We start from the raw sequence: 108,867 nt of genomic DNA on the forward strand, positions 1-108,867 counted from the left end.
ACGATAGCGCTCCCCAGATTCGCGCGTCAATGGTCGAGCCTTAGTGAAAATAGCGGTATTGTGCGCTTGTGGCGCAAATGAGACACTCATTGTGACAGATTTCGGTACGAAACGCCGGTTGCCGTAGCGTCCGTCTCGAAGAAAACGAAGGAAAGTTTCAATGGCGGATGTTGATCCGGTGTCGCGGCCCGAGCCTGCGCCGCTGCCCAAATTGCCGGATGGCAAGCTGCCGGTGCCCGAAGAGGTGGCCGAGGCGGTGCGCACTTTGATTCGCTGGGCGGGGGACGATCCCAGCCGCGAAGGCCTGCTCGACACCCCCCAGCGCGTCGCTCGCGCGTGGAAGGAATATTGCCAGGGCTATGACGATGATCCCGCCCAGCACCTCGCTCGCGTGTTCGAGGAAGTCGGGGGCTATGACGAGATCGTGCTCTTGAAGGACATCCCGTTCCAGTCGCATTGCGAGCACCATATGGCGCCGATCATCGGCAAGGCGCACATCGCGTACCTGCCATCCAACTGGGTCGTCGGCATTTCCAAGCTCGCCCGCGTCCTCAACGCTTATGCGCGGCGGCTGCAGGTGCAGGAGCGGCTGACCGCGGAAGTCGCGAACTGCATCTGGGACAATCTGAAGCCCCAGGGCGTCGCCGTGGTGATCGAGGCGAGCCACGCCTGCATGACCGCGCGGGGCGTCCGTACGCCCGGCGTCTCGATGCGCACCAGCCGGATGATGGGCGTGTTCCGCGATGACGAGCGCAGCCGCAAGGAAGTGCTGTCGCTGATGGGGCTGGAAGGCTGAGCACCGCGACGGGGGCCGCGACATCCATGCCGATGACTATCCTCGTGACCGGCGCCGCGCGGCGGATCGGCGCCGCGATCGGCGCGCGGCTGGCGCAGGGCGGCCACCATGTGTTGCTCCATTATCATCACTCGCGCGATGAGGCGGAGGCGACGGCGGCGGCGTGGCGCGCGGCGGGCGGCAAGGTCGATCTCGTCGCGGGTGATCTGGCGACGGAAGCGGAAACCGGCGCCATCTTCGCGGCAGCGCGCGAGGCGGCGGGCGGCGTGGTCGATGGCCTCGTCAATTGCGCGTCGCTGTTCGATTTCGATCGCCCGCCGGGGGAGAGCCCCGCGCTGCTCGACCAGATGATTCACACCAATCTCGCCGGCCCGATTGCGCTGGCGACCGCGCTGGCACGTCAGGACGGGCTGGCGGATGGCGCGGTCGTCAACATTCTCGATCAGAAGCTCGCCAATCCGAACCCCGATTTCTTCAGCTACACGCTCAGCAAATCGGCGCTGGAAAGCGCGACGGTGATGCTCGCCCAGGCGCTCGCGCCGCGCGTGCGGGTGAATGCGGTCTCGCCGGGCCTCACCATGACCAGCCACGACCAGACCGAAGCCGAATTCGCGGCGGTGGCGCACGACAATCTGCTCCGGCGCCCGGTCGCGGTCGAGGATATCGCCGCCAGCGTCGAGTGGCTGCTCACCTGCCCGAGCATCACTGGCCAGAATGTCTTCGTCGATTGCGGCCAGCGTTTCATCACCCGCGACAGCGACGTGATGTTCGCCACACGCCAAAATGCCCTGGGGAGCCGCGCCGATGGCTGATTTCGGCTCGGTCTTCACGCCCTCCGCCTCGCTCGCGACCTATGTCGTCCGGCTCGACGCGCTCGAAGTGCAAGCGAGCCTGGGCATCCACCCGCCCGAGCGCGCCGGCCCGCAGCGCGTGCTGATCAACGTCGATCTCCACTGCAATTACGGCGCGCATCCGCCTGAGGACCGCATCGATGCGGTGGTCGATTATGATTTCCTGCGCGCCGAAATCCTGAAGCTGGTTGCCAGCCGCCACTTCGAGCTGCAGGAAACCCTCTGCGACGCGATCGCGGCGCTGGCGCTGGTCGATACGCGCGTGGCGGGCGTCCGCGTGGCGACGATGAAGCCGGATATCTACCCCGACGCGCGGATCGGGTGCGAGGTGGTGCGAAGAAGGTAGGCGCGCAGCTCAGCCACCTGATATATGGTCGATGGTTGCATCCACCCCCAATCGGATCGCTACTTCCCGCAATCGCTTGTCCCTCGTCCAAAGACGAGCGCCGATGGTGAGCAATGTCGCGGCCAGCAAATGGGCATCGATATAGCCAATGCCCAGGCCAAACAGCGCGCGCCGTTCGATGAGCAGTTGAACCTCTTCATCGCCCGCCACCAGTGCTTGGGGTAAATCCCGCAAATTGCCCAGCACGGCATCGCGTTGACCGATGCTGCCCAGCGCCAGCTCGCCGACCACGAATGCGTGACCAAGCACCTGTTGCTCCATCAACAGGCTCGATAAGACCGGATCGCCGATGCGAAAGTGATCAATCCAAACCGACGTATCGACCAATATCATGCCGCATCGGGCCGCCGACGCGGCGCGGCGACGAGCGTGGGCTCCGAACCGCCGAGGCGCGCCAAACGATAAGCGCTTTCGCGTTCGATCAGGGCCTTCAAGGCCTCTTTGATCAAAGACGATTTTTCGGTCAGGCCACTAAGAGCCTGCGCCTTGGCGACGAGGTCGTCGTCCAGGGCAACCGTGGTTCGCATGTCACCTCTCCCGCATGAGGCACGATATATAGCATCAAATGATGCCGTTGTCAGTGCCTCAAGCCCTATTCGCCGCGCTCAACACCGCGCGCACACTCGCGGTCGCCACGTCCGCGTCGATCCCTATACCAAACACCGTCCGCCCGTCACCCGCCCGGCATTCGACATAAGCGGCGGCCTGCACGTCCGTGCCCACGCCAATCGCGTGCTCCGAATAATCGACGACGCTCAAGTTCGGTCCGGTCGAGTCCGCCAGCGCCGCGATGACGCCCGAAATCAGCCCATTGCCGCGCCCGGAGATCGACCGTGTCTCGCCGTCGATCGTCACCTTGCCGACGAACACGCGGTTGCCCACGGTGCCGCTTTCCTCATAATCGACCAGCATGAAGCGGTCGGCGGGCGAGGGGAGGTAAGTGCTCTCGAACAGGCCCCAGATATCGTCCGCATTCAGCTCACGGCTCGTCTCGTCGGCGAGCCGCTGGACGTGGCGGCTGAAATCCGCCTGGAGCCGCTTGGGCAGCTTCAGCCCCTTGTCCTGCTCGATCACCCAGGCGACGCCGCCCTTGCCCGACTGCGAGTTGACGCGGATGACGGCTTCGTAGCTGCGACCCAAATCGGCGGGGTCGATGGGGAGATAAGGGACTTCCCACAGGTCGTCGTTCTTGGCTTCCTGCGCCGCGAAACCCTTTTTGATCGCGTCCTGATGGCTGCCCGAGAATGCCGTGAACACCAGCTCGCCCGCATAGGGATGGCGCGGGTGGACGGGGAGCGCGTTGCAATAGGTAACGGTGTTGATCACCGCATCGATATCCGAGAAATCGAGGCCCGGATGAAGGCCTTGCGTGTACATGTTGAGCGCCAGCGTCACCAAGTCGACATTGCCGGTCCGCTCGCCATTGCCGAACAGGCAGCCCTCGACGCGGTCCGCACCGGCGAGCAGGCCAAGCTCCGACGCGGCGACGCCGGTGCCGCGATCGTTGTGGGTGTGCAGGCTGATGACGCAGCGGTCGCGGTTGGGGATGTGGCGGCCGAAATATTCGATCTGGTCGGCATAGATATTGGGCATCGCCGCTTCGACCGTTGCGGGCAGGTTGAAGATGATCGGCTTCTCGGCGGTCGGTTGCAGCACCTCCATCACCGCCGCACACACCTCGATCGAGAAATCGAGCTCGGCGGTGGAGAAAGTCTCGGGGCTATACTCGAAATGCCAGTCGGTGTCGGGCTGGGCCGCGGCCTGGTCGCGCAGGATTTTGGCGCCGTCGATGGCGATCTGGCGGACCTCGTCGCGGGTCATGCCGAACACGATCTTGCGCCAAGCCGGGCTGACCGCGTTGTAGAGATGGACGATCGCGCGCTTGGCGCCGCGCAAGGACTCGAAGCTCGTCTCGATCAGGTCGCGCCGCGACTGGGTCAGCACCTGCACCGTCACATCGTCGGGGATGCGGCCCGATCGGACTAAGCCCGAGATGAAGTCGAACTCGGTCGCGCCGGCGCTCGGGAAGCCGACCTCGATTTCCTTGAGGCCGACTTTCACCAGTAGGTCGAAAAAGCGCTGTTTCTTCTCGCTGTCCATCGGGTCGATCAGCGCCTGGTTGCCGTCGCGCATATCGGTGGAGAGCCAGCGCGGCGGGCGGGTGATCGTCCGGCTCGGCCATTGCCGGTCGGGCAAGTCGATGGGCGGGAAGGGGCGGTATTTGGTCGACGGGTCGGTGAGCATCGGCGGGTCTCGCTGCGGGCGGTGATGGCTTCGGGTCGGTCGGCCCTTAGGCGGGTCGCCGCGACCGCTTGAGGCCGCGCGCGGGAGTGGCGCCTAAGGGCGCGTAAGTCGCAGCGAAAGGAGCAGGGTGCACTCGATCATGATGAGGAGCCTATCCGCTTGATGCCGTCACTGTCCAGTCCAAGCTTGGATCGCCGTGCACCGCATGACCCGCGCGGTGCACGGCGAGGGGGTTCATTCCGCGTCGAATGCCGCGTTTATCGTCAGGTCGACCTTATCGGTGACGAGCGGGATACCATAGGCTACGCCAAAATCGCTTCGGCGTATCGTCGTGGTCGCGGCAAAGCCGACCGCCGGCTTTTTGGTGAAGGGATTGATCCCCGCGCCGACCAGGCGCGCGTGCAGCACCACCGGCTTGGTGATGCCCTTGATCGTCAGGTTGCCGGAAATCAGCGCCTGATTGCCGTGCGTCGTGATCGTCGTCGAGACAAAGGTCGCGGTCGGGAATTTCTCCGCGTCGAAAAATTCCGGCTTTTGCAAATGTGCGTCGAGCGCCGCCACGGTGGTGCCGACTTTGGCGATCTGGAAGGTCACGTCGACCTTCGATTTTGCCGGTGCCTTGGCGTCCAGCACCAGCGTGCCCGTCGGCTCCCGGAACTGGCCGATATAGTCGCTGAAGCCGAAATGGGTAACGGTGAAGACCACCTGGCTATGACCCGGATCGAGTTTGTAGCTTCCCGACACGGCGCGTGCCGGGTCAGGCTTGCCGGGTGCTTCGGTCGGTAGTTGCTGGGCCAGCGCCGGAGCGGCGGCAAGCGCGAGAAGCAGCGGAGCAATTAGTCGCATGACGAAACCCTTGTTGTTGACGGTGCGACAATCATTGTGATGTCTTGCGGGTATCACAAGCGCAGCAGCGGAAACGATGCGCTTCCGATGATGCACTAATCATCGTGTCCGCTGCTCAGTTCTTCGCCTTATCCACCAGCTTGTTGGCGCCGATCCACGGCATCATCGCGCGCAGTTCCGATCCCACCTGCTCGATCTGGTGGGCAGCCGCGGCCTTGCGGGCAGCCTTCAATTCCGGCTGGCCGGCGCGGTTTTCGGTCACGAATTTGCTGACGAAACGGCCCGACTGGATGTCGGCGAGCACGCGCTTCATCTCCGCCTTGGTCGCGTCGGTGATGATGCGCGGGCCGGTGGTAATGTCGCCATATTCGGCGGTGTTGCTGATCGAATAACGCATATTAGCGATGCCGCCTTCATAGATCAGGTCGACGATCAGCTTCACTTCGTGGAGGCACTCGAAATAGGCCATTTCGGGCGCGTAGCCGGCCTCGACCAATGTCTCGAAGCCCGCCTGGATGAGGTGTGTGACGCCGCCGCACAGCACCGCCTGCTCGCCGAACAGATCGGTCTCGCATTCCTCGCGGAAATTGGTCTCGATGATGCCGCTGCGGCCGCCGCCGACGCCGCTCGCATAGGCCAGCGCCACGTCATGCGCGTTGCCGCTCGCGTCCTGGTGGATGGCGATCAGGCACGGCACGCCTCCGCCGCGCAGATATTCGGAGCGCACCGTGTGGCCGGGGCCCTTGGGCGCGATCATGATGACGTCGATATCGGCCGGCGGCTCGATCAGCCCGAAATGGACGTTCAGGCCATGCGCGAAGGCCAGCGCGGCGCCGGGCTTCATCTTGCCCTTCAGGTCGTCGTTCCAGATCGCCGCCTGATGCTCGTCAGGCGCGAGCATCATGATGATGTCGGCCCAGGCAGCCGCGTCGCTGTTCGACAGCACCTTGAAGCCGGCGGCCTCGGCCTTGGCGGCGGTTGCCGAGCCGGGGCGCAGCGCGATCGCAACTTCCGCCACGCCCGAATCGCGCAGATTCTGCGCATGGGCATGGCCCTGGCTGCCATAGCCGATGATCGCGATCTTCTTGCCCGTGATCAGCTTCAGATCGGCGTCGCGATCGTAATATACGCGCATCTATGTCGTTCCTTCCTGTTCCCTCTCCCTTGATGGGAGAGGATAGCGAAGCTTGCCAGCTTGCTGGCTAGCGTAGCTTGGAGAGGGTGAGCGGCGCTTTGCGCCGCACGGTCGCGATGCGACCGCTTACCCCTCACCCAACTTCGACTAGGCGGCTGAGCCGCCAAGTCTGCGTATCCCTCTCCCGCAAGGGGAGAGGGGTGTTCGGTATTACCCCGCGTCCTTCCCCCGCGACATCGCGACGATGCCGGTGCGCGCGACTTCGACCAGCCCCACCTCGCGCATCAGCTCGACGAATTTGTCGATCTTCTCGGTCACGCCGGTCACCTCGAAGATGAAGCTTTCGATCGTCGCGTCGACCACGCGGCCGCGATAGACTTCGGCCAGCCGCATCGCCTCGATCCGCCGGTCGCCGGTGCCCGCCACCTTCACCAGCGCCAGCTCGCGCTCGACATGCGGGCCGGCGACGGTGAGGTCGGTCACCTTGTGCACCGGCACCAGCCGATCGAGCTGTGCCACAATCTGCTCGAGCACCGGCGGGCTCGCCGAGGTGACGATGGTGATGCGGCTCACCGCATCGTCATCGCTGATCTCGCTCACCGTCAGGCTCTCGATATTATAGCCGCGCGCGGTGAACAGGCCGGCGATCCGCGCCAGAATGCCGGGCTCGTTATCGACGATGACGGCGAGGGTATGCCGTTCGATGGCTTCGGGGCGGATATGCATCAGCGGGCGATCAGGCGGCGAAAGGTGATCTTGTCGTCGCCGGTATCCCAGAAATCGGGGATGCAGGCGACCTGCTCATAGCCGATCGCCCGGTAAAAGCCGCGCGTCGCCTCGAACGCATCGGTGCCTGAGGTATCGACGATGATCATGCGCTCGCCACGCTCGGCCAGCACCTGTTCGAGATGGCGCATCAGCCGCCGACCCAGGCCCTTGCCATGCTGATCGGGCGCGACCGCGATCATCAGCTGGTTCCAGGTGCCGTTGGTCAGCTTTTCGGGCACGGCATAGGCGACGCCAGCGGGCCCATCGCCGACAACGAACCACAGCTCATCCGCCCCGGCGAAATAGGGCGCGATCATGTCGTCGAGCATCTCGCCCGGGAACATGCCATTCTCGACCGCGAGCACGCGAATGCCCTCCACGTCGTCGCGCGTCGCGTCCCGGATTTCCAAACAGTCCTGTGTCACACCAGCGCCTTCGCTTCGTCGTCCAGCTCGCCCTTCACTTGCGCCGGTGACAGGATCATGTCGGTGTGCGCCGCGCCGCTCGGGATCATCGGGAAGCAATTGGCGAGCTTGGCGACGCGGCAATCGACCATCACCGGGCCGTCATGCGCGAGCATGTCGGCAATGCCGCTATCGAGCTGGTCGGGCCGCTCGATCAGCACGCCTTTCCACCCATAAGCCTCAGCCAGTTTCACGAAATCGGGCAGCGCGTCCGAATAGCTTTCGGCATAGCGGCTGGCATAGGTCAGTTCCTGCCACTGGCGCACCATCCCCATATATTCGTTGTTGAGGATGAAGATCTTGACCGGCAAGCGATATTGCGTCGCGGTGCCGAGCTCCTGAATGTTCATCTGGATGCTCGCCTCGCCGGCGATATCGATGACGAGCGCCTTGGGGTTGCCGAGCTGCGCGCCGATCGCGGCGGGCAGGCCATAGCCCATCGTACCCAGGCCGCCCGAGGTCAGCCATTTGTTGGGCGCCTCGAATTGGAAATGCTGCGCCGCCCACATCTGGTGCTGGCCGACTTCGGTGGTGATGATGGGATGGCGGTCATGCGTCGCGTCCCACAGCGCCTGGATGGCGCGCTGCGGCATGATGACGTCGGCGCTGTCGTCGAATTCCAGGCTGCGCTTGCCGCGCCATTCGTCGATCCGTGCCCACCAGGCTTTGAGGTCGGGCTTGGGGTGGTGCCGCGCTTTCCAGATGCGGACCATATCCTCGATCGCATGGCCGACATCGCCGACAATGCCGAGATCGACGCGCACCGTCTTATTGATGCTCGACCGGTCGATATCGACATGGATTTTGCGCGCGTTGGGCGCGAAGGCATCGAGCCGGCCCGTCACGCGATCATCGAACCGCGCGCCGAGGCAGAGGATGAGGTCGGCTTGGTTCATCGCCCAATTGGCTTCATAGGTGCCGTGCATCCCGAGCATGCCGAGCCATTGCGGGCCGCTCGCCGGGAAAGCGCCCAGGCCCATCAACGTCGAGGTGACCGGCGCGCCGGTGATGCGAGCGAGTTCGCGCAGCAATTGGCTGGCGGCAGGACCCGCGTTGATGATGCCGCCGCCGGTGTAGAGGATCGGGCGCTCGGCGGCCGCCAGCATCTCGACCGCCGCTTCGATCAGCTTCTGGTCGGCCTTCACTTGCGGGCGATAGGTCTTGTGCTTGATCGCGCCGGGCTTGGTGTAGCGCGCGGTCGCGACCTGCACGTCCTTGGGGATATCGACCACGACTGGACCGGGGCGGCCCGAGGTCGCGATGTGGAACGCCTCATGGATGATCGGGCCAAGCCGGGCCGGGTCCTTCACCAGATAATTATGCTTGGTGCAGTGGCGCGTAATGCCGACGGTGTCGGCTTCCTGGAACGCGTCCGAGCCGATCAGGTGCGTCGCGACCTGACCGGTGATGACGACCATCGGGATCGAATCCATCAGCGCGTCGGTGATGCCGGTGACCGCATTCGTCGCGCCGGGGCCCGAGGTGACGAGGACGACGCCGGGCTTGCCGGTCGAGCGCGCATAGCCCTCGGCCGCGTGCGTCGCGGCCTGCTCATGGCGAACGAGGATGTGCTTGATCTTCCCTGAGCGGAACAGCGCGTCATAGATGGGCAGCACCGCGCCGCCGGGATAGCCGAACACGACGTCCACGCCGAGATCGCACAGCGCCTCGATCAGGATATCGGCTCCACTCTTCTCGACCATCACGTCGCTCCCATGCCGCAGTGCAATAGCATTGCCGGAGCGGCGCTGCTAATCGCATGATTCATGCAGGTCAACCGTTATAAGAGTAATCTTCTAACAATTTGTGTCGTGATGTTGATTGAATCTGTTTCGGACGTTCGCGCCCAATCCGCACCGGGTTGGTTGCGGAACCAGGTATATTGCCGCTTGGCATATTGGCGGGTGGCAAGCGTGATCGCGGCGGTGGCCTCCGCCGGCGTCGCGTGCCCGGCGATCAGGTCGGCAATCTCCCGCACCCCGATGGCGCGGCGAACGGGCGCATCGACCGGTATATCGGCGCGGCTGAGCAGCGCCCGCACTTCCTCGATCGCCCCGCCCGCCAGCATCGCCTCGCTGCGCGTCGCGATGCGCGTATCGAGCCAGTCGCGCGCCGGCAGCAGCACGGTCGCGACGAGGCGGATGTCGCCGCCGATCCCGCCGACCCGCTCGCGCCGCCAGTCGGCGATCGAGCGGCCGGTCGATCGCACCACTTCGAGCGCGCGCGCGATGCGCGTGGTGTCGCTGGGATTGAGCCGCGCGGCTTGGGCGGGATCGAGCCGAGCGAGCGCGGCGTAGGCTTCGCCAACGGGCAGCGCGCGCACCTCGGCACGGATCGCCGGATCGATCTCCGGGACCGGCGCAATCCCGTCGATCAGCGTGCGCAGATAGAGTCCCGTGCCGCCGACCAGGATCGGCAGGCTGCCGCCATCATGCGCCTCCGCAATCGCTTGCCTGGCCTCCGCGGCCCAGCGCGCCGCCGAATAGCCGGTATCGGCGCCATCGACATGCCCAAACAGCCGGTGCGGCGCCCGCACTTCATCCGCCGCCGACGGTCGTGCGCTCAGCACGCGCAGATCGGCATAGACCTGGCTTGCATCGGCATTGATGATCGCGCCGCCGGTCTGCTCGGCGAGCGCCAGCGCGATTGCCGACTTGCCGCTCGCGGTCGGCCCTGCCAAGAGCGCGACGATTGGCCGATCGGAAGGGGCAGGCATGTTCATCGCCACGCTGATAGCAGCGAATGAGCTGGCTGCGGGCCAAATATCCGAAGCGATGGATCGGCTGGCGGCGGCGGGCTGCGCGCCGTCGGCGCAGGGCTGGATCGATGAGGGCGTGGCGGCCGATATCGCCTTCGGCCTGGGCGCGCATGAGGCTCGTACGGCGCTGGAAGGCGCGTTCGCCGGCGTCGATGTCGTCGTTCAATCGCTCGCCGGAAGGCCAAAGCGGCTGCTGATCGCCGACATGGATTCGACGATGATCACCGTCGAATGCATCGACGAGCTGGCCGATTATGCCGGCATCAAGCCGCAGATCGCTGAGATCACCGAGCGGGCGATGCGGGGCGAGCTCGATTTCGCCGAGGCGCTCGATGCGCGCGTCGCGCTGCTCAAGGGGCTGGACGAGAGCGTCATCGAGCAGTGCCTGGCCGAGCGGGTACGGATCATGCCCGGCGCGGTCGAGCTGGTGTGCACGATGCGTGCGCGCGGCGGGACGACCATCCTGGTGTCGGGCGGCTTCACCCGCTTCGCCGAACCTGTCGGCCGCGAGATCGGGTTCGATCGCGTCGTCGCCAATCGGCTGATGATCGTGGATGGCAAGCTCGACGGCACCGTCGCCAAGCCGATCGTCGATGCCGGCACCAAGGAAGCGACGCTGCTCGCCGCGATCGAGCAGACCCCGCTCCCCGCCGAAGCGACGCTGGCAGTGGGCGATGGCGCCAATGATCTCGCGATGATCCGCCGGGCAGGCCTGGGTGTCGCCTATCACGCCAAGCCCGTCGTCGCGGCGGCTGCCGACGCACGGATCGATCATAACGATCTCGCCGCGCTCCTCTACGCGCAAGGCATCGCGCGGCGCGACTGGCGAACCGATTAGGGCGCGATGACGACGCAGGGCGTGCCGGGCACGCGATCCTTGACGTCGGCACAGACCCGCAGCACGTCGGCGCGTGAGGCAAGCGGGCCGATCTGCAGCCCGGTCAGGCCTCGGTCGGCGACATAATAGGGCTGCAAGCCCGAGACCGAGCCGACACGGGCATTCAACTGCTGCCACAGCCGCTTGGCATTGCCTTCGTCACGGAAAGCGCCGACCTGGAAGCGCCAGCCCTTGCCGACGACGCGCGCCGGCTCGGGGCGAGGCACAGGCGGCGCTTTGGTCTGGGGCTTGGGCTCCGCGGCGGCAATCTGCACCGGCGGCGGCGTTTGGCGGGGCTTAGGCGCGTGTTGCGGCGCCGGCTTGGGCTTGGCAAGCTCGACATTGTCAGGCCCGCCATCCGCCGCGATCGACGCCGGCAGCTCGGCCGGGCGGATCGTCCCGGCCGAAGCCTGGCCGGCGACTTCGGTCTGGCTGGCAAGCTGCGCATCGCCGGCTTCATATTGCCGCGCGAGCTCGACGCCCTGCTCGCGCAGATCGGCGGGGATGTAGCTGTCCATCTGCGCCAGTGTCGGCCCGGCTTGCGGCAGGCCGGATGCGTTCGATCGGGTGACGAGCGCATAAGCGCGCACCCAGTCCTTCTTCACATTGTCGCCGTTGAACAGCATCGTGCCGAGCACCAGCTGCGCGCGCGCCTCGCCCCGCGCGGCCGATTTTTCGAGCCACGGCACCGCCTCGGCGCGCTTGCCGTTCTGGAACAACGTCAGGCCGTAATTGTCTTCTGCCTGGACATGGCCCTGCAGCGCTGCCTTGCCATACCATTGTTCGGCCAGCACCAGATCGACCGGCACACCGCGCCCCAGCTTATAGGCCTGGCCGAGATCGAACTGGGCATCGGGATCACCGGCAATCGCCGCGGGCCGCCATTGCTCGACCGCAGCCTTGTAATCGCCGCGACTCCACGCATCGACACCGGCTTTCACATCGGCCAGCGCGGGCACGGCGGTCAGTGCCGCGACAGTCACAAACAATCCCAATCGCTTGTTCAGATGGCGATCCCGCATCCGCACGTCTCCGCTCCCCACCCTGTTCGATCCTCGACCAATCCCCACGGCATGGCGACTATAGCGGGTTTGGCAAAGATTTCGTTAGCCAAAGCGTGCGCAAAAGCCGTGACGGCCGTTCCGATATTAACCACTTCTTTATCCCGGTCATGGCACTCCCCGTCTTCGCAAGGGTAATTTGCAGGGGATTTCATGCGCGTTCTCGCGATGGCATCGCAGAAAGGCGGATCGGGCAAGACGACCTTGTCCGGCCATCTCGCCGTGCAGGCACAGCGCGCCGGCGCCGGGCCGGTCGTGCTGATCGATATCGATCCGCAAGGGTCGCTGTCGGATTGGTGGAACGAGCGCGAGGATGATTTTCCCGCTTTCGCCCAGACCACGGTCGCGCGGCTGTCGGCCGATCTGGAAGTGCTGCGCCAGCAGGGTTTTCGCCTGGCGGTGATCGATACGCCGCCCGCCATCACCATGGCGATCCAGAGCGTCATCGCCGTCGCCGAACTCATCGTCATCCCGACGCGCCCGAGCCCGCACGATCTGCGCGCGGTGGGTGCCACGGTCGATCTGTGCGAGCGCGCCGGCAAGCCGCTGATCTTCGTGGTCAATGCGGCCACGCCCAAGGCCAAGATCACGTCGGAAGCCGCCGTCGCGCTGTCGCAGCACGGCACCGTCGCGCCTGTCACCATTCACCACCGCACCGATTTCGCCGCCTCGATGATCGATGGCCGCACGGTGATGGAAGTCGATCCCAATGGCCGTTCGGCAGCCGAGATCGTCGAGCTCTGGGCCTATATCTATGATCGGCTCGAGAAGAATTTCCGCCGCACCGTGTTCGGTGCGCCGGCGGCGGTCAATCCGACGCCCGGCTATCCGCAGCGCCAGCTCGGCGGCTTCGGCCGTCGGGTGGTCAATTGAGCGGGGGTGGCGCAATGATGGGGACACCCAAACCGCTGGCCTCGCTCTCGTCGGGCCTGCTGGCGCGCAAGGGCCAGGCTCGCCCGGCGATGCGGTCGCAGGGCTTTTCCGGCTTCGGCCCGTTCGCGGGTGCGGTCGATGATCTCGGCTGGAACGACATGGGCCATGAGGACATGGGTCATGACGACGTCCGCCACGAACCCGCGGTCGCGCGGCCCTTCACGCCTCAGCTGGCCATCGATCCCGCGCCGGTGCCGCCGGTGCTCGGCGATCGCGCCGCGCTCCAAGAGGAATTCGAGGCCGAAGCGTCCGAGCCCGAGCCCGCATCGATCGTCGAGCAGCTGAGCGCGCCCAAGCGTCCCAAGGCGGCCACGCCGCCGCCGGCCGCGCCGGTGTCGCGCGTCGCCTCGGCACGCGGCAAAGCTGCCTTCACTTTGCGCCTCGACGAGCATCGCCATTTGCGGCTGCGGCTCGCCAGCGCGCTAAAGCATCAATCGGCGCAACAGCTCGTCACCGCCGCGCTCGATGCGTTTCTCGATCAATTGCCGGAAGTGGACGACATGGCCGCACGCCTGGCGGCGGGTAACGGCCAGGCCTGAAGGTTGGGGGATATGGAGATGACCACGCGCACCGCACTATCGCTTGGGCTGTCGACGCTGATGCTCGCCGGCTGTTCGGCGCATTCGGGCGGCGTTGCCGCGATGACTGAGGCAGCGAGCGGCCGTGCGCAGCAGCTTGCCGAGGCCGAAGCCGTCAAGGCCCGCGCGCTGCTCGCCGCGCATAAGGGCGTCGAGGCGGTTGCGTTCGCGGAGAATGCGGTGCGCTGGGAGCCGCAACAGGCGGGCTACCGCGTGCTGCTTGGCCAGAGCTATCTCACTGCCGGTCGCTTCATCTCGGCGCGCGATGCGTTCACGGACGCGCTGACGCTCAATCCCGATGATGGCCGCGCTGCGCTCAGCCTGGCGCTCGCGCAGATCGCGACGGGCAATTGGGAAGGGGCGCGTGCGACGATCACCGCGCATGCCAATCACATCGCCCCCGCCGATCGCGGCCTGGCAATCGCGCTCGCTGGCGATCCTGCCGGGGCCGTCGACATTCTGACGGCCGCGGCTCGCGCGCCGGAGGCCGACGCCAAGACGCGCCAGAACCTTGCGCTCGCGCTCGCGCTAGCGGGCCGTTGGACCGAAGCGAAGGCGGTCGCCGCGCTCGATCTCGGGCCGGACGACGTCGATCGCCGCATGCAGCAATGGTCGCAATTCGCCTATCCCAAGGGCGCGGCCGATCAGGTTGCGTCGCTGCTCGGCGTGAAGCCGGTCGTCGATGGCGGCCAGCCGACTGCGCTCGCGCTCAACGCCGCTGAAGGGGCGCCAGTGGCGGTTGCCGCTGCCGATCCGGCGCCCGTCGCGGCCCCTGCAGCGACCGCGCTCACGCCCGCTGCCGAAACCAATGTCGCGGTCGCCGAACCCGCTGCCGCTGCGCCCGTCGTCGTCGCGGCCGCCAATCCCGAGCCTAACGCGCAACCCTCGGTCGTGTTCGCGGCGCCCAAGCCGGTCGTCCAGGCCGTGCCTGCTGCGGCGCCGATGCTCGCCAAGCCCACCAGGGTCGCCGTTGTGCGCGCCAAGCCGGTTGCCCCGGCCAAGGGCAATTTCCCCGCCAAGGGCAATTTCTACGTCCAGCTAGGCGCTTACGAGAATGCCGGCGTTGCGCGTGATGGCTGGGCGCATGCCACCCGCCGCTATGCCGCGCTCGCACAATTCTCGCCGCAGGGGATGCAGGTCAAGGCATCGGGCGCGGGCTTTTATCGCTTGTCGGTCGGCGGGTTCGCGCGGCCGCAGGCCGATGCGCTCTGCCAGGCCTATCGCGCCAAGGGCGGCATCTGCTTTGTCCGCGCCAATGCGGGCGATCAGGTTGCGCAATGGCTGGGCGGCAAGCGCGTTCAGCTCGCCTCGCGCTGAGCAGAGTCAGGCGCGCATAGGGGAGGGCGCCGGCACCCCGCCCATCATCCAGATTGATGCGGGCGTCCCTGTCCCCCATATAGCATGGGAAAGGCACCGCTTTTGGGTGCCGCTGGAGTGTGCATGACCGCGTCTTTCCCCGTATTGCCGTTGCGCGATATCGTTGTTTTCCCTCAAATGATCGTGCCGCTGTTCGTCGGCCGCGACAAATCGGTGGCCGCGCTCGAATCGGCGATGAATGCCGACAAGGAAATCTTCCTCGTCGCCCAGCTCGATCCCGCCCAGGACGATCCCGAAGCCGATGATCTCTACGACATCGGCGTCACGGCGACGGTGCTGCAGCTGCTGAAGCTCCCCGACGGCACCGTCCGCGTGCTGGTCGAGGGCAAGCGCCGCGCGCGGCTGGAGAGCCTGAGTTCGCGCGACGGCCATCTCATCGCCGACGTGACCGTGCTCGAAGGCGAAGATGGCGCCGACGCGCTTGAGGGCGCGAGCGAGGAGCTTGGCCGCGCGGTGGAGGGCATTGGCGACAGGCTCAGCAGCGAAACGCTGGCGCTGATGCGCTCGGTCGTCGAGCAGTTCGAGAATTACGCCAAGCTCAACCGCAAACTGCCCGCCGAAACCGCTGTCCAGCTCGCCGAGATCGAGGATCCGGCGCGGCTCGCCGATGCGGTGGCGGCCAACATCTCGATCAAGGTCTCCGACAAGCAGCTGCTGCTCGTCGAGGCCGATCCCGCCAAGCGGCTCGAAATGGTCTATGCCTTCATGGAAGGCGAGCTCGGTGTGCTGCAGGTCGAGAAGAAGATCAAAAGCCGCGTCAAGCGCCAGATGGAGAAGACGCAGCGCGAATATTATCTCAACGAGCAGCTGAAAGCGATCCAGCGCGAGCTGGGCAATGAGGGCGACGAAGGCGAGGGCGACGAAATCGCCGAGCTCACCCAGAAGATCGCCACGCTCAAGCTGAGCAAGGAAGCGCGCACCAAGGCGCAAGGCGAGCTCAAGAAGCTGAAGACGATGGCGCCGATGTCGGCAGAAGCCACGGTGGTGCGCAATTATCTCGACGTGCTGCTCGGCCTGCCCTGGGGCAAGAAGTCGAAGCTCAAGCGCGATATCGCGATGGCGCAAGCGGTGCTCGACGAGGACCATTATGCGCTCGACAAGGTCAAGGACCGCATCGTCGAATATCTCGCCGTGCAGGCGCGCACCAACAAGCTGAAAGGCCCGATCCTGTGCCTCGTCGGCCCGCCCGGCGTCGGCAAGACCAGCCTCGGCAAGTCGATCGCCAAGGCGACTGGGCGCGAGTTCGTCCGCCAGTCATTGGGCGGCGTGCGCGACGAAGCCGAAATCCGCGGCCACCGCCGCACCTATATCGGCTCGCTGCCGGGCAAGATCGTCACCAACCTCAAAAAAGCCGGCGCCAGCAATCCCTTGTTCCTGCTCGACGAGATCGACAAGCTCGGCCAGGATTTCCGCGGCGATCCCGCCTCGGCGCTGCTCGAGGTGCTCGATCCTGAGCAGAATAACCGCTTCCAGGACCATTATCTCGAGATCGATCTCGACCTGTCGGACGTGATGTTCGTCTGCACCGCCAACACGCTCAACCTGCCGCAGCCGTTGCTCGACCGCATGGAGATCATCCGGCTCGAAGGCTATACCGAGGATGAGAAGGTCGAAATCGCCGAGCGCCATCTGATCGCCAAGCAAATCGAGGCGCATGGCCTGAAGGATGAGGAATTCGTGCTGAGCCAGGCGGGCCTGCGCGACCTGATCCGCTATTACACGCGCGAGGCGGGCGTCCGCACGCTGGAACGCGAGATCGCCAAGCTCGCCCGCAAGGCCCTGCGCCGCATCCTGGAAGGCAAGGCCGAGCGCGTCGAAGTCACGCCCGACAACCTCCACGAATTCGCCGGCGTGCGGAAGTACCGTTTCGGCGTCTCCGAGGAGGAGCATCAGATCGGCGCGGTCACTGGGCTCGCCTGGACCGAAGTCGGCGGCGAGTTGCTGACGATCGAAAGCGTCACCGTCGCGGGCAAGGGCGGGGTGAAGACCACCGGCAAGCTCGGCGACGTGATGAAGGAATCGGTCGAAGCGGCGATGAGCTTCGTCAAGGCGCGCGCGCCGAGCTATGGCATCAAGCCCAGCGTCTTCGCCCGCAAGGACATTCACATCCACTTGCCCGAAGGCGCGGTGCCCAAGGATGGCCCGTCGGCCGGCATCGGCATCGTCACTTCGATCGTCTCGACGCTGACCGGCGTGCCGGTGCGCCGCGACGTGGCGATGACCGGCGAAGTCACGTTGCGCGGCCGCGTGCTGCCGATCGGCGGCCTGAAGGAAAAGCTGCTCGCGGCGCTGCGCGGCGGCATCACCACGGTGCTGATCCCGCAGGAGAATGAGAAGGATTTGAGCGAGATCCCCGCCAATATCCGCGAAGGCCTGTCGATCGTGCCGGTGCGCCATGTCGATGAAGTGCTGCGGCTCGCACTCACCGAGCCGCTCACCGCGATCGATTGGTCCGATGCGGATGAGCTTGCTGCATTTCCCCCAACCGGCGTGCAATCTGCCGGAGAAATGCACCACTAAACGCGCGATTCAGCGTGTTTTGCACGCTGGCCCGGCCCAATTGTGACGATTTTGTTTTGACAGCGACCGGCCGAGCGGCCTTACTGCGCCGCCGGCTGTTGCCGCGACTCAGTGTTAAAAAGCAGCACAAAAACGGGGGTTCCCTGGGATGAACAAACAGGACTTGATCGGAGCGGTTGCCGATGCCTCGGGCCTTGGCAAAGGGGATGCGAGCAAAGCAGTGGAAGCCGTGTTCGATGCGATCACCGGCTCGCTGAAAAAGGGCAATGAAGTTCGCCTTGTCGGCTTCGGCACTTTTTCGGTCAGCAAGCGCAAGGCATCGACCGGGCGCAACCCGCGGACGGGCGAGCCGATGACGATCAAGGCATCGTCGCAGCCCAAGTTCAAGGCCGGCAAGGGCCTGAAGGACGCGGTCAACTAAACACCCTTGATCGCCAGGCCGCATGGTCGGGGCTGGACAAGCCCCGGCACCGTGCGTAAGGCGCGTTCTCTCGAAGGGCGGCGGGCAACCGTCGCCCTCGACGGTTTACCGGGATCAAAATCCCCGGTTTGCCGCGATAAAGGTCGTCGGTTTCCCGACATCCGGCTCGCCGATTTACCGGCACCGGGCGCGTAGCTCAGCGGTAGAGCACACCCTTCACACGGGTGGGGTCACAGGTTCAATCCCTGTCGCGCCCACCATCCTTAGCGCGGGATGGAGAGCATCGGCCTATGGCTGATCACAGCTGCTAGCGGAGTTGGCCGACGAACCAAATTAACCGTCACCCCGGGCTTGATCCGGGGTCCAGCTTCTTAAGCGCCGGATAATAGCGGGACCCGTGATGAGGGTGAAACCGTCCCCCGGACGGTTTCAGCCGTGTCCGGGGGACACGGCGGCCTTCATCACCAAGGCCGGGGTGACGAGAAGGGCGGATCGGTTATATTCCAGACGGGTCTAGCTGTTCGTCCCTGCGTCGCGCACCAATCTGTCCTACAGCCACCGTTCGTCTTATCCCAGCCGCTGCTCTTTCCCATCGTGGGCCGCTGCGCCAGCCCGTTGAGGCGCGCAAAACGAGCGCGGCCACGACCCCCCATGGTCAGTGCGAACATTAGGGAACATTCGCCGAAAAGCTCTCGTTAATCAGTGGCTTGCCCGACGGGACCTGAACGCCCTCGGGCCGTCCCGCTTGCATCACCCCCATGGCCGCTCGCGGAACCACTTGGTCAGCACATATTTGGCGCCGGCGCGGACTTTCATGCCGGCGTGGAGCGTCGCGGCGTTGGGCGTGCCGTCGGGCCGGCGGTTGTCCCAGGCGAGCAATTTGCCGGTTTCGGGTTGGATGATCTTGTCGATCACCTTGAAGCGCGTCGCGCCGCCGGCTTGCGGCTCGTTCAGGTAGATCATCACCGTCCAGGTGCGTTGGCCGTGGACGCCGCAATAGCGTTCATAATCGAGGCCGCCGGGCTCGAAATAATCGGTGTGCTGCTTGAATTCCTGGCCGACCGCGTAACGCTGGCCCTGCAGCGGCTCGCCATAAGCGGGGTCGAGCCCGGTCAGCGCCGCGATGCGCAAGTCGAGCGCGACCGACAGTGGATCGTCGCGGGCGATGTCGCAGGTCTCGCTGGTGCGGAAGCCCGCGTCGCCATTGTAATCGGAGACGGTCGAGGGCCGCCGCGTCGCGTCGATCCGGTCGATGAACGGGGCGCAGTCGGCGGGGTCGAGAAAGCCGCGATGCTGGAACAGCGTCAGCTTGGGCGAGGGCGTTCGCTGCACGCCCGGTGCTGCGGAAAGCCGCGCGACGACCGGCGCGGCGGGATAGCCGCTGCTGAGCGGCGCATCAGGGGCGACAGGCAGCAACGTCTGCATCGCTACGATGCTGCCAAAGCGGGCGCGGCTTGGCCAGCCTGAGCTGCGCGTTCTTTCCCGCCACGCGGCGCTCGTCAGCCTTGACGCTGCCACCCGCCAGCCGCTAGGGGGCGCGGTCTCTACGGCGACCGTAGCTCAATTGGTTAGAGCGCTGGTTTGTGGTACCAGAGGTTGCGGGTTCAATCCCCGTCGGTCGCCCCATCTGCCCGCTTTTCTCAGGACCATGACCGTGACCAGCCGCTGGGGCTTCCCCGACTTCGACGACCACGAAGGCGTCCATCTTTTCACCGATCCCAAATCGGGGCTGCAAGCGGTGATCGCGATCCACTCGACGCATCTGGGCCCGGCGGGCGGCGGCGTGCGCTTCTGGCATTACCCAAATGAGACCGACGCGATAACCGACGCGCTACGCCTCTCGCGCGGCATGAGCTACAAAAACGCGATGGCCGGCCTGCCGATGGGCGGCGGCAAGGGCGTGGTGCTGGCAGGACCCGATCGCGCCAAGACGCCTGAATTGCTGAAGGCGTTCGGCCGCGCGATCCAGTCGCTCAGCGGCCGCTATGTGACCGCGGAAGATGTCGGCATGTCGGACCAGGACATGGTGACGATCGCGACCGAGACCAAACATGTCTCGGGCCTGCCGGTGGCGAGCGGCGCGGCAGGCGGCAACCCTGGCCCGTCGACGGCGCTGGGTGTTTATCTGGGCGTCAAGGCGGCGGCGAAGCGCGGGCTCGGCGCGGACGGCATGAAGGGTGTGCACGTCGCGATCCAGGGCGTCGGCTCGGTCGGCGGCGGGCTCGCGCGATTGCTCGCGGCGGACGGCGCGCGGTTGACGCTCGCCGATGTCGATGCAGGTCGGGCGCAGGCGCTGGCGGATGAGCTGGGCGGCGAGGCAGTGGCGGCGGACGCGATCCTGTCGGTCGAGGCCGATATCGTCAGCCCCAATGCGCTCGGCGCGATCCTGACCGAGGCGTCGATTGCGGGCCTGCGCACCAAGGTGATCGCCGGCGGCGCCAACAACCAGCTCGCGACGCCCGAGGATGGCTGGCGCCTCCACGCGCGAGGCATCACCTACGCGCCCGATTATGTGATCAACGCCGGCGGCATCATCAATGTGTGCCTAGAATATCTCGGCCAGGGCGACCGCGCCGAAGTGGAAGCGCGCATCCGCAAGATCCCCGAGCGGCTCGACCAGGTCTGGGACGAAAGCGCGCGGACGGGTGAACCGGCCGCGGCAGTGGCGGACAAGATCGCCCAGCGGTTGATTGGAAGAGGGTGAGCCAGGCTCACCCTCTGGATATTTAGTTCAACGGCAAATCCAGCGCTTCTGCCACTGCTGGATGCCGAATCTTACCGCCCGACACATTCAGCCCGTTCGCCAGATGCGGGTCGGCGGCCATCGCCGCTTCCGCACCCAGATTGGCGAGCTTGAGCGCGAAGGGGAGCGTCGCGTTGTTGAGCGCAAACGCACTCGTCCGCGCGACCGCGCCGGGCATGTTCGCCACGCAATAATGGATGACGCCATCGACTTCGAACACCGGGTCCTGGTGCGTCGTCGGGTGGCTCGTTTCGAAGCAGCCGCCCTGATCGATGGCGATATCGACCATCACCGATCCGCGCTTCATCGTCTTCACCATCTCGCGCGTCACGAGCTTGGGCGCGGCCGCGCCCGGCACCAGGACCGCGCCGATGACGAGATGCGCGTTGCGCACCGCCGCCGCGATCGCTGCCTTGCTCGCATAAGCAGTCTTGATCTGGCTCGAGAAGAACATGTCGAGCTCGGCGAGCCGCGCATTGTTGATGTCGTAGATCGTCACATCGGCGCGCATGCCGACCGCCATCTGCGCCGCATTGACGCCGGAAACGCCGCCGCCAAGGATCGCCACGCGAGCCGGCGCGACGCCGGGCACGCCGCCTAGCAGCACGCCGCGCCCGCCTTGCTCCTTTTCGAGATAGTGAGCGCCCACCTGCACCGACATGCGACCGGCGACCTCTGACATCGGCTTCAGCAGCGGCAGCGAGCCGTCGCGGGCAGTGACGGTCTCGTAGGCAATGCACGTTGCGCCCGATTTCATCAGCCCTTCGGCCTGCGGCTTGTCGGCGGCGAGGTGGAGGTAAGTGAACAGCAGATGGCGCGGCTCGAGCAGCGCGATTTCCTGCGGCTGCGGCTCCTTCACCTTCACGATCATGTCGCTCTGGGCGAACACCTCGGCCGCCGTCGCGACAATCTTCGCGCCCGCCTCGATATAATCCTGATCGCCGAAATCGATGCCGTCACCGGCCTTGGTCTCGACCACCACCGAATGCCCGGCCTGCACCAGCTCGGCGACCGATGGCGGGGTCAGCCCCACACGATATTCGTGGTTTTTGATTTCCTTGGGCACGCCGACGCGCATGATGGGCTCTCCTGACGATTATGGGCGAGCGATATAATCGAAACGGTGCACCGAATCTGTGCAATATTCATTGCCGATCCGCCCGATCACGCATGGAGTTCGCGGCGAAAGGCGCCTAATCGATCGATCCATGCAGATCGACCGAATCGATGCCTCCATCCTGCGCGCACTCGCTGCCGACGCGCGCAGCCCGGTGAGCCAGGTTGCGGCGCAGGCAGGCTTGTCCCAATCCGCGTGCAGCCGGCGCTTACAGGCGTTGGAGGCGGCGGGGCTGATCGACGGCTACAGCGCCCGGCTCGCCCATCGCCGGCTGGGCTTCCACGTCACCGCGCTTGTCGACATTACCCTTGGCACGCAAGTGGAAGAGGATTTGGAGCGGTTCGAGCGCGCCGTCGCGGCGATCGACGGCGTGGTGGAATGCGTGCTCGTCTCGGGCGCGCAAGACTATCGGCTCAAAATCATCTGCCGCGACCTCGACGATTATGAGCGGATGCACCGCGAGCATCTCGGTCGGTTGCCGGGCGTGAATACGATCAGCAGCAGTTTCGTGCTGCGCCAGGTGGCAACGCGCGGCGAAGCGGATGCTTTGCTGGGCGGGCTGGCGCCGGCGCGCAAAGGCGAGTAATGGCGCGCGGCGCGCCGCTATGGTAGAGTTAGGCGGCGCAGGGATCGCACTCAGTCGGCAAGGCCATGACGCACGCATATCCGCTTGTTTCGCTTAAGGTTATGCGGTGACCGCGACCGCCGTCGCGGTGCCCGCGCCGTCTGAAGCGCCGTCGACTCACACCACCCGCGGTCCCGTGCTGCAGCTCGCGGTCGGTGCGATCGGCGTGGTGTTCGGCGATATCGGCACCAGCCCGATCTATGCGTTCCGCGATGCCTTTGCCGGCCACCACCACCTGCCCGTCGATACGCTGCATGTGATGGGCGTCGTCAGCCTGATTTTCTGGTCGATGATGCTGGTCGTCGGCGTCAAATATGTCGGGATCATCACGCGCGCCGATAACAAGGGGGAAGGCGGCAGCCTGGCGCTGCTTGCGCTGGTATCGGGCCAGACGCGTACGGCGCGCTGGACGCGGGGCATCGTGCTGCTCGGCGTGCTGGCGACGGCGCTCTTTTATGGGGACAGCGCGATTACACCGGCGGTGACGGTGCTGAGCGCGGTCGAAGGCCTGAAGGTCGCCGCTCCCGGCACCGCCGGGCTGGTGCTGCCGATCACGGTTGGCATTCTCGTGATGCTGTTCTCGCTCCAGCGGGGGCGGTCCGGGCGGGTCGGGCAATTGTTCGGCCCGGCGATGCTGATCTATTTCGTCGCGATCGGCTGTCTGGGCGTGATGAGCATCATGCGCACCCCGGCGGTGCTAATGGCGCTCTCACCGCACATCGCAGTCAATTTCCTGCTGGCCGATCCCTGGCACGGCTTCCTGGCGCTCGGGTCAGTGGTGCTCGCGGTGACGGGCGCTGAGGCGCTTTATGCCGATATGGGCGCGTTCGGTCGCCTGCCGATCGGGGTGTCGTGGCTGGCTTTCGTGCTGCCGGCGCTGATGCTCAATTATCTAGGGCAAGCGGCGTTGGTCCTGCGCCACGGCGACGCGGTGCTGACCAGCCCGTTCTTCCTGCTTGCGCCCGAGCCGTTGCGGCCGGCGCTGGTGCTGGTGTCGATCGCGGCGGCAATCATCGCGTGCCAGGCGGTGATTTCGGGCGCTTTCCTGGTGACCCAGCAGGCGATCCAGCTCGGCTTTATGCCGCGCTTGAGAATCGAGCATAAGAGTGCGTCGATCGCCGGGCAGATTTACGTGCCGCTGATCAACTGGCTGCTGCTCGCGATGGCGCTGCTGCTGCTGCTGTCGTTCCGCAGCAGCTCGAATCTGGTATCGGCTTATGGCATCGCGGTGACCGGCGCGATGACGATCGACACCTGCCTGATGGCGGTGGTGTTCTTCCGGCTATGGCATTGGAAAAGCTATTATGCCGTGCCGGTGCTCGTGCTGCTGTTCCTGCTCGACGGCGCCTATCTCAGCGCCAATCTCACCAAGGTGACCTCGGGCGGCTGGTTCCCGCTGACGCTTGGCCTGGCGATTTTCGCAATGCTGACGACCTGGGCCAAGGGCCGCAAGCTGATGATCGACCGGATGCGCGAAGGCTCGATGCCGATCCGCATCTTCATCCAGTCCGCCGCGACCGCCGCCGCGCGCGTGCCGGGAACCGCGGTGTTCATGACCTCGAGCGCCGAAGGCGTGCCGCACGCGCTGCTCCACAACCTCAAGCACAACAAGGTGCTCCACGAGCGGATCGTGCTGCTGACGGTCAAGATCATGGACGTGCCGTTCTGGGCGGCCGATGATCGCTGCATGATCGACGATCTCGGCCATGGCTTCCACCGCATGATCCTGCGCTTCGGCTTTATGGAAGACGCCGACGTCCCCGCCGCGCTCGCGAATGTCGACCGCTGCGGCGCGCAATTCCGGATGATGGACACGAGCTTCTTCCTCGCGCGGCAGACGTTGCTCCCGTCTGAGCATCCCGGCATGTCGATCTGGCGCGAAAAGCTGTTCGCCTGGATGTTGCGCAACGCCGAAAGCGCAATGGAATTCTTCCGCCTGCCGACCAATCGCGTGGTGGAGCTGGGCAGCCAGGTCGAGATTTGAGCGGGGGCGTTGACGGCGGACCCGCGCCGATCATCGTTTCGGCGTTGTTCGGGGACCGCGATTTCGCCTGGCTCGATGGCTTGCGCCGCGCCCATTTTCCGCCCGAGCGCAACGTGCTGCCAGCGCATCTGACGTTGTTCCACCATTTGCCGCCATCGGTGGAGCACGAGCTCAGGGCGCTGCTGGCACAGGCAGCGCGCGCGCCGGCACCGCCTGCGCGGGTAACGGGCGTGATGTCGCTTGGGCGTGGTGTCGCGTTCAGGATCGACTCGCCCGAGCTTGCCGCTATTCGCGTGCTGCTGGCCGATCATTTCGCCGGCCTGTTGACGCCGCAGGACGCCACGCCATGGCGGCCGCATTTGACCGTCCAGAACAAGGTCACCCCTGAAGCCGCTCGCGCCCTGCTCGCCGAGCTTAGCGCCGGTTTCCAGCCGCGCCCGCTCGCCATCGCCGGCCTGGCCTGCTGGTGGTATCGCGGCGGGCCGTGGGAGCTGATCGCGCGCTATTCCTTTCGCGGCTGATCCCCGTTGACCGCATCGACGCGCTTTCCTATAGGCCCGCCTTCGCCGAAAATGGCGGGCCCCGAGGGGCGGAGTAGCTCAGCTGGTTAGAGCACGGGAATCATAATCCTGGGGTCGGGGGTTCAAGTCCCTCCTCCGCTACCAACGTCGATAGAATTTCGCGGGCGGGCGTATCCTTTCGCGCAGCGCTTGCGTAAGCCATATCCATATCGATGGGACGAATGACGATGACGACGCACACCACCCGCATGTTGATCCTGGGTTCCGGCCCTGCCGGCCTGTCTGCCGCGATCTATGGCGCGCGCGCGGGCATGAAGCCGATTCTCGTGCAAGGCATCCAGCCCGGCGGCCAGCTGACCACGACGACCGATGTCGAGAATTATCCCGGCTTTCGCAACGTGATCCAGGGCCCATGGCTGATGGAGGAAATGGCGGCGCAAGCCGAGCATGTCGGCACGACGCTGGTGTACGATACCATCGTCGAGGTCGATCTGTCGCAACGCCCGTTCCGGTTGGTCGGCGATGGCGGCGATGTCTATCTGGGCGACGTGCTGATCGTCGCGACCGGCGCGCAGGCCAAATGGCTCGGCCTCGACAGCGAGGAAGCGATGAAGGGTAAAGGCGTCTCGGCCTGTGCGACCTGCGACGGATTCTTCTATCGCGGCAAGAAAGTCGCGGTGATCGGCGGCGGCAACACCGCGGTCGAGGAAGCGCTTTACCTCACCAACCACAGCGATGACGTGACGCTGATCCACCGCCGCGACAGCTTGCGCGCCGAAAAAATCCTGCAGGATCGCCTGTTCGCCAATCCCAAGATCCGCGTCGTCTGGAACAAGGAAGTCCGCAATTTTTACGGCGCGGGCAAGCCGGAAGCGCTGACCACGCTCGAACTTGCCGATACCAAAACCGGGCAAATCTCGTCGCTTGCCGCCGATGGTGCCTTCGTCGCGATTGGCCATCACCCGGCGACCGAGCTGTTCCGCGGCCATCTGAAGCTCGACGACGATGGCTATATCGAGGTCGAGAAGGGTTCGACCAAGACGAGCGTGGCCGGCGTTTTCGCGTGCGGCGACGTGATGGACAAAATCTATCGCCAGGCGATCACGGCGGCAGGCACGGGCTGCATGGCCGCGCTCGATGCCGAACGTTTCCTTGCCGAGGCCGATTTCGAGAAGCTCGCCGAAGCGGCCGAATAATCAGTCGACCAACGCTTCCTCGATAATCGCGAGCAACGCCGCCTCATCGCTGGGGCGAGCAAAGCTGTGCGAGTCGGTCTCGATCAGCCGGATGCCGCTGTCAAAGCCGACGCGCTCGGCGGCGGCGAGAAAGGTGAGCGCGGTGGCATCGCCATCGGCAATCGCGATCAGGCTATCGCCACGCCGGCGCAGCGTATCGAACAGGCCATGTTCGAGATCAGCGTCGCGCGCCGACCCGCCCGTTGCCATCTTGGCGACGCCCTTGGCCAGGCCGCCGAACTTGATGCCGCCGGTCAGTGCGCGTGCCCAAGTGCCGGGTTCGCGCAGTTTTTGCGCGTAACGCGCCTTGATCGCCTCGGCATTGGGCAAGCCGTCGCCATCATCGTGGAGCCAGGGGTTGGCGAGGACCAGCCGATCGATGCGGTCTCCGAACAGGGCGAGCGCGGTCGCGGCGTCGCAGATGCCGAAGCCGATGATCCGCTTCACGCGCGGCGCATAGTGGCGAAAGGTGGTCAGGGCCGCGTCGATGTCGGGCCGCGTGCTCCGATAGCCGCCATTAGCCCCGCTCGAATCGCCAACGCCGCGCCGGTCGAAGCGGAAGACAGGGTGGCCACGCTCGGCGACGAGCCGCGCCAGCCGCGCCATGCCGCGATGCGCACCGGCACGGATTTCGTTGCCGCCCGACACAATCAGCAGACCGGTTGCGCTATCGGCCACATCGAGCGTGCCGACAAGCTGTTCGCCAGCGCACGAAAAGTCGACTATTTTTCGCATTGCCGCACCCAGGAGGCGAGATCGGCAGCGAGCAGCCCGGCGAGCGTCGGATCATTGCTCGGTTCCGCCCGGCGCCACAGCGGCGCACCGTCGACCGAGCGATCCGACGGCATGGCGTCATCGAACAGGCGCATCGTACGAACGGGGCGCTCAGTGGTGGGGGCGGCGGCGCGTAATTCGGCGATCAGGCTGGCCGAGATGCGGTTGCCGGCAAGCTCCAGCGTGTCGCCCTCGGCGGTATGTGCCGGCTGACCGAGCTGCGCAACATGGCCAGCGCGGAGCAGATCGCGGACCAGCGCTTCGCCCGCGACCGGCGCGAAATGCCAGCGGCTCCTGGCCTTAGCGAGCCGATCGACAAGCGCGCCGCCGCGGATGGCAGCAACATGAACCGGGCCATGGCGTGCAGCGGAGTGTGCCGCAGCGGCAAAGGCCGCTTGCCATTCGGCGAGCGACGCCTTGTCGGTATCGACCAGGCTTTCGTTCATGCCCGGCAGATCGGGCAGCATGCTCGCGAGGCTCAAATCTGCCAGGGCACGCTGCAGGGTGACGGTGAAGGCGCGCGTCCGGTTCGCTTCCTCGAACAGCGCGGGGGCGATGAGCACCACCGGCCCCACTGGCGGGCCGAAGCGAAGGACGGCTTCTTGGCCGCCTTGCCATTCATAATGGGTGATCAACGCCTGATATGTTCCGTCGCAAAGCGGGTGAGCGCGCCGAAGGTAGCGAGCATGTCGCCATCGACTTCGTCATCCTCGATCAGGATGCCGAGGCGATCCTCGATTTCGGTCAGCACGCCAGCGACCGCCAGCGAATCGAGCTCGGGCATGCTGCCGAACAGCGGTGTGTCGTCGTCCAGCGCATCGGCGCGCTCGGCACTCAGACCCAGCACGTCGCGCAGCACTGCACGCACCGTGGCTTCCACCTCAAGGCTGTTGTCGACCGCCAAAACGCGCCCCCATGCGCCCATTATCGTTGTTAAGCCCGCGTTACCGAAGCCGGGGCGCGCTGCCAAGGGCTAGTGCCGCGGCACCGCTGGCCCTTGGCAGCGGCGTGGCGCGCGCTATCAACGGCATAAGATGATCGAGCTTGATCCCGTTCCCCGGCCGATCGACTGGTTGCCCGCGCGGGGCGCCCCCGATGCGGTGGCGCTCGAGGACCGCGTTGGCGCGATCGATTATGCGGGGCTGGAAGCGACCGTAGCGCGGATGGCGGGGTGGCTGGCGGCGCGGCGCTTGCCCGCGGGCGCCAGAGTCGCGAGCTGGCTGCCAAAGACGCGTGTCGCCGCGCTGCTGCCGCTCGCCGCACCACGCGTGGGCCTCGTGCATGTGCCGGTCAACCCGCTGCTCAAGCGCGCGCAGGTCGCGCATATCCTGGCTGACAGCGGCGCCGCTTTGCTGATGACCCAGCCGGAGCGGGCGGCGACGCTGGAAGCAGGGAACGTGCCGCCCGATTGCGCAATCGCGATAGAGGCCGAAGCGCTGGCGGGTGGCGATGCCCTGCCGGCGAGCGAGGCCGACCCGGATGCGCTGGCGGCGATCCTCTATACCTCGGGCTCGACCGGACGACCCAAGGGGGTGATGCTGAGTCATGCCAACCTCTTGCTTGGTGCGATCAGCGTGGCGCATTATCTCCGGCTGACCGACGCTGATCGTGTGCTCGGCGTGCTGCCGTTGAGTTTCGATTACGGGCAGAACCAGTTGTTTTCGACCTGGGCGGCAGGCGGGCGCGTGGTACCGCTCGATTATCTGACCCCGCGCGACGTGATCAAGGCAGTCGAGCGCCATGGCATCACCACGCTTGCCGGGGTGCCGCCGCTGTGGGTGCAATTGCTTGAGGCGGAGTGGCCGGAAGCGGCCGCATCATCGTTGAAAAGGCTGACGAATTCGGGTGGAGCGCTGACCCCGCGCTTAGTCCGGGCGCTGCGGGCGCGCTTTCCGGGGGCCGATCTCTACCCGATGTACGGCCTGACCGAGGCATTCCGCTCGACTTACCTCGCGCCTGAACTGGTCGACGCGCATCCCGACGCGATCGGCAGCGCCATTCCCCTTGCCGAGGTGCTGGTCGTTCGCGCGGATGGCAGCGAAGCGGCGCCGGATGAACCGGGGGAGCTGGTGCATGCCGGGCCGCTGGTCGCGCAAGGCTATTGGCACGACCTCGAGCGGACGGCGCAGCGTTTCCGCCCTGCACCCGCGCATTCCCGCTATGGCGGCATCGCCGTGTGGTCGGGCGACACCGTTGTGCGCGGTGCCGATGGCCTGCTCCGCTTCGTCGGCCGCGACGACGAGATGATCAAAAGCGCGGGCAACCGCATCAGCCCGACCGAAGTGGAAGAAGCGGTGCTCGCCGGTGGCGAAGCAGCAGAAGCGATTGCGATCGGCGTGTCGGACGAGCGGCTGGGGCAAGCGGTCGTCATCATCGCGCGGGCGAATGGCGACGCGAGCGCGGCCGAACAGGCCTTGCGCGCGCGGCTGCGGCGTGATCTGCCCAATTTCATGCAACCCGCCCGCTATGAGTGGCGCGACGCGCTGCCGCGCAACGCCAATGGCAAGATCGACCGCGCAACGCTGCGGCGCGAGATTGCGGCATGAAAGCGATGGGCGCGATCCCCGCGGCATTCTCCGGCGACGGGCCACTGCTGGTTGCAGGCCGCGACGCCGAAGCTTGGATTGCGCAAGCCGGTGATACGCCGCTGTTCGTCTATGATTTTGGGATTATTGCGCGAAAGATTGAGCGTCTTCGCAAGGCGATGCCGGCCGGCCTTGCCATCCATTATGCAATCAAGGCGAACCCGTTTCCGCCGCTGGTGCACGCCATTGCGCCGCTGGTAGATGGGCTCGACATTGCCTCGGCTGGCGAATTGGCGGTCGCGCGGCGCGCGGCGCCCGGCAGTGCGATCAGCTTTGCCGGGCCGGGCAAGCGCGACGACGAACTGGCCGCCGCGATCGACGCGGGGGTTACGATCAATCTCGAATCCGCCGGGGAGGCCCGCCGAGCGCTGGCGATCGCCGACCGGATCGGGGTCACGCCGCGCCTCGCGGTGCGCGTCAATCCCGATTTTGAGCTGCGCGGATCGGGGATGAAGATGGGCGGCCGTGCCTCGCCTTTCGGGGTCGATGCGGCGCAAGCACCCGCTCTGGTGCGCGAGCTGATCGCGGCCGGCGCGGACTGGCGGGGGTTTCATATCTTCGCCGGCTCGCAAGCGCTCGACACCACGGCGATCATCGACACCCAGGCGCGGACGATCGCGCTGGCCGCGCGCCTGGCAGAAGCAGCTGGCGCATCGCCGCCGCTGGTCAATCTGGGCGGCGGCTTCGGCATTCCCTATTTCCACGGCGACGCATCGGTTAACGTCGAAGCCGTCGGCGGAGCGCTGAACAACGTCATGACGTCACGCGGCGACGTGTTGAGCGACACCCGCTTCGCCATCGAACTCGGCCGCTGGCTGGTGGGGCAGGCAGGCGTCTATCTGACGCGTATCGTCGACCGGAAGGAAAGCATGGGCGAGACCTTCCTGGTGGTCGATGGCGGCCTCCACCACCAGCTCGCCGCATCGGGTAATTTCGGCACCGTCGTCCGCCGTAACTACCCGATCGCGCTCGCCAATCGGCCTTTTGCGCCGGCAGAGGAAACGGTAAACGTCGTCGGCTGCCTGTGCACGCCGCTCGACCGGCTCGGCGACCAGATCGCCCTGCCGCGCGCTGAGGTGGGTGACGTTATCGCCATCTTCATGGCGGGTGGTTATGGCTTGACCGCAAGCCCAACCGCGTTCCTCGGCCACCCCGCGCCGCGCGAGATGTTGGTCGGGTTTCCGGGTAATCCTAACGCTATCTTTACCCCTTCCGACCATAGCTGACCCTTGTAGAAGCCTGCCCGGACGCATGACGTCACGCTCGGGCGGCGCTGATGCCGGAGGGTCATGTGATGCGTTTGCCCAGGGTTTTCGTGGTTTTCGGCCTGGTTTCGGTGGCGAGCCTGGCGCTGTCGAGCTGCGCGACCGGTGGCGGGCACGAATTGCCGCCGGCATCCTATGTCGCGACGCAGGAACATGCCGGCGAGGAATATGTCATCGGCCCGCTCGACCAGCTCAACATCTTCGTCTGGCGCAACCCGGAGCTTTCGGCAAAGGTTCAGGTCCGGCCTGACGGGCGCATCACCACGCCGCTGATCAACGACATGCCGGCGGTCGGCAAGACCCCGGCAATGCTCGCCGACGACATGAAGCTCGCGCTCAGCGAGTATATCAAGGACCCGATCGTCTCGGTCATCGTCGAGAATTTCTCGGGCACGTTCAGCCAGCAGATCCGCGTCGTGGGTGCGACCGAAAAGCCCGCAGCGATCCCGTATCGCGCGAATATGACCGTGCTCGACGCGATGATCGCGGTCGGTGGCTTGTCCGAATATGCCGCCGGCAACCGCGCCAAGCTCGTCCGCTATGACCGCAACACGGGCAAGCAGGTGGAATATCACCTCCGCTTGTCGAGCCTGCTGAAAGGCGGCGATTCGAGTGCGAACGTCCGGCTCCAGCCCGGTGACGTCATCATCATTCCAACGAGCATGTTCTAGAGGAGCGGGGCAGCCGCATGACCGGCCTTTACCAGGAATTGCTGCTCCTCGCGCACAGCCTGTGGCACCGCCGCTGGCTGGCGCTGGCGGTTGCCTGGGGCGTGGCGATCGCCGGGTGGTTCGTCGTCGCGCAAATCCCCAACAGCTATACCTCGACCGGTCGCGTCAACGTTCAGGTCAATTCGCTGCTGCCCGACAAGGTCGGCATGAGCGCGGCTGACCAGCAGAAAACGATCGACCAGGTGCGCCAGACGCTGACGAGCGCGGTCAACCTCGCCAAGGTGGTGCGCGCGACTGATCTGGCCAACACCGTCGCCAGCGACCGCGACGTCGCCGATCGCGTCGCGGGCTTGCAGAACGCAATCAAGATCACCCAGCAGCAGGATAATCTCATCGAGATCACCGCGACCGCGTCGAGCCCCAAGCTGGCGCGCGCGATCGTGCAGAAGCTGATCGACATCTTCGTCGAGGAGAATTTATCGGGCGGCAAGGCCGAGACATCGTCGACGCTGCAATTCCTCGATCAGCAATTGGCGGCGCGGCAGAAGCAGCTGCAGGATTCCGAAGCCAAGCGCGCCGATTTCGTCAATCGCTATCTGGGCTCGCTGCCCGGCACCGGATCGCTCGCCGATCGCATCGCTCAGGCGCGCAGCCAGATGGCGCAGGTGGAAAGCGATCTCGCGGCAGCACAGGGTGGGCTCGCGGCGATCAACGCGCAAATGTCGAGCGCGGCGGGGCAGGGCGGTGGTGCAACAGTCAGCTATGGACCCGCGCACGCCCGCGTGAGCGCGATCATGGGTCAGCTTGCCGAGGCGCGTGCCAAGGGCTGGACCGACGCCCATCCCGATGTGATCGCGCTCAAGAGCCAGCTGTCGGCGGCACAAGCGGCGGCGCGCGGCGAACCGGCGACGGTCGGGCAGGCGGCCAATCCGGCGTTGGTGTCGTATCGCTCGATCGCGGCGGAAAAGCAGGAGCAGGTCGCGGCGCTGAGCGCGCGCAAGAGCCAGATCCAGGGCGATCTCGATCAACTCAACGCCAAATTGTCGAGCGATCCCAATGCGGCGGCCGAACAGGCCCAGCTCGAGCGCGACTATCAGGTGCTGAAAGACCAGTATGACAAGCTGCTCGCCGATCGCGAAGAAATCCGCTTGCGCGGTCAGGTGCAGAACCAGACTGACGCGGTGAAGTTCACGGTGGTCGATCCGCCGACCGCGCCGCGCAGCCCGACCGCACCCAATCGGCCATTGCTGCTGACGGGCGTGCTGATCGCCGGCCTGGGCGCGGGCGTCGGCGCCGCGTTCCTGATGGCGCAGCTACGCGCGACCTTTGCAACCGCCACCCGGCTGGAGACGGTGTCGGGCTTGCCGGTGATCGGATCGGTGACCGAAGTCGTCACCCACGCGCAGACCGCGCTGCGGCGCCGCCGGCTGCTGCTCTATGCGGGCGGTCTGGGCGCGTTGGGCGTTGCCTATATCGGCCTGATCGGCGTCGAATTCATCCAGCGGAGCATGGCGGCATGACCGAGATGCGCCCCATCCGCCGCCAGGGTTCGCTGCTCGAACGCGCCGCGGCGCATTACGACCTGGGCCGTGCGTTTGCGCCGACCGATCCCGTCGCGCCGCTGCCGGTTGCGCCCGCACCGGTGGCTTTTGCGCCTGACCCTGCGCCGTACCCAGCAATGCCGGCGCCTCCAATGCCTGCCGCAAGCCGTACAATTGCGTCGGTCGCGGTCGATCGCGGTTTGCTCACCAAGCAAGGCATGCTCGTGCCCGGTGCCCCGATCGGCGCTCTGGTCGAGGAATTCCGGCTGATCAAGCGCCAGCTGCTCATCACCGCACGCGCGATAAAAAATGAGGGCGACAAGGCGCGGATGATCCTCGTCTGCTCGGCCAATCCCAATGAGGGCAAGACCTATTGCGCGATCAATCTCGCACTGTCGCTGGCGGCCGAGCGCGATACCGATGTGCTCTTGGTCGACGCCGATTTCGCCAAGCCCGATGTGCTCCGCCGGCTCGGCGCAAGCGATCGCCCCGGCTTGCTCGACGCGCTGGCGCGGCCCGATGCGCGGATCGAGGATTATGTGCTGACGACCGACGTGCCCCAGCTCAGCCTGCTGCCCGCAGGCACGCGCAGCTCCAACGACACCGAGTTGGTCGCCAGCGAGCGCACCGCGCAGCTGCTCAGCCAATTGATCGCCGCCAATCCCCGGCGGCTGATCCTGTTCGATTCCCCGCCCGTACTGGCCGCGTCGCCCGCCGCGACGCTCGCGCACCATGTCGGGCAAGTGATGATGGTCGTGCGTGCCGACAAAACGTCGGAAAGCCACCTGCGCGATGCCGTCGGCCTGCTCGACGGGTGTGAGCATATCCAACTGGTTTTGAACGCCGTTTCCTTCGCGCTCGGCGGGCGCCGCTACGGCAGCTATTATGGACAGGAGAGCCCGCAATGAGGCCGCTCGTTATCGCCATCGCCGCTTTGGGCATGGGTGCATTGTGCGCCACGCCTGCCGCCGCCAAGAAGCGCAAGGTCAGCATCGATCCCTATATCGAAGTGGGTCAGGTGGTGACGGCCGACGTCAACAGCAGCGATGTGCTGACCTACACGACCGTTGCCGCGGGCGTGGACGCCAATGCCCAGACCCGGCGCGTGCAGATGCAGATCAGCTATCGCTACGAGCATCGCTTTGCCGAAGCAGGCGGCATCGGCAACAGCAACGTCCATAGCGGGTTGGCGCGGGTGAACGCCAAGCTGGTCCCGGGCGTGAGCCTGGAGGCCGGTGGTCTCGCGACGCGCGCGCATGCCGATATTCGCGGCTCGGCGCCCGCGCAGCTGACCGGCAATGTCGGCAACACCAGCCAGGTCTATTCGGTCTATGGCGGGCCGACGGTCGGCACCAATCTGGGGCCGATCGGGGTGAGCGGCGGCTATCGCATCGGCTATACCAAGGTCCGCGCGCCAACCGCGACCGGCGTTGACCCGACTCAGCCCGCGCTCGACGTTTACGACCAGTCGACCAACCAGCTTGCCCAGGCGAGCCTCAACCTGAAATCGGGCGTGGTCGCGCCGGTCGGGATCACCGTGAGCGGCGCCTGGGAGCGCGACGACGCCAGCCAGCTCTCGCAGCGTTATGACGGCCGCTATGGCCGCGCCGATGTGTTGTGGCCGGTGTTGCCGACCTTCGCGCTGACCGCCGGCGTTGGGTACGAGCATATCGCCGTCACTCAGCGTGACGCTTTGCTCAATGCCAGTGGCAAGCCGGTGGTTGATACTCATGGTCGCTTCGTCGAGGATCCCGCCTCGCCAACGCGCATCGCCTATAAGTTCGACGGGCTCTATTATGATGCCGGTGTCGTCTGGAAACCGTCGCCGCGCACCCACGCCGAAGTGCATGTCGGCCGCCGCTATGGCTCGATCAGCTATACCGGCACGCTGGCCTTCCAGCCGGTGCATGACGCAGCGGTCGCGGTGAACGTCTATGATGGTGTTACCACTTTCGGCCGCCAATTGCGCAACGGCATCGCCGCGCTGCCGACGAGCTTCGGCAACAGCGCTACCGCGTTCGGCAATGATTTCAACAGCTGCACTTTCGGCAATGACGGTGCTGCCGGCGGCTGCCTGAACAGCGTGTTTCAGTCGATCTCGACCTCGGCATTCCGCGCGCGGGGCGTCGATGCGGTCGCCTCGATCACGCATGGCCGGGTGCGCTTCGGCGGCGGCGCGGGCTATAGCAACCGCAAGTTCCTGGCGCCCAGCACGGGCGCAGCTTTCCAGATCAACGGCGTAACCGACGAAAGCTATTATGCCGAGCTGTTCGCCGCCGATCAGATCGCCGATCACACGACGATCCAGGGCACGGTGACGGCCAACTATTACAACAGCGGCGTTGCCGGCGCGAAGGGGATCTACAGTGTCGGTGGTACGGCGTCGCTGGGTCGCGACTTCGGTCACTTCTCGGCGCTCGGATCGTTCGGTGCCTATACCTTCGCGCAGGCTAATCGGCCCGACACGGTGGTGATCGAGGCGTTGATCAGCGGGCGTTACCATTTCTAGCGCTTCGCCAATTCTAAAGCTTTCGCGGCTAGGCCGGGCATGAGACGGATATGTACGACGATCACTATGGATTGACCGGACGACCGTTCCAGCTGACGCCCGATCCGCGTTTCTGGTTCGAGTCTGCGACGCACAAAAAGGCGATGGCCTATCTGGGCTATGGCCTGTCGCAGGGTGAGGGCTTCATCGTCATCACCGGCGATATCGGCGCGGGCAAGACGACGCTGGTCGGCCATCTGATGGCGACGATCGACCGCCAGCGGCTGCATGTCGTCAAGGTCGTTTCGACCCAGATCGAGGCGGACGATCTGCTGCGCGTGGTGGCGGTCGGGCTCGAGATCGATCCGGCGGGGCTGGTCAAGGCGCAATTGCTCATCGCGATCGAGCGAGCGCTGCACGCGGTGGCCCGCAGCGGCCGGCGGACGCTACTCATCGTCGACGAAGCGCAAGCGCTGCCCGTCTCGGCGCTCGAAGAACTGCGCATGCTCTCCAATTTCCAGGCCGGCGGCCACGCGCTGCTGCAGATTTTCCTGCTCGGCCAGCCCGAGTTTCGCGAGCGGCTCCACGGCTCGGCGCGGCTCGAACAGTTGCGCCAGCGCGTGATCGCGGTCCATCACCTCGATCCGATGGGGCCGCACGAAATCGAACCCTACATGCTACATCGCCTGCGCGTTGTCGGCTGGCGCGGGCAGCCGCATTTCACCCCCGATGCTTTCGCCGCGCTTTATCGCGGGTCGGAGGGCGTGCCGCGGCGGCTGAACCAGCTTGCCGGGCGCGTGCTGCTGTTCGGCGCGATCGAGCATCTCGACGTGATCGATGGCCGCGCGGTGGAGAACGTCATTGCCGATCTCGCCGGGGATACGCCGGCGCCCGTTGCCAATGATACGCGCCGCGAAGCCCCGATGCCCGCTGCTGAGCGCCACGAGCCCGAGCCGGCCCGCTTTGCTGAACCGATAGCGCCCGCTGCGCCCTCATCCGACATCGGCGAGCGGCTTGGCCGCCTCGAAGCGCGGCTCGACGAGCAGGACGCGGCGCTCCGCCGCATCCTGACCTTGCTGGTCGATTGGGTCGAGAGCGATGCCGGCCGCAGCGCCGCGCTGCGCCGGGGGCAGGGCGGATGAGCTGCGCCATCACCAACGGCCTTTCCGTCGACGTCGAGGACTGGTTTCAGGTCGGCGCGTTCGAGACGGTGATCGATCGCGGCGAATGGGACGCGCTCCAGCCCCGCGTCGAGCGCAATACGCATGCCGTGCTCGATCTGTTCGGGGAAACCGGCGTGAAAGCAACGTTCTTTACGCTCGGCTGGGTCGCTGAACGCAATCCCGCGCTGATGCGGCGGATTGTTGATGAGGGACACGAAATTGCCAGCCATGGCTGGGATCATGCCCGCGTTTTCACCTTCGATGCCGCGCAATTTGCCGCCGACCTGAAGCGCGCGCGGACCGCAATCGAAGACGCCGCCGGCGTGGCGGTAACCGGCTATCGCGCGCCGAGCTTTTCGATCGATGCGCGCACGCCCTGGGCGCATACGGTGCTCGCCGAGCAAGGCTATGCCTATTCCTCCTCGGTCGCGCCGATTGCGCATGATCATTATGGCTGGCCCGAAGCGCCGCGCTTTGCCTATCGACCCCTTGCTGATGCGCCGCTGGTCGAGCTGCCAGTCACGACGGCCCGGGTCGGCGGCCGCAACATGCCGACCGGCGGCGGCTTCTTCCGTCTCTTCCCAAGCGCTTTCACCAATTGGGCGATCCGCCGCGTCAATGCGCGCGAGGGCCATGCCGCCGTCTTCTATTTCCACCCCTGGGAAATCGACCCCGACCAGCCGCGTGTCTCCAACGCGCCGGCCAAGTCGCGGCTGCGCCATTATGCGCGGCTCGGCGCGATGGCGGGCAAGCTGCGCGGGTTGATCGCGCGCCACCAATGGGGCCGGGTCGACGCGGTCGTGGCAGCGGAAACGGGGGCGATCGCATGACGATGCCACTGCTCGACAAGCCCATCGGCATTCGTGCCGCGAACCTTGCCGATGCCGGCGAGCGCGCCGCAATCGATGCCTATGTCCGCGCGCATATCGATGCCACGCCGTTCCACCTGACCGGATGGAGCGTCGGCGTCGCCAGGGGCTGCGGCCAGCGCGCGCATTATCTCGTTGCAGAGCAGGCCGATGGTGCGATCGCCGGTGTACTGCCCTTGACCGAAATTCGCTCGGCGTTGTTCGGCCGCGCCTTGGTGTCGGCGGGGTTCGGCGTCGGTGGCGGTATCCTGGCTGATGCCGAGGCGCCTGCCGCTGCGCTTGCACAATCGGCCTGGGATCTGGCGCAGCGGCGCGGCTGCCCCAGCCTGGAGCTGCGCGGCGGCCCGGTGCCGGCGGGCGATTGGCAGATGGATGACACGACGTATCTGGGTTTCGTCCGCGATCTTGCCGCCGATGACGAAGCCGAACTTCTCGCCATTCCGCGCAAGCAGCGCGCCGAGGTGCGCAAAGCGCTGGGGAATGGGCTTGCCATTCGCATCGGCCGCCATCATGACAACCTCAAAGCACATTATGCGGTTTATGCGGAATCGGTTCGCAATCTGGGGACACCGGTGTTCCCGGCGCGGTTGTTCCGCTCGGTACTGAGCGAATTTGGTGAATCCGCCGATATCCTTGTCGTCAGCGCCAAGGGCCGGCCTGTAGCGAGTGTGTTGAGTCTTTACATGAACGGGACGGTGTATCCCTATTGGGGCGGCGGCACCGCCGAAGCGCGCGCACTGCGCGCCAACGATGCGATGTATTTCGAGCTGATGCGCCACGCGCGCGAGCGCGGCTGCACGCGTTTCGACTTCGGCCGCTCGAAAACGGGCACCGGCGCTGCGGCGTTCAAAAGGAATTGGGGTTTCGAAGGCGTCTCATTGCCTTATGCCCGCCGCGTCGCGCCCGGAGCGGCGGCGCGCGACACCAACCCCAACAGCGCGAAATATCGCGCCATGGTTGCAGGCTGGCGCAAGCTGCCGCTGCCGGTTGCCAATCTTGCCGGCCCCTTCATCGCAAGGGGGCTTGGCTGATGGGCGATATTCTGTTCCTCGCGCACCGCGTGCCGTTTCCGCCTGATCGCGGCGACAAGATCCGTGGTTTCAACATCGTCAAATACATGTCGGAGCGGCGGCGCGTCCACATCATCGCCTTTGCCGACGATGATCGCGACATGAAGCGCAAGAGCGGGTTGGGGCGCTTTGGCGGCAATCGCTCGATCATCTGGCGATCGAAGCCGCAATGGCTGTCAGCGCTGCAGGCGCTGGCGCTGCGCCGCCCGGTGTCGCTGACCGCGTTCGAAAACCGGCCGCTGCAGGAAGCGGTCGACAATATTCTGGCGCGGCATTCGATCGACACGATCTACGTGTTTTCAAGCCAGATGGCGCAATATCTGCCGGCCAGGCCGCGCCAGCGCGTCATCATGGATTTTGTCGATGTCGATTCGGCCAAGTTCGACGCTTATGCGCGGTCATCGCGTGGCCTGCGCAGCTGGATGATGCGGCGCGAGGCGACCTTGCTTGGTCAGTTCGAGCGGCAAGTCGCCGCGCGCGCCGACGCCAATATCCTGGTCAGCCAGGCCGAAGCCGATCTGTTTGTCGAGCGCACCGGCGCCGAACGCGTTTTCGCGGTCGAGAATGGCATCGACATCGAATTTTTTGATCCCAGCGCGCAGTTCAAGCGCGTCGAGGCGATGGGCGATCTGATCGTGTTTACCGGCCAGATGGATTACCGCCCTAATATCGAAGCGGTCACGTGGTTCGTCGATACCATCCTGCCGCATATCCGCGTTTCACGGCCCAGCGCGCGCTTTGCCATTGTCGGGCGGCGGCCGACTGATGCCGTGAAGGCGCTCGCCAAGCAACCGGGCGTCATGGTGACCGGCGAAGTCGCGGACGTGCGCGGCTGGCTCGCGGCGGCATCGGTCGTCGTCGCCCCGCTCAAACTCGCGCGCGGTATTCAGAACAAAGTACTCGAAGCAATGGCGATGGGCCGCCCCGTCGTCGCGACCCAGGCAGCCGCAGAAGGCATCGATCATGCCGGTACCATCAAGGTTGGCCAGGGCGTCGGCGAGATTGCCGAGGCGGTCATCGACTTGCTGGCCAATCGCGATGCGGCGACCGAACTCGGCGCAGCAGCGCGCGCGCATGTGATGGCGCGCTACAGCTGGGCGGCGTGCCTGGCGCCGCTCGACCAGATCGTCGGGCTCAACGGCCGGCCGATGCCGGCGCGCCGGACCGCGGCGTGATGACGGCGGCTGCGGCCGCTGCTGCCGGACCCACTGCCGCGCCCATGTGGCGGGGGCGGTGGCCGCGCCATGCCTTTTTCTTGACGGTGCTTGCCTTTGCGGCGCTGGTCATCTTCGCGCATGACGCGCAGGCGCTCGCAACCTTGTGGTGGACCAACACGACGTTCGGCCATTGCCTGTTTATCGCACCGGTGGTGGCTTGGCTGGTGTGGCAGCGGCGGGATGCGCTGAGCAGGCTTGACCCGGTTGCCTGGCCCTTGGGGTTGATCGCGGTCGCGGCGGCGGCGGGGCTTTGGCTGATCGGCCAGATCGCCGGAGTCGGGCTGTTGCGCCATATCGGGTTGGTCGGGTTGCTGCCGGGTCTGGTGCTGACCTTGCTCGGTCCACAAGTCGCCCGCGCGCTGATCTTTCCGATCGCTTACGCTTTCTTCCTGGTGCCCTTTGGTGAGTCTGTCGCGGCGCCGCTCCAGGGTCTGACGGCTGCCATGGTGCTCAAGCTGCTGGCGCTCGTTAGCGTGCCCGCGACCGCCAATGGCACGCTGATCACAACCCCGGCGGGCTATTTCGCGATTGCCGAGGCCTGTTCGGGCTCGAAATTCGTGATCGCGATGGCGGCGTTCGCGGTGCTCGTCGCGCATCTGTGCTTCGCCAGCTGGCGGCGGCGGATCGCGTTCGTGGTGATGGCGGAAGTCGTCGCGATTATCGCCAACGGCATCCGCGCCTTCGGCACGATCTATGCGGCGTCGTTGACCTCGGTCGAGACCGCCACCGGGTTCGATCACATCGTCTTCGGCTGGCTGTTCTTCGCTGGCGTGATGGCAGCGGTGCTGGCGATCGGCTGGCGCTGGTTCGATCGGCACCCGGATGCCCCGGCGGTCGATGCAGCCAAGCTCGGCGCAGCGCCGAAGAAAACAATCGACGCGCTGGTGGGCGCCGCGCTCGCGCTGGCGATCATGGTCGGCGCGCCGGCGGCTGCCAAGCTGATTGACGCGCGCGCCGATCCACTGCCGCGCCATATCGACTTGCCGTTGCTGCCCGGCTGGCAACGGGTCGCGCTCAGCGCGCGCGCGCCTTGGGGGCCGCATTTCCCCAACGCCGATCATTTCCTGATCGGCCGTTACGCCAATGCCGCCGGCGATCAGGTAGATGTCGCGGTCGCGGTTTATGGCAGCCAGCGCGAAGGCAAGGAACTGGTCGGCTTCGGCATCGGCGCGCTGGCCGAGAATGACCGCTGGGTGAAGGTCAGCGACATCCCCAGCATCGCCGGCGCCGCCACGATGCGGATCACCGCGCCCGGGCCGGTCGAGCGCATTGTCGCGACCTGGTATCGCGTCGGCGACACGCTGACCGCCAGCGACAAGCGCGTGAAGATCGAAACGCTGCGGTCCAAGCTGCTCGGTGGCCGCCAGCGTGCGGTCGCGGTGCTGCTGTCGGCGGAAGCGCTGCCGGGGCATGACCCCGCCCAAGCAATCGCGCGCTTCCTGCAGGCGCTCGGGCCGGTCGACCGCTTTGCCGATCGCGAGGCAGGATCGGGCGGCTGATGTGTGGCATTGCCGGGCTCTTCTATCCCGAAACCCCCAAGCCGGTTGATCCGGCACGGCTGACCGCCATGGCCGATGCGCAGGCGCATCGCGGGCCGGATGGATCGGGCGTATGGACCGCGCCTGGCATTGGTCTCGCACATCGCCGGCTCGCGATCATCGACCTGGCCGGCGGCGCCCAGCCGATGCTCAGCGCCGACGGTACGCTGGCGGTGACCTACAACGGCGAGATCTACAACTTCCGCGAAGTGCGCGCCGAGTTGGAAGCGATCGGCGCGCGGTTCGTGAGCAACAGCGACACCGAAGTGCTGCTCCACGGCTGGGCGGCCTGGGGCCCGGCGATGCTCGATCGGCTGAACGGCATGTTCGCCTTTGCATTGTACGACGCGGCGCGGCAGTCGCTGTTCCTGGCGCGTGACCGGCTGGGGGTGAAGCCGCTCCACTATGTCGAGCTGGCCGATGGTGCGGTGGCGTTCGCCTCGGAATTGAAGGGTCTGCTTGCGCACCCGCTGCTGCGGCGCGCACCCGATTTCCGCGCGGCCGAGGATTTCCTGGCGCTGGGCTATGTCCCCGACGATACGTGCCTGGTCGCCGGCGTGCAGAAGCTGGCGGCGGGGCATTGCCTGCTTATCGAGCGGGGTCGCCCGGTGCCGGCGCCGCAACGCTGGTGGGACGTCGATTTTTCCGGTCGGACCAACGCGTCCCCTGCCGCGCTGGAAGAGGAATTGACCGAGCTGATGCGCGCCGCCGTGCGCGCGCGGATGATCGCCGATGTGCCGCTTGGTGCATTCCTGTCGGGCGGGGTCGACAGCTCGGCGGTGGTCGCGCTGATGGCGGAAGCGTCGCGCCGCGCGGTCAAGACCTGCACGATCGGCTTCGATGTCGCCGACCATGACGAGCGTCGCCATGCCGCGCTGGTCGCGGAGCGTTTCGCGACCGCCCATCGCGAGCGGATCGTCGCGTCGGACGATGTCGCATTGGTCGATCGCCTCGTCGCGACGTTCGATGAGCCTTTTGCCGATGCCTCGGCGCTCGCGACCTATCAGGTCTGTGCGCTCGCTCGCGAGGATGTGACGGTCGCGCTCTCGGGCGACGGCGCTGACGAGGCCTTTGCCGGCTATCGCCGCTATCGTTTCCAGGTCGCCGAGGAGCGCGTGCGGTCCCTCGTGCCGGCGGGGCTGCGGGCGCCGTTGTTCGGCGGGCTGGGCCAGGCCTATCCCAAGGCCGATTGGGCGCCGCGCTTCCTGCGCGCCAAGACGACGCTGCTCGCGCTCGCGGATAATGGCGCTGCCGCCTATGCGCGCGCGGTAGGCTTCACCCTGCCGGCGACGCGACTGGCGCTCTACAGCGATCGAGCGAAGACAACGCTCGGCGGCTATCGCGGCGAGCAGCGCTATCTCGACACCATGGCCGATGCGCCAGCGCGCGAGGCGCTCGACCGCGCGCAATATGCCGATTTCAAGCATTGGCTGCCCGGCGACATCCTCACCAAGGTCGATCGCACCAGTATGGCGGTCAGCCTTGAGGCGCGCGAACCGCTGCTCGATTATCGGTTGGTCGAATTCGCCGCGCGGCTGCCCGTGGCGATGCGGCTCAAGCGCGGTGAGGGCAAATGGCTGATGAAGCGCGCGCTCGAACCCTATCTGCCGCGCGACATTCTCTATCGCCCGAAAATGGGCTTCGTCACACCGGTCAGCGCTTGGTTCCGTGGCGCGCTGGCGGCTGAGGCGGGAGGGCTGGCAACGTCACCGGTGCTTGGCAGCAGCGGCTGGTTCGACATGGCGGCGATCGGCCGCCTCGCCGATGATCACCGCGCCGGTCGCGCCGACCATGGCCGCACGCTGTGGCAGCTGATGATGCTCGACAAGAGCCTGGCGCGGCTGTTCGGCTAACCGTGCAGGTGGAGGTCGCCCAGCGCCATTGCGGCGTGGAGGGTCAGCGCGATCACGCAGAGCGTCGATAGTGCGAACACCGAAAAGCGCACGATGACGCGATTGACTGTCGCCTGCACGATGCTGTGGATGATCCGCAAGATCACATAGCCCCAGGCGATCGACAGGTTGATCCCGCCGCCGGTCCCCAGCAGGGCATGGACAATCGCAATCGCGTAGAAGATCGTCGGCTGCTCGTGCAGATGGTTGTAATTGTCCGCCGGCCATTGCGACTTGGGCGGGATAACCGCCTTCAGGTCCGCCGCGCTGCCGCCGACCAGATTGATCGTGTCGATATTGGCCGCCTGCATCGCCGGGATGCGCGTGGCATACATCCACAGCCACATGACCAGCGTCCAGGCGACCAGCGCGACGATCGGGGCGAGGATGGGGCTGTGATCGATCATGTCCGTCAAATCTCCAATGTGGCGCGCAGCGCGTTCACGGCCATTGCGGCCAGGCAGGCAGTCGATAGCAGAAACAAGAGCGTGCGCACCGGCACGATATTGACCAGCGCCTGCCACAGCGAATGCGCGATGCGGATGCCGACATAAGCCCAGGCGAGCTGGACGTTGACGGCATTGTCAGCACCGGCAACCGCAAGGATGAGGACCACCGCGTAGAACAATGTCGGTTGTTCCATCAGGTGCATGTGGTTGTGCGATTTCCACGCGACTGACAGCGGCAGCTTGTCATCGATCACTTGCGCACGCACGCCCCCACGCGGGCTGGAGAGCGGCAGGCCGGCGCGTGCCATTGCCGGCAGGCGGGTTGCCACCACCCAAAACAGCATGACGATCGTCCACAGGACGAGCACGACCGCTGGCGCGAAGATTGCGTGATGCATTGCCGCTCCCCCAAGCCCTCTGCCCGCAGGCTGGCGCAATCAGTCTGCAATTGCAACGTGGTTTGGCGGCGCATCGTGCGTGATGCTTTTCATCGCGCGGATTGCTGCTAGCCTTTGCCCTCGGCGATGAAGGGAGCGCTCGAAAACGTGGAAAGCCAAACGCGCATCAGGCTCAGCAAGCGGCAGATCGCCGCCGTGGTCGCCGGCAATGGCCTCGATTTCTATGACTTCCTGACCTACGCCTTTTTCGCGACGCAAATCGCCGACACGCTTTTCCCCAAGGCCGGCGGGCACCAATTGCTGCTGACGCTGGCGACGTTCGGCATCGGCTTTCTGACCCGGCCGCTGGGCAGCATCGTCATTGGTCGCATCGCCGACAAGCGCGGCCGACGGCCGGCAATGTTGCTCTCGTTCCTGCTGATGGGGGCGGCACTGATCGGGCTCGCGCTGACGCCCCCTTATGCGGTGATCGGCATGGCTGCGCCGGTGCTCGCGGTAGCGTTTCGCATGCTGCAGGGCTTTGCGCTGGGCGGCGAGGTGGGCCCTAACACCGCCTATCTGCTCGAGGCGGCACCTCTGCATCGACGCGGGGTGTACACGTCGCTCCAGTTTGTCACTCAGAACGCAGCGATCCTGGCGTCGGGCACGGTCGGGTTGATCCTGTCGTCGCTGCTCAGCCCGGCCGAGCTGACGGCATGGGGCTGGCGCGTCGCATTTCTGCTCGGCGCAGTGATCGTGCCCTTTGCGCTCGCAGTACGGCGCTCGCTCGACGAGACGCTGCATCATGCCGACCCCGATCCCGTTGAGCCCATGGCGCAGAGCAAGATCGCGCGCCTGATGGCAATCGGCGTCCTAGCCATGGCGGGGGGTACGGTCACCGGGTACACCCTCGATTACCTGAATACCTTCGCGCAGAAGGACTTGGGGATGGCGGCGAATGCCGCTTTCGGCTCGACGGCGATGCTTGGCCTGAGCGCGATCCTGGTCGATTTCGCGGCGGGCTGGCTGTCGGATCGCTATGGCCGCAAGGCCGTGCTCATTCCGGCGAACGTGCTGCTGATCCTGCTGCTGCCGCCAGCCTTCATGCTCGTCGCGCATTTCCGCAGCACGGCGGCCCTGCTGGCGATTACCGCAATCCTGTCGATGACGCTGGAATTCGCGACCAACCCGGCGGTCACGTTGCTGGCGGAGGCGCTGCCAAGGGGTGTTCGGGCGAGCGGGCTTGGGACCATTTACGCGCTGTCGCTCGCGCTGTTCGGTGGCAGCACGCAAGTCGTCGACCAGCTCCTCATCGACCTCGCCCACAGCCCGTTGGCGCCGGGATGGTATGCCGCCGGCGCACTGTTGATCGCCTTTTCGGCCCTGCTGCTGCTACCCGAGCGCTATCGTGCGGCGGGGCGGGGGCGCGAGCGACCACCCAAGGCCGCCGCGCCCGCTTGAGATCAGCCGAACAACCGCGCCCAGGCGCGCTTCGGACGGTTCTTCCAATGCTCTCGGTGATAGGCATCGCTGGCGAGCAGCGGCATGACCGATCCGGCCTCGGCAAACACCATCTGCTCGATCGCGGTCGAGACTTTGCCCCAGCTCGCTGCTTCCTGCAGCGTCGACGATGAGCAGGCCCCATCGCGGACGTCAGCGACGGTGATCTGGACGGCATATTTGTGGACCGCGACATCCTCATGCCCCAGGATTTCGGCGCAGACGACCGTATCCTGAATGAAATTCTTGGGCACGCCGCCGCCGACCATCAGCAGGCCCGACTCCCCCGCCTTGATCTTGATATCTGTCAGCTCGCGGAAATCGGCGACCGCGTCGATCATTAGATAGGGCTTGCCGTCCTTCATCCGGTCGACTTGGTGCTTGACGAGGCCGAAGCCTGCTGAGCTGTCAACGAAAGCCGGGCAGAAGATCGGCACATCATGCTCGTAAGCGAGCTTGACCAGGCTGTTCTCCTTCTTGCCATGCTCGCTCAGGTAACGGCCCATTTCGCGGATGAAGGCACGGCTCGAATAGGCGTGCGGTTCCAGCTCATTGGCGATCTTGTTGATCGTGAAGTCGCAGTCCTGCAGCTGCTCTTCGTCGATGTACGTGTCGTAGATGCGATCGATATAGAGCGAGCGCAGCGTATCATCGTCCGGGATTTCAAGCGCCTGATAATGTTTGTGGCCAAGCCCTTCGAAGAAATCCATGTCGACGATCGTCGCGCCCGTCGCAACAACGCAATCTACCATGTTCGAGCGAACCAGCTCGGCGTACAGGTCCATACAACCGCCTGCGCTGGTCGAGCCGGCGATAACCAGGAAGATGGTGCAATCGGGATCGGCGAGCATCTGGTTGTAGATGCCCGTTGCGCGCGCGAGATCGCGGCTGGTGAAGCTCATCTTGCCCATCGAATCGATGATCGGCCGCGCGTCGAAGCTGGTGATGTCGATATGCTCGACGGTAGTCGAGAGCAGCTCGGCCTTGCGGTTGGTGTTCAGGGTGCCGGTCATGGGTTCTTCCATCTTTCTATCCCGACGTCATTCACAGGGGACGCGGATACCCAAATTATCGTCACCCCGGGCTCGACCCGGGGTCCCGCTACTGCTCCGGTGGCCAAGCGGGACTCCGGATCAAGTCCGGGGTGACAGGAGATTAAAGACGACGCGCTACAGCTTGACGACGTTGGCCCTGATGCCCTCAGCCGCGTCGTCGCGATAGAGCGAAGTCATCGGCTCATCCTCGACCACCACGGTGGCGCCGTTGGTGAAGCCGTTGAACGCGGTGCGCATCGCCGACCCATAAGCGCCGAGCATCCCGATTTCGAGATAATCGCCCGCGCGCACGTCCGCCGGCAGCAGGAACGGCCCGGCCATATGGTCGAGATCGTCGCAGGTCGGCCCGTAGAAGCTGAACGCCATGTCGCGCGCGTGGCTGTCGGGCTCGCGGAGCAACCGCACCGGGAAGCGCCAGCCGATATGCGCTGCATCAAACAACGCGCCATAGGCACCGTCGTTGATGTAGAGCTCATCGCCACGGCGCCGTTCGACGCGCACGATCAGCGAGCTGTACTCGGCGCACAGCGCCCGGCCCGGTTCCGCCCACAATTCCGCCGAATAGGAAATCGGCAGGCTTTCGAAGGCGCGGTGGATTGTCTCGAAATAGCGCTCGAGCGGGGGCGGCTCCATGCCGGGATAGCTCGACGGGAAACCGCCGCCGACATCGACCACATCGACCGTCACTGCCGCCTCGACAATCGCGAGCCGCACGCGCTCCATCGCCTGGGCATAGGCTTCGGGCGTCATCGCCTGGCTGCCGACATGGAAGCAGATGCCGAGCGCGTCAGCGACCTGGCGCGTACGGAACAGCAGCTCCTTGGTCTCGCCCGGCGCTGCGCCGAACTTCGACGCGAGGGAAAGCTTGGCATGCTCCGACGAGACGCGCAGGCGCACGCACAAAGTCAGGTCGCTGGCGGTGTTGCCGTCCGCGTCGGTGGTCGCCGCGACGATCTTGTCGAGCTCCTCGATCGAATCGAGCGAGAAGGTGCGGACGCCATGCTCGAAATAGGCCTCGCGAATCGCTTCCGGTGCCTTGACCGGGTGCATGAAGCACAGGGACGCATCCGGCGCGACGCGCGCGACGAGCCGCACCTCGGCGATCGAGGCGACGTCGAAATGGGTGATGCCGTTGGCGAACAGCGTCCGGATCAGGTCGGGCGACGGATTGGCCTTGACCGCATAGAGCGACCGGCCCGGAAACTTCTCAACGAAGTAACGAGCGGCCCGCGCCGCGGCGTGGGGACGAATCAGCGTAACCGGCTGGACCGGGCGCTCGGCAAGAGCGATTCCACGAGCGGCGGAATCGAACGGGGTGGCAGCTAACCCCAGCGCGCTATGATGCTTGTGCAACTCAAGGGACCTCCAAATGCCTAACGGCAAGTCGTTGACGAAAGCTGCCTTGCGGTTGGAAGTCCCATGGGGCAGCGGAGGGCGCACATAGGGTTGGCGATCTGCGATGTAAAGCGGTTATCTTGGCGGCGGAGACAGATGATGACAATTTTACGACAGCCGACCCGCGCGGGGGTCCGGGACGCCGCCGCCAAGCTTAACGGCGTGGTGCCGCCAAGTCCACTTTTCACGCATGAAATCAAAGGGGTGCCGGTTGCTTTCAAGGCGGAATCGCTCCAGCCGGTCGGTGCGTTCAAATTGCGCGGCGCGTGGCATCGGCTGACCGCGATTGAGCCCAAAATGCGCGACCGGGGTGTGGTGGCTTTCTCGTCGGGGAATCACGCGCAGGGCGTCGCTTGGGCAGCGAAACGGCTGGGCATGCCTGCGGTCATCGTGATGCCGGCCGACGCGCCGGTTACCAAGCGCGAGGCTACGCTGGCGCTGGGCGCGGAAATCGTCAGCTATGATCGCGCCACCGAAAGCCGCGAGAAGATCGCGGCGCATCTGGCCGGCGCGCGCGGGGCGACCTTGGTGCCAAGCTTCGACGATGCCTGGGTGATCGAGGGGCAGGGCAGTGCCGGGGTCGAAGCGTCGGCGCAGATGGAAGCGATGGGGCTCGGCGCGCCGACCCATGCCGTCGTGCCGTGCGGTGGCGGCGGGCTGGCGGCGGGCATTGCGCTGGCGCTGCCCGACGCGACGATCACGCCCGTCGAGCCCGAGGGGTGGGACGATATGCGCCGCAGCCTGGAGGCCGGCTGGATCGAACCTGTCGGCGATAATCCGCCTAAGACCGCGTGCGACGCGTTGATGACGCGCGAAGTCTCAGCCCTGACTTTCGAGGTGCTGGCGCGGCGCGGTTGCGTTGGCGTGGCGGTGAGCGAGGCGGCGATTGCGGAGGCGCAGCGTTGGGCCGCGCGCTATCTGCGTCTGGTGGTCGAGCCAGGCGGCGCGGTGGCGCTCGCGGCGGTGCTGACGGGGCAGGTATCGGTCGAGCCAGGGATGCTGGTGGTGCTGTCGGGCGGCAATGTCGACCCGGAAGCGTATGCGCGCGTGCTCGCGGGCGAGGCGGTGGAGGCGCCGGCGTTTCCGGCGTTGAGTCGGGCGGGGCAGTGAGTGGGGCGGGGCATTGGCAAAGCCAGTTTCAGGTCGATCATGCCCCCGGCATGATCAGAAGGATGCGGGGCATCCTTCACCTGAAACTCGTCGGTCGGCGCATCAACGCCGCCGGCCGGGCGCGCCGCTGGGCGCGGATTAGCTTCCCGCTAATCCGCTGCGGCGCGCCTCACTTGATCGGGCTGTTCGGATCCAGCCGCATGTCGAGATAATTATCCACCGAGCGCATCATGTCGTCCATTTCGTGCTCGAAGAAATGGTTGGCGCGCGGGATGACGTCGTGGTGGATGGTGATGTGCTTTTGCGTCCGCAGCTTGTCGACAAGCTTCTGGGTGGCGCTGGGCGTCACCACTTCATCCGCATCGCCCTGGATAATGATGCCCGAGGCGGGGCACGGCGCGAGGAAAGTGAAGTCATACATGTTCGCGGGCGGCGCGATCGAGATGAAGCCGCGGATCTCCGGCCGGCGCATCAGCAATTGCATGCCGATCCAGGCGCCGAAGCTCACGCCCGCGATCCACGTTGTCTGCGCTTCGGGGTGGAAGCTCTGCACCCAATCCAGCGCGCTCGCCGCGTCGGACAATTCGCCGACGCCATTGTCAAACACGCCCTGGCTCTTGCCGACGCCGCGGAAATTGAAGCGCAGCGTGGCGAAACCGCGCCGCTGGAACGTCTTGTAGAGTTCCTGGACGATGCGATTGTTCATCGTGCCGCCGGCATGCGGGTGGGGGTGGAGAATCATCGCGACCGGCGCGCGCGGGCGCGGCGCTGGAGCAAAACGGCCTTCGAGACGGCCTTCGGGGCCGGGAAAAATGACTTCGGGCATGGAACCTATCGCCTGGAAAGGGGGCGCGGGGCGCAAATAAAGTGCGCGCTATATAGGCATCGGGGCAATTGGCGCAATCGCGACGACGCGATAGAGCGCTGGGGCTGTGACCAAGCGCATCTATCTCGACCATGCCGCGACCACCCCGATGCGCCCCGAAGCGATCGCGGCGGTGAACGAAGGCATGCGCCGCTGGGCCAATCCCTCAAGCCCGCACGCAGAGGGCCGCGCGGCGCGAGCGGCGCTGGAGGAGGCGCGGGCGCGGATCAAGGCGGCACTCGGCTGGACCGGCGAGCTGATCTTCACGAGCGGCGCAAGCGAAGCGCTGTGGATCGCGCTTAATCGGTCCAAGGCCAAGCGGCGGATCGTTAGCGCGGTCGAGCATGACGCGGTGTTTCGAGCGGCCCTGGGAGCGGAGATCGCGCGGGTGACCGATGGCGAGATTGATCTCGACGCCCTGGCGCCGTTGCTGGCGGATGGGCCGTCGCCGATCGTAGCCATTCAGTCAGTCAACTCGGAGACGGGGACGCTCCTGCTGCCTGGCGCGGGTAACCACAAGGCGGTTGACTTGGTGCATGCCGCTGGCGGCGTCGTGCTAAGCGATTGTTCGCAAGGGCAGGGCCGTATTCCGCCGGATGTCGATATCGCCGTCGTCTCCGCGCACAAGCTGGGTGGGCCGGTGGGCATCGGCGCGTTGTTGGTCTGCGACTTGGCGTTGCTTGAGCCGGTTGGCGGGCATGAGTTCGGCTATCGGATGGGGACGGAGAATCTGCCGGCCATCCTGGGCTTTGCGGCCGCGCTGGCGGCGGGCGGGGCGGAAAGCTGGTCAACAACACCGGAACAGCAGCTCGATTTCAAGAATGCGATCTGGCGAGCGGGCGACGTGATCGCGCCCGGCGTCCAGGCCGCTCATATCCTGTCGATCGCCATGCCGCGCCTTTCCGCCGCAGCACAACTAATCCGCTTCGATGCAATGGGATTCGCTGTCTCCGCCGGCAGTGCGTGCTCGTCGGGCACGCTGAAGCGCAGTCGCGCGCTCGAAGCGTTCGGGGTCGATGAGGATACCGCATCGCGCACCATTCGCGTGTCCTTCGGCTGGAACACGACGCCCGATGAGATCGACGCCTTTCGAGATGCCTGGCTCGACATGGCGCGGTCCGCATGATCTATCTCGACTACCAGGCAACGACGCCGCTCGCGCCCGAGGCGTTGCAGGCGATGCTGCCCTGGCTCGAACGCCAGCACGCCAACCCGCATTCGGCGCATGCACCCGGTCGCGCAGCGAAAGCGGCGGTCGAGGCGGCACGCGAGCAGGTGGCGGCGTTGCTGCCGTCACGTGGGTCGGTCAGCTTCACCAGCGGCGCGACTGAGGCGCTCAACTGGGCGATCAAGGGCATCGGGCCGGGGCGCATCGTCACGATCGCGACCGAACATGCCGCCGTGCTCGACACCGTGGAAGCGATGCGGGCGATGGGGCGCGAGGTCACTATTCTGCTGGTCGATTGCGAGGGCTTGGTCGATCTGGATGCCGCAGCCGAAGCCATCCGGCCTGGTACGGCGCTGGTCGCAGCGATGCTCGTCAATAACGAAATTGGCGTCATCCAGCCGATCGCCGCGCTTGCCGATCTCGCCCACCGGGCCGGCGCGCTGATGCTGTGCGATGCGGTGCAGGGCTATGGCCGGGAACCGATCCCAGATGCGGTCGATCTCGTTGCTGTGTCGGCGCACAAAATCCACGGCCCCAAAGGCATCGGCGCGTTGTGGATGCGCGATGGCATCCGGTTGGCGCCGCTACTCCACGGCGGCGGGCAAGAAGCGGCGGGGCGGTCTGGCACGCTGTCACCCGCCTTGTGCGCGGGCTTTGGCGCCGCTGCGGCGCTGATGGCGTTGCAAGCGGATGTGGACCGCGCTCATGTCGAAAGGCTGTGGCAAGCGGCAGTCGCTAGGTTGGGTGCCGACTGGACGATCACCGGCGCAACCGATGCTCGCTACCCCGGCAATCTCAACATTCGCCGCGCCGGGCTCGACGTGGCGCGCCTGATCTCCGAGCTGCGCGACGTCGCTTTTTCGGCGGGCTCGGCTTGCGCAAGCGGCTCGGGGCGACCAAGCCATGTGCTGTCGGCATTGGGGTTGGATGATGCCTCGATCAAGTCGAGCATCCGCCTGGGCTTTGGTCGATATACGAGCGAGGAAGAATTGGTGACCGCGATCGACCGCATCAACGCTGCCGCGCTGGCACAGGGCGCGATGTGACCAAGGTGCGCTTCATCGGTGCCGATGGCGAGGTGCGCGAGGTCGATGCGGACGCCGGCGCGCGGCTGCTCGACGTGGCGCAGGCCGACGGCCAGCCGCTCGAGGGCACTTGTGAGGGGCAGATGGCGTGCTCGACCTGCCATGTCATCATCGCGCCGGACGACTTCGCCAGGCTGCCGCCGGCCAGCGCCAACGAGGAGGACATGCTCGATCTGGCGCTCGGCGCAACGCGCACCAGCAGGCTTGCCTGCCAGATCTGGCTGGCGGAAGAGCTTGCCGAGATTACAGTCAAAATTCCCGGCCAGTTTCGGAACATGCAGGGTCGCTGACCGTTACGGGCTCACGCTCGATGTCCGGTCGAAGCGGTGTTCTGAGAGGAGCCCCATCCCATGAAGCTGCCCATAATTTTCGCTGCCCTTGCCCTGACCGCCGTCCCGGCCGTCGCGCAGATGGAGACGACCACTACGACCACCGAGCGGCATGTGACGCGCTCCGAAGAGCGGCATGACAGCGTGCGTGACGATGCTCGTCGCGGTGATCAGGACCGTCGCTACGGCCATGTCCGCCGGGTCTGCAAATGGCATTGGCAGGGCCATCGCCGTGTCCGCGTCTGCCGGACGGTGCGCTGGCACTGAGGCGCGTTGACGCCTGAGGCTTGAACGATCCGCCCGGCTCCGCCATATGGCGCGCGGGAGTCGGGCGGACGTAGCCGTCGCCAACCCGGTCAGGTCCGGAAGGAAGCAGCCGTAACGATTTTCGCCACGGGTCGTTCCGGCTCCCACCGCCCGCCGCGCCAGCGGCAACAACTTTGCCACGCGCTCTAAGCAGCGGGCACGGCCGGCGGGGCTAACGGCCCCGTCCGACGACGCAGCTTCGCTGCGGCGCGCGTTCACGACACACTTCCCCATTGCCCCAGCCCAACCCGCGCCCCTAGATGGGGCCCGTGAGCGACGACTCCTTCCCCGAACCCGGCTTCGACCTCGGTGAGCCTTCCCCGACGCCGCGCAACGACGCCTATCGCGTGCTGGCGCGCAAATACCGGCCGCAGACCTTTGCCGAGCTGATCGGCCAGGATGCGATGGTCCAGACGCTCGCCAATGCGATCCAGCGCGGGCGGCTAGCGCATGCCTTTCTGCTGACGGGCGTGCGCGGCGTCGGCAAGACATCGACCGCGCGCCTCATCGCCAAGGCACTCAACTGCGTCGGCCCGGATGGGCAGGGCGGCCCGACCATCGACCCCTGTGGCGTGTGCGAGCCGTGCCGCGCGATTGCCGAGGGGCGGCACATCGACGTGATCGAGATGGACGCCGCCAGCCATACCGGCGTCGACGATGTCCGCGAGATCATCGACGCTTCGCGCTACGCCGCGGTCAGCGCGCGCTACAAAATCTACATCATCGACGAAGTCCACATGCTCTCCAAAAACGCCTTCAACGCGCTGTTGAAGACGCTTGAGGAACCGCCGGCGCATGTGAAATTCCTGTTCGCGACGACTGAGGTTAACAAAGTGCCGGTAACGGTGCTGTCGCGCTGCCAGCGCTTCGATCTGCGCCGCATCCCCGCCGACAAGCTCGGCGCGCATTTCGCCGCGGTGGCAGAAGCCGAGGGAATCGAGGCCGAACCCGAAGCGTTGGCGCTCATCGCGCGCGCGGCGGAAGGCAGCGCGCGCGACGGGCTGTCGATGCTCGATCAGGCGATCGCGCACGCCGATATGGCCGGCGGCCGCGTCGAGGCAGCGGCGGTGCGCGAGATGCTCGGCCTCTCGGATCGTGGCGCGATGCGCGAGTTGATGGGGCTGGTGCTGGCGGGCGATGCCGCTGCCGCGCTCGACCTGTTGCGGCGGCAATATGCGCTGGGCGTCGATCCGCAGGCAGTGTTGCGGTCGTTGCTCGAAACGGTGCATGCGATCACCCTCGCCAAGATCGGCACGCCGCCCGATGCGGCGCAGTCGCTGGAGGAGCGCCAGGCGCTGGCCGATTGGGCGGGCTCGCTCAGCCACGGCTTGCTGCATCGCCTTTGGCAGCTGCTGCTGAAGGGCCATGACGAGGTCGGTCGTGCCGCGCTGCCGATCGAGGCGTGCGAGATGGCGCTGCTGCGGCTGATCTATGCCTCGACCTTGCCCGATCCGGCCGATCTGGCTCGACAAATCCAGTCGGGCGTGGGGGCTCACGCACCTGCGCCAAGCCCTGCGCCTTCGCCCGGCGCAGCACCGGCGCCAAGGTCGCGCCTGCCCGAAAGCTTTGCCGCGATGATCGATGTTCTCGATGCCGCGCGGGAAGTCGCGCTTGCCGAGCAGTTGCGCGTCGCGGCACGCGTCGTGCGCTACGCCGCGCCGGAACTGGTGCTGTCATCGCTCAAGCCCATGCCGGCAGAACTCCCGCGCGAGCTGGCGGAAGCGATGCGCCGGCTGACCGGACAGGTATGGCGAATTTCGGTCGAGGAACTCGCCGGCGCGCCGTCGGTTCGCGAGGCCGAGGCCGAGGCGCGTACTGCAGCGCTGGAAGCGGTGCGCCGCGCGCCTATCGTCGCGGCCGCGCTTGAAACTTTTCCCGATGCCGAGATCACCGGCTGGGACGACACACGGAGCAACCAGGCATGAAAAGCATCGAAGACATCATGGCGATGGCGCAGAACGTCCAGAGCGAGTTGATGAAAGCGCAGGCCAATCTCGACACGATCGAGGTACAGGGCGCGGCTGGCGGCGGCCTCGTCAAGATACGCGCCTCGGCCAAGGGCCGGATCATCGGCGTCGCGATCGACGACAGCCTGATGCAGCCGAGCGAAAAGCAGATGCTGGAAGACCTGATCGCCGCGGCGCTCAACGATGCCCGCGCCAAGGCGGACGCGGCCTCCAACGCCGAAATGTCGAAGATGACGAGCGGCATGCCGCTGCCGCCGGGCTTCAAATTGCCCTTCTGAGCCCATCCGCGGGGAACTCCGCAGGCCGGAGGAAGTTACCACCCTGTGATAACAACAGGGAGGTCCTGCGATGCGGTCGGTTATTCTTTGGCTTATCGGCGTGCCTTTGCCGATCATTCTGTTGCTGGCGCTTTGCACGCACCATTTTTGACGACGTCGCCTACCGGCTTAGGCAATCGTCCAAGCCGCTATTCGCGACCACTGCCTCACGTTTGGTGATCGCATTGCCATGGCGGCGGGTGAAGCCGGTCGGCGCGACGGCCTCGCGCTTCTTGGGGCTTGGCAGTATGGCAGCGATGCGGCCGGCCTCGCTCGCGGTCAACCGGCTGGCATCATGGCCGAAATAACGCTGTGACGCGGCGTTGACGCCATAAGTGCCGAGGCCGGTCTCGGCGACATTGAGGTAAACCTCCATGATCCGGCGCTTGCCCCAGATGCGCTCGATCAGCACCGTAAACCACGCCTCGAACGCCTTGCGCACATAGCCGCCCCCCTGAATCAGGAAGGCGTTCTTGGCGGTCTGCTGGCTGATCGTCGAGCCACCGCGCAGCCGCTTGCCTTGCTCGTTCTTGGCATAGGCCTTTTCGATCGCGGTGAGGTCGAAGCCGTGATGCAGGCAAAAACGCGAATCCTCGCCGGCGATTACTGCCTGGGCCATGTTGGGATCGATGCGGTCGAGCGGCATCCAGCTCTTGCTGATCGAATGGCCGGACAACACGTCCCCGATCATCGTGAAGGTGATCGGCGGCGCAATAAACCGGTAAATCGCCACCCACAGCACCGAGATTACGACGAACCCGAAGATGAGCTTTGCAGTGGTGAGGATCAGCGAGCGGATCATGTTTCGGGGGTGACATGAAGCGGGCGGGGAGATCAACCCCGCCGCCCGATCACTGGCCTATATCAGGACGCCACCCGGTCGAGCTTACGCCACCGCCAGCAGCCGCCGCTCGCCGGCCAGGCGCATCATTGCCTTTTGCAGCTTCTCGAACGCACGCACCTCGATCTGGCGGACGCGTTCGCGACTGACGCCATAGACCTGGCTCAGCTCTTCGAGCGTCTTGGGATCGTCGGTCAGGCGGCGTTCGGTCAGGATGTGGCGCTCGCGCTCGTTCAGATCGTCCATCGCGTTGGCGAGCATCTCGTGGCGGACATCGGCCTCCTGCGCCTCGGCGACCATCTGGTCCTGGAGCGGCGCGTCGTCGACCAGCCAATCCTGCCACTGGCCTTCGCCATCCTCGCGCATCGAGACGTTGAGGCTGGTGTCGCCGCCCATCGCCATGCGGCGATTCATGCTGATGACGTCTTCCTCGCTCACGCCGAGGTCGGTGGCGATCTTGCGAACGTCCTCGGGCTTGAGGTCGCCATCGTCGAACGCGTCGATGCGGGCCTTCATCCGGCGCAGGTTGAAGAACAGCTTCTTCTGCGCCGCCGTGGTGCCCATCTTCACCAGGCTCCACGAACGCAGGATGAATTCCTGGATCGAGGCACGGATCCACCACATCGCATAGGTCGCGAGCCGGAAGCCGCGATCGGCCTCAAACTTCTTCACGCCCTGCATCAGGCCGATATTGCCTTCGGAAATGAGCTCGCTCACCGGCAGGCCGTAGCCGCGATAACCCATCGCGATCTTGGCGACGAGGCGCAAGTGCGAGGTGACGAGCTGCGCCGCCGCTTCCGGATCGCCATGCTCCTCGAACCGCTTGGCGAGCATATATTCCTGCTCGGCCGACAGGATCGGGAATTTCTTGATCTCGGACAAATAGCGATTGAGGCTCGCTTCTCCGCCCAGGGCAGGAATCGTCGCGGGGACGTTGCTGTTGTTGGCCATAACCCAATCTCCCTTCTTAGTGGGCGCTGATGGGCGCGAACCCCAAATGGGCGAACGCGCGGTCAGCCCCGTCAGTTCATCAATCTATCGCGTAGCATCCGCATGTCGGCGGGTATTTCGCTATCAAAGCACAAAGCGTTACTTGTTACGGGGTGGATGAACCCCAATTTCGCCGCGTGCAAGGCCTGGCGCCTGAAACCCAGCGTTTCCAATATCGACCGATGGCCATGCTTTGTTCTCGCATAAACCGGGTCGCCGAGCAAGGCATGGCCGATCGACGCCATGTGGACGCGCACCTGGTGCGTCCGGCCGGTTTCGAGCCGGCATTCGATCATCGCGGCATCGGCCAAGGGCATCACCGTGCGATAATGCGTCACCGCGCGCTTGCCGCCCGCAACGATCGCCATCTTCTTGCGATTGCTGGGCGAACGGCCGAGCGGCGCGTCGACAGTTCCGGCGATGGGTATCGGCCGCCCGGCGACGATCGCGCAATACCGACGGTCGATTGTATGGTCGGCAAACTGCTTGGCGAGACCGATATGCGCGGCATCGGTCTTGGCGACGACGAGCAGGCCTGAGGTATCCTTGTCGATGCGGTGGACGATCCCCGGCCGGGCGACGCCGCCAATGCCCGACAGCTGGCCCGCGCAATGGTGGAGCAGCGCATTGACCAGCGTCCCCTCCAGATTGCCGGCGGCAGGGTGGACGACGAGGCCGGCGGGCTTGTCGATAACGATAAGATGCTCGTCCTCGAACACGATGGTGAGCGCGATATCCTCGGCGGCGGCTTCGAGCGGGCGCGCTGGCGGCAACGCCACGGTGAACACCTGCCCGGCAACCGCACGCCGCGCAGGATCGCGCGCCGGTGCGCCGCTCACTTCGCTGACGGCGCCTTCGGCCATCAGCGCTTTCAGCCGCTCGCGCGACAAGTGCGGCAGCGCATCCGCCAGCGCGCGGTCGAGCCGCAACCCGTCCGCTCCCTCGGCAATCCGTGCTTCGATGATCGTGGAAGAACCCCCAGGCATTCGTTTACAGAGATGGGAATGGTTGTTGGAATATCAAGCGAGCTGCTCGACCGATTGATCGCGGAAGCGGCGCGCGCCCATCCGCACGAAGCATGCGGGCTGCTTTATGGAACGGGCGAGCGGATCGACGATGCGGAGATTGTCGCCAATGTCGCGGCAGACCCAGCCCGTGGCTTTGAAATCGACCCCGCCGCGCTGTTCGCCGCGTTACGCGCGGAGCGGGCAGGGGGCGCGCGACTGATCGGCTATTGGCACTCGCACCCAACGGGCGACGCGACACCATCGGCGACCGACACAGCGATGGCCGCCGCGGACGGCAAGCTTTGGCTGATCATCGCCGGCGAGCGGGCCACGCTGTGGCGGGCCGGCGACCATGGCTTCGAGGCTGCGACCCTCGATCCCGACCGTTGATCGCCCTCGACCTTGGTGCGGCCAAGCGCGATTGCTCGCGATGCCCCGCTTGCACCGCAAAGGCGCCTCCGCCAAAGAGGCTCCAATATTCAGGAGCGCCCCGTTGACGATGACCCCGGTCGATTTCGCCAGTCTTCTCTGCTCGCGGCTGTGCCATGACCTGCTGAGCCCGGTGGGCGCGCTCAATAACGGCCTCGAATTGCTTGCGGACGAGCACGACCCGGAAATGCGGGCGCGATGCCTTGAATTGCTCGCCGAGAGTGCGCGCGCGTCGGCTAACAAGCTCAAATTCTTCCGGCTTGCGTTCGGCGCGGCGGGCGGTTTCGGCGAGACCGTGGACACGCGTGAAGCACGCGCGGCGATCGAGGGGCTGTTCGGCGAGAACCACCGGCTGACGCTGGGCTGGATGATCGAGGACAGCGTGCTGCCCAAGCCGGCGATCAAGGTGCTGCTCAACCTGGCACTGATTGCCGGCGACGCGCTGATCCGCGGCGGCCAGCTCGATATCGGCGCCGAAGTCGTCGGTGGCCAGATCGAGATCGTCGTGCGCGGTGACGGGCCACGCATCGTGCTCGACCAAGAGCTTCGCGATGCGCTGACCGGCGCGCAGGGCGATGCGCCCGTCACGCCGCGCGCAGCTGCGGCGTTCCTCGTGCATGCGTTGGTCGAGCAGGGCGGCGGGGTGGTTCAGGTGTCACCGCCCGATGCGCCGGTGCTGTTGTTCGGGGCAGCTTTTCGCGCCGGGTAAACCCCGCCTTAACCAATAGCTTGCCATGGTCCGCGCCAGCACAGGCAGGCCGGGGCCCGATGGACGACCTTCTGCAGGAATTCATTGCCGAAACGCGCGAAACGCTGGCGGCGTTGTCGGGCGAGATTGTGATGTGGGAAGCCGACCCGCAGGATCGCGCACGGCTGGATGCGATTTTCCGCTTTGTTCACACCGTCAAGGGAAGCTGCGGTTTCCTCGATCTGCCGCGCCTCAGCCGACTGAGTCATGCGGCCGAGGATGCGCTGGCGTCGGTTCGCTCGGGCGAGCGAGTGCCGGATGCGGCGCTGGTGACCGCGGTGTTGGCGATTGTCGACCGCATCGGCGACGTGATCGAAGCGATCGACGTCGGCGCTGGCCTAGACGATACCGGTGAGGATTTGCTGATCGCGGCGCTGGCGCCCGCAAGCGCCGATCCGGCTGCGGACGAACCTGCCGATGCGCCGGACAACGCTGGCGAAGGCCCGGCGATCCCGAATGCGCCGGCGGCGATCGGTCAGCGCACGCAATCGCGCAGCGTTCGCCTGAATGTCGATCTGCTCGACAAGATGATGAGCGGCATGTCCGACATGGTGCTCGCGCGCAACGAATTGGCGCGCCGCTTGCGCCATGATGCGGTCGATCCGGCGATCGAGGCAGCGCTCGAGCGCTTGTCGATGACCGTTGCGGAAATGCGCGACACCGTCACGCGCACGCGCATGCAGAAGATCGACGGCTTGTTCTCGGCCTTGCCGCGCCTGGTGCGCGATGCGGCGGCAGAGCTGGGCAAGTCGGTATCGCTCGCCATCGACGGCGCGGACGTCGAGCTTGATCGCGAGATGATCGAGCTGATGCGCGACCCGCTCGTCCATATCATCCGCAACGCCATCGATCATGGCCTCGAATCACCTGCTGATCGTCGCGCGGCCGGCAAGCGCGAGACGGGCCGGCTCGCGGTCGGCGCGCGTCAATCAGGCAACCAGATCATCGTCGAGATCGCCGATGACGGGCGCGGAATCGATACCGGGCGGCTGGTCGCGAAGGCGGCGGCGGCCGGCGTCAAATCCGAAGCCGAACTGCGTGTGATGAGCGAGCGGGCGCGGCTCGACCTCATTTTTCAGCCGGGCTTGTCGACCAAGGACCAAGTCACCAAAATTTCCGGACGCGGCGTCGGTATGGACGTGGTCCGCGCCAATATCGAACAGATCGGTGGCCGCATCGAGCTGAACAACCGGCCGGGTCGCGGGCTGACGATCACCATCCATGTGCCGCTGACTTTGTCGATCATCTCGACCGTCGTGGTCGGGGTCGGCGGCCAGCGTTTCGCCTTGCCGCGCCAGTCGGTCGAGGAAATCGTGCCGGTGCGCGGCGATGCCGTGCGCGTCGATCTGGTCGGCGATGCTCCCATCGCGACGGTGCGCGAGCGCCGGTTGCCCCTGGTCGATCTCGGCGCGACGCTCAAAATGCCCGATCGGGACGCGCACACCGCGACCATGTTGGCGATCGTTGCGGTCAATGGCGGCAGCTATGCGCTTGGCGTCGACACGGTGCTCGACACCGAAGAGCTGGTGATCAAGCCGGCGGCGCCTGCGGTGATGATGTCGGGCCTTTATGCGGGCCAGACCTTGCCCGATACCGGCTTGCCGATGCTGCTGCTCGACGGCGCGGGCGTCGCGTCGCGCGCTGGCGTTCAGTTCAACCGCGAGGCCGTGGTCGACGAAAGTGATGACCGCGCGGTCGTTCTCAACGATGATCACGCCGCGCTGCTTTTCCTCGATCTCGATGGCGTCCGCCGCGCGGTGCCACTGGCAGCGGTCGATCGGGTCGAGCTGGTGCCGGTTTCCGCTGCGCGCGATACGGCGGGGGCGCTCCGCTTGACGATCGATGGCGGCATCATTCCCTTGCAAGCCGTTGCGACGCTTCCGGAAAGCGGCGAAATCGGCGTGCTCCGCTTCGACGATGGCGAGAGTGAGATCGGTTATGCGATTGCCGAGGCGCTCGACATTATTTCGCTCGACGAGCCCATGGTCCCCGCGCGCGAGCCCGGTCCTATTGCCGGCGTCTTGATCCATGAAGGCGAGCAGATCGAATTGATCGACCTGCACTGGCTGTTCGCGGCGCAGGGCGAGACCAAGGCATCGAGCGGCGTGCCCATTTGCTTGCTGACCGGTAGCGATGCGGGCTGGATGGAGAGCTTCCTTCGCCCCGTGATCGAAGGTGCGGGCTATCGCGTCGCGACGAGCCTGAGCGATGGCGAGCGCGCGACCGTCGCGCTGGCAATGGAGGATGACGATAACGCCGCGATCGTGGCCGACCGCGCGCCCTCGGTCGTGCGATTGAGCCGCCGCCGTACCCAGCGGGTCAAGCGCGGCGAGCTCGTCTATCGCTATGATCGCGCGACTTTGGTGCGCGTGCTCGAGGAATATCGGCTGGCAGGGGGCATGTGATGAGCAAAGACCTTTTCCTCGTCGCTTATCTCGCGGGTCGCACCGTCGCGATCGATTCGGCCGAGGTCGATTCGGTGGTCGATATCGGTCAGGTGACACCGGTGCCCTGCGCTTATCGCGACGTCGCCGGGCTGGCTGCGCTGCGCAGCCGCGTCGTGACCGTCATCGATCCGCGCGGTGCCCTCGGATTGCCGGTAGTCGAGCGCGCTAAGTCGCGCGCGATCATCACTGTTATCGATGGGCACCATTATGCGATCCTCGTCGATGGCTTGGAGGATGTCGCCCCGTTCCAGCGGCTGCCGCTCGATGGCGGAATCACGCTCGACAATGGCTGGCGCAGGGCTGGGCGCGCGCTCATCGAGCGCGATGGCGAGCCCATCCTCGTCGTCGATCTTCGCGCGCTGGTGCCGGGCCTCGCCGCCGTCGCCTGATCGCGCGAATTTTTGCCATTAACGCGACGCTTACGCTTTGTCGTGCACAAGGGCCGGGTACGATCAACGGGGTGACCAATCGATGAAAACGTGTCTTGTGGTGGATGATTCGAAAGTGATCCGTAAGGTCGCTCGGCACATCCTCGAAACGCTCGATTTCCAGGTCACCGAAGCCGGCGATGGCCGCGAGGCGCTCGACGCTTGTCTGGTGGACGCGCCCGACGTGATTTTGCTCGATTGGAACATGCCGGTGATGAGCGGCATGGATTTCCTGCGCGCGCTGCGTGAAAGCGCCGTCGCGCGCCGGCCCAAGGTCGTGTTCTGCACGACCGAGAATGGCATGGCCTATATTCGCGCCGCGATTGAAGCTGGGGCCGACGAATATGTCATGAAGCCGTTCGATCGCGAAACCTTGGAAAGCAAGCTCCAGATCGTCGGCATGGCCTGATCGGCCGCTTTTCAAGAAAGCGCGCGCCGCCATGGTCACCCGCACCGCTGCACTGTTTACTGAAGCAACGGCGATCAGCGTGCCGCAAGTGCTGATTGTCGACGATTCAGCCGTGGCACGGGCCGTGATTGCGCGGACGATCGACATGCAGGGCCGCTATGCCGTTGCCGGCGCGGTCAGCGACGCGCACGCCGCGCTCGCTTTTCTTGCCGATCATCGTGTCGACGTCATTCTGCTCGACATCGAGCTTCCCGGTATCGACGGGCTGACGGCCTTGCCCGATCTGATCGCGGCTGGGCGCGGCGCGCGGGTGCTGATCGTTTCGTCCTCATGCGGTGAAAATGCTGCGACGACGATCCAAGCACTGACGCTGGGTGCCGCCGACACCCTGGTCAAACCGAGCGCCGGGGAACTCGCCGGCCGATTTGCGACGATTCTCGATGCCAAGCTCGCGCGGCTGCTCGACGACGATTATTCGAGCTTGGCCGACGAGCCGGTCCAGACGAGCGCCCCGGTGCGCCGACCCGATTTCGATATTGTCGCGATCGGCGCCTCGACCGGCGGCATCCACGCGCTCAGCCATTTGCTGAGGGCAATCCCGGCGTCGTTCCAGACGCCGATCCTGGTGACGCAGCATCTCCCCGAGTCGTTCATGCCCTATTTCGCGGCGCAGCTCGCGGTGCTGGTGGGGCGGCCCTGCGACGTTGCGGTCGATTTCATGGCGATCAAGCCCGGTCGTATCATGGTGGCGCCGGGGGACGCGCACATCCATTGCGTCGCGCAGGGCGATCGCGTGATCGTGCAGCTGGGTCGCGAGAATGTGCCGAGCGGCTGCCGCCCGTCGGTCGACCCGATGTTTGCAACCGTGGCCAAGGTTTACGGTCGGCGAGCGCTCGCGATCGTACTGAGCGGCATGGGACGTGACGGGACCGATGGCGCACGCCGCGTTGCCGCTGCTGGTGGCGTTGTCGTGGCTCAGGACAAGGCAAGCTCGGTCGTTTGGGGCATGCCCGGCTCGGTGGTGCAGGAAGGCCTGGCGCGGCTGCAGCTCCATCCCGACGATATCGGCCGGCTGGTCGCGAGCCAGCGGCGGCCGTCATGCTGATCCCGCGGCTCGAACCCGGCTCGCCGACCCCGGCCATGTCCGCGCTAGCCACCTTGCTCGAAAAGCGCACCGGCCAGCGGCTTGCCGCCAATCGCAGCTGGCGGATCGAAACAGAATTGAAGCCGGTGATGCGCGCGCTGGGTCTGGAAACGCTCGAAGATCTCGTCGCGGCTTATGATGCCGATCCACGCGGCAAGCTCGGCGACCAGATCGTCGACGCGCTGCTCAACCAGGAAACGAGCTTCTTCCGCGATGGCGCGGTGCTCGACATGGTTGCCGATGCAGCGATGGCGATGGCGGTGGAGCATGCCGGCCGACGCATCAAGGTGTGGTCGGCGGGCTGCGCCAATGGCCAGGAACCGCTGTCGCTGGCGATGCTGTTTGCCGAGCGTGCGCGCCAGCAAGGGCTAGCCGAGCCCGAAATCCTGGCGACCGACGTATCCGACGCAGCGATATCACGCGCACGCGCCGGTCGGTTCAGCCAATTTGAAATCCAGCGCGGGCTGCCGGTGCGTCGGATGATCGAATGGTTCGAGGCGGATGGCCCGACCTGGACAGCGCGGCCCGACCTGGTCCGCCGCATCGTGTTCCGCCGGCATAACCTGGTCGGCGACGTGCCGCCGGTCGGCAGGTTCGACATCGTGCTATGCCGCAACGTGCTCCTCTATCTGTCGGCGGACCAGCGCCAGCAGGTGTTCGATGCGTTTGCGCGCGTCGTGCGTCCCGGTGGCTTGCTGGTGCTAGGCGCCGGCGAGACGGTGATCGGCCAGAGCGAAGCATTCGTCCCGAGCGCGCGCTATCGCGGCTTGTACGAACCGGCACCGGGCGTGCGGCTCGGTCTGCGCGAGGAATTCGCCTGAGCTTGCTCTTGGTGGCGCTGCGGCGCTACCGTTGCCCCTGCAGCATGGTTTGTGCTGCGAGGGAGCCTGCATGACGATCATCGAAGCGCCATCGCCCAATTTTGACGAGCGCGCGCTGCCGATTTCGATGATCGTTCTCCATTATACCGGCATGCAGGACGGCCCGTCGGCAATTGCGCGACTGCGCGACCCGGAAGCAAAGGTCTCGTCGCATTATGTCGTCGATGAGGATGGCACGGTGCTGCGCCTGGTCGCTGAAGACAAGCGCGCCTGGCATGCCGGCAAGTCGCATTGGCGGACGATCGATGACGTCAATTCCGCCTCGGTCGGCATCGAGATCGTCAATCCGGGGCATGAATGGGGCTATCGGCCGTTCCCGGACGAGCAGATCGCCTCGGTGATGCAGCTCGTCCGCGACATCAAGGATCGCTATTCGATCACGCGCGGCAATGTCGTCGGTCATTCGGACATCGCCCCCGCCCGCAAGCAGGATCCGGGCGAATTATTCCCTTGGGGCCAGCTCGCAAAATTGCGCCTGGCGCTGCCGCGCCCGACCAAAAACTTGATGGACCCGCACTGGACCGAGGCGGGCTTCCTGATCGCGCTCGAGCGCTTCGGCTATGATGTCACTAACCCGATGGCGGCGATCATGGCCTTCCAACGCCGCTTCCGCCCTGAATTGCTCGACGGCGAAATCGACGCCGAGTGCCGGATGATCCTGCTCGCGCTGCTGTTGCCAAAGCCGCAGGGCGACGAGTAAGAGCATCGTTGCCAGAGGGTCGGGCGGCCGCGTCGCAGCAATGCGCCGAGGAAAGTCCGGGCTCCACGGAAACGACGGTGCCGGGTAACGCCCGGCGGCCGCCGCGCAGGCGGGGGTCAGGGAAAGTGCCACAGAGAGCAGACCGCCCACCGCCCTTTAAGGGCAGGGGCAAGGGTGAAAGGGTGCGGCAAGAGCGCACCGCGCGACGGGCAACCGAAGCGGCACGGCAAACCCCACCGGGAGCAAGACCGAATAGGGGCGGCACATGAGCTTCGTTCCGGCTCGTCGCCCGGGTTGGTTGCTGGAGCCGTCGCGCAAGCGCCGGCCGAGAGGAATGGTCGCCGATCCTCAGCGATGAGGGGAACAGAACCCGGCTTACAGACCCTCTGGCGTTTTGAGGTTGCCGATTCACAAGGACGTCGCAAAACCGTCATGGCAATCGCGCGATCTCGTGCTTAGATGGTTAATCTATGGCACGGCAGACGCGATCGGTTGACTGGGGCTTTCCGCGCTGGCGGGGCTATGGCACCACGCGCGAGGCGAAGCAGGTGCGCTTGTGCGATCGCCATGGCTGCGCCGAGCCTGGCAATCATCCCGCGCCCAAGGCGCCTAACAGCCCGGATCGCTGGTATTTCTGCCAGACGCACGCGGCGGAATATAATCGCGGCTGGAATTATTTCGAAGGCCTGACGCCCGAGGAAGCCGCCGCGCGCGAGGCGCGCGAGACGGCAGACGCCAATGGCTATGCCGAAGCGCGCCATTATGGCTGGGCGGGGCCGGGCGATGGCACGCGCTCGCGTGACGAAATGCGCGCGCTTGAGGTGTTAGAACTTGAGAGCGATGCCGATTTCGACGCGGTTCGCGTTGCCTGGCGCAGGCTGGCCAAGGCCAATCACCCCGATGTCTGCCCCGGCGATGCCGAGGCCGCCAAGCGCTTCCAGTCGATCCAGGCGGCGTACGAGGTGCTCCGCGTCGCGGAAGAGTATCGCCAGTGGCGGCCCGGTTGAGGAGCAAGGCCGTCCACGCATGAAGGCAGTCATCGCGTCGCGCTGGGAGCGGACGATCCTTGTCTGCGCGAAATGCAGTAAAAAGGTCGACGGCGGCTTCGGCAACAAGGGCAAGCAACGCCTCGCCAAGGCATTGCGCCGCTATCTCGGCATCAAGCGGTGGCGCAAAAGCCCGATCGGCATTGTCGAGGTGAAATGTCTCGGGGTGTGCTCTAAAGGCGGCGTGACCGTGGTCGATGCCGCAAAGCCGGGGACCTGGCATGTCGTACCGCAGTGTGCCGAAGTCGAGACCGTCGCGGCAATGCTGGACCTTGTGCCCGACTCCTCGTCATTGCGGGCGTAGCGTTTTACCTTTGATCCGCCTCCAACCGTGCCGCCGTTTCGCGGATCAGCGCGATCATGTTGGGGATTCCTTGCGTCCGGTTTGAGCTCAGCTGGTTCTTGAGGTCGAACGGCGCGAGCAATCCCTCAATGTCGGTCGCAAGAATATCGCCGGGTGTCCGATCCTGCACCGTCTCCAGCACCAGCGCGATGATACCCTTGGTGATGGCGGCGTTGCTATCCGCCAGGAAGTGCAAGGTGCCGTTTTCGCAGCGGGTGGGGTACACCCAGACCGAAGCCGAACATCCCCGCACCAAGGTCGCCTCAGTCTTCAGCGGATCGGGCATCGGCTCCAGCGCGCGGCCCAGGTCGATCAGCAGGCGGTAGCGATCGTCGCTATCGAGAAACTCATATTCATCGCGGATGTCGGTCAGGCGGGCGAGGGCGTCCATGCCCGCCCGCTACCGGGATGAGCCTTAAAGGTCCACCCCGGCGGCGATGGCTTCCAGCTTGCGGATGCGCTCTTTCAGGTCGGCGATCTCGATGCGGGCATTGGCGTTGGGCAGCGTCGGGCCATCGGCGAAGGGGCTGCCGTGCCGCGACAGTTCCAGCTGCTTAAGCTGCAGCCAGCCGCGCCAGCCGGTCAACGCCGCCATCGTCACCATGCCGAGCGCGGCGAGGCCGGCAGTGGCAATCGTCAGATAAAAGCTCGTGTCGATCATGACGTGAACCCTCTTATTTCTGGTCGCGCAGCGCTTCGATCTGGCGATCGAGCGCTTTCGCGCCGGTGTCTTCGGTCGCGAGGCGTTCGAGCACCGCGATCCGCTCTTTGAGAAACTGGACTTCCTGGCGCAGGCGATTGCTCTCCTGTGTGTCGCTCGCCTCCGGCAGAACCACGGCCTCACGCCCGAAATAGGCCCTCACCGCCTTGCCGATGGTCGCGACGATGACGATCGCCAGGACGAATTCATAAACGTTCATTGAAACTTCCCTCCCAAAGCCAGCCGACGGATCAGTTTAGCGGCGCATCGCGCAGCCGCTCGATCTCGTCGGAGAGCGTCAATCCCTTGTCGGTGACGATGCGTTCGATCACCGCCAGTCTTTGCTCCAGCCGCTCGCTGCGGGCGGCGTCCATCTCGATCCGCTTGCGCATCAGCTCGGCTTCGAGTTCGAGCTTGCGTTCCTGAAAGCGGAGCCACGGCCTGACCACGGTGCCGCCGAAGATGGCGACGAGGCCGCAGGAAATGCCGAGTATGGGGATCAGAAAAATGGACATCAAAAGCTCCTGTTGATGGTCGGACGCGCTCAGCGCAGGCTGTCAATCTCGCGCGCGGTGCGCTCTGCGGGGTCAGTGGCGATGCGCTCCAACACCCGCAGCCGCTCCTCCAGCCTCCCGACCTGGCCGGTCAGCCGATCATTCTCGGCAGCCAGCAGTTCGATCTTGCGCGCGTCTTCGAGAGAGCCTTGGCGCGCCACCGGCTTGCCTTCGTCATCCTCAAGTGGGTAGCCGTGGCGGGCACGGACCCAATTGTTGGCGACCCAGGCCAGCGGGCCGACCGTGACGGCGGCGATCGGGATCAGGATACTGAGTTCATGAAGGGACATGGCGTTGTTCCTTAAGGGCTTAGATCAGCGCAGGCTGTCGATTTCGTCCGACAGGCGCGTGTTGCGGCTGGTGTACATCGTCTCGATATCAGCGAGGCGACGATCGATGTCGCGGAACTTCGAGCGAACCTCGGCGGTCGAACGGCGCGGGTTGGAGCGCACGCCCTGCCAGAATTTCGCGTCCTCCTGCGTGTCATACAGGCCGATCGGCTTCTTGTCGGCGATCGCGCCGGCGGCGATATAGGCCAGGGCCATCCAGCCGCTGGTGGCAAAGGTCAGCAGAACCATGCCGATGCGAACGAAAGTGACGTCAACCCCGGTATAGTCGGCAATGCCGGCGCACACGCCCATCCATTTGCCGTTCTGCTTATCGAGGTAGAATTTGGTGCGACTTGCACTCATCAGTTCCTCCTATTGATTTCGTAGCTGATCGCTTCGGGCGGCAGCGTTTCGGGAGTGCCGCCCAACCGGTAATCGGGGTGGTCGGCGGCAATGATGCGTTCGATCGTCATTAGCCGGTCTTCCAGTCGGCGGGCGGTGTAGTGCAGCTCGTCGAGCAGCTTCTCGTCTTCGCCCGTCAGCGTGCCGACCTGCTTCCACTTTGTGACATAGTGGAAGATCAGCCACGGCAAGCCGATGAAGATGCTGACGATCGCCAGCATGCCGCACATGATGCCAAGCACATTCTCCATCTCAGTCGGCCTTTCCGATGCGCGCCTTCAGCGCGGCGAGTTCGGCATCGACTTTCTCGCTCGACTTCAGCTCGGCGATTTCCTCCTCGAGCGTCTTCTGCGGGCCGCCCAGGCTGAGCGCATCGGCGCGGCCCTCGGCAAAGTCGACGCGGCGCTCGAGCAGGTCGAAGCGTGAAAAGGCTTCCTGCACCTTGGGGCCGGCATAGGCCTCGCGGATGCGGATGCGGTTATGCGCGGTTTCCAGCCGAGTCATGATTGCCGTCTGGCGCGCCCGTGCCTCGCGCAGCTTGGTCTGCAGCTTGGCGATGTCTTCCTCGGCGGCGCTCAGGGCATCGTCGAGCACCGCGATTTCGGCGGTCAGTTGGTCGGCCATGTCGGCCGCCTTCTGGCGCTCGACCAACGCCGCCTTGGCGAGGTCCTCGCGATCCTTGGACAGGGCGAGCTCCGCCTTTTCGGTCCAGCTTTCCTGGAGCTTTTCGAGTTTGCCGATATGGCGGCGCATTTCCTTCTGGTCGGCGATGGTGCGCGCGGCGGAGGCGCGAACCTCGACGAGCGTTTCCTCCATCTCGAGGATGATCATGCGGATCATCTTGGCCGGGTCTTCCGCCTTGTCGAGCAAATCGGTGACGTTGGCGGCGATGATGTCGCGGGTTCGCGAGAAAATACCCATGGGACTCGATACTCCTTGACCGTCTGACTTGGCGGGCCGTTCGCCGCCATCGGAAAACTGTTGAGCAGAAAGCGTGCCAAATCAGAAAATGGCTTATTTTCGGGCTTTCTGGCTGTATTGGGCAAACATTACGCTTGCCAAGGCTTCGCAAAATGCGCCAAGGATTGGGAATGGATCGAGCGGTGCAGACCATTGGCCAATCGAGCGTGTTTCTCGATGCGCTGGAGCGCGCCAGCCGCGCCGCCGCGCTTGACCGGCCGGTGCTGGTGATCGGCGAGCGTGGCACGGGCAAGGAACTGGTCGCCGAGCGCCTCCATCGCCTCAGCCCGCGCTGGGATCAGCCGCTGATCGTGATGAATTGCGCGGCGCTGCCCGAAACGCTGATCGAGGCGGAACTTTTCGGCCACGAGGCGGGCGCCTTTACCGGCGCAACCAAGGCCCGCGCCGGCCGCTTTGAGGAAGCGCATGGCGGCACCTTGTTCCTCGATGAGCTCGGAACGCTTTCCATGGCGGCGCAGGAGCGGCTGTTGCGCGCGGTCGAATATGGCGAGGTGACGCGCATCGGTTCCTCCCGGCCGATCAGGGTAGACGTCCGCATCGTTGCGGCGACCAACGAGCATTTGCCCGACAAGGTCGCCGAAAACCGCTTCCGCGCCGATCTGCTCGATCGGCTGAGCTTCGAAGTCGTCACCTTGCCGCCGCTGCGCGCGCGGGCAGGCGACGTGATGGTGCTTGCCGAACATTTCGCGCGGCGCATGGCGTCCGAGCTTGGCTGGGAGCGCTGGCCGGGGTTCAGCGCCGGCGCGATCGATGCGCTGTGCGAATATCAATGGCCCGGCAATGTCCGCGAGCTGCGCAACGTCGTTGAGCGCGCCGTCTATCGCTGGGATGAGGGGCTGGGGCCGATCGATGTGATCGAGTTTGATCCCTTTCAGTCGCCCTGGCGGCCAGCGCGATTGACGGCGGAAGGCACGGTGACGGCGGTCGCCACGACGGCATCGGTCACCTCGGTTGCGACGGTCGAGAGCGATGCCGCGCCGGCTGACCGCCGCGCGGCGCTGGGTGGTGAGGGCCCGAGCGACTTCAAATCCCGCATCGCGCGTTTTGAGCGCGAGCTGTTGAGCCGCGCGCTGGCGGAACATCGCTTCAATCAGCGCGCCACCGCTGAAGCGCTGGGCCTGAGCTACGATCAGCTTCGACATGCGCTGCGTCGGCACGATTTGCTGCCCAACTGACCGACAAATCGCAGCCCTTAGCCACGAATCGGTTGCGCATCGGCGCCTGCGGACCCAATTGAGCAGCCGTGACGTTCAGTCGGCGTCGGTTGCCGTATAACAGGAGGATCAGCCATGGCCTTTGAATTGCCCGCTCTGCCTTATGCCAAGGATGCGCTTGCGCCCGTCATGTCGGCGGAGACGTTCGATTTCCACCACGGCAAGCACCACAAGGCCTATGTCGACAAGACCAACGGCATGCTCGTGGCCAATGGGCTGGAAAATGCCAAGCTTTCCCAGGTGATCGAGTTTGCCAAGGAAAAGGGCGACAAGGGCCTTTTCAACAACAGCGCGCAGATCTGGAACCACACTTTCTTCTGGCACTCGCTGACGCCGAACTATCAGGCGCCGTCGGGCAAGCTCGCCGAGCTGATCGCCAATGATTTTGGCTCGACCGAGGAACTGGTGAAGGCGTTGGTTGCGGAGTCGACCAACCACTTCGCTAGCGGCTGGGGCTGGCTGGTGCTCGACGGCGGCAAGCTCAAAGTCACGTCGCTCCACGATGCCGACACGCCGGTGGTGTATGAGGGGTTCAAACCGCTGCTGACCATCGATGTGTGGGAGCATGCTTATTACATCGACTACCGCAATGCCCGCCCCGGCTATTTGGAAGCGGTGACGAACAAGATCCTGAACTGGGAATTCGCGGCGCAGAATCTCGACGGCGAGGGCGTCAGCCGCGCCGACCAGGGCTGATCGGATCAGCGGAGGGGCGGCAACTCCAGGCGGATGCCGCCCTTCACCAAGTGGCGTACTCGGCTCTGTACCGGCAGTCCGTCGAAGGGCGTGTTGCCGGCGCGGGCGATCATACGGTCAGCGACGATCTGCCACGGCGCATCGGGATCGAAGGCAAGCAGGTCGGCGGGCGCCCCTTCCACGAGCTTGCCGCCATCCAGTCCCAGGATGCGTGACGGGTTGGCGGCGAGCAGCTGGAATAGCCGGTCGATCGGCAGATAACTGTCGCGGACGAGGCCGAGCGCGAGCGGCAGCAGCGTTTCCGCGCCGGACATGCCCGGCATCGAGTCGGCAAAAGGCAGGCGCTTTTCCTCCGGCCCGCGCGGATCGTGGCCCGATGACAGCACATCGATCGTGCCGTCGCGCAGTGCCGCCAGCGTCGCTTGCCGGTCGCTTTCGGCGCGCAACGCCGGCGATAGGTGCGCGAAGGTACGGAAATCGGTCATCGCGATATCCGACAGCAGCAGGTGCGCGGGCGTGACGCCGCAGGTCACCGCAACGCCACGGCGTTTGGCGGCGCGGATCAGATCGAAGCCCGCCGCCGTCGTCACCTGGCGGAAATGAACGCGCGCGCCGGTTTCCTCGGCCAGCATCAGGTCACGCGCGATCGCAAGCGCCTCGGCCAAGGCGGGCGCTGAGGCAAGCCCGAGCCGCGTCGCCGTCTCGCCCTCGGTTGCAACAGCTGCACCAACGAGCCCGCCATCTTCGGCATGCGCGATCACCGCCTGATCGAGGTCGCGCGCATAGGCGAGCACCTTGCGCATCACGCCCGCGTCGCTGATCCAGCGCCGCCCGGTGCCGACGGCACGCGCTCCGGCTTGCGCGTTGATCGCCATTTCGGCGAGGTCGGTGCCGGCAAGCCCGCGCGTTGCGGCAGCGATAGGGTGAATCCACAAGCGCGGTCGACCGATCAGCGCCGATCGCTGGACAATGCCGGGATCGTCGAGCACTGGCGATTGATCGGGCATCAGCCCGATGCGGACGATGCCGCCGGCATGGCACGCTGCTACATCGACCGAGAAAACGCCGAGATCGACGATCGCGGGTGCAAGCATAAGGCCGTCAAGGTCGATGACTTCAACGTCGCCGGGAATATCGATCGTGCCCATAGCGGCGATGGCGCCGTCGCGCACCAGCAAGCTGCCCGGCCGCAAAGCATCCGGTAGTACCAGCCGCGCATTGGTAAAGGCGAGGGGAGGCGGCGGGAGCTTGGTCGTCATGCCCAGCCCTCCACGCCGCGCGCGCGTCGCGTCAGCACGTCCAGGCACGCCATGCGCACGGCGACGCCCATCTCGACTTGCTCGGTAATCGCCGATCGCTCGGGATGGTCGGCAACCGCCGAGCTGATTTCGACCCCGCGGTTCATCGGTCCGGGGTGCATCACCAGCGCGTCCGGCTTGGCGCGCCGCAGCCGCTCGGTATTGAGGCCGTAGCGCAAGTGGAATTCGCGGGTGGAGGGGATGAAGGCGCCTGACATCCGCTCATTCTGCAGACGCAGCATCATCACCACATCGGCGCCGTCGAGCGCGGCGTCGAAATCGGTGAACGGGGTCACGCCCATCCGCTCGATTGCCGCGGGCATCAGCGTGGAAGGCGCGCAGACGCGCACCTCGGCGGCCAGCGCAGTCAGCGCCAGGATGTTCGAGCGCGCAACGCGGCTGTGCAGGATATCACCGCAGATGACGACGCACTGCCCCGCAATCGACCCGCGCCGCCGCCGGATGGTGAGCGCGTCGAGCAGCGCTTGCGTAGGGTGCTCGTGCCGACCATCGCCCGCATTCAGCACCGGGCAGGCGACCTTATCGGCGATCAGTTGGACCGCGCCCGAGCTCATATGGCGGATGACGATCACATCGGCGCGCATCGCGTTCAACGTCATCGCCGTGTCGATCAGCGTCTCGCCTTTCTTCACGCTCGATTGCGCGGCGTGCATGTTGACGACATCGGCGCCGAGCCTTTTGCCCGCGATCTCGAAGCTCAACAGCGTCCGCGTCGAATTCTCGAAGAACGCGTTGATCTGCGTCAGTCCCTCGAGCCGCTTGTCGCTCTTGGCATGGCCGCGATTGGCATCGACCCATTGCTCGGCCTCATCCAGCAGAAAGATAATCTCGTGCGGCTGGAGCCCGGCGATCCCGGTCAAATGCTTGTGCGGGAAAACGGCGCCGCCCGGGATGAGGGTGGCGGGGCGATGATCGGCGCTGGACATTAAAGCTGCCGCTTAGACGCGCGCCGGCTCCCGCGCAAGCGCCTCGCGCCGCAGCCGCGCGAGCACGGGCGTCGCCGCCGGAATGCTCAGCATCGTGCTCATCACCGCCATCAACAGCAGCGCGGTGAACGCCGTGCTGGTGATGATCTGCTTGTCGAGCAGGATGTTCACGAAAATGATCATGATCAGCGCTTTGGTCTGCAAGAGCAGGCCGACGAACAGCGCTTCCCCCTTGCGCCAGCCAAGCAGCCGCCCGGCTATGCCGACGCCGGCGAGCTTGCCCGCGACCGAAGCTGCCAAAAGAAGCGCGGCGGCGCCGAACACGGCCATGCCACCCATCGTCCAGGTAGTGCGCAGCCCGGTCGACAGGAAAAACACCGGCATGATCGCCAGCAAAATGTGATCGCGGAACAAGTCCATCGTCTCGGTCTCGAACAGCTCGGCATCGAGCACCGCGCCCGCCAGAAACGCCCCGACCATGAAGTGCAGGCCTGACCAATCGGCGGCATAGCAGCAGATCGCCAGCCAGATCAGCCCGACATACCAACGGTCGCGCGGCGGAATGGCGCGCAGCAGCCGGCGGACGAGGATCGCGGCGACGGCAAAGCCAATGAGGAAAGCGGCTTGCCGGCCGACACGCTCCCAATCGAGCAGGATCAGCGCCAACACGCCCCAAATCGCGATGTCGTCGAGGCTGGCATAGCGGAGGATGCGCTGGCCGAGCGGCTGGCGCAGCACGCCAAGCTTCTGCAGGAACAATACCAGGATCGGCAATGCCGTGACGGCGCACGACATGCCGATGCCCAGCAGCACCTGCCAATAATTGCCCTTAGGCCCGATCCAGCCCGGCGCCTGAAGGAGCACCATGCCAGCGGCGGCGCCAAAGGCGAGCGGCGTCACCAACGCGAGGCTCGCGGTCGTCGCCGTCTCGGCGCGATGTCGCCACGCCGCGCGCAGGTCTAGTTCGATGCCCGCTACCCAGACGAACAGCATGACTGCCCACCAGGCGATGCCGTTGAGCGCGCCGACAACTTGCGGCGTAAAGATCGTCGCGTAATAGCCGGGGAAGGCCGCGCCGAGCACGCCGGGGCCGAGCAGAATGCCGCCGACGATCTGCACCACCACCAGCGGCGCCCAATAATCGGTCCGCCCCAGGCGCCAGACGAGATAGGGCACGGTGAAGATGATGATCATCGCCACCAGAAACAGTTCGGATGTGCTCATACCCGGCGCGCGCCCCTCAGCCGACCAGCGCGTCGATCGCGCCTTGCAGGATGTGCGCGGCCGCCAATGAATCGATGCGTTCGGCGCGCTTGGCGCGGCTCATGTCCTGTTCGATCATTACTCTCTCTACCGCAACCGTCGACCAGCGTTCGTCCCACAGCAGAATCGGCAAGGCAAGGTCATCGAGATTGCGGGCGAAAGCGCGGGTCGATTGGGTACGCGGGCTGTCGGTCCCGTCCATGTTGAGCGGCAGGCCGATGACGATGCCTTTTACTTGCTGCGCACCGATCATCGTCGAGAGCGCGGCCTTGTCGGCAGTGAACTTGGTGCGGCGGATCAGCTCGGCAGGGCTCGCAAAGCTCCAGCCGGCATCGCACAGCGCGGTGCCGATCGTCTTGGTACCGACATCGAGGCCGATCAGCCGGCCACCATCGGGCAGCGCCGCCCGGAAAGCGGCAATGTCGCTCGTGATCATCGCGCCCCGAATGCCGAGACGCGGCGCGCGGCGTCGGCACGGACGTTGGCCCAGAACAGGCTGTAATCGAAGACGTGGTAGTTGTTGCCGGGCAGGACATAGCTGTTGATGCCCTCCGGCGTGCCGCCGATTAGCAGGAAGCCACGTCCGTCGCACCGCGCCGGCACCTTGCCCGCGATCAGCGTCGCGGCGCTGAGATCGGCGGAGGGCACCAGCGTGCCGAGATTGGCCGAGGCGGGCGCAGCGCTATCCGGCGCCCCGGTCAGCGGATTGGTGCAGATCATCGGCGTACCGCGTCGCGACTGGCCGTTGAAGCCGGTCGTCGCGTCATACACGTCGGTGATCATCGCGGGATCGGCGGGTTCGGCGAAGCTTTGCCATGAGAGAATGCAGCCCGCCTGAGTCGGCCCGCGGCATTCGGGCAAACCCATCAGCGGCAGATCGGTGGTGCGCGAGATCGGCCAGCCGACGACATAGGCCGCGACGATGCGGCGTTGCAGCGCGGTGCCGGCAATGCGCTCTTTCAACAGCCGCGCCAGATGCAGCGATCCCTGGCTGTGGCCGACGAGCATGATCGGGCGCGACGGCCCCACCTCGCGCAGGAATTCGTCGAATGCCGCCACCACGTCCTGATAAGCGAGATCGAGCGCCTGATGCGCTGCCTGCTCCGTGGTGAGGAACGCACCGAACGTCGCCTGCCGATAGCGCGGCGCCCAGATGTCGCCGACCGTGTTAAAGGCGGTCACCTGGCCGCGCAGGAACAGCTCGGCACGTTCATCGGCTTCGGCGTCATGGAGCGGCGCATTCCAAGCGGCGCGATTGAGGTACGATGTTGGGTGGATGTAGAACACCGCCACCGCGCCGCGCGTTGTCGCGGGACTGGCGCCGGCCGGCGTCCACAGCGCGGGGTTGCCCGCGATGTCCGGCCGCGCGATCCACATTGCCTTGTCGCGGTAGCGGTCCGACGATAGCGGCGCCTGCGCCTCGAACGCGACGCCCGGCACCAAGGCCGCGCGCATGATTTGCACGCCGAACATCCGAAAGGCGAACAAGCCCGAAATGCCAAGCACGATAAGGATCGCCACCAAATAGAGGAACTTGCGCGCCACGCGGGCACTCTCCAGCGGTCTGTCACTCGGTTGGGGTAAGGCGGCTGCCCGGCCCGCCGCGCTCCCTGCCTGATCGGCGTGCGCAAGGCAATGGACGGCTCGGCGCGCGTTAGACGTTGCGCGTCGTCGCGCCGCGCGCTAGCCGCGCCGGCATGGCAGTCGATATTCCAACGGTAAAAAAGATCGCGAGCCTCGCCCGCATCGCGATCAGCGAGGACGAAGCAGCGCGCATCGCGCCCGAGCTCGACAATATCATGGGCTGGATCGAGCAGCTGGGCGAGGTCGATACGTCGGGCGTTGCGCCGATGACGGCGGTCATCCCCAATCACCTGCGCCTGCGCGACGATCTGGTGACCGACGGCGGCATCCGCGACGCGGTGCTGGCGAACGCACCGCAGGGTGAGCACGGTTTCTTTACCGTGCCCAAGGTGATCGAATGATGCGGCCTGTTTCCGTCATCCCAACCCTTTCCGTCATCCCAGCGAAAGCTGGGATCGTATGCCGTATCGCGATGTCGCCAGCGACCCGAGCTTTCGCTGGGGTGATGATGGGAGCGGGCGAATGACCGACCTCACCGATCTCGGCGTCGCGGCGATCCGTGACGGGGTGCGCGATGGCGCCTTCTCCGCGGTTGAGGTTGCCGAGGCATTCACCGCGAAAGTGGCGGCTGCCAAGCTGCTCAATGCCTTCATCGTCGAAACGCCTGACCACGCGCTTGCCGCCGCCGAGGCCGCCGACGCGGCGCGCGCGGCGGGTGAGGTGCTGAAGCCACTCGCCGGCGTGCCGATCGGCATGAAGGACCTGTTCTGCACTAAGGGCGTGCAGACCACCGCCGCCAGCCACATCCTGGAAGGCTTCACGCCGGTCTATGAATCGACCGTCTCGCAGAAATTGTGGGACGCGGGCGCGGGCATGCTCGGCAAGCTCAACATGGACCAGTTCGCAATGGGCTCGTCCAATGAGACGAGCTATTTCGGCAATGTCATCTCGCCGTGGCGGCGCAGCGATGGCGGCAATGCGCCATTGGCGCCCGGCGGTTCCTCGGGCGGCAGCTCGGCGGCAATCGCGGCGCGCTTGTGCCCGGGCGCGACCGGAACCGATACCGGCGGCTCGATCCGCCAGCCCGCGGCCTTCACTGGCATTGCTGGTATCAAGCCGACTTACGGCCGCTGCTCGCGCTGGGGCGTCGTGGCGTTCGCGTCCAGCCTTGATCAGGCCGGGCCGATGGCGCGCGACGTGCGCGATTGCGCCATCCTGCTCGAAGCGATGGCGGGCTTCGATCCCAAGGACGCGACCAGCCTCGACCTGCCGGTGCCGCGATGGGAAGCGGGCTTGTCGGGCGATTTGCGCGGCAAGCGCATCGGCATCCCCCGGGAATATCGCGTCGACAACATGCCGCCCGAAATCGACGCGCTGTGGCAGCAGGGCATCGCCTGGGTGAAGGATGCTGGCGCCGAGGTGGTCGAGGTGTCGCTGCCCCACACCAAATACGCGCTGCCGGCCTATTACATCATCGCGCCGGCGGAGGCCTCGTCCAACCTCGCGCGCTATGACGGCGTGCGCTTCGGTCTGCGCGAGCTGCCCGAGGGCGCCAATCTGCAGGACATGTACGCGGCAACGCGCGCGGCGGGCTTCGGGCCCGAGGTCAAGCGCCGCATTATGATCGGCACCTATGTACTGTCGGCGGGGTTCTATGATGCCTATTTCACCCAGGCGTCCAAGGTGCGGACGCTGATCGCGCAGGATTTCGACCGCGCCTGGGAAAGCTGCGACCTGCTGCTCACTCCCACCGCGCCGAGCGCTGCCTTCGCGCTGGGCGAGAAATCGGCCGATCCGATCGCAATGTATTTGAATGACGTCTTCACCGTGCCGTCGAGCCTCGCCGGCCTGCCCGCGATGAGCGTGCCCGGCGGTCTCGACACGCAGGGCCTGCCGCTGGGGTTGCAGATCATCGGCAAGGCGCTTGACGAACAGGGCGTGCTGAACGCTGGGCTGGCGATAGAGGAGCGGGCCGGGTTTGCCGCGCGGCCGGAGGCTTGGTGGTGAGCGTTGAGCCACTGAAGGTCGAGGTCACGCCTATAGATGGCTGGGGATTTTTCGAGCGAGATTTCGGAACGCTAGCCGACCCTTTCGAGGCGGACGTTGTACGGGTGGGCCCGGGGCCACTGGTATTAACCTATGGCTGGCAAGGGACTGCTCGCGTGACGCATCACCGCTATGCTGGACGTCCAGTTCTACTCACGCCGCGTAACACGCCGTTCGCCGGGGTCGTCGTTCTCAGAGTATTTGATCGCGAAATCGCGATCGGCGCAGAAATATTGTTCGATGGTATGGCCGACACGGCCGGTCTCAAGCGAGATTTGCATGAGTGAATACCGCATCCATGGCGAAACCGGCGAGTGGGAGGTCGTGGTCGGCCTCGAGGTCCACGCGCAGGTGACCTCCAACGCCAAGCTATTCTCCGGCGCGGCGACCGCGTTCGGGGCGGAGCCCAACACCCAGGTCAGCCTCGTCGATGCCGCCATGCCCGGCATGTTGCCCGTGCCCAATCGCGAGTGCATCCGTCAGGCGGTGCGCACCGGCATGGCGATCGAGGCGCAGATCAACAAATGGTCGCGGTTCGATCGCAAGAATTATTTCTACGCCGATCTGCCGCAGGGCTATCAGATCAGTCAGCTCTATCATCCGCTGGTGGGCGAGGGCGCGATCAAGATCAGCCTCGACGACAAGAATCCCGATGCCGCCACCAAGACCATCGGCATCGAACGCATCCATGTCGAGCAGGATGCGGGCAAGCTGATGCACGATCAGCATCCGACGCGATCCTATGTCGACCTCAACCGCTCGGGCGTTGCGCTGATGGAGATCGTCAGCCGGCCCGACATGCGCTCGCCACACGAGGCAGGCGCGTATCTCGCCAAGCTGCGCTCGATCCTGCGCTATGTCGGGTCGTGTGACGGCAATATGGACCAGGGATCGATGCGCGCCGACGTGAACGTCTCGGTGCGTAAGCCCGGCGAGGCCTTCGGCACGCGCACCGAGACCAAGAACGTCAACTCGGTCCGCTTCGTGATGGCGGTGGTCGAGCAGGAAGCGAAGCGGCAGGTCGAGGTGCTCGAAAGCGGCGGGCGGATCGTCCAGGAAACGCGGCTTTACGACCCCGATCGCAACGAAACGCGGTCGATGCGGTCGAAGGAAGACGCGCATGATTATCGCTACTTCCCGGATCCCGATCTGCTGCCGCTCGAATTGGACGACGCGTTTCTGGAGGAATGCCGCGCCAGCCTGCCCGAGCTGCCCGACGCTAAGCGCAAACGCTACGAAGCGCTGGGGATCAGCGCTTACGCCGCCTCGGTACTGACTGCCGAGGTGGAAGCGGCGCGCTGGTTCGACGCGTTGCTCGACGCGGGCGCCAAGCCGGTGCAGGCAGCGAATTGGGTGACGTCGGAGCTGTTCGGCGCGCTTAATCGGCTGGGCAAAGACATCGAAGACAGCCCGATAACCCCCGCCCAGGCGGCCGAGCTGCTGACGCTGGTCGCCGACGGCACGCTCTCCAACACCCTCGCGAAGCAGGTGTTCGAGATCATGCTCGAAACCGGCCAGAGCCCCGGCGCGATCGTCGAGGAGCGTGGGCTCAAACAGACCAGCGACACGGGCGCGATCGAGGCGGTGATTGCCGAGGTGCTCGCGAAGAACCCGGGCCAGCTGGAGCAGTACCGCGCCGGCAAGGAAGCGCTGTTCGGCTTCTTCGTTGGCCAGACGATGAAGGCGATGGGCGGCAAGGCCAATCCGGGCGTAGTCAACGAATTGTTGAAGAAGGCGCTGGGTTGATCCGCGCCGTTGCTCTGGCGGCGCTGCTTGCCGGGGTGATCGCGGCCAATCCAATCAGCGCGCAGGCACTGCCCCCAGCGCCGAGCTACTATATCTTCGCCGTCGACGCATCATTCGGTCCGCGCGCCAAGATCGGTGCCAAGCGCGCCGGGCTGCTCTGCATACCTGCCGGTCCACTGCGCTGGCGTGATGTCGACAATGGCGGCGTCAGTCATCTCGGCGCGATGCTCGGCGCTGCACTCAACCGGGCGGGCCTCCATGCGCTGTCGCGCGACCGTGATGTCTTTGAGACTGGCGGCCCTGATGCCGATTACCGGGTCGTGGTTACGATCAAAGGCATCGATGCATCGGTTTGCGCGCCGCATTGGGGGCTTGGCGGCAAGCGTGCCTATGACGGTCACGGGCGGATCGCGCTGCGCTGGCAAGTCTATTCCCGTGCGACGCGGGCAATTGTCGACGACTGGGAAACGCAATCGACGTTCCAGCTTGATCGGCATAACGACGAGTCGTTTATCAAAACCGCGCTAGACGGCGTTGCTCGCGATTTTGCCGATCATGAGGCGAAACAGGGGCGTCGGCACTAGACCTGATCTCGCCCAAATGCCCCGCTTGCCCCGGCTCGCATCGCTGCTATAGAGCGCCGCTCGGCGGTGTCCTCTCGCGGGCGTGGCGGAACTGGTAGACGCGCTGGATTTAGGTTCCAGTATCGCAAGATGTGGGGGTTCGAGTCCCTTCGCCCGCACCAGTTGCGCTGACTCGAAAATGTCAGGGGGACATTTTCGGCAGCGCAACTCCCGAGCGCAAGCGAGGGGTGTCGCCTTGGCAACTCCCGAGCGCAAGCAAAGGGGTCGCCGCAGCGGCCTTTCCCATCGGTGAGGTGGCCGCCACCAGGAAAGACGAAAGATAGAGATGCAGACTGTCGAGACGTTGAACGAAGGCCTGAAGCGCGCTTACACGCTGACCATCACCGCCAAGGAGCTCGAGCGCCGCGTCGAGACGGAGATCAAGCGCGTTGCGCCGCAAATCCGCATGCCCGGCTTCCGGCCCGGCAAGGTGCCCGCCAATCTTGTCCGTAAGATGCACGGCCCGGCGCTGACGCAGGATGCGCTCAACAATTCGATCCAGGAAGGCATTCAGCAGCTGATCGCCGAGCAGAAGCTGCGCCCGGCGATGCAGCCTTCGGTCGAACTCGCCGAGGGTTTCGAGATCGGCAAGGATGCCGAGCTGAAGGTCGAGCTCGAAGTGCTGCCCGATGTGCCGACGCCGGCGATCGATGGCATCAAGCTCGAGCGGCTGACGGTCAAGGCGAGCGACGATACCGTCAATGAGCAGTTGAAGCGCTTCGCCGATCAGCAGAAGAATTGGGAAGACGCCAAGCCGACCTATAGGGCAAAGACCGGCGATCTCGTCGTCATGGATTTCGTCGGCAAAGTCGATGGCGTCGCGTTCGACGGCGGCACGGGCGAGGATATGTCGGTCGAGATCGGCTCGGGCCGGCTGATTCCGGGCTTTGAAGACCAGATTATCGGCGTGAAGACGGGCGACGAGAAGACGATCAACGTCACTTTCCCCGACGATTATTCGGCGGAGAATCTGAAGGGCAAGGCCGCGACCTTCGACCTGACGATCAAGGCGGTGAAGACCGCCGGCGAGACCAAGGTCGATGACGCAATGGCCAAGTCGCTTGGGCTTGAAAGCCTGGAGCAGCTGAGCGGCCTGATCCGTGGTCAGATCGAGCAGGAGCTGAACGGCCTCACCCGCACCCACATGAAGCGCAAGCTGCTCGACCAGCTCGCCGCCGGGCACGATTTCCCGGTGCCGCCGTCAATGGTCGAGGCGGAATTCCAGCAGATCTGGGCGCAACTCGAGCATGAAGCGACGCACGAGGCCGACCCGGCTGCCGCGATCGCCGAGCTCGAAGCCGAGCGTGACGATTACCGCGCGATTGCCGAGCGCCGCGTGCGCCTTGGCCTGCTGCTGTCGGAAATCGGCCAGGCCAATGGCGTCGAGGTGACGCAGCAGGAAATGAACCGGCTGATCGCCCAGGCCGCGCAGCAATATGGCCCCGAAGATCGCCAGCGTTTCGTTGAGTATATCCGCAACGAGCCGATGGCCGCAGCCCAGCTCCGCGCGCCGCTTTATGAAGACAAGGTGGTCGACTGGCTGTTCGAGCAGGCTGAAGTCAGCGAGCGCGAGGTCACGCGCGAAGAGCTGGAAGCGGCTATCGAAAGCGATGACGGCTTTGCGACCGGCACGCACACGCACGATCACGATAATCACAAGCCCAAGGCCAAGAAGGCAACGGCGAAGAAGGCCAAGGCCGATGACGCTGCTCCTGCTGAGGCAGAAGCCGAAGCTGATACGCCGAAGGCCGCCAAGAAACCTGCCGCCAAAAAGGCGAAAGCCGACGAGGCAGCGCCGGATGAGGCAAAGCCCGTGAAGAAGCCCGCGGCCAAGAAAGCGAAAGCCGAATAGGTCTGTCACCTCGCGCGATGTCGGAGAATTGAACTGCGTCGCCTCCGGTCAAGGCCGGGGTGACGATTACTGCGGAAACATTGAATAGGGCAGGGATAAGTGACCGCACCGCGCATCGCCATCATCCTGCCTTGCTATAACGAGGAAGCCGCGATCGCGCAGACGGTCGCGGGCTTTCGCGCCGCACTGCCCGATGCGACCGTTTATGTTTACGACAACAACAGCCGCGATCGCACGGTGGAGGTCGCGCGCGCGGCCGGGGCTGTCGTCCGCACCGAGCGGATGCAGGGCAAGGGCAATGTCGTCCGCCGCATGTTCGCCGATGTCGACGCCGATATCTATGTGATGGCCGATGGCGACGCGACTTATGACGCCGCCTCCGCGCCCGCGCTGGTCGCGCGGCTGATCGACGAGCAGCTCGACATGGTCGTCGGTTCGCGCGTCACGCAGGCAGAAGCCGCGTATCGGCGCGGGCACCAGTTCGGCAATGCCTTGTTGACGGGGATGCTAGCGCGGCTGTTCGGTCGGAGTTTTACCGATATTCTGTCGGGTTATCGCGTGTTTTCGCGACGCTTTGTCAAGAGTTTCCCGGTGCTGTCGGCGGGCTTCGAAATCGAAACCGAGATCAGCGTCCATGCGCTCGAGCTCAAGATGCCGGTCGCCGAGATCGAGACGCCCTATTTTGCGCGGCCCGAAGGATCGGTGTCGAAGCTCAACACTTATGGTGACGGCTTTCGCATCCTGAACACCATTATCACGCTCTACCGCATCGAGCGGCCGATGCTTTTCTTCGGGCTGATCGGCGGTGTGCTTGCCCTGGCGGCGCTGATTCTGTCGATCCCGCTTGCCATCACTTATGCGCAGACCGGCTTGGTCCCGCGCTTGCCGACGGCAGTGCTCGTAACGGGGTTGATGATCCTCGCCGCGCTCAACGGCTTTACCGGGCTGATTCTCGACACGGTCGTCCGCGGCCGCCGCGAGGTTCGGCGGCTGGCCTATCTCGCTTATCCGGCACGGGGCGGCGGGGACTGATCCCAGCCGCCCGAGCAAGCATGGTCAGAACTTGATCTCGTCGATCGAGTTGATGACGGTGCCGAGAATGCCGTACTCCTTGGCTTCCTCGGTTGACATCCAGTAATCGCGCTCGATGTCGTCGCGAACACGCTCAACCGGCTGGCCCGTTGCCCGCGAGATGACCTGCGCCAGGCGCTCACGCATCTTAACGATTTCCTTGGCCTGGATCGCGATGTCGGTCGCGCGGCCGCCGGCACCGCCCGAGGGCTGGTGGATCAGGAAGCGGGTGTTGGGCAGGCAGAAGCGCCGTTCCTTCGCCGCACCGAGGAAGATGTGCGTGCCGGCGCTCGCCACCCAGCCGGTACCGATCACCGCGACCGGCGAGCGGATGAAAGTGATGAGATCGTGGATCGTATCGCCCGATTCGACATGGCCGCCGGGCGAATTGACGAACAGCTTGATCGGGTCGTGATTGATATGATCGAGATAAAGCAGCTGCGAGGCGACCGTCTGCGCCAGCTTCTGGTCGATGCCGCCGAAGATCAGCACGGTGCGCGCCTCGAGGAACTTCATCATCAGCGGGCCCGGCGTCGCGCCCGATTTTTCCTCGCCCTCATCTTCGTCGTCGAGGCGGGGGAGGCGGAAATCGCGATCGAGCATGTAAGAAACCCTTCAGTCTTGGTTGTCGCCGCTGAGGTAGGCGTCCCTGTCGGTGCGTGCAAGCGGGACGGATCGGTGAGCCGAGCGGAGCGGTGGGGGGCTTGCGCCCGTCCAACTGAGGCCAGATATAGGCGGCAGCTTATGAACAAGGATATGACCCTGATGGACCCCCTGTACGACGCGCCGCACAGTGCGCTGGTGCCTGTCGTCATCGAACAGTCGAACCGCGGCGAGCGCAGCTTCGACATCTATTCGCGCTTGCTGCGCGAACGCATCATCTTTGTGACCGGGCCGGTCGAGGATTACATGGCGTCGCTGATCACGGCGCAGCTGCTGTTCCTCGAATCGGAAAATCCGAAGAAAGACATCTACATGTACATCAACTCGCCGGGCGGCGTCGTCACGGCGGGCATGGCGATCCATGACACGATGCAGTATATCCGCCCCGACGTGGCGACGGTGTGCATCGGCCAGGCCGCCTCGATGGGCAGCTTCCTGCTGGCCGCGGGCGCCAAGGGCAAGCGGATCGCGCTCACCAACGCGCGGATCATGGTGCACCAGCCCTCGGGCGGTGCGCAGGGCCAGGCGAGCGATATCGAGATCCAGGCCAAGGAGATCCTGCGGATCCGGGCGCGGATGAACGAGCTTTACGCGCGCTACACCGGCCAGCCGATCGAGGTGGTCGAGTCCGCGATGGAGCGCGACAAGTTCATGTCGGCCGACGAAGCCAAGGCGTTCGGGCTGGTCGACGAAGTGTTCGACCGGCGGCCGGTGCCGGGTGAAGAAGGCGGTTTGTCGGCGGTCGCCTGACCCGAATCTTGTTAGCAAGATTTTAGATTGTCGGATTGATGGAGGCCGGTCTATCATGACCGGCCAGGGGGCGCAGATGCGCGCGAAGGAAGTATTGAATGCCCAAGCTCGACGGCGGTGATTCCAAGAGCACGCTTTATTGCTCGTTCTGCGGCAAGTCGCAGCACGAGGTGCGCAAGCTCATCGCTGGCCCCACGGTTTTCATTTGCGATGAGTGCGTTGAGCTTTGCAACGACATCATCCGCGAAGAAACCAAATCCAGCCTCGTCTCCAAGAAAGACGGGGGCGTGCCCTCGCCGCAGGAAATCTGCGACGTGCTCGATGATTATGTGATCGGCCAGAAGCGCGCCAAGCGCGTGCTGTCGGTGGCGGTGCACAATCATTACAAACGGCTCAACCACGGCGCCAAGGGTGCGGATGTCGAGCTCGCCAAGTCGAACATCCTGCTTGTGGGGCCGACCGGTTGCGGCAAGACGTTGCTCGCGCAGACGCTGGCGCGCATCCTCGATGTGCCCTTCACGATGGCCGACGCGACGACGCTGACCGAGGCGGGTTATGTCGGCGAGGATGTCGAGAATATCATCCTGAAGTTGCTCCAGGCGAGCGACTATAATGTCGAGCGGGCGCAGCGCGGCATTGTCTATATCGACGAGATCGACAAGATCAGCCGCAAGGCCGAGAACCCCTCGATCACCCGCGACGTGTCGGGCGAGGGCGTGCAGCAGGCGCTGCTCAAGCTGATGGAAGGCACGACCGCCAGCGTGCCGCCACAGGGTGGCCGCAAGCATCCGCAACAGGAGTTCCTCCAGGTCGACACGACCAACATCCTGTTCATCTGCGGTGGCGCGTTCAGCGGGCTCGAGAAGATCATTGGCGATCGCCTGGAAGGCAAGTCGATCGGCTTCGGCGCGCATGTCGCCGCGCCCGAGGAGCGCCGAACTGGTGAGACGCTGAAATCGGTCGAGCCCGAGGACTTGCTCAAGTTCGGCTTGATCCCGGAGTTCGTCGGTCGCTTGCCGGTGATCGCGACGCTGGAAGACCTCGATGTCGAGGCACTGGTCAAGATTCTGACCGAGCCCAAGAACGCGCTGGTCAAGCAGTATCAGAAGCTGTTCGACATGGAGAATGTGAAGCTCGGCTTCACCGATGACGCGCTGGTCACCGTCTCCAAGAAGGCAATCGACCGCAAGACCGGCGCGCGCGGGCTACGCTCGATCCTGGAAGCGATCCTGCTCGATACCATGTTCGATCTGCCAGGGATGGACGGCGTCGACGAAGTGATGATCGACAAGGACGTGGTCGACGGTCGCAAAGACCCGATCCGCGTCTACGCCAAAAAGGAAAAGGCCGGCGGCGCTGCCTGAGCCTTGGTTGAGCGGCGATGGCTGACGCGCCGCCGCTCGTCCTAGCGACTCGCGACCATCGCGATGCCGTTGCCGCGATGCTGGCACGGGCGTTTGCCGATGATCCGGCGATGTCGTTCATTTTTCCCGATCCCCAAGTCCGCGCCCGCAAATTGCCGGCGCTGTTCCAGCTGTTGTTCGACGCCGATGCGGCGCACGGCGTGCGGTTGATCACAGCGGGCGGGGAAGCAGCGACGCTCTGGCGCGCGCCTGGCCATGCGGCGACCGGCATCGGCGAGATGCTGCGCCATGCGTTCCCCATGCTGGCGACCTTCGGCACCGCGCTGGGCCGGGCGCTGGCGGTATCGAACGCGATCAGCGCGCATATGCCGGCAGGTGGCTATTGGTATCTCCACATCGCCGGCTGCGATCCCGCGCATCAGGGCAAGGGGCTGGGCGGTGCGGCGATCGGCGGCGGGCTCGATCGGGTCGCGCGCGGCCGCCTACCCGCCTATCTTGAAACCGCGACCGAGAGCAATCTTGGCCTTTATCAGCATTATGGTTTTCGCGTCCTCGGCGATTGGCGCGTGCCCGGCGGCGGCCCGCACTTCTGGTCGATGTGGCGCGATCCATAAACACTCATCGAAACAAACACTTAGCTGCGTTGATTGGCTGCTGATGGCCTTCCCGAACAAGGGCGATCGCTTGCGAATGTTCCCTAATGTTCCCACTCATGCGATGTTTTCCGACAACGCCGGGGCGGGGCCGATCGCCCCACGGGCCTGCGATAGCGGCATCCACGAAGATAAAGAGCGCTGGACGAGATTAAGGCGAAATCGAGCGGTAGGACAGGGATGTTGGCGCTACAGCACGCCGGGGATGAAGCGCTTCACGCGCGCCGCATAAGCATCATAGGCTGCGCCGAATTCGGCGCGCAGGACTTGCTCCTCCAGCTGAACGCGGAGCACCGTGCCGATCACATAGAGCGGCACGCCGACGATCAGATTGGCGAGATGGCCATAAGCGATCGCCATCGCCCACATGAACAGGAACAGCGCGACATAGATGGGATTGCGCACGATCGCGAAGGGGCCGGTGGTGACGAGATTGGCGTCCCCGCGGGTGCGCGCGACCAGCGCCCAGTTCTTGCCCATCGTCCGCGATGACCAGTCGAACAGCCCGATCGTTGCCAGCATCAGCGCGAGGACGACCGCGCCTCGAATCAGCGCGCCGGTCGACCAGTCATCAGGCTGAACGGCAATCGGGCCGAAGCCTGCCGCGCCGATGCCTAAGCCCTGCACGGCAATCCAAAGCCACGACGCGGACGCGCGCCGCCCACCGCTATCGGGGCCGGCGGCCGTAACGCGGCGGCGCGCGGCGAAGAAAGCAACGATCCACAGCACGCCGCCGACACCCAGCGCGATCAGGCCGGGAGGGCCAACGGGAGTCATGAGCCAGTGCATCGCCTTATCCTTCGATTGAATATGGCGTATTATATTAGCAATACACTAAGCTAGTCAACATTTCCCGGATCAGGCTCGGTCTGCAGACCGTGCTTCATCAGCATCGGCACATTGGCAGCGGCGAACAAGATGGTCAGCGGCACCACACCCCACAGCTTGAACCCCACCCAGAAATCCTGGCTGAAATTGCGGCGGACGATCTCGTTCAGCACCGCAAGCGCGATGAAAAACAGCGTCCAGTTGATCGTCAGCTTGCGCCAGCCGAGCGGGGTCAGGCCGGGATAGGCATCACCCAGCACTTGCTGGAGCAACGGTCGATCCGTCACCAGCCCGAACGCGAGCAGCAAGGCGAGCAGGCCGTAGATGATCGTCGGCTTCAGCTGGATGAAATAGGCGTCGCGGAACCAGAGCGTCAGCCCGCCGAACACGATGACGAGCACTCCGGTGAGCAACAGCATCGGCGAGACGCGGCCGGTCTTGGCGAGCGACAGCCCGATCGCGATCGAAATGGCGAGGATAAACGCTGCCGTCGCCGCCATCAGCCGGACCAGCGGCAGGCCGGGCACGAGAAAATTGATCGCGAAAAAGGCGAGCAGCGGGCCGTAATCGATCGCCAGCTTCATGCCGGGGCTGAGCTCACGGCGGGGCAGGGGGCCAGTCATTTGCGCACTCTCTCCACGCCGGCGATGATCCGCGCGACTTCGTTGGCGTCGAAGGGGCGCAGATCGTCGATGCCTTCGCCAATGCCGATCGCGTGGATCGGCAGGCCGAACCGCTCGGCTGCGGACACCAGCACGCCGCCGCGCGCAGTGCCGTCAAGCTTGGTCATCACCAGGCCGGTGACGCCGGCGGTCTCGCGGAACACGTCGATCTGAGTCAGCGCATTCTGGCCTGTGGTCGCGTCGAGCACGAGCACCACGTCATGGGGCGCCGACGGATCGAGCCGGCCGAGCACCCGCTTGATCTTGGCGAGCTCGTCCATCAGCTCGGCGCGGTTGTGCAAGCGGCCGGCGGTGTCGACGATCAGCACGTCGATGCCTTGCTCGCTTGCCTGGCGCGCGGCGTCGAAGGCGACACCAGCGGCGTCTCCGCCCTCCGGCCCGCGCACCAGCGGCACGCCGGCGCGATCGGCCCAGGTCGCGAGCTGGCCGATCGCGGCGGCGCGGAAGGTGTCGCCGGCGGCGAGCATCACGCTTTTGCCCTGGTCCTTGAACAGGCGGGCGAGCTTGGCGATCGTCGTCGTCTTGCCCGATCCGTTGACGCCGATGACGAGGATGATGTGCGGCCGCCCGCCATCCCCGGTGAGCGGACGCGCGACCGGGGCGAGCGCCTTCTCAATTTCCTCGGCGACGATCAGGCGGATGCCGAGTTCTTCCATGTTGCGCTCGAAAAACTGATCGGCGAGGCGATCACGGACGCGCGTCGCCATTGCCGGGCCGAGATCGGACGCGATCAGCGCTTCCTCGATCTCGTCGAGCGTCGCGGCGTCGAGCTGGGCGGTGCCGAAGTTCGACAGGTTGTTGACCAGCCGGTCGGAGGTGCGCTTGAACCCGCCGAGCAGCCTTTCGTGCCAGCTCTTGCCGCTCATAAGAGAGTTCCGATCAGGTGATTTTGGTCGGCGGCGGTGACGCGGACGGGGATGATCGAGCCGGCGGGCGCGGGGCTTTCCCACCGCACCTCGGCGAAATTGGGGGCGTGGCCGCGCGTGCCGGGACGCTCGACGAGAACTGGCTGGACGGTACCGATTTGCGCGGCGAGCCATGCGGCGCGCTGGCGCTGGGCGGTGTCGCGCAGCTGGGCGGCGCGCTCCTTGCGGATCGGCGGCGGCACTTGCGGCATGCGCGCCGCCGGCGTGCCGTCGCGCGGCGAATAGGGGAAGATGTGGGCGTGGACGATCCGGGCATCGTCGATCAGCGCCAGCGTGTTGGCGAACATCGCCTCGTCCTCAGTCGGGAAGCCGGCGATGAGGTCAGCGCCGATCGCGATGTCGGGCCGGCGCGCCTTGAGCCGCTCGATGATCGCCAGCGCCTGCGCGCGGCTGTGGCGGCGCTTCATTCGCTTCAGGATCATATCGTCGCCCGCCTGCAGCGAGAGATGGAGGTGGGGCATGATGCGCGCCTCGCCGGTGACGAGCTCGAATAGGCGATCGTCGATTTCGATCGAGTCCAGCGACGAGAGGCGCAGGCGTTCCAGGGCCGGCACGTAGCGCAGGATGCGTTCGACGAGATGGCCGAGGCTTGGCTGGCCGGGCAGGTCATGGCCATAGCTGGTGAGATCGACACCGGTGAGCACGACTTCGCGGTGCCCGGCATCGACTAAGGCGGCGATCTGATCGATCACCGCACCGGCGGGCAGCGAGCGGCTGTCGCCGCGCCCGAATGGGATGGCGCAGAAAGTGCAGCGATGGTCGCAGCCATTCTGCACCTCGACAAAGGCGCGGGCATGGCCGGTGAAGCTGGTGGTGGGCGCGGCGACGGCGGTCGCGGTAGCCATGTCGGGGACGATCAGCGGGTCGCGGCTGTTCCAGGCCGCACGATCATGCTTCACCGCATTGCCGATCACGCGGTCGACCTCGGGCATCGCGGCAAAGGCGTGCGGGTCGATCTGCGCGGCGCAGCCGGTGACGATCAGCTCGGCATTGGGCGAGGCGCGGCGCGCGCGGCGGATCGCGGCGCGGGTCTCGACCACTGCCTCGTTGGTGACCGCGCAACTGTTGATGACGACCGAATCGCGACCCGCGATCAACGCGCGGATCGCCTCGCTTTCGGCGAGGTTGAGGCGACAGCCGAGCGTCACGATACGCGGCTCGGGGCGCGGCGGCGCAAGCAGCTGGGGCGGATCGATATCGGCCATCGGCCGCCCTCCTAGGTAAGGGCGGCGCGCAAGTCCATGCCGCAGCCTTAGCCGGCTTTGCGCAAATCCTCGGTCGGGGCGGTGGGCTCGGCGGCGGTTGGCACGTCGATCAGCCGCCGCTCGGCAAGCAGGCCGCGCGCGTTACGGGCGTGCATCGGCCGGCCATAGCGATAGCCCTGGCCGCGATCGCAACCGAGCGCGCGGACGCGTGCCTCGATCGCTTCGTCTTCGATGCCCTCGGCGGTGACCGGCAGATTGAGGCTTTCGGCGAGCCGCGTAATCGCGGTGACCACCGCCGCGCTTTCGGAATTGGTGTTGAGCGTGGTGATGAAGCTGCGATCGATCTTGATGCGATCGAACGGAATGGCGCGGAGATGCGCGATCGACGAATAGCCGGTGCCGAAATCATCGAGCGCGACGCGGATGCCCTGGTTCTTCAGGCTCGCCGTCACGCCTTGCGCGAGCGACAGGTTAGTGAACAGCGCTGCCTCGGTGATATCGATTTCCAGCCGTTGCGCGGGGAAGCCCGATTCCGCGAGCAGTTTCAGGATCTTTTGTGCCAGCCATGGATCGCGCAGCTGCGAGGGCGCGATGTTGACGGTGAGGGTGAGCGCTGCATTCCAGTCGCGTGCTGCCTGGAAGGCCTGATGCATCACCGCCATCGACAGGTCGGCGATCAGCCCGCTTTCCTCGGCGACAGTAATGAACTGATCGGGCGGCACCAGCCCCCGCATCGGGTGCTCCCAGCGCGCCAGCACTTCGAAGCCGCGCAGGCGCCCGGTGGTCAAGTCGATCTGCTGCTCGAAATACGGCACGATCTGCTGCTGCGGGATGGCGATGCGCAGGTTCGCCTCGGTCTCGTTGCGCGCGGAAAGCTCGCGCTCCATCGATTCGTCAAACCACATGAAGCGGTTGCGCCCCGCGCTTTTGGCGGCGGCAACGGCGATGTCGGCGCTGCGCAACAACGTGTCGATCGCGCCGATGGTCGCCGCCGAGCGCGCGATGCCGATCGAGGCGCCGAGCTGGATCGGCCGGCCGTCGACCACCAGCGGTTGGGCGAGGCGCTGGCATAATTGATCGGCAAGCCGCTCGATCGGGTCGGCATAAGGCGCATCGAACAGCAGCGCGGCGGCAAAGCTGTCGCCACCCAATCGGCCGATCAGCGTGCCGGAGGGCAGGATGGCGGCAATCTCGTCGGCCACCTGGCGCAGCGCCGCATCGCCGATCGCATGGCCGTGGAGATCGTTGACGGTGCGGAAATGGTCGATGTCGATAACGAGCAGTGCGGTCGCCTTGTTGCGGCGCTCGCCTTGCGCGATCAGCGCGGCGCCTTGCTCGGTCAGCGCGCGGCGGCTGAGCAGGCCGGTGAGCGGATCGGCCGCGGCAAGCGCGCGGGCACGATCATCAGCCGCGAGGCGCAGCATCACGTCGCGGCGGAAATCCTGATGCCGGCGCCACCCGAACAGAATGACCGCGATATTGAGAATCAGGGCGATCTCCAGTGTACGGTCGACAGCTGCGTTGCCGAGCAGGGCGCGCTGCACCACGGTCGCCAGCACCGAGCTTGCCGTGCCGACGAACAGCAGGATCGCGCCGAGCGTCACCGTGCTCGCCAGCGGGGGTTGCGTTTGCAGCGGCGCGTCGTTCGGCTGTGCGCCGCTCAAATTTCTGAGCATTGGTTGCTTGTCCCCTGGCGTTGTGCCGCAGCCCTAGCCCAGCCACCATGTAAGCGGGGTTAAACGCCATGGTTGCGAAATCGTCGCCAACGCGCTAGGGGCGCCCCACGATCGTTCCAGACAGGAGCGTTGCCATAGCGCCCAAGGGCGCACGCCGGCCGACGAGGTTTCGTCCGCCGGCGTGTTTTGCGTTGTGGCTTTGGCGGCGTTTTGGCCTGGCGATCGAAATGGAGTGACCGCATGTTCGACAGTTTGAGCGAGCGCCTTGGCAGCGTCTTTGAGCGGCTTCGCGGCCGTGGCGCGCTGACCGAGGCCGATGTGCGCCAAGCGATGCGCGAAGTGCGCGTGGCGCTGCTTGAAGCCGACGTGGCGCTGCCGGTCGCGCGCGAGTTCGTCGACAAGGTGACCGAACAGGCGGTCGGCCAGCAAGTGCTCCGCTCGGTCACGCCGGGGCAGCAAGTCGTCAAGATCGTCAGCGATGCACTGACCGAGATGCTCGGCGCCGAGCAGAGCGACCTTGAGATTGCCGTCACCCCGCCCGCAATCATCATGATGGTCGGCCTGCAGGGCTCGGGCAAGACGACGACCACCGCCAAGATCGCCAAGCGCCTGAAGGAAAAAGAGCGCAAAAAGGTGTTGATGGCGTCCTTGGACGTCAATCGACCGGCCGCGCAGGAGCAGCTTGCGGTATTGGGCACGCAGATCGAGGTGGCGACGCTGCCGATCGTCGCGGGCCAGCAGCCGGTCGACATCGCGCGGCGCGCGGTGCAGGCGGCCAAGCTGCAGGGCTATGACGTGCTGCTGCTCGACACGGCGGGGCGCCTCCACGTCGATCAGGCGCTGATGGACGAGATGCGCGCAGTCGCCGAGGTGGCGACGCCGCACGAAATCCTGCTCGTCGTCGACTCGCTGACGGGCCAGGACGCGGTCAACGTCGCCAGCAATTTCAACGAGCAGGTGCCGCTGACCGGCGTGGTGCTGACCCGCATGGACGGCGATGCGCGCGGTGGTGCGGCGCTCTCAATGCGCGCCGTCACTGGCAAGCCGATCAAGTTCGCCGGCATCGGCGAGAAGATGGACGCGATCGAGCCGTTCCATCCGGGCCGCGTTGCCGGGCGCATTCTCGGCATGGGCGATGTCGTCAGTCTCGTCGAGAAAGCCGCCGAAGCGATCCAGGCCGAGGAAGCCGAGCGCATGGCGATGCGGCTCGCCAAGGGCCAGTTCGACATGAACGATCTGCGCGGCCAGTTGGGCCAGATGCGCCGCATGGGCGGCCTCGGCGCGCTCGCCGGCATGATGCCCGGCATGAAAAAGGCGCAGGCCGCGGTCGATCAGGTCGGCGGCGACAAGGTGCTGGTGCGGATGGAAGCGATCATCGGATCGATGACCACCAAGGAGCGCGCCAAGCCCGAAATCCTGTCGGCCAAGCGCAAGATCCGCATCGCCAACGGCTCGGGGACGACGGTGCAGGACGTCAACAAGGTGCTGAAGATGCACCAGGAAATGGCGACCGCGATGAAGCGGCTGAAGAAAATGGGCGGCATCAAGGGCATGATGGCGATGCTCGGCCAGAAGGGCCCCGGCGGCGGCATGGGCGGCATCGGCAACGCGATGGGCGGCGCCGAGCTTGGCGATATGCTCGGCAAGATGGGCGATGGATTGCCCGGGCTCGGCGGACCGGGGATGCCCAAATTGCCGCCCGGTTTCCAGAATTTCATGAAAAAGAAGTGAGTTGCGTCCGTCATCCCAGCGCAAGCTGGGATCGCGGGACGCAAGGGAAAACCCAAGAACGAGACGACCCCAGCTTGTGCTGGGGTGACGATTAGAAAGAAGGAAGAATAATGGCACTCAGCATTCGTTTGTCGCGCGGCGGTTCCAAGGCGCGCCCCTATTACCGGATCGTCGTGGCGGACTCGCGCTCCCCGCGCGATGGCCGCTTCATCGAGAAGATCGGCAACTACAACCCGCTGCTGGCGAAGGACTCGCCGCAGCGCGTCCAGCTCGATGGCGATCGCGCCAAGCATTGGCTGAGCGTCGGTGCGCAGCCGACCGATCGCGTTGCTCGCTTCCTCGATGCCGCCGGCATCCGCGAGCGCGCCGCGCGCAACAACCCCAAGAAGGGCGAGCCCGGCGAAAAGGCCAAGGAACGCGCCGAGGAGCGTGCCGAGAAGCTGAAGGCCGCGCAGGAAGCCGCCGCCGAGGCCGCCGCGGCGGCGCCCGAGCCTGAGCCGGTCGTCGAGGAAGCGCCGGTCGCTGAGGAAGCGGCTCCCGTGGCCGAAGAAGCTGCGCCCGTCGAAGAGGTGGCTCCGGTTGCCGAAGAGACCGCGCCAGCTGAAGAAGCTGCGCCGGTTGCGGAGGAAGCCGCTCCCGCTGCCGAGGCACCTGCTGCCGAAGCGACCGAAGCCACGCCCGACAGCGACGCCGGCGACACCACTGCAGCCGCCGAAGGCGAAAGCGCCCAGGCACCGGCCGAAGGCTGATGGCCGACACACCCGTCACGCTTGCGGTCGTCATCGGCGCGCATGGCGTGGCGGGGGAAGTGCGGCTCAAGGTCTTTGCCGACGATCTGGGCCGTTACAAAAGCTTCAATGACGGCGCGCTGACGCTCACCAGCCTGCGCGCCGGCAGCAACGGCGCCATCGCGCGATTCAAACAGGTCGCCGATCGTAATGCTGCCGAGGCATTGCGCGGTACCGAACTCACCGTACCGCGCAGCGCATTGCCGCCGCTGGCCGATGGCGAATATTATCATGCCGACCTGATTGGGCTCGCCGTCGAGACCATTGAGGGCGAAGCTGTCGGCCGCGTCGTGCTCGTCGAGAATTTCGGCGCCGGCGATGTGCTCGAGATCGAAAAGCACGACGGCAAGCGCTTCATGGCGCCGATGAACGCGGCAGCGGTGCCCGAATGGAATGCCGAGCGGCTAATGCTCGATAGCGCGTTCGTCGAGCTGTGACCTTCGCCGCAACTGTCCTGACGCTCTACCCCGAGATGTTTCCCGGCCCGCTCGGCCTGTCGCTGGCGGGGCGGGCGCTTGGAGAGGGCATCTGGTCGCTCGATGCGATCAACATCCGCGATTTTGCGACCGACAAGCATCGCACCGTTGACGATACGCCGGCGGGCGGGGGGGCGGGGATGGTGTTGCGGGCGGATATCTGTGCTGCGGCCCTCGACAGTGTGACCGATGGGCGGCCAATGCTGGCGATGAGCCCGCGTGGGCGACCGCTCACACAGGCGCGCGTGCGCGAGCTTGCCGCCGGCCCGGGCGCGATCATCCTGTGCGGCCGCTTCGAGGGCTTTGACGAGCGATTGTTCGAGGCGCGACCGATCGAGCTCGTCTCGATCGGCGACTATGTCCTCTCCGGCGGCGAAATGGCGGCGCTCACGCTGCTTGACGCTTGCATTCGGCTGCTTCCCGGCGTAATGGGCGCGCCTTCCAGCGGGGACGAGGAAAGCTTCGAAAGCGGCCTTCTCGAATATCCGCATTACACCCGACCTGTTGACTGGGAAGGGCGCACGATCCCCGAAGTGCTGCGATCGGGGGATCATGCGAAGATCGCGGCCTGGCGCAAGTCGATGGCCGAGAGCGAGACACGGCTAAGGAGGCCGGACCTGTGGGAGCGCCATAAGGGCGCTCGGGTCGACCTCCCTCTGGCGCGCAGCGACGAGACGAAGGAAGACCAGTCGTGAACCTCATCCAGCAGATCGAGGCCGAGAACATCGCCAAGTTTCTCGAAGCCAAGAAGATCCCCGATTTCCGCCCCGGCGATACGCTGAAGGTCGGCGTGAAGGTCGTCGAAGGCGACCGCACCCGCGTCCAGAATTACGAAGGCGTCTGCATCGCGCGCTCGAACAAGGGCATGGGCAGCAACTTCACGGTGCGCAAGATCAGCTTCGGCGAGGGCGTCGAGCGCGTTTTCCCGCTCTATTCGCCCAACATCGATTCGATCGAGGTGGTGCGCAAGGGCGTCGTCCGTCGCGCCAAGCTCTATTATCTGCGCGGTCGCCGCGGCAAATCGGCACGCATCGCCGAACGTCGCGACACGCGCACGCAGGAAGACGCGGCCTGAGCCACGGTTTTTTCGGTGTGATTGCATGGGGCGTCGGGGCAACCCGGCGCCTCTTTCGCGTCAGGCGGGCATGATCCGCCAGAGGATGGCGAGCAGCGTGATGATCGCGGCGGGGGCATAGGCGGCCAGCCATCGGTTGCGGGGCAGCCGCGCGCCGTCGGCGACATCGGCGACGACGATCGCGCTCGCCAGCCCGGCGCCGAGCATCGTCCACAAATGATAGCGCAGCTCCGACGCGACGCTGACGGCGGCATAGCCCAGGCCGTACAGCGCCGATGACAGCGCCAGCGGCACGATGATCCGCGCGTGCGGCAGTGCACTACCAATGCCGAGCGCGCCGAGCGCCAGCCCTATCCACACGATCGGCCACTCGACCGGCGTGTGCGAGAAGGCCCAGGCATAATCGTTGATCAGCCGCCGCGCCCAATTGTCGCTGACCTGATAATGCCAGGGATTGGGCGCATCGGGCACCTGGCCGGCGATCTCGCTTTCGTCATGGACCAGGAAGCGGCTCATGATGTTGAAATGGCCCCAGCGGTGGCGCGCATAGGCAACCGGGTGCGCGGCGATGGCCTTTACCCAATAGAGTTGGGGGTTCACCTTGTTCTCGGCGAACCAGTCCTGGATGCCGTAAAATTCCATCGGGCAGAGCGGATCGACCCACCAGCTATAACTGTCCCACTTCACGGGGTTGTAGCAGGTGCGATTGGCCGCGACCGGGGCCTTCACCTCATCGAGCGGCGGGAAAATGTTGGTGCCGCTGTAATAGGTAATGCCGCCGAGATCGAAGATGACGAGCGAGAGCTCCACGCCGCTTTTCTCGGCGCGGAGCAGGCGATTGGCGACCGGCAGCGCGGCGACCATCATCAGCGTGATGGCGAGCGTCACGCTGGCAAGCCGCCGCCAGCCTGAGCGCCAAGCTGACGGGATGAGCGCGACGCCGAGCGGCACCGTCGCCAGGAATGCGTTGAACCGCAGCGTCGACGCTGCAACGAGCAGCGCAATCCCGAGCGCGCGCCAGCCGATGTGGCGATCCGCCTTGCCCTCGACGCTCAGCCAGATGCCGCAAGCGGCGAGGATGGCGCCGGTCATCAGGCAATCCTTGACGACGGCGCCCATGATCGAGATCGAACCCGGCATCACCGCGACCGCCGCGATCGCGACCGCCAGCCAGCGCCGGCCATCACGCAGCGCCCAGGCGGCGAGCGCCGCAATCCCCACCCAGTAAAGTGCGATCTGGAGGAGGAACATCAGGATTGGCCCCTGGTGAATGGGCACCAGCACCCGCCACAGTCCCTCCATCGCCGGCGGGTGCCAGTCGTCGAACTTGCCCGACAGCGCCTGGTCGTACTGGCGGATCGAATCCCATGTCATGATCCCCGGCGAGAAGGCGGCCAGCGTCAGCAGCAGGCCGGCGCCGCCGATCAGGATCGTGAGCGCCAGCGGCAAGCGGTCGCGCGCGGGAAGGAAGATCGCCATCGCTCAAGCCTTGCCGGGGCGGGTCGGGCGCCGTCAAGCCATGGCGGCTTTACCGTTGCGCGCCAGGCCTTAAATAGCGGCGGTAATCGACAGCGCCCGATCGGGGCGAACGGGCGGAGAGGGGGAATGCGTGCGCGCAATCATGATGGCGGCTGGGCTCGGCCTTGCCTTGGCAGCGGCGTTGAGCGGAGCACCTGTGGTGGCCGCTGACGGACCGGCGGCGCAACCGCTGATGCTCGATCGCGTCTTCGCCAGCCCCGATCTCGCCGGCCCGGCGCCGCGCGCGCTGCAGCTTTCGCCTGATGGCAAGTTGCTGACCTCGCTCCGCCCGCGCATCGACGAGCGCGACCGCTATGATCTGTGGGCGCGCGACACCAACACTGGCCGCGAATGGATGCTGGTCGATTCGCGCAAGCTCGGCAGCGGCGGCGAGCTTTCCGAAGCCGAAAAGATGCAGCGCGAGCGGGCGCGGATCGGCGGGCAGCATGGCATTGTCAGCTATAGCTGGGCGCCCGACGGCAAGGGGCTACTCGTGCCGATCGATGGCGAGCTCTATCTCGCGCGGCTCGATGGCAGCGTCACGCGGCTGGCGGAGGGCAAGGGCGGCGCGCTCAACCCCACGCTAAGCCCGCGCGGCGGCTATGTCAGCTTCGTCCGCGACCAGACGTTGATGGTGCAGGCGGTCGCGGGCGGCGCGGCGCATGCCGTAACCCCCGCTGGCGCCGGCACGGTGCATTGGGGCGAGGCGGAATTCGTCGCGCAGGAGGAGCTGGCGCGCTTCACCGGCCATTGGTGGTCGCCCGACGACAAGGCGATCGCGGTCGAGCGGTTCGACGAGGCGCCGGTCGGTATCGTCACCCGCGCGGCGATCGGCGCGAGCGGCACGCATGTATTCAACCAGCGCTATCCCGCCGCCGGCACGCCCAATGCGCTGGTCGAGCTCTATATCGTCCGCCCCGATGGCGGCGCGCCGGTGAAGGTCGATCTGGGCAGCAATGCCGACATCTATCTCGCCCGCGTCAACTGGGCGCCTGATGGCAAGGCGCTGATCGTCCAGCGCCTGACGCGCGACCAGAAAACGCTCGACGTGCTGAGCGTCGACCCGGCGACGGGGCACAGCCGCATTCTGTTCAGCGAGAAATCCGGCGAGCGGAGCTGGATCAACCTCAGCGACGCTTATCGCCTGCTGAGTGACGGCAGCGTCATCTGGTATTCCGAGCGTGACGGTTTCGGCCATCTCTACCGGCTCGTCAGTGGTCAATGGACGCAGCTGACCAAGGGCGAGTGGGACGTGACCGCGCTCGCTGGCGTCGACGAAAAGCAGCATCGGTTGTACCTGCTTGGCAACAAGGATGACGTCCTCGAGGAGCAGCTTTATGCACTCGATTACGCCCATCCGGCGGCCCCCGAGCGGCTGACCGAAGCCGGCTGGTCGAACCACGCGACGATGGACGCCAAGGCGACCCGCGCGATCATCACTCGCTCCAACCCCAATCAGCCGCCACAGCTCTATCTCGCCGATACAAGCGGCAAGCGGCTCGAATGGATCAGCGAGAACAAGCTGGCGCCGGATCACCCCTATGCGCCTTACCTCGTCGCGCATCGCGCAACGCAGTTCGGCACGATCAAGGCCGAAGACGGCACGGTCCTGCATTGGGAAATGATCACCCCGCCGCTCGAGCCCGGGCGGCGCTACCCGGTGTTCTTCCAGCATTATGGCGGGCCGCATGTGCAGACCGTGACGCGCAGCTGGGGTGGGGCGCTGGCGCAATATATCGTGGCGCAGGGCTATATCTTCTTCCAGCTCGACAATCGCGGCGCGGATAATCGCGGCAAGGCGTTCGAGGACCATCTCTATCGCGCGATGGGCACAGTCGAAGTCGCCGATCAGCTGGCCGGTGCCCAGTGGCTGAAGCAACAGCCTTATGTCGATCCCGATCGCATCGGCATCTATGGCTGGTCCTATGGCGGCTATATGACGCTGAAGATGCTGGAGAAGAACCCCGGCGTCTATGCTGCCGGCGTCGCCGGCGCGCCGGTGACCAAGTGGGAACTCTACGACACCGCCTATACCGAGCGCTATCTCGGCCAGCCGCAGGAGCCGGGCGGGGTATACGAAGCGTCCGACGCGCTGCCCGAAGCGACGAAGATCAGCGACCCGCTGCTCCTCATCCACGGCATGTCGGACGATAACGTCGTGTTCGAAAACTCGACGCAGCTCGCCGCCAAGCTGCAAGGCTCGGCGCACCCGTTCGAGATGATGTTCTATCCGGGCCAGACCCACCGCGTCGGCGGGCCGGGGATCAGCGTGCATCTATGGCGGACGATCATGAGCTTCATGGACCGGCAGGTGAAGAACCGCGCGCCCTAGACCAGCGCTGGCGCTGGACAATCGGCCCGTGACGCCTATGTGCACTCCCTGAGACAAGGGAGTAGACCATGGCCTATCGGGTCGTCGTCGCGGGCGCCACCGGCAATGTCGGCCGCGAAATGCTGAACATCCTGGCCGAGCGGGAATTTCCGCTCGCCGATATCGCGGCTGTCGCTTCGGCGCGCAGCCAAGGTGATGAGATCGAGTTCGGCGAGACCGGCCGGATGCTCAAGGTCCAGAATATCGAGCATTTCGATCCCAAGGGCTGGGATATCGCTTTGTTCGCGATCGGCAGTGAGGCGACGGCGATCCACGCGCCGCGCTTTGCCGCCGCCGGCTGCACGGTGATCGACAATTCGTCGCTCTACCGCATGGACCCGGACGTGCCGCTGATCGTGCCCGAGGTGAACCCGGGCGCCATCAGCGGGTATCGCGCCAAAAACATCATCGCCAACCCCAATTGCTCGACCGCGCAGATGGTCGTCGCGCTGAAGCCGCTGCACGATGCCGCGACGATCAAGCGCGTCGTCGTCTCGACCTATCAATCGGTGTCGGGCGCGGGCAAGCAGGGCATGGACGAGCTGTTCGAACAGAGTCGCAACATTTTCGTCGGCGATCAGGCCGAGCCGCACAAATTCACCAAGCAGATCGCCTTCAACGTGATCCCGCACATCGACAAATTCCTTGATGACGGTTTCACCAAGGAAGAATGGAAGATGGTCGTCGAGACGAAGAAGATCCTCGATCCCAAGATCAAAGTGGTCGCGACTTGCGTCCGCGTGCCGGTGTTCGTGGGCCATTCCGAGGCCGTTTCGATCGAATTCGAAGACGAGATTTCTGCCAAGCAGGCGCAATCGATCCTGCGCGAGGCGCCGGGCATCATGCTCGTCGATAAGCGCGAGGATGGCGGCTATGTGACACCCGTCGAGTGTGTCGGCGAGTACGCCACCTATGTCAGCCGGGTGCGCGAGGACCCCACGGTCGACAATGGCCTGGTGATCTGGGTGGTGAGCGATAACCTGCGCAAAGGCGCGGCGCTCAATGCGGTACAGATTGCCGAATTACTCGGGCGGCGGCACCTCCAGAAGGCGGCTTGAGCGAATGATAGCATGATGCTATCATTCCAAACATGGCCCAACTGCTGATCAGGCAACTCGATGATCGCGATATCGAGCGGTTGCGTGCGCGTGCCAAGGCGCAGCGAACGTCAGTAGAAGCGCTAGCTCGTGAAGCCATTCGCAAGGAAGCTCAGCTGACCGTCGATGAGAAGCTGGCGCTGGTTCGCGAGTTGCAGGCCGAGACGGAACAGCTGAAAGTGCCGGGCGTCGAGCAGACGCCGGGATGGAAGCTGATCCGCGAAGATCGCGATGCACGATGATTATCGACGCCAGCGTCGCGATCAAATGGCTTGTCCGTGAGGACGATAGCGATCACGCGCTAGCTTTGCTCGACCGCAGCGATTTGATCGCGCCTGATTTGCTCGCCTGCGAAGTCGCGAACGCGATCTGGAAGAAGCGGCGGCGCGGTGAACTGAGCGATATGCCGACGCGGCTCGGGTCCATCATGGCGGTGTTTTCGCAAATCGAACCAACGCATCGTTATTTGGCACGTGCCGCTGCCATTGCGGTTGAGATCGACCATGCCGCCTATGATTGCTTTTATCTCGCCTTGGCCGAAGACTTGGCGATGCCCGTCATCACGGCCGATCAGCGCTTTCTGGCCAAGGTTGTCCACACGCCGTTCGCTGCGATAACGAGGCCGCTGCAATGATCGAGGGCGGCTGCCGCTGCGGTGCTGTCCGCTACATGCTCGCGGTCGATAGCTTGCCGGCTGTCTATGCCTGCCATTGCCATATCTGCCAGCGCGCAAGCGGCAGCGCGTTCAGCCTCCAGGCCCTGGTCCGTGAGGACCAGCTTGCCGTGACGGGGCCCGTCATCACCCGCGAGTTCACAACCGAGGATCGCGTGTCGACGGTGCGGTATTGCAGTGAGTGCCTTGCGCGCCTCTACAACACCAACTCGGCCCGGCCCGGCATCGCGGTCATTCGCGGCGGCACGATCGATCGGTCGGAAAAGCTGGTGTGCAAGGCGCATATCTTCACCGCCTATCGCCAGCGCTGGGTGAGTTTGCCGACAGACATTCCGCAATGGCCGGAGGCGGCTCCGTTGGCCGAATTCGTGACAGCCCTCAACGCCTAATCGAATGCCACATGCGGCGTATCGTCCTTCGCGCCGGGCGGCTTGGGCGATTGCCGACGAAGGATCACGACAAGCGGTAGCGCGACGATCGTCAGCACCAGCATCAGCTTGAAATCGTCGAGATAGGCGATCATCGCCGCTTGCCGGTTCACTTCGGCGTCGATCATCGCCATCACGCCCTGGCCGGTCGCGCCCAACGCGCCCGAGATGCTCGGGTCGATCGCATCGAGGCTATAAGCGGTCACATGCCCGCCAATATCCTGGTGGAGCGACTGGACATTCTGGCCGAGCAGCACCGTCACGATCGAAATGCCGACCGAGGCACCGATGTTGCGGAACAGGTTCATCAGGCTCGCGCCCTCGGTGCGGTAATGAGGTGCCAGCGTGCTAAAGGCGAGCAGGTTCAGCGGGATAAACACCAGCCCCATGCCGAGCCCCTGGATCAGGCCGGGGACAACGATCGACCCCGTCCCCATCACCAGCGTCCAATGCGTCATCTGCCACAGCGAGAACGCGGCAATGGCAAGCCCCGTGCCGACCAGCCAGCGCGCATCGACGCCGCGCTGGATCGCCTGCCCCGCCACCGCCATGCTAATCAGCACGCCAACACCGCGCGGCATCAGCAATACGCCGGTATCGAGCACCGGATAGCCATAGAGACGCTGCAGCATCGGCGGCAGCAGCGCCATCGTCGCGAACATCAGCACGCCGATCAGCAGCATGAAGCCCAGCCCGGTCAGCAGGTTGCGGTTGGCGAGCAGCGCGCGGTCGAACATCGGCGCCTTCGCGGTGAACAGGTGGACGATGAACATCCAGCCGCACGCGATGGCGAGCATCGCTTCGATGCGGATTTCCCAGCTGCTGAACCAGTCCTTGGTCTCGCCGCGATCGAGCATGACCTGGAAACTCGCCAGCGCGATTGCCAGCATCGCGAAGCCGAAGGTATCGAGCCGGCGCTTGCTAATCGGGCGGCTCGGCAGTAGCGCCCACAGGATGGCGAAGCAGACGATGCCGATCGGCAGATTGACGTAGAATACCCAGCGCCAATTGTAATTGTCGGTCAGCCAGCCGCCGATCAGCGGCCCCATGATCGGCCCGACCATGATGCCCATGCCCCAGATCGACATCGCGCGCGGCTGGCGCTCGGGCGGGTTGATGTCGAGCATCACCGTCTGGCTGAGCGGGTTCATGAAGGCGGCGAACACGCCTTGCAGCACGCGAAAGCCGACGATCGCGGGGAGTGATTGCGCGGCGCCGCACAGCATCGAGGCGACGACGAACCCCGCAACCGAGGTTAGGAACAGGTTACGCGAGCCGAAACTGTCGGACAGCCAGCCCGTCACCGGAATGGCGATGGCGGACGCGACGATATAGCTGGTCAGCACCCAGTTGATCGTGTCGCTCGTCGCGCCGAGCTCGCTCTGCATGTGCGGTAGCGCGACATTGGCGATGGTCGAATCGAGGATCTGCATGATCGTCGCCGCCATCACGCCGATCGTCAGCAGCCAGCCATAGCCGGCTTTTACCGGCAGCGCTGCCTTGCCGGGGGTTGAGAGGGCGGGCGCCGGGGCGGGCCGGCGCGGAATGCGATCAGCGGTTGTTGCCATCGCCCCGCAAGTCCACGCGGACGTTGGCCGACATGCCGGCGATCAGCGGGCGCGGGCTTTGCTCGTCGATCGCGATGCGCACCGGCACGCGCTGCGTCACCTTCACCCAATTGCCCGTCGCGTTCTGGGCAGGCAGCACCGAGAACTGACTGCCCGTGCCGGCGCCGATGCTCTGGACATGGCCCTTCAGCTTCAAGCCCGGATAGGTGTCGAAGGTGATCGTCGCCGGCTGGCCGGGGTGCATCTTGGTGAGGTCGGTTTCCTTGAAATTCGCCTCGATCCACGAGCGGTTGCTGATGACGATGCTGACGGCGGGGAGCCCGGTGATCATCATTTGGCCGACCTGCAACCGGTCCGACTGGCTGACGGTGCCATCGACCGGCGCGCGCATTTCAGTGCGTTGCAGGTCGAGCAACGCCTTGTCGCGCTGGGCAATGGCGGCGGCAATTGCGGGGTTGACGCCGGGCACGGCCGATCCGGTGGCGAGCTTGGCCTTGGCTTCGTCGGCCGAGGCTTGGGCGCTGGCGAGCTGAGCCCGCGCTTGCTCAAGCGCGTGGCGGGCATTGAGGAAATTGGCCTGCGTGGTGAAGCCCTGCTTCATCAGCGCCGCCTGGCGATCATAATCCTCTTGCGCGGAGGCGATCTTGTCGTGCGCCGCCTGGATATCGGCTGCGGTGCCGCGATAATTGGATTGCAGCGTCGTCACCTGCACCTGGGCATTGGCGAGGGCGGCATTGGCCTGCTCGACCGCGATGCGATACGGATCGGGATCGATGCGGAACAGCAGATCGCCCTTGTGCACCGGCTGGTTCTCACGCACCGCGACCTCGACGATGCGCCCGGCGACATCGCTCGACACCGACACCTTGTCCTGATCGACATAGGCATTGTCGGTATCGGCAAAGCGCCCCGCGCTCAGCCAGAGGTAGAGCGCAACCGCAACCACGATGAGCGGCACCGAGATGAGCAGCGCCATCCGCTGGCGATTGGGTCGCGGCGCGGGGGCAATCGAGCCCTCCGCAGACGGTGCCGCCGCCGTGCGTGCGACTTTGGGATCGGCGTCAGCCATGGGCGGCCTCGTCTTTCGCTTGCGGCATGCCGAGATTGCTCCGGATGGTTTCGAGCGCGTTGGTCATTGCTTCACGCTGATCAACGGTCAGGCCGTCCATCATTTCCTCGGTCATCTCGTCGGCGAGCGCCTTGATCTGGTCGAGCAGGGGACGCGCCTTGTCCGTCAGGTAAATGCGCCAGGCACGGCGATCTTCGGGGTCGCGGCGGCGCTCGACCTTGCCGGCTTCCTCGAGCCGGTCGATCATGCGGCACACCGTGATCGGCTCGATTTCGAGGAGCTCGGCGAGCCGACCCTGGTTGATCCCCTCATGCCGCTTGAGGATGGAAAGGGTGCGCCATTGCGGCCGCGTCAGGCCAAGCAGCCGCGCGCGCTCGTCAAAGCGCTTGCGCAGCAGCCGCGACACATCGCTGATCAGGAAACCGATCGAATCGCTCATGCGTGCGCATATAATAAGCACAGTTATATAAATCTAGGCCAGCCTGGAGTTGGTGGTTGAAGGCCATTCGCGCTTCCCCGGCGAAGGCCGGGGCCCATTCCTTAAGGAACAGCGCGTGGCAACGCGCTCTGCGCTGCCGCGCAGATAGCCTCAATGGGCTGGGTCCCGGCCTTCGCCGGGAAAGAAAGGAAGGCAGACGACCCCCGGGTCATTTAACCTGCTCAAGGAATCGCCTATGAGCCGAGAGCCAAGCCATTAGGGGATAAACGATGGCGCCGTCAGAAGTTCAATTTGTCGAGGGCTTTGGCGGCGCGCGAATTGCCTGGCGTGAGCTGGGCGAGGGGCGGCCGGTCGTGCTGTTCCACGGCTATTTCTCGGACGCGGCGACCAACTGGATCCGCTATGGGCACGCCGCTGCGATTGCCGCGCGCGGCTTTCGCGTTATCCTCCCTGACCTTCGCGGCCATGGCGAGAGCGACAAGCCGCACGATGCCGCCGCTTACCCGCCCGATGTGGCCGCGACTGACGGCTTTGCCTTGATTGAGGCGCTTGGCCTCACCGATTACGACCTTGGCGGCTATTCGCTCGGCGCGCGGACGACGGTGCGAATGCTGGCGATGGGCGCTAAGCCGCGCCGCGTCGTGCTCTCGGGCATGGGCCTGGAAGGGATCATCTCGACCGGTCGCCGCGTCGATTTCTTCCGGCGCGTGCTGACCATGCCCGACGCGTTCGAGCGCGGCAGCGCCGAGTGGCTGGCGCAGGCTTTCCTCAAGACAACCGGCGGCGATGCGGCGGCGCTGGTGCGAGTGCTCGATACCTTTGTCGATACGCCGGCTGAGGCTTTACAGGCTATTACTCAGCCGGTGTTGGTGGTGGCGGGCGCCGATGATTTCGACAACGGCTCGGCCGAAGCGCTCGCGGCGGCGCTGCCGAACGCTCGCCATGTCGTGACACCAGGCAATCATATGAGCGCCGTGCTCAAGCCCGAGCTTGGTCAGGCAATCGCCGATTTTCTCGCCGCTTGACCGCAAGCGCGGCGCCTGCTGTCTACCGCGCCATAACAATTTTTTCCCCGGGGATGACCGATATGCGCCTTGCCTTGCCTTCGATGACCGCGCTTGCCTTGCTGCTGGCGCCATTGCCCGCCATCGCCGCCGATAGCGCGCCAACCGCCGCTGATGCCGACGCCTTCATCGCCAAGGCCGAAAAGGCCGGTGCCGATTTCTCGGTTGATGCCAACCGCATTCAGTGGGTCAATGCGACTTTCATCACCGACGATACCGATATCCTCGCGGCCAAGAACGCGGCCGAAGGAACGCTGCTGTCGGTACGCTATGCCGAGAAAGCCGCCAAATATCAGAATGTTGCGGGTCTCTCCAAAGATACCAAGCGCAAGCTCGATCTGCTGCGCAACGGCATCACGCTGCCCGCGCCGACCACGCCGGGGGCTGCTGACGAGCTCGCCACGATCGTCACGCGCATGTCGTCGCAATATGGCAAAGGCATGGGTACGCTCGACGGCAAGCCGATCAACGGCAGCGACATCGAAGCCGCGATGGGTACGACGCGCGACCCCGCCAAGCTTAAGGAAATGTGGACCAGCTGGCATGACAATGTCGGCGCCCAGATGCGGGGCGACTATGCCCGCATGGTCGAGATCAGCGACAAGGGCGCAACCGACCTTGGCTATGCCGATGTCGGCGCGATGTGGCGCGCGGGCTATGACATGTCGCCTGACGATTTCGCCAAACTGACCGACACGTTGTGGAAGCAGGTCGAACCGCTCTACCAGTCGCTCCACGCTTATGTCCGCTGGAAATTGAACGAAAAATACGGTGATGCCGTCCAGCCCAAGACCGGCCCGATCCGCGCTGATCTGCTCGGCAATATGTGGGCGCAGGAATGGGGCAATATCTATGACATTGTCGCTCCCAAGGGCGCCGGTGATCTCGGCTACGACACCGGCGCGCTGCTCCAGGCCAAGGGCTATGATCCGCTCAAGATGGTGAAGACGGCGGAGGGATTTTACTCGTCGCTCGGCTTCAAGCCGCTGCCGGATACCTTCTGGGCGCGCTCGCAGATCACCAAGCCGCGCGACCGCGATGTGATCTGCCACGCCTCGGCCTGGGACATCGACAATAAGGATGACGTGCGCGTCAAGGCGTGCCTCAAGATCAATGCCGACGACTTCGTGACGATCCACCACGAGCTCGGCCACAATTATTATCAGCGCGCGTACAAGGACCAGCCGTTCCTTTATGAAAACGGTGCGAACGACGGCTTCCACGAAGCAATTGGCGATTTCATCGCGCTCTCGATCACGCCGCAATACCTCGTCGATATCGGCCTGCTCGACAAGGACAAGGTGCCGAGCGCCGACAAGGATATCGGCCTGCTGCTTCGCCAGGCGATGGACAAGGTCGCGTTCCTGCCGTTCGGCCTGCTGATCGACAAATGGCGCTGGGGCGTGTTTTCGGGCGCGATCAAGCCCGATCACTATGAGGCGGCGTGGAACGATCTGCGCCGGCAATATCAGGGCATCGTGCCACCCGTAGCGCGCGACGAGACGCGGTTCGACCCCGGCGCCAAATATCACATCCCGGCAAGCGTGCCGTACACCCGCTATTTCCTGGCGCGGCTCTATCAGTTCCAATTCTATCAGGCGGCGTGCAAGCAGGCCGGGTGGAAGGGGCCGCTCCACCGCTGCTCTTTCTATGGCAACAAGGCAGTCGGCGAGAAGCTGAATGCGATGCTGAGCCTCGGCCAATCCCAGCCCTGGCCGCAGACGCTGAAGGTCTTCACCGGCACCGACCAGATTACCGGCCAGGCGCTGGTCGATTATTTCGCGCCGCTCAAGAAATGGCTCGATCAGCAGAACAAGGGGCACCCGACCGGGTGGTGAAATAGCCCG

113 protein-coding genes, 4 tRNA genes, 2 other RNA genes and 1 pseudogene are annotated in these 108,867 nt (G+C 65.4%); 74 read left to right on the plus strand and 46 right to left on the minus strand.

Going from position 1 to position 108,867, the window contains the following annotated elements:
- Positions 1 to 160 precede the first annotated feature (160 nt).
- Genes folE through ACLB0R_RS14470 form a run of 3 tightly spaced genes read left to right on the plus strand, consistent with a single transcriptional unit; the run spans position 161 to position 1,993 of the window.
- On the plus strand, positions 161 to 796 hold the full coding sequence (folE, locus tag ACLB0R_RS14460) for a GTP cyclohydrolase I FolE (protein WP_416644057.1): 636 nt from the start codon (positions 161 to 163) through the stop codon (positions 794 to 796).
- A 26-nt stretch (positions 797 to 822) separates the two neighbouring features.
- Positions 823 to 1,608 (plus strand): SDR family oxidoreductase, encoded by a 786-nt coding sequence (locus tag ACLB0R_RS14465; protein ID WP_416644058.1) that lies wholly within the window; start codon positions 823 to 825, stop codon positions 1,606 to 1,608.
- Positions 1,601 to 1,993, plus strand: coding sequence for a dihydroneopterin aldolase (locus ACLB0R_RS14470; RefSeq protein WP_416644059.1), 393 nt, complete (start codon positions 1,601 to 1,603; stop codon positions 1,991 to 1,993). Before ACLB0R_RS14465 ends, ACLB0R_RS14470 begins: the two co-directional genes overlap by 8 nt.
- Before the next feature lie 9 nt (positions 1,994 to 2,002).
- Here the strand turns inward: ACLB0R_RS14470 and ACLB0R_RS14475 are convergent, their stop codons facing one another.
- The 9 genes from ACLB0R_RS14475 to miaA form a co-directional block, all read right to left on the minus strand.
- Positions 2,003 to 2,386 (minus strand): type II toxin-antitoxin system VapC family toxin, encoded by a 384-nt coding sequence (locus tag ACLB0R_RS14475; RefSeq protein ID WP_416644060.1) that lies wholly within the window; start codon positions 2,384 to 2,386, stop codon positions 2,003 to 2,005.
- The gene (locus ACLB0R_RS14480) at positions 2,383 to 2,580 is read right to left on the minus strand and encodes a type II toxin-antitoxin system VapB family antitoxin (protein WP_416644061.1); all 198 of its coding nucleotides are present in this window, start codon (positions 2,578 to 2,580) and stop codon (positions 2,383 to 2,385) included. Before ACLB0R_RS14480 ends, ACLB0R_RS14475 begins: the two co-directional genes overlap by 4 nt.
- A 58-nt stretch (positions 2,581 to 2,638) precedes the next feature.
- The gene (leuA, locus tag ACLB0R_RS14485) at positions 2,639 to 4,297 is read right to left on the minus strand and encodes a 2-isopropylmalate synthase (RefSeq protein WP_416644062.1); all 1,659 of its coding nucleotides are present in this window, start codon (positions 4,295 to 4,297) and stop codon (positions 2,639 to 2,641) included.
- A 234-nt stretch (positions 4,298 to 4,531) separates the two neighbouring features.
- Entirely contained in the window at positions 4,532 to 5,143 is a 612-nt protein-coding gene (locus ACLB0R_RS14490; protein ID WP_416644063.1) for a YceI family protein, read from the minus strand.
- A gap of 115 nt (positions 5,144 to 5,258) precedes the next feature.
- Positions 5,259 to 6,278, minus strand: coding sequence for a ketol-acid reductoisomerase (gene ilvC, locus ACLB0R_RS14495; RefSeq protein ID WP_416644064.1), 1,020 nt, complete (start codon positions 6,276 to 6,278; stop codon positions 5,259 to 5,261).
- A 210-nt stretch (positions 6,279 to 6,488) separates the two neighbouring features.
- Positions 6,489 to 7,004, minus strand: a complete 516-nt coding sequence (gene ilvN, locus ACLB0R_RS14500; RefSeq protein ID WP_416644065.1) for an acetolactate synthase small subunit — start codon at positions 7,002 to 7,004, stop codon at positions 6,489 to 6,491.
- Positions 7,004 to 7,471 carry a GNAT family N-acetyltransferase gene (locus ACLB0R_RS14505; protein WP_416644066.1) on the minus strand — a complete coding sequence of 156 codons (468 nt, stop codon included), beginning with the start codon at positions 7,469 to 7,471 and terminating at the stop codon, positions 7,004 to 7,006. The genes ilvN and ACLB0R_RS14505 overlap by 1 nt, the downstream gene beginning before the upstream one ends.
- The gene (locus ACLB0R_RS14510) at positions 7,468 to 9,213 is read right to left on the minus strand and encodes an acetolactate synthase 3 large subunit (RefSeq protein ID WP_416644067.1); all 1,746 of its coding nucleotides are present in this window, start codon (positions 9,211 to 9,213) and stop codon (positions 7,468 to 7,470) included. The genes ACLB0R_RS14505 and ACLB0R_RS14510 overlap by 4 nt, the downstream gene beginning before the upstream one ends.
- Before the next feature lie 77 nt (positions 9,214 to 9,290).
- Entirely contained in the window at positions 9,291 to 10,226 is a 936-nt protein-coding gene (gene miaA / locus ACLB0R_RS14515; RefSeq protein ID WP_416644068.1) for a tRNA (adenosine(37)-N6)-dimethylallyltransferase MiaA, read from the minus strand.
- On the opposite strand from miaA, the gene serB reads away from it, so the two are divergent.
- A complete protein-coding gene (gene serB, locus ACLB0R_RS14520; protein ID WP_416644069.1) occupies positions 10,225 to 11,106 on the plus strand; it encodes a phosphoserine phosphatase SerB in 882 nt (293 codons plus the stop codon). The two genes, miaA and serB, sit on opposite strands and share 2 nt — an antisense overlap.
- On the opposite strand, the gene ACLB0R_RS14525 is transcribed toward serB, so the two are convergent.
- Complete coding sequence (locus tag ACLB0R_RS14525; RefSeq protein ID WP_416644070.1) at positions 11,103 to 12,128, minus strand: SPOR domain-containing protein; 1,026 nt, start codon at positions 12,126 to 12,128, stop codon at positions 11,103 to 11,105. The two genes, serB and ACLB0R_RS14525, sit on opposite strands and share 4 nt — an antisense overlap.
- A 231-nt stretch (positions 12,129 to 12,359) precedes the next feature.
- On the opposite strand from ACLB0R_RS14525, the gene ACLB0R_RS14530 reads away from it, so the two are divergent.
- The 6 genes from ACLB0R_RS14530 (at position 12,360) to ACLB0R_RS14555 (ending at position 18,295) form a co-directional block, all read left to right on the plus strand.
- Complete coding sequence (locus ACLB0R_RS14530; RefSeq protein ID WP_416644071.1) at positions 12,360 to 13,079, plus strand: AAA family ATPase; 720 nt, start codon at positions 12,360 to 12,362, stop codon at positions 13,077 to 13,079.
- Positions 13,080 to 13,096: 17 nt separating this feature from the next.
- Positions 13,097 to 13,678: a hypothetical protein gene (locus ACLB0R_RS14535; protein ID WP_416644072.1), complete on the plus strand. Its 582-nt coding sequence runs from the start codon at positions 13,097 to 13,099 to the stop codon at positions 13,676 to 13,678.
- 18 nt (positions 13,679 to 13,696) lie between these two features.
- Complete coding sequence (locus tag ACLB0R_RS14540) at positions 13,697 to 15,034, plus strand: SPOR domain-containing protein (RefSeq protein WP_416644073.1); 1,338 nt, start codon at positions 13,697 to 13,699, stop codon at positions 15,032 to 15,034.
- Positions 15,035 to 15,157: 123 nt separating this feature from the next.
- Complete coding sequence (gene lon / locus ACLB0R_RS14545; RefSeq protein ID WP_416644074.1) at positions 15,158 to 17,614, plus strand: endopeptidase La; 2,457 nt, start codon at positions 15,158 to 15,160, stop codon at positions 17,612 to 17,614.
- A gap of 148 nt (positions 17,615 to 17,762) precedes the next feature.
- Positions 17,763 to 18,035 carry an HU family DNA-binding protein gene (locus ACLB0R_RS14550; RefSeq protein ID WP_416644075.1) on the plus strand — a complete coding sequence of 91 codons (273 nt, stop codon included), beginning with the start codon at positions 17,763 to 17,765 and terminating at the stop codon, positions 18,033 to 18,035.
- A 185-nt stretch (positions 18,036 to 18,220) separates the two neighbouring features.
- A tRNA-Val gene (locus ACLB0R_RS14555) sits at positions 18,221 to 18,295 on the plus strand.
- A 490-nt stretch (positions 18,296 to 18,785) separates the two neighbouring features.
- On the opposite strand, the gene ACLB0R_RS14560 is transcribed toward ACLB0R_RS14555, so the two are convergent.
- Positions 18,786 to 19,460: a prolyl hydroxylase family protein gene (locus ACLB0R_RS14560; RefSeq protein WP_416644076.1), complete on the minus strand. Its 675-nt coding sequence runs from the start codon at positions 19,458 to 19,460 to the stop codon at positions 18,786 to 18,788.
- Positions 19,461 to 19,584: 124 nt separating this feature from the next.
- Here ACLB0R_RS14560 and ACLB0R_RS14565 point away from each other — a divergent pair.
- Both ACLB0R_RS14565 and ACLB0R_RS14570 read left to right on the plus strand, forming a co-directional pair.
- Positions 19,585 to 19,661, plus strand: a tRNA-His gene (locus tag ACLB0R_RS14565).
- Positions 19,662 to 19,683: 22 nt separating this feature from the next.
- Positions 19,684 to 20,739, plus strand: coding sequence for a Glu/Leu/Phe/Val family dehydrogenase (locus tag ACLB0R_RS14570; RefSeq protein WP_434953867.1), 1,056 nt, complete (start codon positions 19,684 to 19,686; stop codon positions 20,737 to 20,739).
- A gap of 22 nt (positions 20,740 to 20,761) precedes the next feature.
- On the opposite strand, the gene ald is transcribed toward ACLB0R_RS14570, so the two are convergent.
- Positions 20,762 to 21,856: an alanine dehydrogenase gene (gene ald, locus ACLB0R_RS14575; RefSeq protein ID WP_416644078.1), complete on the minus strand. Its 1,095-nt coding sequence runs from the start codon at positions 21,854 to 21,856 to the stop codon at positions 20,762 to 20,764.
- 130 nt (positions 21,857 to 21,986) lie between these two features.
- On the opposite strand from ald, the gene ACLB0R_RS14580 reads away from it, so the two are divergent.
- The 5 genes from ACLB0R_RS14580 (at position 21,987) to trxB (ending at position 26,221) form a co-directional block, all read left to right on the plus strand.
- On the plus strand, positions 21,987 to 22,481 hold the full coding sequence (locus tag ACLB0R_RS14580; protein ID WP_416644079.1) for an Lrp/AsnC family transcriptional regulator: 495 nt from the start codon (positions 21,987 to 21,989) through the stop codon (positions 22,479 to 22,481).
- A 127-nt stretch (positions 22,482 to 22,608) separates the two neighbouring features.
- Entirely contained in the window at positions 22,609 to 24,504 is a 1,896-nt protein-coding gene (locus tag ACLB0R_RS14585; RefSeq protein WP_416644389.1) for a potassium transporter Kup, read from the plus strand.
- A complete protein-coding gene (locus ACLB0R_RS14590; RefSeq protein ID WP_416644080.1) occupies positions 24,501 to 25,025 on the plus strand; it encodes a 2'-5' RNA ligase family protein in 525 nt (174 codons plus the stop codon). The genes ACLB0R_RS14585 and ACLB0R_RS14590 overlap by 4 nt, the downstream gene beginning before the upstream one ends.
- A gap of 67 nt (positions 25,026 to 25,092) precedes the next feature.
- Positions 25,093 to 25,169, plus strand: a tRNA-Met gene (locus tag ACLB0R_RS14595).
- 83 nt (positions 25,170 to 25,252) lie between these two features.
- Positions 25,253 to 26,221, plus strand: coding sequence for a thioredoxin-disulfide reductase (gene trxB / locus ACLB0R_RS14600; protein WP_416644390.1), 969 nt, complete (start codon positions 25,253 to 25,255; stop codon positions 26,219 to 26,221).
- Here the strand turns inward: trxB and ACLB0R_RS14605 are convergent, their stop codons facing one another.
- Genes ACLB0R_RS14605 through ACLB0R_RS14615 form a run of 3 tightly spaced genes read right to left on the minus strand, consistent with a single transcriptional unit; the run spans position 26,222 to position 27,938 of the window.
- Positions 26,222 to 26,995: a hydrolase 1, exosortase A system-associated gene (locus ACLB0R_RS14605; protein ID WP_416644081.1), complete on the minus strand. Its 774-nt coding sequence runs from the start codon at positions 26,993 to 26,995 to the stop codon at positions 26,222 to 26,224. It abuts the gene before it with no gap.
- Positions 26,983 to 27,669, minus strand: a complete 687-nt coding sequence (locus ACLB0R_RS14610) for a hypothetical protein (protein ID WP_416644082.1) — start codon at positions 27,667 to 27,669, stop codon at positions 26,983 to 26,985. The genes ACLB0R_RS14605 and ACLB0R_RS14610 overlap by 13 nt, the downstream gene beginning before the upstream one ends.
- Positions 27,666 to 27,938 (minus strand): acyl carrier protein, encoded by a 273-nt coding sequence (locus ACLB0R_RS14615; RefSeq protein ID WP_416644083.1) that lies wholly within the window; start codon positions 27,936 to 27,938, stop codon positions 27,666 to 27,668. Before ACLB0R_RS14615 ends, ACLB0R_RS14610 begins: the two co-directional genes overlap by 4 nt.
- A 130-nt stretch (positions 27,939 to 28,068) precedes the next feature.
- Here ACLB0R_RS14615 and ACLB0R_RS14620 point away from each other — a divergent pair, with 130 nt between their 5' ends.
- The 12 genes from ACLB0R_RS14620 (at position 28,069) to ACLB0R_RS14675 (ending at position 43,294) form a co-directional block, all read left to right on the plus strand.
- The gene (locus ACLB0R_RS14620) at positions 28,069 to 29,580 is read left to right on the plus strand and encodes an acyl-CoA ligase (AMP-forming), exosortase A system-associated (RefSeq protein WP_416644084.1); all 1,512 of its coding nucleotides are present in this window, start codon (positions 28,069 to 28,071) and stop codon (positions 29,578 to 29,580) included.
- Positions 29,577 to 30,845, plus strand: coding sequence for a pyridoxal-dependent decarboxylase, exosortase A system-associated (locus ACLB0R_RS14625; protein WP_416644085.1), 1,269 nt, complete (start codon positions 29,577 to 29,579; stop codon positions 30,843 to 30,845). The genes ACLB0R_RS14620 and ACLB0R_RS14625 overlap by 4 nt, the downstream gene beginning before the upstream one ends.
- Positions 30,846 to 30,913: 68 nt before the next feature.
- Positions 30,914 to 31,555: an XrtA/PEP-CTERM system exopolysaccharide export protein gene (locus tag ACLB0R_RS14630; protein WP_416644086.1), complete on the plus strand. Its 642-nt coding sequence runs from the start codon at positions 30,914 to 30,916 to the stop codon at positions 31,553 to 31,555.
- 17 nt (positions 31,556 to 31,572) lie between these two features.
- Positions 31,573 to 33,075 (plus strand): XrtA system polysaccharide chain length determinant, encoded by a 1,503-nt coding sequence (locus ACLB0R_RS14635; protein WP_416644087.1) that lies wholly within the window; start codon positions 31,573 to 31,575, stop codon positions 33,073 to 33,075.
- Entirely contained in the window at positions 33,072 to 34,004 is a 933-nt protein-coding gene (locus ACLB0R_RS14640) for an AAA family ATPase (RefSeq protein WP_416644088.1), read from the plus strand. The genes ACLB0R_RS14635 and ACLB0R_RS14640 overlap by 4 nt, the downstream gene beginning before the upstream one ends.
- Positions 34,001 to 35,605: a hypothetical protein gene (locus tag ACLB0R_RS14645; RefSeq protein ID WP_416644089.1), complete on the plus strand. Its 1,605-nt coding sequence runs from the start codon at positions 34,001 to 34,003 to the stop codon at positions 35,603 to 35,605. Before ACLB0R_RS14640 ends, ACLB0R_RS14645 begins: the two co-directional genes overlap by 4 nt.
- A gap of 50 nt (positions 35,606 to 35,655) precedes the next feature.
- Positions 35,656 to 36,726, plus strand: a complete 1,071-nt coding sequence (locus ACLB0R_RS14650; protein ID WP_416644090.1) for an AAA family ATPase — start codon at positions 35,656 to 35,658, stop codon at positions 36,724 to 36,726.
- Complete coding sequence (locus ACLB0R_RS14655; RefSeq protein WP_416644091.1) at positions 36,723 to 37,577, plus strand: XrtA system polysaccharide deacetylase; 855 nt, start codon at positions 36,723 to 36,725, stop codon at positions 37,575 to 37,577. Before ACLB0R_RS14650 ends, ACLB0R_RS14655 begins: the two co-directional genes overlap by 4 nt.
- A complete protein-coding gene (locus ACLB0R_RS14660) occupies positions 37,574 to 38,647 on the plus strand; it encodes a FemAB family XrtA/PEP-CTERM system-associated protein (RefSeq protein WP_416644092.1) in 1,074 nt (357 codons plus the stop codon). The genes ACLB0R_RS14655 and ACLB0R_RS14660 overlap by 4 nt, the downstream gene beginning before the upstream one ends.
- Positions 38,647 to 39,861 carry a TIGR03087 family PEP-CTERM/XrtA system glycosyltransferase gene (locus tag ACLB0R_RS14665; RefSeq protein ID WP_416644093.1) on the plus strand — a complete coding sequence of 405 codons (1,215 nt, stop codon included), beginning with the start codon at positions 38,647 to 38,649 and terminating at the stop codon, positions 39,859 to 39,861. The genes ACLB0R_RS14660 and ACLB0R_RS14665 overlap by 1 nt, the downstream gene beginning before the upstream one ends.
- On the plus strand, positions 39,861 to 41,402 hold the full coding sequence (xrtA, locus tag ACLB0R_RS14670; RefSeq protein WP_416644094.1) for an exosortase A: 1,542 nt from the start codon (positions 39,861 to 39,863) through the stop codon (positions 41,400 to 41,402). Before ACLB0R_RS14665 ends, xrtA begins: the two co-directional genes overlap by 1 nt.
- Positions 41,402 to 43,294, plus strand: a complete 1,893-nt coding sequence (locus ACLB0R_RS14675) for an XrtA/PEP-CTERM system amidotransferase (protein ID WP_416644095.1) — start codon at positions 41,402 to 41,404, stop codon at positions 43,292 to 43,294. The genes xrtA and ACLB0R_RS14675 overlap by 1 nt, the downstream gene beginning before the upstream one ends.
- Here ACLB0R_RS14675 and ACLB0R_RS14680 read toward each other — a convergent pair.
- Together ACLB0R_RS14680 and ACLB0R_RS14685 are read right to left on the minus strand one after the other, a co-directional pair.
- Entirely contained in the window at positions 43,291 to 43,740 is a 450-nt protein-coding gene (locus tag ACLB0R_RS14680; RefSeq protein ID WP_416644096.1) for an MAPEG family protein, read from the minus strand. The two genes, ACLB0R_RS14675 and ACLB0R_RS14680, sit on opposite strands and share 4 nt — an antisense overlap.
- A 5-nt stretch (positions 43,741 to 43,745) precedes the next feature.
- Positions 43,746 to 44,180 (minus strand): MAPEG family protein, encoded by a 435-nt coding sequence (locus ACLB0R_RS14685; protein ID WP_416644097.1) that lies wholly within the window; start codon positions 44,178 to 44,180, stop codon positions 43,746 to 43,748.
- A 147-nt stretch (positions 44,181 to 44,327) separates the two neighbouring features.
- Between ACLB0R_RS14685 and ACLB0R_RS14690 the strand changes: the two genes are divergently transcribed.
- On the plus strand, positions 44,328 to 45,620 hold the full coding sequence (locus tag ACLB0R_RS14690) for an MFS transporter (protein ID WP_416644098.1): 1,293 nt from the start codon (positions 44,328 to 44,330) through the stop codon (positions 45,618 to 45,620).
- A gap of 2 nt (positions 45,621 to 45,622) precedes the next feature.
- On the opposite strand, the gene ACLB0R_RS14695 is transcribed toward ACLB0R_RS14690, so the two are convergent.
- Both ACLB0R_RS14695 and ACLB0R_RS14700 read right to left on the minus strand, forming a co-directional pair.
- Complete coding sequence (locus tag ACLB0R_RS14695) at positions 45,623 to 46,672, minus strand: 1,9-bis(guanidino)-5-aza-nonane synthase (RefSeq protein ID WP_416644099.1); 1,050 nt, start codon at positions 46,670 to 46,672, stop codon at positions 45,623 to 45,625.
- Between the two features lie 156 nt (positions 46,673 to 46,828).
- Positions 46,829 to 48,067, minus strand: a complete 1,239-nt coding sequence (locus tag ACLB0R_RS14700) for a type III PLP-dependent enzyme (protein ID WP_416644100.1) — start codon at positions 48,065 to 48,067, stop codon at positions 46,829 to 46,831.
- Positions 48,068 to 48,208: 141 nt separating this feature from the next.
- On the opposite strand from ACLB0R_RS14700, the gene ACLB0R_RS14705 reads away from it, so the two are divergent.
- Positions 48,209 to 49,219, plus strand: coding sequence for a threonine ammonia-lyase (locus ACLB0R_RS14705; RefSeq protein ID WP_416644101.1), 1,011 nt, complete (start codon positions 48,209 to 48,211; stop codon positions 49,217 to 49,219).
- Positions 49,220 to 49,388: 169 nt separating this feature from the next.
- Here the strand turns inward: ACLB0R_RS14705 and ACLB0R_RS14710 are convergent, their stop codons facing one another.
- Positions 49,389 to 50,045 carry an alpha/beta hydrolase gene (locus tag ACLB0R_RS14710; RefSeq protein ID WP_416644102.1) on the minus strand — a complete coding sequence of 219 codons (657 nt, stop codon included), beginning with the start codon at positions 50,043 to 50,045 and terminating at the stop codon, positions 49,389 to 49,391.
- A 148-nt stretch (positions 50,046 to 50,193) separates the two neighbouring features.
- Between ACLB0R_RS14710 and ACLB0R_RS14715 the strand changes: the two genes are divergently transcribed.
- From ACLB0R_RS14715 to ACLB0R_RS14745, 7 genes are all read left to right on the plus strand, one after another.
- Positions 50,194 to 51,210 (plus strand): cysteine desulfurase family protein, encoded by a 1,017-nt coding sequence (locus ACLB0R_RS14715; protein ID WP_416644391.1) that lies wholly within the window; start codon positions 50,194 to 50,196, stop codon positions 51,208 to 51,210.
- Positions 51,207 to 52,298 carry a cysteine desulfurase family protein gene (locus ACLB0R_RS14720; RefSeq protein WP_416644103.1) on the plus strand — a complete coding sequence of 364 codons (1,092 nt, stop codon included), beginning with the start codon at positions 51,207 to 51,209 and terminating at the stop codon, positions 52,296 to 52,298. Before ACLB0R_RS14715 ends, ACLB0R_RS14720 begins: the two co-directional genes overlap by 4 nt.
- On the plus strand, positions 52,295 to 52,627 hold the full coding sequence (locus ACLB0R_RS14725; RefSeq protein WP_416644104.1) for a 2Fe-2S iron-sulfur cluster-binding protein: 333 nt from the start codon (positions 52,295 to 52,297) through the stop codon (positions 52,625 to 52,627). The genes ACLB0R_RS14720 and ACLB0R_RS14725 overlap by 4 nt, the downstream gene beginning before the upstream one ends.
- 60 nt (positions 52,628 to 52,687) lie before the next feature.
- Positions 52,688 to 52,933 (plus strand): hypothetical protein, encoded by a 246-nt coding sequence (locus tag ACLB0R_RS14730; protein WP_416644105.1) that lies wholly within the window; start codon positions 52,688 to 52,690, stop codon positions 52,931 to 52,933.
- 53 nt (positions 52,934 to 52,986) lie between these two features.
- Positions 52,987 to 53,083: signal recognition particle sRNA small type (gene ffs / locus ACLB0R_RS14735), an RNA gene on the plus strand.
- A 158-nt stretch (positions 53,084 to 53,241) separates the two neighbouring features.
- Positions 53,242 to 54,897, plus strand: coding sequence for a DNA polymerase III subunit gamma/tau (locus tag ACLB0R_RS14740; protein ID WP_416644106.1), 1,656 nt, complete (start codon positions 53,242 to 53,244; stop codon positions 54,895 to 54,897).
- A complete protein-coding gene (locus ACLB0R_RS14745; protein ID WP_416644107.1) occupies positions 54,894 to 55,217 on the plus strand; it encodes a YbaB/EbfC family nucleoid-associated protein in 324 nt (107 codons plus the stop codon). The genes ACLB0R_RS14740 and ACLB0R_RS14745 overlap by 4 nt, the downstream gene beginning before the upstream one ends.
- Positions 55,218 to 55,377: 160 nt before the next feature.
- On the opposite strand, the gene mtgA is transcribed toward ACLB0R_RS14745, so the two are convergent.
- The 3 genes from mtgA to ACLB0R_RS14760 all read right to left on the minus strand — a co-directional run bounded on the left by mtgA (position 55,378) and on the right by ACLB0R_RS14760 (position 58,073).
- Positions 55,378 to 56,058 carry a monofunctional biosynthetic peptidoglycan transglycosylase gene (mtgA, locus tag ACLB0R_RS14750; RefSeq protein ID WP_416644108.1) on the minus strand — a complete coding sequence of 227 codons (681 nt, stop codon included), beginning with the start codon at positions 56,056 to 56,058 and terminating at the stop codon, positions 55,378 to 55,380.
- Between the two features lie 84 nt (positions 56,059 to 56,142).
- Positions 56,143 to 57,048 carry an RNA polymerase sigma factor RpoH gene (rpoH, locus tag ACLB0R_RS14755; RefSeq protein ID WP_416644109.1) on the minus strand — a complete coding sequence of 302 codons (906 nt, stop codon included), beginning with the start codon at positions 57,046 to 57,048 and terminating at the stop codon, positions 56,143 to 56,145.
- A 71-nt stretch (positions 57,049 to 57,119) separates the two neighbouring features.
- Entirely contained in the window at positions 57,120 to 58,073 is a 954-nt protein-coding gene (locus ACLB0R_RS14760; protein WP_416644110.1) for an RluA family pseudouridine synthase, read from the minus strand.
- 12 nt (positions 58,074 to 58,085) lie between these two features.
- Between ACLB0R_RS14760 and ACLB0R_RS14765 the strand changes: the two genes are divergently transcribed.
- The 11 genes from ACLB0R_RS14765 (at position 58,086) to ACLB0R_RS14815 (ending at position 66,630) form a co-directional block, all read left to right on the plus strand.
- Positions 58,086 to 58,484 (plus strand): M67 family metallopeptidase, encoded by a 399-nt coding sequence (locus ACLB0R_RS14765; RefSeq protein WP_434953868.1) that lies wholly within the window; start codon positions 58,086 to 58,088, stop codon positions 58,482 to 58,484.
- 103 nt (positions 58,485 to 58,587) lie between these two features.
- Positions 58,588 to 59,232: a histidine phosphotransferase family protein gene (locus ACLB0R_RS14770; RefSeq protein ID WP_416644112.1), complete on the plus strand. Its 645-nt coding sequence runs from the start codon at positions 58,588 to 58,590 to the stop codon at positions 59,230 to 59,232.
- A gap of 59 nt (positions 59,233 to 59,291) precedes the next feature.
- Positions 59,292 to 61,676 carry a chemotaxis protein CheA gene (locus ACLB0R_RS14775; RefSeq protein ID WP_416644113.1) on the plus strand — a complete coding sequence of 795 codons (2,385 nt, stop codon included), beginning with the start codon at positions 59,292 to 59,294 and terminating at the stop codon, positions 61,674 to 61,676.
- Positions 61,676 to 62,107 (plus strand): chemotaxis protein CheW, encoded by a 432-nt coding sequence (locus tag ACLB0R_RS14780; RefSeq protein ID WP_416644114.1) that lies wholly within the window; start codon positions 61,676 to 61,678, stop codon positions 62,105 to 62,107. Before ACLB0R_RS14775 ends, ACLB0R_RS14780 begins: the two co-directional genes overlap by 1 nt.
- 82 nt (positions 62,108 to 62,189) lie before the next feature.
- Complete coding sequence (locus ACLB0R_RS14785) at positions 62,190 to 62,555, plus strand: response regulator (RefSeq protein ID WP_416644115.1); 366 nt, start codon at positions 62,190 to 62,192, stop codon at positions 62,553 to 62,555.
- A 31-nt stretch (positions 62,556 to 62,586) separates the two neighbouring features.
- Positions 62,587 to 63,660 carry a chemotaxis protein CheB gene (locus ACLB0R_RS14790; RefSeq protein WP_416644116.1) on the plus strand — a complete coding sequence of 358 codons (1,074 nt, stop codon included), beginning with the start codon at positions 62,587 to 62,589 and terminating at the stop codon, positions 63,658 to 63,660.
- 35 nt (positions 63,661 to 63,695) lie between these two features.
- Positions 63,696 to 64,520, plus strand: a complete 825-nt coding sequence (locus ACLB0R_RS14795) for a CheR family methyltransferase (RefSeq protein ID WP_434953869.1) — start codon at positions 63,696 to 63,698, stop codon at positions 64,518 to 64,520.
- Between the two features lie 70 nt (positions 64,521 to 64,590).
- Entirely contained in the window at positions 64,591 to 65,280 is a 690-nt protein-coding gene (locus ACLB0R_RS14800; protein ID WP_416644118.1) for an N-acetylmuramoyl-L-alanine amidase, read from the plus strand.
- An 11-nt stretch (positions 65,281 to 65,291) separates the two neighbouring features.
- Positions 65,292 to 65,674, plus strand: an RNA gene (gene rnpB, locus ACLB0R_RS14805) — RNase P RNA component class A.
- 76 nt (positions 65,675 to 65,750) lie between these two features.
- Complete coding sequence (locus ACLB0R_RS14810) at positions 65,751 to 66,287, plus strand: J domain-containing protein (protein WP_416644119.1); 537 nt, start codon at positions 65,751 to 65,753, stop codon at positions 66,285 to 66,287.
- Positions 66,288 to 66,306: 19 nt separating this feature from the next.
- Positions 66,307 to 66,630 carry a (2Fe-2S) ferredoxin domain-containing protein gene (locus tag ACLB0R_RS14815; protein WP_416644120.1) on the plus strand — a complete coding sequence of 108 codons (324 nt, stop codon included), beginning with the start codon at positions 66,307 to 66,309 and terminating at the stop codon, positions 66,628 to 66,630.
- A gap of 4 nt (positions 66,631 to 66,634) precedes the next feature.
- On the opposite strand, the gene ACLB0R_RS14820 is transcribed toward ACLB0R_RS14815, so the two are convergent.
- Genes ACLB0R_RS14820 through pspA form a run of 8 tightly spaced genes read right to left on the minus strand, consistent with a single transcriptional unit; the run spans position 66,635 to position 69,575 of the window.
- Positions 66,635 to 67,060 (minus strand): SufE family protein, encoded by a 426-nt coding sequence (locus tag ACLB0R_RS14820; protein WP_416644121.1) that lies wholly within the window; start codon positions 67,058 to 67,060, stop codon positions 66,635 to 66,637.
- Between the two features lie 24 nt (positions 67,061 to 67,084).
- Positions 67,085 to 67,330, minus strand: coding sequence for a hypothetical protein (locus ACLB0R_RS14825; protein WP_416644122.1), 246 nt, complete (start codon positions 67,328 to 67,330; stop codon positions 67,085 to 67,087).
- A gap of 13 nt (positions 67,331 to 67,343) precedes the next feature.
- Positions 67,344 to 67,589, minus strand: coding sequence for a hypothetical protein (locus ACLB0R_RS14830; RefSeq protein ID WP_416644123.1), 246 nt, complete (start codon positions 67,587 to 67,589; stop codon positions 67,344 to 67,346).
- A 31-nt stretch (positions 67,590 to 67,620) separates the two neighbouring features.
- Complete coding sequence (locus ACLB0R_RS14835; protein WP_416644124.1) at positions 67,621 to 67,884, minus strand: hypothetical protein; 264 nt, start codon at positions 67,882 to 67,884, stop codon at positions 67,621 to 67,623.
- A 29-nt stretch (positions 67,885 to 67,913) separates the two neighbouring features.
- Positions 67,914 to 68,213: a hypothetical protein gene (locus tag ACLB0R_RS14840; protein ID WP_416644125.1), complete on the minus strand. Its 300-nt coding sequence runs from the start codon at positions 68,211 to 68,213 to the stop codon at positions 67,914 to 67,916.
- A 24-nt stretch (positions 68,214 to 68,237) separates the two neighbouring features.
- Positions 68,238 to 68,615, minus strand: a complete 378-nt coding sequence (gene pspC / locus ACLB0R_RS14845; protein WP_416644126.1) for an envelope stress response membrane protein PspC — start codon at positions 68,613 to 68,615, stop codon at positions 68,238 to 68,240.
- A complete protein-coding gene (pspB, locus tag ACLB0R_RS14850; protein ID WP_416644127.1) occupies positions 68,615 to 68,905 on the minus strand; it encodes an envelope stress response membrane protein PspB in 291 nt (96 codons plus the stop codon). Before pspB ends, pspC begins: the two co-directional genes overlap by 1 nt.
- Before the next feature lies 1 nt (position 68,906).
- Positions 68,907 to 69,575, minus strand: coding sequence for a phage shock protein PspA (gene pspA, locus ACLB0R_RS14855; RefSeq protein ID WP_416644128.1), 669 nt, complete (start codon positions 69,573 to 69,575; stop codon positions 68,907 to 68,909).
- 170 nt (positions 69,576 to 69,745) lie between these two features.
- Between pspA and pspF the strand changes: the two genes are divergently transcribed.
- Positions 69,746 to 70,810, plus strand: a complete 1,065-nt coding sequence (gene pspF, locus ACLB0R_RS14860; RefSeq protein WP_416644129.1) for a phage shock protein operon transcriptional activator — start codon at positions 69,746 to 69,748, stop codon at positions 70,808 to 70,810.
- A gap of 114 nt (positions 70,811 to 70,924) precedes the next feature.
- Positions 70,925 to 71,545, plus strand: a complete 621-nt coding sequence (locus ACLB0R_RS14865; protein WP_416644130.1) for a superoxide dismutase — start codon at positions 70,925 to 70,927, stop codon at positions 71,543 to 71,545.
- A gap of 5 nt (positions 71,546 to 71,550) precedes the next feature.
- Here ACLB0R_RS14865 and ACLB0R_RS14870 read toward each other — a convergent pair whose 3' ends face one another.
- The 5 genes from ACLB0R_RS14870 to ACLB0R_RS14890 are packed head-to-tail and all read right to left on the minus strand — an operon-like array spanning position 71,551 to position 76,598.
- Complete coding sequence (locus ACLB0R_RS14870) at positions 71,551 to 72,804, minus strand: dihydroorotase (protein ID WP_416644131.1); 1,254 nt, start codon at positions 72,802 to 72,804, stop codon at positions 71,551 to 71,553.
- Entirely contained in the window at positions 72,801 to 73,790 is a 990-nt protein-coding gene (locus ACLB0R_RS14875; RefSeq protein ID WP_416644132.1) for an aspartate carbamoyltransferase catalytic subunit, read from the minus strand. Before ACLB0R_RS14875 ends, ACLB0R_RS14870 begins: the two co-directional genes overlap by 4 nt.
- A gap of 12 nt (positions 73,791 to 73,802) precedes the next feature.
- Positions 73,803 to 75,014: a cation:proton antiporter gene (locus tag ACLB0R_RS14880; RefSeq protein WP_416644133.1), complete on the minus strand. Its 1,212-nt coding sequence runs from the start codon at positions 75,012 to 75,014 to the stop codon at positions 73,803 to 73,805.
- Positions 75,015 to 75,030: 16 nt separating this feature from the next.
- A complete protein-coding gene (gene ruvX, locus ACLB0R_RS14885; RefSeq protein ID WP_416644134.1) occupies positions 75,031 to 75,489 on the minus strand; it encodes a Holliday junction resolvase RuvX in 459 nt (152 codons plus the stop codon).
- On the minus strand, positions 75,486 to 76,598 hold the full coding sequence (locus ACLB0R_RS14890) for a DUF3089 domain-containing protein (protein WP_416644135.1): 1,113 nt from the start codon (positions 76,596 to 76,598) through the stop codon (positions 75,486 to 75,488). The genes ruvX and ACLB0R_RS14890 overlap by 4 nt, the downstream gene beginning before the upstream one ends.
- A gap of 152 nt (positions 76,599 to 76,750) precedes the next feature.
- On the opposite strand from ACLB0R_RS14890, the gene gatC reads away from it, so the two are divergent.
- From gatC to ACLB0R_RS14930, 8 genes are all read left to right on the plus strand, one after another.
- Complete coding sequence (gatC, locus tag ACLB0R_RS14895; RefSeq protein ID WP_416644136.1) at positions 76,751 to 77,038, plus strand: Asp-tRNA(Asn)/Glu-tRNA(Gln) amidotransferase subunit GatC; 288 nt, start codon at positions 76,751 to 76,753, stop codon at positions 77,036 to 77,038.
- Between the two features lie 121 nt (positions 77,039 to 77,159).
- A complete protein-coding gene (gene gatA, locus ACLB0R_RS14900; protein WP_416644137.1) occupies positions 77,160 to 78,644 on the plus strand; it encodes an Asp-tRNA(Asn)/Glu-tRNA(Gln) amidotransferase subunit GatA in 1,485 nt (494 codons plus the stop codon).
- Positions 78,641 to 78,970: a hypothetical protein gene (locus ACLB0R_RS14905; RefSeq protein WP_416644138.1), complete on the plus strand. Its 330-nt coding sequence runs from the start codon at positions 78,641 to 78,643 to the stop codon at positions 78,968 to 78,970. Before gatA ends, ACLB0R_RS14905 begins: the two co-directional genes overlap by 4 nt.
- Positions 78,963 to 80,429 carry an Asp-tRNA(Asn)/Glu-tRNA(Gln) amidotransferase subunit GatB gene (gene gatB / locus ACLB0R_RS14910; protein WP_416644139.1) on the plus strand — a complete coding sequence of 489 codons (1,467 nt, stop codon included), beginning with the start codon at positions 78,963 to 78,965 and terminating at the stop codon, positions 80,427 to 80,429. The genes ACLB0R_RS14905 and gatB overlap by 8 nt, the downstream gene beginning before the upstream one ends.
- Positions 80,426 to 81,013: a hypothetical protein gene (locus tag ACLB0R_RS14915; RefSeq protein ID WP_416644140.1), complete on the plus strand. Its 588-nt coding sequence runs from the start codon at positions 80,426 to 80,428 to the stop codon at positions 81,011 to 81,013. The genes gatB and ACLB0R_RS14915 overlap by 4 nt, the downstream gene beginning before the upstream one ends.
- A gap of 76 nt (positions 81,014 to 81,089) precedes the next feature.
- A tRNA-Leu gene (locus ACLB0R_RS14920) sits at positions 81,090 to 81,174 on the plus strand.
- 164 nt (positions 81,175 to 81,338) lie between these two features.
- Entirely contained in the window at positions 81,339 to 82,904 is a 1,566-nt protein-coding gene (tig, locus tag ACLB0R_RS14925) for a trigger factor (protein ID WP_416644141.1), read from the plus strand.
- 99 nt (positions 82,905 to 83,003) lie between these two features.
- Positions 83,004 to 83,936, plus strand: coding sequence for a glycosyltransferase family 2 protein (locus ACLB0R_RS14930; protein WP_416644142.1), 933 nt, complete (start codon positions 83,004 to 83,006; stop codon positions 83,934 to 83,936).
- A 24-nt stretch (positions 83,937 to 83,960) separates the two neighbouring features.
- Here ACLB0R_RS14930 and ACLB0R_RS14935 read toward each other — a convergent pair whose 3' ends face one another.
- A complete protein-coding gene (locus tag ACLB0R_RS14935) occupies positions 83,961 to 84,578 on the minus strand; it encodes an ATP-dependent Clp protease proteolytic subunit (protein ID WP_416644143.1) in 618 nt (205 codons plus the stop codon).
- 141 nt (positions 84,579 to 84,719) lie between these two features.
- On the opposite strand from ACLB0R_RS14935, the gene clpP reads away from it, so the two are divergent.
- From clpP to ACLB0R_RS14950, 3 genes are all read left to right on the plus strand, one after another.
- Complete coding sequence (clpP, locus tag ACLB0R_RS14940; RefSeq protein ID WP_416644144.1) at positions 84,720 to 85,388, plus strand: ATP-dependent Clp endopeptidase proteolytic subunit ClpP; 669 nt, start codon at positions 84,720 to 84,722, stop codon at positions 85,386 to 85,388.
- A 98-nt stretch (positions 85,389 to 85,486) separates the two neighbouring features.
- The gene (clpX, locus tag ACLB0R_RS14945; RefSeq protein WP_416644145.1) at positions 85,487 to 86,752 is read left to right on the plus strand and encodes an ATP-dependent Clp protease ATP-binding subunit ClpX; all 1,266 of its coding nucleotides are present in this window, start codon (positions 85,487 to 85,489) and stop codon (positions 86,750 to 86,752) included.
- Positions 86,753 to 86,769: 17 nt separating this feature from the next.
- A complete protein-coding gene (locus ACLB0R_RS14950) occupies positions 86,770 to 87,366 on the plus strand; it encodes a GNAT family N-acetyltransferase (protein WP_416644146.1) in 597 nt (198 codons plus the stop codon).
- A gap of 228 nt (positions 87,367 to 87,594) precedes the next feature.
- Here the strand turns inward: ACLB0R_RS14950 and ACLB0R_RS14955 are convergent, their stop codons facing one another.
- Genes ACLB0R_RS14955 through ACLB0R_RS14975 form a run of 5 tightly spaced genes read right to left on the minus strand, consistent with a single transcriptional unit; the run spans position 87,595 to position 92,723 of the window.
- A complete protein-coding gene (locus ACLB0R_RS14955) occupies positions 87,595 to 88,194 on the minus strand; it encodes a methyltransferase family protein (RefSeq protein WP_416644147.1) in 600 nt (199 codons plus the stop codon).
- A 50-nt stretch (positions 88,195 to 88,244) separates the two neighbouring features.
- Positions 88,245 to 88,856, minus strand: a complete 612-nt coding sequence (locus ACLB0R_RS14960; RefSeq protein WP_416644148.1) for a septation protein A — start codon at positions 88,854 to 88,856, stop codon at positions 88,245 to 88,247.
- On the minus strand, positions 88,853 to 89,782 hold the full coding sequence (ftsY, locus tag ACLB0R_RS14965) for a signal recognition particle-docking protein FtsY (RefSeq protein WP_416644149.1): 930 nt from the start codon (positions 89,780 to 89,782) through the stop codon (positions 88,853 to 88,855). The genes ACLB0R_RS14960 and ftsY overlap by 4 nt, the downstream gene beginning before the upstream one ends.
- A complete protein-coding gene (gene mtaB / locus ACLB0R_RS14970; protein ID WP_416644150.1) occupies positions 89,779 to 91,047 on the minus strand; it encodes a tRNA (N(6)-L-threonylcarbamoyladenosine(37)-C(2))-methylthiotransferase MtaB in 1,269 nt (422 codons plus the stop codon). Before mtaB ends, ftsY begins: the two co-directional genes overlap by 4 nt.
- Before the next feature lie 47 nt (positions 91,048 to 91,094).
- Entirely contained in the window at positions 91,095 to 92,723 is a 1,629-nt protein-coding gene (locus ACLB0R_RS14975) for a putative bifunctional diguanylate cyclase/phosphodiesterase (RefSeq protein ID WP_416644151.1), read from the minus strand.
- 240 nt (positions 92,724 to 92,963) lie between these two features.
- Between ACLB0R_RS14975 and ffh the strand changes: the two genes are divergently transcribed.
- The 5 genes and pseudogenes from ffh to rplS all read left to right on the plus strand — a co-directional run bounded on the left by ffh (position 92,964) and on the right by rplS (position 96,793).
- Positions 92,964 to 94,454, plus strand: a complete 1,491-nt coding sequence (gene ffh, locus ACLB0R_RS14980) for a signal recognition particle protein (RefSeq protein ID WP_416644152.1) — start codon at positions 92,964 to 92,966, stop codon at positions 94,452 to 94,454.
- Between the two features lie 110 nt (positions 94,455 to 94,564).
- A pseudogene (gene rpsP / locus ACLB0R_RS14985) lies at positions 94,565 to 95,056 on the plus strand (30S ribosomal protein S16); the annotation flags it as partial.
- A gap of 146 nt (positions 95,057 to 95,202) precedes the next feature.
- Positions 95,203 to 95,679 carry a ribosome maturation factor RimM gene (gene rimM / locus ACLB0R_RS14990; protein WP_416644153.1) on the plus strand — a complete coding sequence of 159 codons (477 nt, stop codon included), beginning with the start codon at positions 95,203 to 95,205 and terminating at the stop codon, positions 95,677 to 95,679.
- Complete coding sequence (trmD, locus tag ACLB0R_RS14995; RefSeq protein ID WP_416644154.1) at positions 95,676 to 96,413, plus strand: tRNA (guanosine(37)-N1)-methyltransferase TrmD; 738 nt, start codon at positions 95,676 to 95,678, stop codon at positions 96,411 to 96,413. The genes rimM and trmD overlap by 4 nt, the downstream gene beginning before the upstream one ends.
- Entirely contained in the window at positions 96,410 to 96,793 is a 384-nt protein-coding gene (gene rplS / locus ACLB0R_RS15000) for a 50S ribosomal protein L19 (RefSeq protein WP_416644155.1), read from the plus strand. Before trmD ends, rplS begins: the two co-directional genes overlap by 4 nt.
- A gap of 60 nt (positions 96,794 to 96,853) precedes the next feature.
- On the opposite strand, the gene ACLB0R_RS15005 is transcribed toward rplS, so the two are convergent.
- On the minus strand, positions 96,854 to 98,272 hold the full coding sequence (locus ACLB0R_RS15005; protein WP_416644156.1) for a hypothetical protein: 1,419 nt from the start codon (positions 98,270 to 98,272) through the stop codon (positions 96,854 to 96,856).
- Positions 98,273 to 98,414: 142 nt separating this feature from the next.
- Between ACLB0R_RS15005 and ACLB0R_RS15010 the strand changes: the two genes are divergently transcribed.
- From ACLB0R_RS15010 to ACLB0R_RS15030, 5 genes are all read left to right on the plus strand, one after another.
- Positions 98,415 to 100,643, plus strand: a complete 2,229-nt coding sequence (locus ACLB0R_RS15010; protein ID WP_416644370.1) for a S9 family peptidase — start codon at positions 98,415 to 98,417, stop codon at positions 100,641 to 100,643.
- A gap of 68 nt (positions 100,644 to 100,711) precedes the next feature.
- Positions 100,712 to 101,740, plus strand: coding sequence for an aspartate-semialdehyde dehydrogenase (locus ACLB0R_RS15015; RefSeq protein ID WP_416644157.1), 1,029 nt, complete (start codon positions 100,712 to 100,714; stop codon positions 101,738 to 101,740).
- A 32-nt stretch (positions 101,741 to 101,772) separates the two neighbouring features.
- On the plus strand, positions 101,773 to 102,021 hold the full coding sequence (locus ACLB0R_RS15020; RefSeq protein ID WP_416644158.1) for a FitA-like ribbon-helix-helix domain-containing protein: 249 nt from the start codon (positions 101,773 to 101,775) through the stop codon (positions 102,019 to 102,021).
- Positions 102,018 to 102,413 carry a type II toxin-antitoxin system VapC family toxin gene (locus ACLB0R_RS15025; RefSeq protein ID WP_416644159.1) on the plus strand — a complete coding sequence of 132 codons (396 nt, stop codon included), beginning with the start codon at positions 102,018 to 102,020 and terminating at the stop codon, positions 102,411 to 102,413. The genes ACLB0R_RS15020 and ACLB0R_RS15025 overlap by 4 nt, the downstream gene beginning before the upstream one ends.
- Entirely contained in the window at positions 102,410 to 102,841 is a 432-nt protein-coding gene (locus ACLB0R_RS15030; RefSeq protein WP_416644160.1) for a GFA family protein, read from the plus strand. The genes ACLB0R_RS15025 and ACLB0R_RS15030 overlap by 4 nt, the downstream gene beginning before the upstream one ends.
- On the opposite strand, the gene ACLB0R_RS15035 is transcribed toward ACLB0R_RS15030, so the two are convergent.
- The 3 genes from ACLB0R_RS15035 to ACLB0R_RS15045 are packed head-to-tail and all read right to left on the minus strand — an operon-like array spanning position 102,838 to position 105,956.
- Positions 102,838 to 104,448 carry a DHA2 family efflux MFS transporter permease subunit gene (locus ACLB0R_RS15035; protein WP_416644161.1) on the minus strand — a complete coding sequence of 537 codons (1,611 nt, stop codon included), beginning with the start codon at positions 104,446 to 104,448 and terminating at the stop codon, positions 102,838 to 102,840. The two genes, ACLB0R_RS15030 and ACLB0R_RS15035, sit on opposite strands and share 4 nt — an antisense overlap.
- Positions 104,432 to 105,517, minus strand: a complete 1,086-nt coding sequence (locus ACLB0R_RS15040; protein WP_416644162.1) for an HlyD family secretion protein — start codon at positions 105,515 to 105,517, stop codon at positions 104,432 to 104,434. The genes ACLB0R_RS15035 and ACLB0R_RS15040 overlap by 17 nt, the downstream gene beginning before the upstream one ends.
- The gene (locus ACLB0R_RS15045; protein WP_416644163.1) at positions 105,510 to 105,956 is read right to left on the minus strand and encodes a MarR family winged helix-turn-helix transcriptional regulator; all 447 of its coding nucleotides are present in this window, start codon (positions 105,954 to 105,956) and stop codon (positions 105,510 to 105,512) included. Before ACLB0R_RS15045 ends, ACLB0R_RS15040 begins: the two co-directional genes overlap by 8 nt.
- A 269-nt stretch (positions 105,957 to 106,225) precedes the next feature.
- On the opposite strand from ACLB0R_RS15045, the gene ACLB0R_RS15050 reads away from it, so the two are divergent.
- A complete protein-coding gene (locus tag ACLB0R_RS15050) occupies positions 106,226 to 106,981 on the plus strand; it encodes an alpha/beta fold hydrolase (RefSeq protein WP_416644164.1) in 756 nt (251 codons plus the stop codon).
- Positions 106,982 to 107,043: 62 nt separating this feature from the next.
- A complete protein-coding gene (locus tag ACLB0R_RS15055) occupies positions 107,044 to 108,858 on the plus strand; it encodes a M2 family metallopeptidase (protein ID WP_416644165.1) in 1,815 nt (604 codons plus the stop codon).
- Positions 108,859 to 108,867 lie beyond the last annotated feature (9 nt).

The organism is Sphingomonas sp. GlSt437 (assembly GCF_048015635.2).
GTDB lineage: Bacteria > Pseudomonadota > Alphaproteobacteria > Sphingomonadales > Sphingomonadaceae > Sphingomonas.

Bases quoted from the DNA above. Each gene is read 5' to 3' on its own strand.
- folE (WP_416644057.1), top strand. From the start codon at position 161: ATGGCGGATGTTGATCCGGTGTCGCGGCCCGAGCCTGCGCCGCTGCCC.
- ACLB0R_RS14465 (WP_416644058.1), top strand. From the start codon at position 823: ATGCCGATGACTATCCTCGTGACCGGCGCCGCGCGGCGGATCGGCGCC.
- ACLB0R_RS14470 (WP_416644059.1), top strand. From the start codon at position 1,601: ATGGCTGATTTCGGCTCGGTCTTCACGCCCTCCGCCTCGCTCGCGACC.
- ACLB0R_RS14475 (WP_416644060.1), bottom strand. From the start codon at position 2,386: ATGATATTGGTCGATACGTCGGTTTGGATTGATCACTTTCGCATCGGC.
- ACLB0R_RS14480 (WP_416644061.1), bottom strand. From the start codon at position 2,580: ATGCGAACCACGGTTGCCCTGGACGACGACCTCGTCGCCAAGGCGCAG.
- leuA (WP_416644062.1), bottom strand. From the start codon at position 4,297: ATGCTCACCGACCCGTCGACCAAATACCGCCCCTTCCCGCCCATCGAC.
- ACLB0R_RS14490 (WP_416644063.1), bottom strand. From the start codon at position 5,143: ATGCGACTAATTGCTCCGCTGCTTCTCGCGCTTGCCGCCGCTCCGGCG.
- ilvC (WP_416644064.1), bottom strand. From the start codon at position 6,278: ATGCGCGTATATTACGATCGCGACGCCGATCTGAAGCTGATCACGGGC.
- ilvN (WP_416644065.1), bottom strand. From the start codon at position 7,004: ATGCATATCCGCCCCGAAGCCATCGAACGGCATACCCTCGCCGTCATC.
- ACLB0R_RS14510 (WP_416644067.1), bottom strand. From the start codon at position 9,213: ATGGTCGAGAAGAGTGGAGCCGATATCCTGATCGAGGCGCTGTGCGAT.
- serB (WP_416644069.1), top strand. From the start codon at position 10,225: ATGTTCATCGCCACGCTGATAGCAGCGAATGAGCTGGCTGCGGGCCAA.
- miaA (WP_416644068.1), bottom strand. From the start codon at position 10,226: ATGCCTGCCCCTTCCGATCGGCCAATCGTCGCGCTCTTGGCAGGGCCG.
- ACLB0R_RS14530 (WP_416644071.1), top strand. From the start codon at position 12,360: ATGCGCGTTCTCGCGATGGCATCGCAGAAAGGCGGATCGGGCAAGACG.
- ACLB0R_RS14535 (WP_416644072.1), top strand. From the start codon at position 13,097: ATGGGGACACCCAAACCGCTGGCCTCGCTCTCGTCGGGCCTGCTGGCG.
- ACLB0R_RS14540 (WP_416644073.1), top strand. From the start codon at position 13,697: ATGACCACGCGCACCGCACTATCGCTTGGGCTGTCGACGCTGATGCTC.
- lon (WP_416644074.1), top strand. From the start codon at position 15,158: ATGACCGCGTCTTTCCCCGTATTGCCGTTGCGCGATATCGTTGTTTTC.
- ACLB0R_RS14550 (WP_416644075.1), top strand. From the start codon at position 17,763: ATGAACAAACAGGACTTGATCGGAGCGGTTGCCGATGCCTCGGGCCTT.
- ACLB0R_RS14560 (WP_416644076.1), bottom strand. From the start codon at position 19,460: ATGCAGACGTTGCTGCCTGTCGCCCCTGATGCGCCGCTCAGCAGCGGC.
- ACLB0R_RS14570 (WP_434953867.1), top strand. From the start codon at position 19,684: ATGACCGTGACCAGCCGCTGGGGCTTCCCCGACTTCGACGACCACGAA.
- ald (WP_416644078.1), bottom strand. From the start codon at position 21,856: ATGCGCGTCGGCGTGCCCAAGGAAATCAAAAACCACGAATATCGTGTG.
- ACLB0R_RS14580 (WP_416644079.1), top strand. From the start codon at position 21,987: ATGCAGATCGACCGAATCGATGCCTCCATCCTGCGCGCACTCGCTGCC.
- trxB (WP_416644390.1), top strand. From the start codon at position 25,253: ATGACGACGCACACCACCCGCATGTTGATCCTGGGTTCCGGCCCTGCC.
- ACLB0R_RS14605 (WP_416644081.1), bottom strand. From the start codon at position 26,995: ATGCGAAAAATAGTCGACTTTTCGTGCGCTGGCGAACAGCTTGTCGGC.
- ACLB0R_RS14620 (WP_416644084.1), top strand. From the start codon at position 28,069: ATGATCGAGCTTGATCCCGTTCCCCGGCCGATCGACTGGTTGCCCGCG.
- ACLB0R_RS14625 (WP_416644085.1), top strand. From the start codon at position 29,577: ATGAAAGCGATGGGCGCGATCCCCGCGGCATTCTCCGGCGACGGGCCA.
- ACLB0R_RS14630 (WP_416644086.1), top strand. From the start codon at position 30,914: ATGCGTTTGCCCAGGGTTTTCGTGGTTTTCGGCCTGGTTTCGGTGGCG.
- ACLB0R_RS14635 (WP_416644087.1), top strand. From the start codon at position 31,573: ATGACCGGCCTTTACCAGGAATTGCTGCTCCTCGCGCACAGCCTGTGG.
- ACLB0R_RS14640 (WP_416644088.1), top strand. From the start codon at position 33,072: ATGACCGAGATGCGCCCCATCCGCCGCCAGGGTTCGCTGCTCGAACGC.
- ACLB0R_RS14645 (WP_416644089.1), top strand. From the start codon at position 34,001: ATGAGGCCGCTCGTTATCGCCATCGCCGCTTTGGGCATGGGTGCATTG.
- ACLB0R_RS14650 (WP_416644090.1), top strand. From the start codon at position 35,656: ATGTACGACGATCACTATGGATTGACCGGACGACCGTTCCAGCTGACG.
- ACLB0R_RS14655 (WP_416644091.1), top strand. From the start codon at position 36,723: ATGAGCTGCGCCATCACCAACGGCCTTTCCGTCGACGTCGAGGACTGG.
- ACLB0R_RS14660 (WP_416644092.1), top strand. From the start codon at position 37,574: ATGACGATGCCACTGCTCGACAAGCCCATCGGCATTCGTGCCGCGAAC.
- ACLB0R_RS14665 (WP_416644093.1), top strand. From the start codon at position 38,647: ATGGGCGATATTCTGTTCCTCGCGCACCGCGTGCCGTTTCCGCCTGAT.
- xrtA (WP_416644094.1), top strand. From the start codon at position 39,861: ATGACGGCGGCTGCGGCCGCTGCTGCCGGACCCACTGCCGCGCCCATG.
- ACLB0R_RS14675 (WP_416644095.1), top strand. From the start codon at position 41,402: ATGTGTGGCATTGCCGGGCTCTTCTATCCCGAAACCCCCAAGCCGGTT.
- ACLB0R_RS14680 (WP_416644096.1), bottom strand. From the start codon at position 43,740: ATGATCGATCACAGCCCCATCCTCGCCCCGATCGTCGCGCTGGTCGCC.
- ACLB0R_RS14685 (WP_416644097.1), bottom strand. From the start codon at position 44,180: ATGCATCACGCAATCTTCGCGCCAGCGGTCGTGCTCGTCCTGTGGACG.
- ACLB0R_RS14695 (WP_416644099.1), bottom strand. From the start codon at position 46,672: ATGACCGGCACCCTGAACACCAACCGCAAGGCCGAGCTGCTCTCGACT.
- ACLB0R_RS14705 (WP_416644101.1), top strand. From the start codon at position 48,209: ATGACAATTTTACGACAGCCGACCCGCGCGGGGGTCCGGGACGCCGCC.
- ACLB0R_RS14710 (WP_416644102.1), bottom strand. From the start codon at position 50,045: ATGCCCGAAGTCATTTTTCCCGGCCCCGAAGGCCGTCTCGAAGGCCGT.
- ACLB0R_RS14715 (WP_416644391.1), top strand. From the start codon at position 50,194: ATGCGCCCCGAAGCGATCGCGGCGGTGAACGAAGGCATGCGCCGCTGG.
- ACLB0R_RS14720 (WP_416644103.1), top strand. From the start codon at position 51,207: ATGATCTATCTCGACTACCAGGCAACGACGCCGCTCGCGCCCGAGGCG.
- ACLB0R_RS14730 (WP_416644105.1), top strand. From the start codon at position 52,688: ATGAAGCTGCCCATAATTTTCGCTGCCCTTGCCCTGACCGCCGTCCCG.
- ACLB0R_RS14745 (WP_416644107.1), top strand. From the start codon at position 54,894: ATGAAAAGCATCGAAGACATCATGGCGATGGCGCAGAACGTCCAGAGC.
- mtgA (WP_416644108.1), bottom strand. From the start codon at position 56,058: ATGATCCGCTCGCTGATCCTCACCACTGCAAAGCTCATCTTCGGGTTC.
- rpoH (WP_416644109.1), bottom strand. From the start codon at position 57,048: ATGGCCAACAACAGCAACGTCCCCGCGACGATTCCTGCCCTGGGCGGA.
- ACLB0R_RS14760 (WP_416644110.1), bottom strand. From the start codon at position 58,073: ATGCCTGGGGGTTCTTCCACGATCATCGAAGCACGGATTGCCGAGGGA.
- ACLB0R_RS14765 (WP_434953868.1), top strand. From the start codon at position 58,086: ATGGGAATGGTTGTTGGAATATCAAGCGAGCTGCTCGACCGATTGATC.
- ACLB0R_RS14775 (WP_416644113.1), top strand. From the start codon at position 59,292: ATGGACGACCTTCTGCAGGAATTCATTGCCGAAACGCGCGAAACGCTG.
- ACLB0R_RS14780 (WP_416644114.1), top strand. From the start codon at position 61,676: ATGAGCAAAGACCTTTTCCTCGTCGCTTATCTCGCGGGTCGCACCGTC.
- ACLB0R_RS14785 (WP_416644115.1), top strand. From the start codon at position 62,190: ATGAAAACGTGTCTTGTGGTGGATGATTCGAAAGTGATCCGTAAGGTC.
- ACLB0R_RS14790 (WP_416644116.1), top strand. From the start codon at position 62,587: ATGGTCACCCGCACCGCTGCACTGTTTACTGAAGCAACGGCGATCAGC.
- ACLB0R_RS14795 (WP_434953869.1), top strand. From the start codon at position 63,696: ATGTCCGCGCTAGCCACCTTGCTCGAAAAGCGCACCGGCCAGCGGCTT.
- ACLB0R_RS14800 (WP_416644118.1), top strand. From the start codon at position 64,591: ATGACGATCATCGAAGCGCCATCGCCCAATTTTGACGAGCGCGCGCTG.
- ACLB0R_RS14810 (WP_416644119.1), top strand. From the start codon at position 65,751: ATGGCACGGCAGACGCGATCGGTTGACTGGGGCTTTCCGCGCTGGCGG.
- ACLB0R_RS14815 (WP_416644120.1), top strand. From the start codon at position 66,307: ATGAAGGCAGTCATCGCGTCGCGCTGGGAGCGGACGATCCTTGTCTGC.
- ACLB0R_RS14820 (WP_416644121.1), bottom strand. From the start codon at position 67,060: ATGGACGCCCTCGCCCGCCTGACCGACATCCGCGATGAATATGAGTTT.
- ACLB0R_RS14825 (WP_416644122.1), bottom strand. From the start codon at position 67,330: ATGATCGACACGAGCTTTTATCTGACGATTGCCACTGCCGGCCTCGCC.
- ACLB0R_RS14830 (WP_416644123.1), bottom strand. From the start codon at position 67,589: ATGAACGTTTATGAATTCGTCCTGGCGATCGTCATCGTCGCGACCATC.
- ACLB0R_RS14835 (WP_416644124.1), bottom strand. From the start codon at position 67,884: ATGTCCATTTTTCTGATCCCCATACTCGGCATTTCCTGCGGCCTCGTC.
- ACLB0R_RS14840 (WP_416644125.1), bottom strand. From the start codon at position 68,213: ATGTCCCTTCATGAACTCAGTATCCTGATCCCGATCGCCGCCGTCACG.
- pspC (WP_416644126.1), bottom strand. From the start codon at position 68,615: ATGAGTGCAAGTCGCACCAAATTCTACCTCGATAAGCAGAACGGCAAA.
- pspB (WP_416644127.1), bottom strand. From the start codon at position 68,905: ATGGAGAATGTGCTTGGCATCATGTGCGGCATGCTGGCGATCGTCAGC.
- pspA (WP_416644128.1), bottom strand. From the start codon at position 69,575: ATGGGTATTTTCTCGCGAACCCGCGACATCATCGCCGCCAACGTCACC.
- pspF (WP_416644129.1), top strand. From the start codon at position 69,746: ATGGATCGAGCGGTGCAGACCATTGGCCAATCGAGCGTGTTTCTCGAT.
- ACLB0R_RS14865 (WP_416644130.1), top strand. From the start codon at position 70,925: ATGGCCTTTGAATTGCCCGCTCTGCCTTATGCCAAGGATGCGCTTGCG.
- ACLB0R_RS14870 (WP_416644131.1), bottom strand. From the start codon at position 72,804: ATGACGACCAAGCTCCCGCCGCCTCCCCTCGCCTTTACCAATGCGCGG.
- ACLB0R_RS14875 (WP_416644132.1), bottom strand. From the start codon at position 73,790: ATGTCCAGCGCCGATCATCGCCCCGCCACCCTCATCCCGGGCGGCGCC.
- ACLB0R_RS14880 (WP_416644133.1), bottom strand. From the start codon at position 75,014: ATGAGCACATCCGAACTGTTTCTGGTGGCGATGATCATCATCTTCACC.
- ruvX (WP_416644134.1), bottom strand. From the start codon at position 75,489: ATGATCACGAGCGACATTGCCGCTTTCCGGGCGGCGCTGCCCGATGGT.
- gatC (WP_416644136.1), top strand. From the start codon at position 76,751: ATGGCAGTCGATATTCCAACGGTAAAAAAGATCGCGAGCCTCGCCCGC.
- gatA (WP_416644137.1), top strand. From the start codon at position 77,160: ATGACCGACCTCACCGATCTCGGCGTCGCGGCGATCCGTGACGGGGTG.
- gatB (WP_416644139.1), top strand. From the start codon at position 78,963: ATGAGTGAATACCGCATCCATGGCGAAACCGGCGAGTGGGAGGTCGTG.
- tig (WP_416644141.1), top strand. From the start codon at position 81,339: ATGCAGACTGTCGAGACGTTGAACGAAGGCCTGAAGCGCGCTTACACG.
- ACLB0R_RS14935 (WP_416644143.1), bottom strand. From the start codon at position 84,578: ATGCTCGATCGCGATTTCCGCCTCCCCCGCCTCGACGACGAAGATGAG.
- clpP (WP_416644144.1), top strand. From the start codon at position 84,720: ATGAACAAGGATATGACCCTGATGGACCCCCTGTACGACGCGCCGCAC.
- clpX (WP_416644145.1), top strand. From the start codon at position 85,487: ATGCCCAAGCTCGACGGCGGTGATTCCAAGAGCACGCTTTATTGCTCG.
- ACLB0R_RS14950 (WP_416644146.1), top strand. From the start codon at position 86,770: ATGGCTGACGCGCCGCCGCTCGTCCTAGCGACTCGCGACCATCGCGAT.
- ACLB0R_RS14955 (WP_416644147.1), bottom strand. From the start codon at position 88,194: ATGCACTGGCTCATGACTCCCGTTGGCCCTCCCGGCCTGATCGCGCTG.
- ACLB0R_RS14960 (WP_416644148.1), bottom strand. From the start codon at position 88,856: ATGACTGGCCCCCTGCCCCGCCGTGAGCTCAGCCCCGGCATGAAGCTG.
- ftsY (WP_416644149.1), bottom strand. From the start codon at position 89,782: ATGAGCGGCAAGAGCTGGCACGAAAGGCTGCTCGGCGGGTTCAAGCGC.
- mtaB (WP_416644150.1), bottom strand. From the start codon at position 91,047: ATGGCCGATATCGATCCGCCCCAGCTGCTTGCGCCGCCGCGCCCCGAG.
- ACLB0R_RS14975 (WP_416644151.1), bottom strand. From the start codon at position 92,723: ATGCTCAGAAATTTGAGCGGCGCACAGCCGAACGACGCGCCGCTGCAA.
- ffh (WP_416644152.1), top strand. From the start codon at position 92,964: ATGTTCGACAGTTTGAGCGAGCGCCTTGGCAGCGTCTTTGAGCGGCTT.
- rimM (WP_416644153.1), top strand. From the start codon at position 95,203: ATGGCCGACACACCCGTCACGCTTGCGGTCGTCATCGGCGCGCATGGC.
- ACLB0R_RS15005 (WP_416644156.1), bottom strand. From the start codon at position 98,272: ATGGCGATCTTCCTTCCCGCGCGCGACCGCTTGCCGCTGGCGCTCACG.
- ACLB0R_RS15010 (WP_416644370.1), top strand. From the start codon at position 98,415: ATGATGGCGGCTGGGCTCGGCCTTGCCTTGGCAGCGGCGTTGAGCGGA.
- ACLB0R_RS15015 (WP_416644157.1), top strand. From the start codon at position 100,712: ATGGCCTATCGGGTCGTCGTCGCGGGCGCCACCGGCAATGTCGGCCGC.
- ACLB0R_RS15020 (WP_416644158.1), top strand. From the start codon at position 101,773: ATGGCCCAACTGCTGATCAGGCAACTCGATGATCGCGATATCGAGCGG.
- ACLB0R_RS15025 (WP_416644159.1), top strand. From the start codon at position 102,018: ATGATTATCGACGCCAGCGTCGCGATCAAATGGCTTGTCCGTGAGGAC.
- ACLB0R_RS15030 (WP_416644160.1), top strand. From the start codon at position 102,410: ATGATCGAGGGCGGCTGCCGCTGCGGTGCTGTCCGCTACATGCTCGCG.
- ACLB0R_RS15035 (WP_416644161.1), bottom strand. From the start codon at position 104,448: ATGGCAACAACCGCTGATCGCATTCCGCGCCGGCCCGCCCCGGCGCCC.
- ACLB0R_RS15040 (WP_416644162.1), bottom strand. From the start codon at position 105,517: ATGGCTGACGCCGATCCCAAAGTCGCACGCACGGCGGCGGCACCGTCT.
- ACLB0R_RS15045 (WP_416644163.1), bottom strand. From the start codon at position 105,956: ATGAGCGATTCGATCGGTTTCCTGATCAGCGATGTGTCGCGGCTGCTG.
- ACLB0R_RS15050 (WP_416644164.1), top strand. From the start codon at position 106,226: ATGGCGCCGTCAGAAGTTCAATTTGTCGAGGGCTTTGGCGGCGCGCGA.
- ACLB0R_RS15055 (WP_416644165.1), top strand. From the start codon at position 107,044: ATGCGCCTTGCCTTGCCTTCGATGACCGCGCTTGCCTTGCTGCTGGCG.